The following is an 82,019-nucleotide window of genomic DNA, read 5'->3' as shown; positions in this document are numbered from 1 at the left end:
GGACCACCAAACGCCAGCTGTGCCCCGACGGGCGCCGCCGGCGGCCGCGAAAGCGGTAGTGGTGCGAAGGGTGGGGTCGAGTGTTCAATTCACTCCGGCGGCACCACCGCTCCGGCGAGTCGGAAACACGCCTATTGGAAAACGAACTAAAGGTTGTCACAAAATGACAACCTTTAGTTCGTTTTCCAGAGAGCAGGCCCATCTGGGACGCGACCATAATTCGAGGCCGGCGAGCACGGACGCACGTCGGCTAATATCGTGCACGATCGTGGCATCTAAAGCCTGAAGTTCGTGGAGTTGGCGTGAGGGCGCGGGTGAGCAAGACACGGGCTATCGAGCGGTTAGAAGAGCTGGTGAACGAGGCTTCAGACCTGGATCCTCATGATCATCGCTCTCAAGAATTCAAGAAATGGACTGAGAGTGTCAATAGTGCATTTGTTTATATTTTTGGTGAAGATAGTCGTCAGTTCTCCCGACTCCCAGGCAGCCACGCAATAACTCCGAGTGGAATTAGGAACCATCTTAATGATATGGTTTCCGTGGTTGAATCAAATCTGGAAGATGTCAAGTGTTTTTGGGAAGAGGAAGAACCGACAGTACGCCCCATAGACCGGAATGATTGTTCGACACTTAACTTCGACCGTCGTGAAGAGAAGCGAAAGAGCAACAGAGTTTTCGTTATTCACGGACACGACGAAGCCGTTCGGGAAACGGTTGCGAGATTCCTGGAAAAGCTGGGACTCGAACCAGTCATCTTGCACGAACAAGCGAACAAGGGTCGCACGATCATCGAGAAGTTCGAAGATCATGCGGATGTTGCATTCGCGGTGGTGCTACTGACCCCGGACGATATGGGTGGCCTCAAAGACAGGCAAACTGAACTTAAACCCCGCGCAAGGCAAAATGTCATTCTTGAACTGGGCTTCTTCCTCGGAAAGCTCGACCGGCAGCAGGTCTGCCCCCTTGTCAAAGATGATGTGGAAACGCCTTCGGACTACGACGGAGTCGTCTATACCAGGCTGGACGATGCGGGTGCCTGGAAGATGAAACTCGTTCAGGAATTGAAGGCCGCCGGCTTTGATGTTGACGCCAACAAGGTGATTCAGACGTGAATGCACAACTGTCCGTCGCCAAGTCCGAACTGGCCGATTTCTGCCAAGCGCACGGCATCCGGCGTCTGGCAATTTTCGGCTCGGCGTTACGGGCCGACTTCGGCCCCGAAAGCGATATAGACGTGCTGGTCGAGTTTGCGCCTGGTCGCGCACCCGGCCTGTTGGGCGTGGCCGGAATGGAGATCGAGTTGTCGCCTCTGTTCGGCGGCCGCAAGGTGGACCTGCGTACCCCGGAGGATCTGAGCCGATATTTCCGTCAGGAAGTCCTCGACACGGCGGAAGTCCAGTATGCGCAAGGATGACGAAATCCGTTGGGAATTATAGGGAATAGTCCCAATCCGCCTTCGGCCCGCTACGCATCCGGGTCTTCGACGATCCGTGCTGGTGCCAGCGCAATGCGGGCGAATTCCTCCGGCGTGGGCATGGTGCCGTCAGCCTTGCGAATCACGATCGGTTCTTCGAGTTCAGCCTTCCGCGGCTGATAGGTGTGCGGCTTGACACGGACAACACGGCGGGGTGGAAGTTGCTTGTCCTGCTTGGTCATTGCGCGGTTCTCCATCGCTGAAACCTACTGATTCCCGCCCAACCTGTCAAGAGCGCATTACGCATTCGGCGGCCGGAATCAGCAGCTTAGACGCCATCACCATCACTTGAACACCGGGTGCAGCCAGTAGACCGTCCACAATCGGTCGAACTCGAGACCGTGCTTGTTCTCCCAATTGATCCGCCCTGCGATGTCGGATTCCATCCGCGTTCCGTAGACCAGCTCCACGCTTTCGTTGCCGAACCGATCCACGAGCGTCATGTGCACGGCCATGGTGACGAGCTGGACCGGTTTGCTGTGCGTGAACGCGGCCTCGTAGCCGTCCCGCATCGCGGACTCGATACCGCTCTTGGTGAACCCTGTCGTCAGGTTCTCGCTCGCCAGGAACGTCACGTGGACGATCTTCTCGCCCGGCGGGTCCACGGAGTCCAGGACATCGATATCCGTAACCCGGTCGACGCCTGTAACGCGATCCATGGTGTCGCGCACCGTCGCCAAAAGATCAGGCGGCGGCGGTGGCGGGGCCGGCCTGGAAACCGACTCGGACGCCTCCTGCACCGGAGGATCGGAGACGTCTCCCGGATCCCCGACCAGATGAGCGAAGCCGAACCCAACGAACACCGCCAGACTGAAATAACCAAACAACCGCATGGGCGCTTCCCGGGCAACAACCGCCCGGGGACGCCGGGCCGTTGTCACTCAATGCGAGAAGCAATGTGCCCCGCCTATTCACCTGGGCGCAGGGAGCAACCCCCTTGCCGGGTAATCAGGCTGTTCTATTCAGCGGGCGACCCGACCAAGCGGGATCGCATTGAGTGACGGGGTCAGTTTAGCAGGGTGTTCCATATCGGAACACGTGCACGTTCTCTTGCCTACCGACGGTGCCCTTATCTCAGTCTACCACGCTAGATGACGTCGGCCTTGCCGGACAACTTGCGCATGAGCGGCATGGCTAGGCGGTTTTGTCGTCGAACAGGAACGGTTCGAGAATGCGGGCGCTGATGTTCCAGAGCGGATGCGGGGTGTCGTCAATGAACAGATCGCAGGTGAGGGTATCCGCATTCCAGCGCGGATGGATCGTCAACTCAAATTGTGGCCGGCGCCGCGCAACGATCAAGTCATTGCCATACTCCACGGCTACGAAGTCCTGATCGAAATCTTCATCGGCAATGACACGCTCACCTTGCGCCGCCCGGTGATCGTGAATCAGCTTCGCCCGGACGACCGCAATGCCGGCTTTCCGGTCTTGCACCACGAACAACCGATCCGCCCGAATAGTATTTGGCAAGCCGTTGAAGCGCCGCACGTCCTTCCTGATCGATTTTGACAAGGACGCGAAGTTTTCTTCCAGCGTACAAGCTGCTCTGGCTTTCACCCAATTAGGATCGTCGCTCATGACCTCGCCCCTGATTCCAGCCCGTTCTCGGCGATCAGGTCAGAATAGCGGAGCCGCTTGTTCCGCATCCTTAAGACCACTGTTCGCATCTGCTCGCTCGTGTCGAGCTCCCGGATGTTGTGGCGACCGGCGAACTCACTGACGTAGCGGTCAAGGTGCTTCGGCGACATCTTGTGGTACGTCCCGTTGTACCCACGCTTGAGCATGGCCCAGAACGACTCGATGCCGTTCGTATGCACCTGATCCCGGACGTACTCGGAGACACTGTGCTTCACCGAGTCATGGTCGTACCACCGTTTCAGAATGTTGTAGACCGCGGCCTCGTCCGTGTAGACGACCGCACCTTGTGAAGTCATCGCAGCGACAAAGCCGGCGACGTCCAGCGTGTCCACCTGCAGAACCTGCTGGGCGATGATTCGTCCGGTCTTGCGATCCTTGATGCCGACGACCACGGCTTTCCCGGACCCGCCGCGGCCGGTGCCCTTGAGCTCGCGGCGCCTAGCGTTCGACATGTTCTTGCGCTTGCCGCCAATGTAGGTCTCGTCGGCTTCGACAGGCCCATCGAACTGTCGTTTTTGCTCGTTGCCGAAGGCGGCGCGGAGCCGGTGCGCCAAGTGCCAGGCGGACGAATGTGCGATCTCGAGGTCGCGGTGCAGCTTCATCGCCGACACCCCCTTGAGATTCGTCGTCAACAGGTAGATCGCAATCGCCCAATCCCGGTAGCCAAGGTTCGACGACTGCATGATCGTGCCGGTCTTCAGGCTGAACTGGGGACGCTTCGGGCAATCCCGGCAGCGGTGCGTCATCGTCTTGTGCTTGATCGGATGCTGGACGTTCTTCGATCCGCAGTGCGGGCAGTAGGGGCCGTCAGGCCAGATCTGCGCTTCGATCCACTTGCGGGCCTTCTCCTCCGTCGAGAACATCGCCATCAGCTTCTTGAGGCTGATGCCCTCTCTGTGTGCCTTGCCGGGCGCCGTCTGTGTCATCGATCGAAAATCCCCCACTCCCGACAAAGATTTTCCAACACCTGAATTCGTTCCTGCGTTTCCTGGCGGGAGCGACGCAGCGCCTCGATATCCTCGAAGGACGGCCAGTCTGACGCGGAAATGGTTCCCTCTCCATCGCCAGCCACAATTCGGATGGCCACCTGCAATACTTTCCGGTAATTGTCGCCCTTTGCTCGGAGGCACGCTCTCTTCTTTTTCAATTCCGCAAGTTCCGAAACGGATCGGCCAATGATGATTTCCATTTCTTCGTTCGTCATCCGAAGTTCCTTACCTTGATACGAATATGACGAAATCACTCGATTGGGACTATTCTATGAAATTACAGGCCCGGCGTCAAGAGAATTGGGACTATTCCCTATAATTTCCAATCCGTTTACGGCACATGCTGGACGCCGCGCGAGAAGCGGTGGCCTTCGCTCGAGGACGGACGCGCGGCGACCTCAACGACGATCGCCAACTGGTCCTTGCGCTGGTCAAGGATATCGAGATCGTCGGCGAGGCGGCAACGCAGGTCACCAAGCCCGCACGCCAACAGTTGCCCGATATACCGTGGGAGCGGATCGTCGGCATGCGTAATCGACTCGTCCACGCGTATTTCGACATAAACCTCGACATCGTCTGGGAAACGGTTCGGGGAGACTTGCCGGAACTGATCTCTCTGCTCGATTCGGCCATCTCGCCAGAGCGCGGTCCCGCACCGGAGGCGGAGTAGTAGCGCGCGCGACCATTGAGCGCCCGGTTGTCAATTCTCTTTACGAGGAGCCGACGTGCCATTGGCGCTACGGTCGGACGGCCCACCCGTTCGATCTCGTGGAAGGCCGGCGGGATATGTTGTCGCCTCTCCGGACTCAAGGGCACGACCGACTGCTCGAATTCCTTTGACCCCGCCCTGATCGCACCAGGTGTCCTGGCGCGCAACGCACCATGCGCAATCGGCGAGGAAGCCGGCATGTGCCCGGAGCGGAAGCATGCCCCCTCGCGGGACCTTTATCTGGAACTAGGCGCCCGTGACCTTCGCACGGCCTGCGGAGCGCCGTCGCTGGGGGCCTCCCGCTTACTTCGCACGATCGTGGCAGGCTTTAGGACAGATCACACTTCAGGAATGACAAACTTTGGCGCAATGGCGGTCCATCACCCGTTGCCGGCGCGCGCCACAATTGACAATCCTTGGGTATCCGCCGACGACAATTTTTCGTGCGTTTTCCAGCCACTGGCACACGCACCAATAGTTGTCACAAATTGACAAACATCAGTGGTGCAACTTCCGGGGAGCAGGTCAGCTTGAATTGGCAACTTGCCAATCAACAAACCCTAGCCATTGATGCAGGGAGCGTCAGTGCACGGTGGTGCGAGCGTTTGACCTATCATGCTCAATGAGCGCAGACCGTCGCTCCCGTCCACGCCGGAGGTCCACCATGTTTGACGCGTACACCAAAGCCGTTCTCACTGTCATTGCGGTCGCGCTGTGCGCGATTGCCGTTCAGGGCGCTGTGGGCGATGCTGATGCGGTGGACGCGGGATGCGGCGATATTTTCAATCCATGTTTCGTGCGAGTAGTCGACTAGCGGCGTTCCCCGCCCACGCAAATACAGCGTCAGTGCGGTGGACGGTGCCTGCCGCGCAGGTTCCGTCAGCTCCGTAGATATTTCCGTCCACTGTGTTTGCGTCGCCGCCCGTTCGAATGAAACCGTCAAGCGGCCACGCGATGGCGTAGGGAAGCTCGTTGAAGACACTCCCGAAGCCCACCAGCGCGAAGCTGCGGTCGAACGTTTGGAGGGTCAAGCGACAGGGAGACGTCGCCCTGTCGCCCTTAGCGACGGCATAGACGCGACCATTGGATGTCGCGCTCCCGGGCGTGCCGATATCGGCAGGCGCGCCGCAATGGGCGTCGGTGTGGACGGTGGCAAGGATTATGCCGTTGCGGCTTCGAAGTCCGGTTCGAACGTACCTCTGTAGGTCGCGCCGTGGACGAAGGCGTTCGTGCTCCACCGGCCCAGGTCGTCCGGCATGTCGCCTTCGGACAGGCGGTGGCTGAACAGGGCAAGCAGCGCGTCGCGCTCCAACGCGTTCAGCCGGGCGTAGAGCTGGACAGTACCGTGCATGATGTACTGCGGATCCGGCAAATGTGCCTGCACGGCAAGGATGTGCCGGATATCGTGCGTCATCAGCGCGGCGTTGCGGAAGTGTGGGCCGTACCAGACCTTGCCATGGTCGCTGTAGGTCAGATCTCACCTGCTCCCGGAGGGTGGTCCACAGAATGACGGAAGAAGCCACGACCGCAACGCCACACAGGACTGAAGGACTAGGCACGGACCCGGTCACGGCGCTCCCCGAGAAGATGGCGACCGGCCCGACCGCAGCCATCTTTGCTGAGATACGCAAGGTCATGCAGATCCCGCTGCTGACCTCGATTTGGCGCACGCTGGTGAGCATCGACAGGGGGTTGCCGACGGTCTGGGCGGCCACCAAGCCGATTTACCTGTCTGGCCAGCCGGATGCAGCGCTCGGCCGTCTATCGCGTGCCGACATCTTCCCGGTGCCGGCGCCCTTGGGGGCCGATCAACTGGCCGACGCCAGCATGGACGCCGAGGAGTTGCGAGCCGCACTCGGCATCATCGATGCCTATACCCGCTCCAACAGTCTCAACATGATGGCGTTGAGTGGCCTGGTGCTGTCGCCGGTCGGCCCGAGCCCGGCCGACTCGATCCCGGCGACGGCGCCGGTCCTACCGAACCCGCCGGAGCTACTCGAGAAATTCGAGATCGCTCCCGACGTCTGGATGCGGTTGGAACGGGTCAACCGTCTCGGCGCAGGCGCGAACTCCCGCGGTGTGGCGACCCTGTGGCGCCACCTCGCGCACTACCCCGGCCTGCTCCGGTTGATCAACCACGCCTTCGCACCATTGCAAGCAGACGAAACGATCGACCGCGCTATCCAAGAAGTCTTCGAGGAATCGCAAGCTGAAGGCGCCCGACTTGCCCATTTGCGGGGCGACATCAGCGCGATACCTGACCTTGCGATCGAAATGGTCACCACCTACGTGGACGGCCCGAGCGGAGTCGCGCGCATGGTTACCATCGGGCATGGTCTAGCCCAGTGGTTGCGGCGATCGGCGCCGGCTGGATAGCGACGTTGGCTCAATCCGCTTCGCACGAACCCGACGTCGGACGCGCAGCTGCGGGCAGGCGGCGCAGCCGCCCGACCAGCAATGCGAGGGCCATGTCAGAACCCAGCCGGCCACGACACGGCTCCCCTTCTTTCCAGGCATGGGCCTCCCGCTCGGCCGTGGCCGGCCGCAGCACTGGCCTGTCCGTGAGTTGCCTACCGATTCTTCGGGGTCATCCGTTGACTGCCTGTATTCGGCCGTCGCGGGGAGTGCCGAAAACCGCCTGACGCATCCCGGCATTTCGGCCAGACCCCCTCGTGGCCATGCAGTCTCCCGGCCGGCTTCCGATCCGCACGTAGCTGGGGGCCGGGAGACCGAGAAAGCGACGATCGTTGGGTGTCCACCGAAGACAGCGGCTGGGTCGTTCTCCACCATTGGCAATCAGGCCGCGGGCCGTCACCAAATGACAGCCTCAGGCACTTGGGCGGCTCGCCAATCCCGCTTCGACAACCGGTCGAACCGCCGGATTCCGCTCAACGAAACGTGACGATGGCCTCCGAATCGCCGCTCGGGAGCCCCGTGTAGCGCACCGTGATGGTGCGGCCCGCCTCTGTCGGATAGAAGGTTCCCATGGCACCCAGACTGAGCACGTCTCCAGGATGCAATCGCTCTCCCCGGGCGTTCACGTGTTCGACAAGCCAATGCACGACGTTCAAGGGGTGGCCCAAAATCGCGGTGCCGCTAGCGCGCTGGATTTCGCGTCCCGTGTCGTCGACCGTGAGGGATTCCATGTTCCCGAGTGCCTCGATGAACGCCGAAGTCGGCTCAACGGGAATGCCCTCGCCGACCACGCCATACCGCGACACCACGTTGTAACCGACGATCGTCGCAAGGTTCAGCGGCTCTCCCTCGGCCACGATCAGGTCGAGCAGCTCGACAAACGGGATCACTTCACCGAGATAACGTACGGCCTCCTCCGGCGTGCGTGCCTCGTTGATCCGTTCGTCGGCGACCGTGACGATCAGGTCGGCCTCGTAGACTGATCGGACGCCGAAGTCCGCCTCGATTTCGGATCCTGACGGCAGCAACATTGACTCGAACAACACGCCGCCCACCGGCTCGGCAGCGCCGAACCGATCCTGCAGCGGCTTGTTGGTCAGACCGGCCTTGTATCCCGCTCGGTCTCCGAGAGTCTCACTGAGCAACGCGAGGTACTTGCCTTGAGCGCAGTAGCCGTCCTCAAGGGAGGTGCCGTCGGGATAGCCGGGCCCCGGAGTCTTTGTGAGGAAGGCCTCGACGGTCGCACCGACGATTCGATCGTCGGGACATGCCGCCTCGGCAGCGGCGGAAAGAAGAACCCCCAAAGCCGCAATAAGCCCAATTCGCTTGATTCGGATGGTCATCGTGTCGATACCTGCTTTCGCTCGAGATCAGGAGCCGTGGATAAAGGCGGTCGGGCCGGTAATCTAGCGATGCGGAGGAAAGAACCTTGAGCAAGACGACCGTCAAGGCAATTCGAATTCACCAGACGGGTGGGCCGGACGCCATGCGCTGGGAGGATGTCGCCGTCGGCGCTCCGGGCGAGGGCGAGGTGGGTCTCCGGCATACCGCGGTCGGGCTGAACTACATCGATGTTCAGCAACGGTCCGGCGGCTATCCGATGAAGGACTTGCCGGTCGTCCTAGGCATGGAAGGTGCCGGCGTTATCGAAGAGGTCGGGCCCGGAGTGACCAGTTTCGTTGCCGGCGACCGCGTGTCCTACTGCATGGAGCGCGGCAGCTATTCCGAGCGACGGGTGATCGGCGCCAAGTGCTTGATAAAGCTGGACGACAAGACGACCGAAGAGATCGCCGCTGCCGCCACGCTCCAGGGGTTGACCGCGCACTATCTGGTGCGCGACCTGTACAAAGTGAAACCCGGTGACGTCGCGCTTGTCCACGCTGCTGCCGGCGGTGTCGGGCTGCTCGTCTGCCAATGGGCGAAGCATCTCGGCGCGACGGTGATCGGCACGGTCGGGACCAGGGAAAAGGCCGCGCTTGCCCAGGCGCACGGATGTGACCACACGATCCTCTATCGCGAGGTCGATTTCGGCGAAGCGGTGCTTGCACTCACCGACGGAAAGGGCGTCAACGTCGTCTATGACTCGGTCGGCAAGGACACGTTCGATACAGGCATCGACATATTGGCTGAGCGCGGCTGGATGGTGTCCTACGGCCAGTCCTCGGGCCCGGCCCCGGCCCTGAATACCGCCCGTCTGGCGATGAAGGCGCAGCATGTGACTCGCGGTGGCCTGTACTATTTCGTCAAGGACCCCGAGGTCCGTGCGCGAAACGCTGCGGAACTGTTCGGCCTGATCGCCGATGGGGTCTTGAAGGTCGAAATCAACCAGCGCTACCAGCTGAGCGATGCAGCTCAGGCCCACACCGACCTTGAAGCACGCAGGACCACCGGCTCCACGATTCTGACGCCCTGAGCGACCCGGCCTGCCTGCGCACGAAGCTGTCTGCCCCTGCGCGACGGCGGCGCACGGAGGCCGGCCGCGAATGTCAACATGGCAACGCTACGGATGGGTCGCACCTGTGCTTGGAGAATTCGATCATGCTGCCAGACGCCTTTGATGTAACCGACAAGGTGGTGTTCATAACCGGCGCAGGACGGGGCATCGGCAAGGGCATTGCCCAGGTGCTCGCCGAGGCGGGCGCCGACGTCGCCGTCAATGCCCTGACTCCCCGCCACGTCGAGAGCGTCGCGGCCGAGATCGCTGGCGCCAGTGGCCGACGCGTGGTCCCCGTGATTGCGGATGTCACCAAGCATGACGGCGTGGACCAGGCAGTGGGCGCCGTCATGGATGCCTTCGGACGGATCGACGTGCTGATCAACAATCTGGGAGACGCCATTCGCAAGCCGCTGGTGGCCCTGCCCGGGAAGGAAGCTGCCGCACTGACCGACGATGAACTCGACCTCGTCATGGACGTCAATCTGACCGAGGCGATCTTGTGCACGCGAGCCGTGGGGCCGCACATGCTGGCGCGGCGTTCCGGCAAGGTGATCAACATCTCGTCCTGGACCGCCCGGCAGGGCGGGGGCGACATGGTCGTTTACTCGATCGCCAAGACCGCTTTGGCGGGTTTTACCCGGGCGCAAGCGCTCGAATGGGCGCCATATGGCGTGCACGTGAACAGCATCGCGCCAGGCATCTTTCCGGATCCGGTAACGGTCGGCGGCGATGGCGTGCTGCAAGCCAGGGACATGGCTGCCCGGAGCGTTCCCTTGGCACGTCCCGGTGAGTTGCGAGAGGTGGGTTATCTCGCGCTCTATCTCGCCTCCGACGCGTCGAACTACATGACCGGACAGACCGTTTTTCTTGATGGTGGCATGAGCCTGTAGGTAGCAGCGCTGTCCGAAGATTGAACCCGCGGACGCGACTGGCGTTCACGACTAACCCCGCCGCTACCGCGGGAGCACCACGCCTCCGAGCGGATGTGGCGGCCAGTTAGCGCGTCCGGACCGGGAACTGGGCCAAGGCCAGGACCGCCGTCCCGGCGGACATTTGCCGTAGAGCGTTGCTCCGAGGCGGCCCTAATTCACGTCGCCGGCCATCGGGACGATCTCGACCTGGATGCTGCCGAGATAGGTCCCGGAAGCGTCGATCCGATCACCGACCTTGAGGTAGGTGCCTGCCGCACGTTGCGAGTCGGCCCAGGCCTCAACCGCGGCGCGGATGTCGGCCGCGCTCATGGCGGCGGGGTCATCGGGCGGCGCTGGCGCGCGAAAGGCGGTGCCGGACGGCGTGCCGGTGAGCAGCACCATTCCGGGCTCCCAGGCGCCGCGCGGCAGTAGGCGGATCGGCGCACCTCGGTAGGAAAAATTGCGCCGTTCTTCGGCGGTCAACGATCGGCGGATCAGCGCGTCGGCGTCCTCGGTCATGCTGCTGACCCGTTCCTGCTGGCGGGTCTCGCCGTTGACGGCAAGGCGAATCTCGACCCGGTCCTGGAAAGCAGCCCGGTCGAACGGCACCACGACGTATTCTGCCATCTGCATGCGGTCGGTCCCGCTCTTCGCGATGGCCAACGAGGCGACTCCCGCATCACTCTTTACGATTCCCGGGTACAGGTTGCCGACCAGGCTGTAGCGGTCGGTCATGTCCGTGACCAAGACGAAACCGATCACTGCGTCGTCGAGATCGGCCGCCGAGGCAATCGGCCGGTCCACCACCACGCCGAGCTCGACCTCGTAATCGAGCAGGCTGCCCGGCGTGTCGGCTGCATGCGCGACCGATGGGCCGCCGGGGGCAAATTTCGCGAACAGGAACGGCTGTCGCGGGGGCGCCCCGGCCTCGACCGCGTGGGCCGGGTAGTTGACCGCGGTCGCGACGTGCTGTCCCCGTGTCTCCATCGGTCTGATCAGGTCGGACTTGACGAGGTCGAACGCCTGGCCGCTGCTGACCGCATCGCCGACCAGCTTGACCAACTCGCTCAACGAGGTTCCGGCGAACAGGTCCAGCGGCTGGCTCGGGTAGATGGCGAGGGCAACACTCAGGTCGACTGCCGTTACGGTCTCTCCATCGTCCCGTACCACGGCGAGCACGTGCGGCCCGCCTTCGACCATCGTCCGGGCCAACGTGAGACCTTGATCGAGCGGCAGGATCCCGGCGTCATCCTGTGCGGAAACCACAGTCGGACCAACGCAGACCGCTATCAGGAGAATCGATGAAAGCTTCACGAGGTCTCCGACTATCGACAGGCGACGCATCTTCAAATCCCCCCAACGGTGAGCCACAGCGACGGCCCGACGTTTAGTCGCGCAAAGGAGAGTGTCAAGCTGCGGGACCCAAGGATTCGCCCTGAAACAGTTGCCGGCGGCAATTGCCGGGTCGTCACGCGCATGCGAGCCATAGGGGAAAGCGTCTGGCCGTTCACCTGTCGGCCGGGACGCCGGTGCCAGAACTCGGCCCGGCGACCGGCTGCACGCCGGACGCCTGCCCACTCCGTCCCGGGCGCACGGTTTCGGCAAGAGATGCGGCTGTTCTCCCCGGGGATCGGGAGCTCGTGCGGCCCCGCCTCGCTAGCTTCCCGACGTTGACGGAGCGCGGCCGCCCGCGCGCCGATGCCGCCGATCTTTAGTGCTATAAGAGGCTGTCGTCCATTCCCGGCATCATTCCGCAACCGACCGCCACCGGGCATCGACCCGAGACTGCCTTCCGGGCGTTTTCCATCAGCGAGCGCACCGCATGCCTGCACCCGACATTCCGTTCGAAACCCAGATCAACAAGCTGTGGGGCCACATTCGCGGGCTCCACGTCCTTCATCTCATCCGTACCGGCGCCGACCTTGGCTGGTTTCGCCTGCTCGCCGAGGCCGGAGACCGCGGTCTGACGCCGGAGGACCTCGCTGCCCCCAAGGGGCTCCATCTCCCATTTGTCCGGGTCTGGTGGAAGACGGCCATCGCGTGGGAAGTCCTGGACCCGCTGCCCGATGGCCGGGCGCGACTCGCGCCCCACTTCGACGCCATCCTGGCCAAGCCCGGCGATCCCCGGTTCCTCCTCCCCTACGTCATCGCCACGCTCGACCATTTTCAGCAGGATCTCGCCACCCATACGGCAGCCATGGCGAACGGTGCCGTCCGCACCTTCCAGGAGCACGGCCATGCCTTCGCCGAGGCGATCGGCAACACCACGGCCGGGTTGCACGTTCTCATGGCCCGACGCCTCCTCCCCGAGATCGGAGAGGCGCGTTCAGCCCTGACGGATGGCGGCACGTTCCTGGACTACGGCTGCGGCGTCGGGGGCCTCGTCGTCCAGGTGGCCAAGGCCTTCCCGCAGGCCAGGTGCGCCGGGACCGACGTCCATCAGGACGGCCTCGAGCAGGCTCGTCGGACCGTGTCGGCCGGCGGCCTCGAGGATCGAGTCACCATTCATGACGGGAACGAATGGCAAGGCGAAACCGCCAGCATCGACGTCATCTCGATGGTCGAGGTGCTGCACGAGATTCCCGAGGATGCGCGGGCGGAAGTCCTCGGCCACTGCCGACGCCTGCTGCGCAAGGACGGCCGCCTCGTGATCCTTGACGAAACCTATCCGGACGATGCCGATCTCCGCAGTCCGGAAGCCGCGCTTGCCGTCCAGACGCAGTTCAACGAAATGACCTGGGGCAACGTGGTACCGACCGCCGGTCAGCAGGCGACCCTCCTCGAGGAGGCCGGTCTGAAGATCATCGAACGCAGTACCATCGGCGGGATCTTTACCCTGCTGATCGCGGCTCCCCAGGGAGAATGAGCATGGATGTGAAGGACAAGGTGGTCGCGGTCACCGGCGGCGGCAACGGGATCGGGCGCGCGCTGGCGATGGAAGCGCACCGCCGGGGCGCGCGCGCCGTCGCGGTGGCCGACCTCGACGGCGGCGCCGCCGAGGCCTGCGCGGCGGCGTGCGGGGGCCGTGCCTGGGCTACGGACGTCGGCGACGACGCGGCGATGGGGGAATTCATCGAAGCTGCCGAGGCGTTCGCCGGACCGATCGACGTCTTTTGCTCGAACGCCGGCATTCATCGTCCGGGCGGTGTGGATACGAGCGCGGCGGACTGGCAGGCCTGCTGGGACGTGAACGTCATGAGCCACGCGTACGCCTCGCGGCGCCTCGCGGCGCCGATGGCGGGCCGTAGCGGATACTTCCTGATCACCGTCTCGGCGGCGGGCCTTCTGTCGCAAATCGGCTCGGCGACGTATGCCGTGACCAAGCATGCCGCCCTCGCCTATGCCGAGTGGCTGTCCATCACGTGGGGTGACCGGGGTCTCGGGGTTTCGGCCCTGTGTCCGCAGGCGGTCCGCACCGACATGATCGCCAACCTCGAGGACGGTGGTGTCGCCGGCCTCGATGGCGTGCTGGAGCCGGAGGATGTCGCCCGATCGGCATTCGACGGGATCGAGGCCGGCACCTTTCTCATCCTGCCGCACCCGAACGTGGCGGAGTACGTCCGCCGCAAGGCCACTGACCACGACCGGTGGATCCGCGGCATGCGGCGCCTGCAGGAGCGGTTCGGAGAAGGAGTCGGGTGATGCGCCGACCGCGCGGCCCACGGCTGAACCGGCGGACCCTGCTGGGAGGCGCGGCGGCCGGAGCCGTGGCGCCCGGTGCCGCGCTGGCCGGGCGGGCGGGTGACGCCGCCCCCGACTGGATGCAGGTCCCGGGACGCCCGTTCCGGGAGTACGGAGCGCCGGCTCCGCAGGAGGCGGACGTCGGACGGGAGATACTGCAGCCGTACGAGGATGTGTCGCCGGGGGCTGGCGTGGCCATGACCCCGCTCGAGGACCTCGAAGGCACGATCACGCCGAACGGCCTGCATTTCGAGCGCAGCCACAACGGCGTGCCCGCCATCGATCCGTTGCGCCACGAACTCCTCGTTCACGGCGAAGTGGAACGCAACCTGTTGTTTTCGCCGGCCGACCTGCTGCGCTACCCGATGACAACGAAGGTGCTGTTCATCGAGTGCGCCGGCAACAGCTTCTTCAATTCGAATGCCTTTCCCCTGGCTGTCGACGAAACGTGCGGCATGATCCACGGGCTGGTGTCCACCGCCGAGTGGACGGGAATCCCGCTGGCGCTGCTCCTCGGCGAGGCCCGGCCTCGACGAGGCGCGCGCTGGCTTCTCGCCGAAGGCGCCGACGCCAACGCGATGAGCCGCAGCCTGCCGATGGAAAAGGCGCTGGATGACGCCATGGTGGCGCTGTACCAGAACGGCGAACGGCTGCGGCCCGAGCAGGGCTATCCGATGCGGCTGGTGGTGCCGGGCTGGGAGGGCAATCTCAACGTCAAGTGGCTGCGCCGGCTCAAGGTCGTCGAGGAGCCGGTCCACACGCGGGACGAAACCTCCAAGTACAGCGACCTGCGACCGGACGGCAAGGCCCTCCAGTTCACCTACCCCATGGACGTGAAGTCGGTCATCACCGAACCGAGCGGCGGCCAGACGATCGCCCCGGGCTTTCAGCACATCACCGGGCTTGCATGGTCGGGGCACGGCGCCGTGCGCCGCGTGGAGGTCTCAACGGACGGCGGCAACTCGTGGCAGAGCGCCGCGCTTGACGGTCGCCCGGCGAGGTACGCACCCGTCCGGTTTCGGCACAACTGGACCTGGGATGGGTCGCCGGCGACCCTCCTGTCGCGGGCGACCGACCAGGCCGGCCATCGCCAGGAATCTCGGGCCGAATGGTCGGCGCGCTACGCGCACGGCCAACTCTACCACTGCAATGCCATCCAGAGCTGGCACATTGGCTCGGACGGCAGTGTCACCAACGTCTACCTCTAGTTTCCCGCAGCCCGTGACCCGATCCGTCGTCGTGGCAGCACTGCTGCTTGCCCTAGGCGCCGGCGCGGCCGCCGGCGCCGACGAGCGGCCGGTCTCCCCGGACCTCGGGCGGGAAGCGTCGGAATCGGTCGTGCAGCAGATGGACATCTCCATCGCTCCCGACGGCGCCACGCTGCCCGCCGGTTCGGGCACCGTCGAGGCCGGCGAATCGGTGTACCAGGCGCAGTGCCTGGTCTGTCATGGTGCGCAGGGCGACGGCGCCGATGCCGACATGCTCACCGGCGGCGTCGGCACGCTCGCCACCGCGCAGCCGGTCAAGACGGTCGGCTCGTACTGGCCGTACGCGACGACGCTCTTCGACTACATCCGCCGGGCGATGCCGCACAACGCGCCGCTCACCCTGACGGACGACGAAGTCTATGCCGTGACCGCGTACCTGCTCTGGACCAACCGGATCATCGGCCGCGACCTGGTCCTGGATGCGACGACGCTGCCCGCGGTGCAAATGCCGAACCGGCAAGGCTTCGTCGACGTGTGGGGTCCGCCCTGGAAGCGCGTCTGGCACACGTCCGGCCTGAGCGTATTGGCGGTGGTCCTGTTGATCGGCGCCGTGGTCGCGACCTTCGTCCTGGCCGACCCGCTGACCCGTCGCCCGCGGCTGTACCGCGTCGTCCGCGGGGGATTGCTCGCCGCCACGCTGATCGGGCTGGGCGGTTGGTTCGGCGTGCAGCCCGGCCTGCAAGAAATCGTCGATGCAGCACGGAGTGCCACTGCGGCCGGCGACTGGCGCCCGCTGCTCGGCATCCCGGCGCTGGTGCTGGTCGCCGTCTTCACGCTGGTTGCCCTGCTCCTCTGGGGACGCGGCGCCTTTTGCGGCTGGCTGTGCCCGTTCGGCGCACTGCAGGATTTCATTCACCGGGCCGCGCGGCTGCTCGGGGTGCCGCGCTACGAGCCCCCGGCGCGCGTTCACGGCAGTCTTCGGTTTCTCAAGTACGCCGTGCTGGCCGGCATCGTGGCCGTCGCGGTGTTCGTGCCCACCATGCTCGATACGGCGTTGGCGGCCGAGCCCTTCGGGACGGCGATCGGCGACGCGTTCCTGCGGCCCTGGCCCTACGTGGTCTGGGCCGTGGCCTGCCTGGCCATCGCGGTGTTCACCGAACGGGCGTTCTGCCGGTACCTCTGTCCCTTCGGCGCCGCGCTGGGTCTCGCCGGGCGGCTGCGGATGCTCAACTGGCTCCGGCGCCACCGGGCCTGCGGCACCAGCTGCACGAAGTGTGAGCCGGTGTGTCCGACCCGCGCCATCCGTACCGACGGCACGATCGATCACTCGGAATGCATCCAGTGCCTCCGGTGCCAGGAGGCCTACTTCGACCCTGCGTTCTGCCCGGAGGCGAAGCCCGCGCGCACGCCGGCGCGGGCGACCGCGGCCGCGATCGTGGTGGCGCTGGTGGTCGCGACCGACCCAGCCGACGCCGACATGTACGACCCGCTCGCAACCCGCCTGACGCCGGGCGTCATCGCCAAGACGTTTCCCGGGGCCAGCGACGTGCAGCCGCCCGACGGATCGCCGCCGGTGGCCACGGTGCGGGAGGGCGACGCGGTGCAGGGATGGTTGTTCTCGACCTTCGAGACGGTGAACCCGCGCGGTTACTCGGGCGAACCGTTCGACATCATCGTCGGCCTGGATCACGCCGGCCGCATCACCGGCTCGGCGGTCCTCGAACTCCACGAACCGATGGTGGGCCCCAGCCTGATCCCGCAGACCAAGCTCGAGGACCTCTTCGAGGGGCTTCGCAACCTCGACGTCCGTCGTCCGGTCCGGTTCACCGGGCGCGGGGTGGACGGCGTCCGGGGCGCGACGATCAGTGCCACGCTCACGTACAACGCGATCGTCCTGTCAGCGCGGAAGATGGCCCGGATCCAGGGGCTGCTGGGCGAGGAGGAGAACACCGGTCCGTTCCAGCTCGACGTCGACCGGTTCGAGCCGAGATCCTGGCAGGAGCTTCTGGACTGGGGCGGCGTGGTCGGCGGCGAGTACTCGGCGCAGGATCTGGGGATCGGGGGCGAGAGCGACGGGCCGGGTGAGACCGTCCTGTCGCTGTACGCTGCGCTCGCGACGCCCGCCGACGTCGGCCGCAATCTCTTCGGCGGCCAGTGGTTCAACCACCACATCTCGCAGATCGGCTACGGCGACCAGCTCCTCGCCGTCCTCGGGAGCGGCCGCATCTCCTGGCGGGGGAACGCCGTCCGGCGGACCGGTCAGTACGACCGGCTCCGGCTGGTCCAGGGTGAGCAATCGTTCAGCTTCACGAAGTCGGAATCGCTCACCGCGACCGCGGTCCGGGCCGACGGACGGCCGCTGTTCTCGGAGACCGGCCTGTTCCGGATCCCGCGCAAATGGGAATTCGACCCGCTCAAGCCATGGACCCTCGAGCTTCGCGTACCGCCGGACCAGGGCGGCGGGGCAGTCGACGTCGGGTATTCGTTGCCCCAGGAATTGATCGGCGGGGATCCGATCGCCCTTGAGGATGCCGGGCTCCGACCGGTCCAGACGGCCTATTTCGGGTTGGTCAGAACCAGCGCCCTTGAGGGCTGGCGGCGGGTCTGGGCCGAGCACGACGGAGCCATCATGGGGCTCGTGCTGCTGCTGGCGGTGCTCTCGGTGCTCGTGGCTCGGCCCAACGTCATCTCGCGCCACCGCCGGGTCCACCAATGGGTGCGCCTTGCCTTCCTCGTGGTCGTCATCGGCTGGCTGGGCTGGGTGGCGAACGCGCAGCTCACCATCGTCAACGTGCTCACGTATGCGCAGGCCGTCTTCACCGGCGGTTGGACCAGTTTCCTCTACGAACCACTGATCGTCATCATCGCCGGCTACACGCTCGTGTCGCTGGTGCTGTTCGGGCGCGGGGTGTTCTGCGGCTGGCTGTGCCCCTTCGGCGCGCTGCAGGAACTGCTGGCCCGCCTGGCGCGTGCCGTCCGGCTGCCCACGCTCGCGATCGCGGAAACGGCGAACGAGCGCCTGTGGGCCCTCAAGTACGTGGTGCTGGCGGTGTTGATTGGCAGCGCCCTCACCCTGGGGATGGGTACCACCCAGACCGTCGCGGAAGTCGAGCCGTTCAAGACGGCCATCACGCTCCGGTTCGACCGCAGCCTGCCGTATGTCCTGTATGCGGGGGCGCTGCTGGCGGTCGGGTTGTTCGTCGAGCGCTTCTACTGTCGCTTCCTGTGCCCGCTGGGTGCGGCCGTCGCCGTTCTCGGCAAGGTGCGGATCTTCGGCAACCTCGCGCGCCGCGTCGAATGCGGGAACCCGTGCCGGCTGTGCGAGCGAGCGTGTCCGGTGCAGGCAATTCCCGCGAGCGGCGTCATCAACATGAACGAGTGCTTCCAGTGCCTGGACTGTCAGGTCGAGTACCACGATGACCGGCGCTGCCCGCCCTTGGCCCAGATGCGGCGCTCGCTGGCCCCGGGGAGTTTCGCCAAGTAGCCGAACGGCCGACCGATGATTCGGCCGGCGCGAACCGGTGGCATCCCGTTGCGTAACCCCGTATAGTCCGCCGCACAAAAGGAAGGGCCTTTCGGGTTTCGCCGCCGTTTCGGCGAGGCACGGCTACGTGAAACCGGCGCCGCGCAAGCGCGCCCGGGCAGTCGATTTGTGGCCCCGCCTAATGAAAAGATGCTGAACGGGAGGAATTACCTAATGCATCTCCTAACCAAACTGACGATCGGTGTGCTCGTGAGCTTTGGGCTCGCGACGTCCGCGTTCGCTCAGGGTATTGACATCCTTGCGGCACCCAAGCAGCAGCCGAACTACGTTTCGGACGACATGCTTCTGAACGCCGACAAGGACCCGATGAACTGGCTCCACTACGGTCGCGACTACGAGGCCACCCGGTACGCCCTGCAGACGGCGATCAACCAGGACAACGCTGCGGACCTCGAGGCTGAGTGGTACCTGTCGTTCGGAACCCTTGAGGGGCAGGACAGCCAGGCCGTCGCCGTCGGTGGCACCCTCTACGTAACGACGTCCTTCAACCGCGTGATTGCGGCCGATGGTCAGACTGGTCTGATCAAGTGGAAGTACGAACGCGAGCTTCCGGCCGACGTGTACCCGCAGCTGTGCTGTGACGTCGTGAACCGTGGCGTCGCCCCGTACAAGGACAACGTCTACCTCGCAACGCTCGACGCGCACCTGGTCGCTCTCGACAACGCGACCGGTGAAGTCGTCTTCGACAAGACCGTTGGTGACTACACCTACGCCGAGACCTTCACCGTCATGCCGCTGGCGCTTGACGGCAAGATCATCATCGGCACCGCCGGTGCCGAGTACGGCGTCCGCGGCTGGGTCCGCGCCCTCGACCACGAGACCGGCGACACGGTCTGGAACACCTACACCATTCCGGCTGAAGGCGAGCCCAACAACGACACGTGGGCCGGCGAATCCTGGAAGTACGGTGGTGGCTCGACGTGGATCACCGCTTCGTACGACCAGGACCTGCACCTGCTCTACGTGCCGGTCGGTAACCCGGGCCCGGACTTCGACCGTCACGTCCGTCTTGGCGACAACCTGTACTCGAACTCCACGATCGTGCTTGACCCTGACAACGGCGAGCTCAAGTTCTGGTTCCAGTACACCCCGAACGACCCGTATGACTACGACGGCGTGAACGAGGTGATCTTGGCCGACATCGACGGCAAGAAGGTCTGGCTCCACGGCGACCGGAACGGCCACCTCTACTCAATCGACCGTACCAACGGACGTTGCAACTGGGTGGTTCCGCTCGGTCGGATCAACTGGACCCCTGGCTTCAAGGACAACTGCCGTCCGATCATGGCCTGGGAAGAAGGTGGCGACCCGGCAATGGACGTGGTCTACGACCGTCGTACCAACGACATCGCCCCCTCGCTTGACGGCGGAAAAGAGTGGCACCCGATGGCCTACTCCCCGCGCGTGAACATGGTCTACGTCCCGACGTACAACTTCTCGATGGACCTCCAGGCGAAGAAGATGGAATGGCGTCGCGGTGAGTGGTACCTGGGCGCGAAGGTCCTGACCTTCAACAAGGGTAACGGTGCGGTGAAGGCGTACAACGCCTCGAACGGCGAACTCGCCTGGATCCGTCCGCACAGCACGCCCGCCACGGGCGGCATGATGGCCACGGCTGGCGGCCTCGTGTTCTACGGTGACGCAGAGGGCTTCTTCCACGCCGTCCGCGACGACACCGGTGAACAACTCTGGGCCTTCAACGTCGGCACCGGTGTGCACGGTAACCCGACCTCCTTCACCGCCGGCGGCAAGCAGTACATCACGATCGTCGTCGGTGCAGGTGGTGGTGGCATCTGGCCCCTCACCTTTGGTGAGTGGCTCCAGAACCACACCAAGGGCGGCGGCCTGTTCGCCTTTGGCATCGACTAAAAAGTTCGCAACCGCGACTTTTTCGGGGGAGGGCAGTTCGCTGCCTTCCCCCTTTTCTTCTACCTATATATCTGCACCGGACTGATCCCTCTTTAATCCGGAGTCGACCCCGTGAAACTGATCTCCACCTGCGCCGCGGCGTACGCGCTGGCGTTTACCATGAGTCTGGACGCCCAAGCGGAAGACGCTCTCAACCACATCGAGGATCGCGGCGTCATCACCATCTGCGCCGATCCGTACAACTGGCCGCACAGTTCCTCGACCGACTATCCACGCGGCTTCGACGTCGAGATCTTTTCGCAGATCGCCGCCAACAACGGCTGGCGCACCGAGATTTACTGGTCGAATACCGGCACCCGGGGCGGGCTCGGCAGGGCGCTGCGCAATTCGATCGCCAAAGGGCGCTGTCAGGTGTTCGCCGGTATTGCGATCCATCCGGACAACGTCGATGAAATCGGGGAAAAGGGCCTGATCTTTTCGTCACCCTACCTCGGGCTGGCCTACATCCCGGTCGTCGACCCCGAACTCGCTAATACCGCCACGCTTGAAGACATCGCCAAGCACACCGACATCGGGGTGGCCATGTCGACGGCCATGGACGGCTACCTGATCGACAACGGCATTGAACGTGAGCTCTACCTCGGTAACCGGCGCGTCCTCGACGGCTTGCGCAACCGGGAGACCAAGGCCGCCATGGTGTGGGCACCTGCCTTGGCCATCGAACGCCGACGGCACAAGGAATCCAATTTTACGTTGGTTGAAGGCTTTGAACCGATCGTGGGCCTCCGCTGGAACGTGGGCGCCGCCATCCCGGGAAGTGAAACCCGCTTGATCGAGTTGGTCAATGCCGAACTGGCGGACATGCTGGCCGACGGCACCATCGAGTCGATCGTCACCGGCTACCAGATTCCCTATTACGCGCCATTCCCTGGCTGACGCTGCCGTTGCCCGGATGAATTTCATGCACCCTCTATCCCTACGCCGAGCCGCTCTCCTTCCCATCTGCCTGTTCGCGGCCTTCGTGCTGCTGGCACCGACGGCGAACGCCGCCGAAGACCTCGGCTACGGCGGTGAAGACGACATCGAGAACCCGCTGGAAGGCGATGCCGTAGCCATCGAGCACGGCAAGGAGCGGTACGGGGCGCGGTGCGGGTTCTGCCACGGCAGCCGCGGCATCGGGGCCAAGGGCCCGTGTCTGAGCTGCAACAAGTTCAAGGCGGGCGGGGGCAGGAATCTCGACATCTATTCCGTGATCGCCGCCGGTCTTACGATCAACGGCCGCCCTACCCAGATGGGTGGTTTCTCGCGGACGCTTTCCGACGATGACATCTGGTCCATCATCGCCTACTTGCGGCAAGAGTACAAGGACCGGCTCGCCAGAGGCGAGTTCGAGGAAGGCTACAACCCGGTGGCGGAAGAAGCCCAACGGTAACCGCCGGACCGGCCCGAGCGGCCGGCGCCTCCCCCGATCACGCGCTTTCCTTGAGCCCGCAGCCTGCCGGTTGCGGGCTCAATGGGTATCGAATGGTCGCAAGGCGGCGGTCGTGCGTCGGACCGGCGGCGCCTTGATGGCGATAGGCAGGCCGATCTCCCGAAGCAGCTTCTGCTGGATTGACGCGGCGAAGTCCCGATAGTCGTCGGCCACCATCAGGAACGCGCCCGCGCCGCCGATGACGCTGTGCTCGAAGTAGTCGTCGAGAAACGGCTCCTCGTTCAGGATCGCAAGGCCGTTGACCGTGACCCCCTGCTCGATCGCCTCGTCGCGGAGCGACATGGGATGGACGCCGTTGTTGGCCCGGCCGTCACCCGAGACATCGATCACCCGACGGTTGCCCTCGAAGCCGTTGGTCGCCAGCTGTCCCATGGCGAACTCGATCGCGCCGGCGATGGACGTCTGTCCGCCGGGAATTGCACGCGGCGCCTCCCGCAATTCACGCGCATAGGCGACCGCGTCCGCAGCGCTCCGAATGACGCGCCATCCGGTAACCGGCGCCTGTTCGCGGTTGTCCGACCACTGCATCACGAGCACCGCTAATCCGCCCGGCCCGAGCGAACGGATCGCGTCGAGCACCGAGGGGTTTCGGAACGCTGCGGCAATGCCTCCCATCTGCAGGCGGTACTCGTTCTCGTCGACGCTCGAAGAGACATCGACCGCAATGATCAGCTCCATGTCGACCGGCTCAGCCGCGACGGCATGTCCAGCCGCCGTCAAGGTCATGACGGCCAGGAATTTCCACACGTGCCTCATTGGGCTACCGGGCCATCCGCATCAAGGGTTGCCAATGCCCAAGCCGCTGCCAGGCGAACTTCCTCGGCTTGGTCGTCCAGTGCAGTGTGGAGGGCGCCAGTCGCCTGGACGGCGCCAACGCTGCCCAACGCCTCGGCCGCAAGTGCCCGGATTTCCGGCTGCCCTGCCCCCAGGTGCGGCAGCAGGTACGCGGCGGCTTCAGTGGCGATCGGGCCGAGTTCGACGATGGTGGCCAGCACGCCTGGCAGCAGGAGCGGATCACCGTACTCCAAGACGATGGTGAGTTCGGGCACTGCGTCAGATCCCACGTTTCGCAGCGCCTGGATGACCGCCCATCGAACGTTGTCATCGGGGTCCGCCAGTGCCGAGACCAACTCCGGGACCAGGTCGGAGACAACCTCCGAACCCATCCCCCCTACCGCGTCGGCCGCCGCCCGCCGGATGCGCGAATCCGGGTCTCGCAGCAGCGGCACCACCTGCTGTGCGCCTGACTGCCCTTCCTCACCCAGATCGGCAAATCCCTTGACCGCCTCGTAGCGCACCCGCGGGTCAGGATCGCCAACGAACTCGCCGAATACCCCCAGGGCAGCCTCCACGATGGCGCGGCGGAGCGACGGGTATCCCCGTAAACGCTCGGCCGATGTCATCGCTTTCGGCCAGATTTGCGCCTGCGGGTCGGTAAGCCAGCCCGACTCGCCGGGCCAGTTCCGGTCCCCGGCAATCCGGCGAAGGCACAGCAACGCAGCAGCGCGCAGCTCCGGATCGGGGTCTCCCGCGAACGGCGTGATGCGGGGCACCGCGACGCCAGCGCGGGCGCCGTGGCCGGCCAGTGCCTTCAGCGCGTTCAGCTTCTTGTCGCGGTTCGGGTCGTCCAGCACCTGCATCAATGCCGCCACGGCCACCGGCCCCATCTTGCCGAGCGTTGAAGCTGCGGAGCCCCGAACTGCCGGGTCAGGATCGTCCAGCAACTCCACCAGCGCCGGCGTGGCCACGACCGCCTTGAGGCCAAAGCTCTCCATCGCACCCGCCGCGGCCCACCGAATTTCCGGATGCGGATCATCAAGCAGCTCGATCAGGGCGGTGACGGTCACGTTGGCCTGGCCGCTGATCCGCTCGAGTGCGCGAATGGCCCGGACACGCACCAAGTGATCCGGATCGTGCAGCGCCGACACGATCAGGGCATCGATGGCGGTATTGGCGTTGGATCCGAGTTCACCAAGTCGGATCGCGGCCCCGGCGCGCTCGGCGGCGGTGGCCGCCTGCAGGTCGGCAACCAAGGCCGAGACCTCGTCGAGCGTGGCCGCCCGCAGCGGCCACGCGGCAACAAGTGCTGCGGCAAGGGGCAGCAGGGCCCAGACAGCTCGAGGCACGGCAATTCAACAAATGGGAGGACGTGATCGCATCATTCCAATCCCGCGCGGCTCCGTCAAACGTCGATTCTGCCTGCCTGACCCCGTTCCGCTTCCCCACCGAGCGTCCAGACCGATCAGTATCAACTCCAGACCGCTGGCGGCGAGCACGCCGTGAGGCCCCGGCTCGCGTCCGGCCGCGCCGAGGAAACTGCGGTCCAAGCAAACCGCGCCGGAAACCGCAATTGGGATGCGGCCAGCATGCTCAAGAAAGCCGGCACCTCGCTCATCCAAGTCGCCACTCCAGACGTCGATACATTCCCGTGTGAAAGCAATTTCTCATGCTGTGGCGGGATGCAGGCTCGACCCTCGATAGCGAGGGACTGCCCTGGTGAACTTCGTAATGTCAATGACTGGACGAACCTGGCGTTACGGACCATCGGGCCAGGCCAGCATTCGGCGCCCACTCGGGAAGGGCCGTGCACACGCAGCCGGGGTGTGTAGGGTGCAGGATCGCATCAGCTGCGCCATCCACCCGGGACTCCTGACTGATGGACCAACCAACCCCGAGCGACGCTCCCCCCGTCGCGGAATGCACCCTCGAAATCCGCGACCGTGCCGCCATGCTCGCGTTTGACCGCCACGACGTGCGGAACGCGCTCACCGGTACGAAGATCCTGGAAGACCTGCTGGCCGTGACAGCCTGGATCAATCGATCACGGGCGGTTTCAGTTCTGGTCCTGACCGGCAACGGGAGCGCGTTTTCGGCCGGGGGCAACGTGAAGGACATGCGCAACCGGTCCGGCGACTTCGAAGGCCCCGTACAGGACATCGAACATGCCTACCGGCATGGCATCCAGCGCATGCCGCGCGCGATCTCGGATCTCGACGTGCCCGTGATCGCCGCCGTGAACGGTCCGGCGATCGGCGCCGGGTGCGATCTCGCTTGCATGTGCGACATCCGGATCGGTGGCGAGTCGGCTCGTTTCGCGGAGAGCTTCGTGAATCTCGGCATCATTCCTGGGGACGGTGGCGCATGGTTCCTGCCGCGGGTCGTCGGCATGCAGCGGGCGGCCGAGATGACGTATACCGGACGCACGGTGGGGGCTGACGAAGCGCTCGCCATCGGTCTGCTGCTTGAAGTGGTGCCGGATGATGAACTTCGGCATCGGGCGCTCGAACTGGCGGCCACGATTGCTGCCAAGCCGCCCGTTACGCTCCGGTACGCCAAGCGGCTCATGCGGATGGCACAGTCCATGCCGCTCGACCAGTTCCTCGACACCTGCGCCGTGTACCAAGGCGTGGCCCACCAGACGGATGACCACCATGAAGCGCTGGCGGCCTTCTTCGAGAAACGTTCGGGCGTCTACCACGGGCGCTGACACCCACGTGGTGGGCCCGGCAGGACTCGAACCTGCAACCTAACCGTTATGAGCGGTCAGCTCTGACCAATTGAGCTACGGGCCCCGCGCGGATCAACTACCGGTCGTCGAGGAAGCCTTCGAGCTTCTGTCGCCGGGAAGGGTGTCGCAGCTTCCGGAGGGCCTTGGCCTCGATCTGGCGGATCCGCTCACGCGTGACGTTGAACTGCTTGCCAACCTCCTCCAGCGTGTGGTCGGTCTGGGTGCCAATGCCGAAGCGCATCCGGATCACCCGGTCCTCGCGCGGCGTGAGCGATGACAGCGCCCAAGACACCTGCTCGCCAAGCTTGGCCCGGACGACGGCCTCGTCGGGCATCATCGCGTTCTCGTCGGCGATGAATTCCCCGTAGTTGGTGTCCTCATCCTCGCCGACCTGCTTGTCGAGGCTGATGGGCTCCTTCGAAATCTTCATCACCCGGCTGACCTTCTCCAGCGGCATGCCGAGCTTCTCGGCAATTTCCTCCGGCGAGGCTTCGTGGCCGCTTTCATGCAGGATCTGACGCTGGGTCCGGATGATCTTGTTGATCGTCTCGATCATGTGAACCGGAATCCGGATGGTCCGTGCCTGATCGGCGATCGAGCGTGTGATCGCCTGCCGGATCCACCAGGTCGCGTAGGTCGAAAACTTGTAGCCCAGACGGTACTCGAACTTCTCGACCGCCTTCATGAGGCCGATGTTGCCTTCCTGCATGAGGTCCGGAAACTGAAGGCCGCGGTTGGTGTACTTCTTGGCGATGGACACCACCAGCCGAAGGTTGGCGGCAATCATCTCGCCCTTTGCCTGTTCGGACTCCTGCTCGGCCCGGTGAACCCGCCCGACGATGGCCCGGAACTCCTTTGGAAGCAGCTTGCTTTCTTCGGCCACGCTCCGAATTGCATCGCAGCAAGCCTGCAATCGTTCCATGGCCTGCTCATCCGCTTCCTGCCCCTGCACCAGCTTGGCAAGCTGGGCGACGTCCAGTTCATTGGCCGAGTACTGGCGCAGGAATTCCGACAACGTGGTGCCGCTTTGCTCGACAAGGGCCCGCAGTTTTCCTTCGGCCCGGGTCAGTTCGCGGTTCCACCCGTAGAGTTCATCGGCGAGTTCTCGCGTCTTGGACGGCATGAGGAAGAACTCGCTCAGCAGTGCCAGCGCACGTGCGCGTGCGCGTCGGTAACGCAGGTCGGTGGTCCGCGGAAGCGGCTTGCCTTCGGTCGCATACCGAATCCGGCGCGTGTGCACCTTGTCCAGCCAGACCTTGAGCTTCTCAAGCTCCGCAAGAACGGTCATGACGGCCGGTCGGACCGTCTTCTCCATCGATGCGACTGACTGCTTGGCTCCCCCAGTGGTCGGGGTCGGTTTGCCGTCCTTGGTGGATGGCGCGGCGGGCGATGCGCGATTGGACATGAGGGCGTGGGTCGCCTCGAGGTCGATGACCTCGCGGAAGGGCACCTCCTTGGCATCGATCTGACGTCGCCATTCGACCACGCAGTCAAGCGTGCGCGGACTCTCGACTAGGGCCTCGACCGCCTTCCGGCGGCCGATCTCCATCCGCTTGGCGATCGCGATCTCGCCTTCCCGCGTCAGAAGATCAATCCCGTTCATGTCGCGGAGATACATCCGCACGGGATCGTCGGTCCGGCCCGTAATTTCGTTCGGCTGTGCCGGCGCGCGCGCCGATGAGTCGATCACGCCGCCCGGCAGCGGCCCGCTTTGCTCGCTGGGTACCTCGTTGGGTTTCAGCACCCGGATCGAACTCGCGGTGAAGTAGCCGTGAATCTTGTCGAGATTCTCGACCATGTCCGCGGGCACCGCTTCTGCGATCTCTTCAGTGCTGACCCATCCGCGCGCCATGGATTTCTGGATCAGGGCGCGCACCGCCTCCATCCCTGCTTCCCGGGTCGCCGCGGCACTGTTGTTGGCATCGTTCATGGCTGTGACTGGCTCCACGGGATCTCGTTGTCGGGCCCTGACGGAACAGCCTGGTTCGCCGTCACCGACGGAGGGGGGTCGTTGCGGTGCACCCAGGCTAGCTGGACGTCTACGGCGGCCTCCCAGCCCGCAAGCGCTGCGTCGAGCCCGCTGTCAGGGAGCACAAATGGTTCCACTACGTGGCGGCTATCCCAACGGCTGGACGGCGCTCCCGCGTCAACGAGTCCGGCCAAGCCGCGGCTTTCCAGCCACGGACGGACGCTCGACGGGTCTACGGGGTCGCTGTGTGCGTGTCTATTTAGGAGTTCGGTGCGCACTGCGTCAAGGTCCGGGACGGCTCGAAACGGCACTTCGGCAAACTTTTCCTCGACGCGGTCCAGAAGGCCGGGCACGTTGATGACCGCCTGCACGATGGACCGCTCACGGCGCGCGGCTCCCTGGTTCGGTTGCCCATCCTGGTGACGCTCGCTCACCAGCCGATCAGGGCCACGGGCGGCAAAGCGTTCGCGGAAACTCGCCGGCGGGCCGGCCCGGCGCCGCGCGGGCACATCGGCCGGCCCGCGGATCTCCAGTGTGCCCTGGCAGGTCTCCTGGTAGCGGCGCGCGAACTCTTCGTGGTACGCGTCCCGAACTGCCTTGTCCTCGATCTCCTGCACCAAGCGATTCAGCCGCTCCTGAAAATGCACCTTGCGTTCCGGGGTATCGAGCGATTCCCGGGCAAACTCGGTTTGCCAAGCCAAGTCAACCAGCGGGAGGGCATCGGCCACCACCTCGCGGAACGCGTCAGCGCCACGATCACGTACCAGCGAATCGGGATCTTCGCCCGCCGGCAGGAACGCGAAGCGAAGGGATCGACCGGACCCAAGCATCGGCAGCACGTTCTCCATCGCACGGATGGCGGCAGCCCGCCCCGCCTCGTCTCCATCCATGCAGAGCACCGGTTCGTCGTGCAGCTGCCAGGCCACGCGGATCTGCTCGCTCGTGAGGGCCGTTCCCAGGGGCGCCACTGCCGCCTTGAAGCCCCGTGTGGACAGGGCGATCACGTCCATGTAGCCCTCCACGACGTAGAGGGCGCCGGCTGCCCGCACCGCTTGGCGGGCCTGATGCAGATTGTACAGGGTGCGGCCTTTCTCGAATACCAGGGTCTCCCTTGAATTCAAATACTTGGCCGGCGCCTTCGGGTCGAGCGCGCGGGCGCCGAAGGCCACGATCTCGCCGAGACGGTCCGCGATCGGAAACATCACGCGGTCGCGAAAGAACGGATACGAGCGGTTCTGGTCATCGCGGACGAGAAGCCCGGCGTCGATCTGCGATTCGGGGGAAATGCCAGCCGCCCGCAATCGCTTGACAAGACCACTGCCGTGGCGCGGGGCGTAGCCGAGCCGGAACGCCTTCGCCTCGGCCCTGCGGATACCGCGTGACGCGAGGTACTTCCGCGCTGCGCTGCCGCCAGGTGCGAGGAGCTCGGCCTCGAAGATGCCCTGCGCCGCTTCGAGCGCCTCGCGTGCCTGCCGCCGCCGACGCTCGCGCGCTGGATTGGTCTGGCCACCGGTACGGGGTACCTCCATGCCGGCCTGCGCCGCCACCTTCCGCACCGCGTCCATGAACGGAAGGTTCTCGATCTGCATCACGAAATTGACGGCAGTGCCGGACGCCTTGCAGCCGAAACAGTGGTAGAGGCCCTTGGTTTCATCGACGTGAAACGACGGGGTTTTCTCGTCGTGGAACGGGCAAAGCCCCTTGTACCGCCCCGCCCCCGCCGCCTTGAGCCGAACGGTCTGGCCGACGATGGCGGCCAGGGGAGCGCGGGACTTCAGTTCCTCGAGAAAACTGTCCGGTAGTCGCGCCACAACCCGCCCGGCTCAGGCCTCGAGCCGTCGCCGGGCTTCGCGCCGGGCCCGGGCCAGGTCCTCGGGATTGGTGCAGATCTTGCGGAGTTCCGCCATTGTTTTGCCCAGGTCCCGGATGGAACGCGCCTGCGCCGCGCCAAGGGCCTGCTCTACCGCCAGCGCCATCTCGGATTCATTCATCGGCTCGGGCAGGTACTCGGCCAGCACCGCCCGCTCCGCCCGCCGCAGTTCGCGGACCTGGGCGTTGCCCTCCACACCGCTGCCGGCCCCGGCGGCGGCCTCTTCACAATGACAGTGCAGGCGCTTGATCAAGTCGCGGATGGCCGCGTCATCAAGGCCAGCCTCTCCTTCCGGCAGGTCGGCTTCCGCGTCATCGATCGCGGCAAGCACGAGCCGAAGCGTCGCAACCCGGGCGCTATCCTGCGCACGTACTGCGGCCTTGAGATCGGCGCGCAGGCGTCCGCGAACATTCGTTTGCAGCATCGTGAGGCGGCCTACAACTTCCAGCGCCAGGAGGCGACGGCCCGAACCTCGCATTATACAGGTAGCCGCGAGCGAGCGCTCAGCGCATTCACTGTCCGCTGAACCGTCTTGCATTTTCTGTTGCCGACCGTAGTTTCGTGGCAATCCCGGATGGTCCGGGGCACCCTGGAAATTGATGACCCAGCCCGGATCTCCCCCCCGAGTTCCCGGACGCGCGGAATCGGGGATTCTGGTGCTCGCCGACGGTACCGTATTCCGGGGCCGCGGGTGGGGCAAAACCGGCCGCGCCGTTGGCGAGGTGTGTTTCAACACCTCGATGTCCGGCTATCAGGAAGTGATGACTGACCCGAGCTACGCGGGCCAGATCATCACGTTCACGTTCCCGCACATCGGGATCGTCGGTTGCAACGCGACCGATCACGAAGCCGCATCCCCGGCCGCGCGTGGAGCCATCTTCCGGGCCGATCCCACGCCGCCTTCGAACTGGCGGAGCGAGCAGCCGCTCGACGCTTGGCTGCGGCTTGCCGGAATCGTGGGCCTTTCCGGCATCGACACGCGCGCCCTGACCCTCCGGATCCGCGCGGGCGGCGCGCCCGCAGGCGTGATCGCACACGAGCCGGACGGCGCCTTCGACATCGAACAGCTGGTCAGTGAGGCCGCCGCGTGGCCTGGCCTCGCGGGCATGGACCTGGCCAGCGAGGTCACGTGCCGCAAACCGTACACGTGGACCGACGGGCTATGGCCCGGGCTCGGGCGAACCCCGGTTCCGGCCGCGGACGCGGTACCCATTGTCGCCGTCGACTACGGGGTCAAGCACAACATTCTCAGACTCCTGGTCGACCGGGGGCTGACGCCGACCGTGGTACCGGCGACGGAGCCTGCCGAGGCAATCCTCGCCCGCTGTCCGGCAGGGATCTTTCTCTCGAACGGACCCGGCGACCCGGCGGCGACCGCGGAGTACGCGGTGCCCATCATCCGCAGACTGATCGACTCCGGGTTGCCGCTGTTCGGAATCTGCCTAGGTCACCAGCTGCTGGCGCACGCGCTGGGGGCGCGCACTGAGAAGATGCATCAGGGGCACCGGGGCGCCAACCAACCGGTGCTGGACCGCGCGACCGGCAAGGTCGAAATCACGAGTCAGAATCACGGCTTCGTGGTCTGCCGCGAAGCACTGCCGGAAACGGTTGAAGAGACCCACACGTCCTTGTTCGACGGGTCCATCGAGGGCATTCGCCTGCGCGGTCGCCCAGTGTCCGGGGTCCAGTACCACCCGGAAGCCTCGCCCGGTCCGCGCGACTCCGCCTACCTGTTCGATCGCTTTCGGTCGCAGATCGTCGAGGGGGCTGCCTGAATGCCGCGCCGCCGCGACATTGAATCGATCCTGGTAGTCGGCGCCGGGCCCATCGTCATCGGCCAGGCGTGCGAGTTCGACTATTCGGGGTCGCAGGCCTGCAAGGTTCTCCGGGACGAGGGGTACCGCGTGATCCTTGTCAATTCCAACCCGGCAACGATCATGACCGACCCCGAGCTGGCCCACGTGACCTACGTCGAGCCGACGGTGCCCGACACCGTGCGCCAGATCATCGTCAGGGAGCGCCCGGACGCGTTGCTTCCGACGATGGGCGGGCAGACGGCCCTCAACATCGCCTTGGCCCTGTCCGAGGACGGGACCCTGGAACACTACGGGGTTGAGCTCATCGGCGCGTCCATCGACGCGATTCACCGTGCCGAGGACCGTGAGCGGTTCCGCGAGACGATGCGCTCCATCGGCCTCGCCACGCCCGAAAGCGCCACGGCCGGAACGCTGGCCGAGGCGGAAGCGGTCGTGGCGAGGCTCGGTCTCCCGGCCGTGGTGCGCCCCTCATTCACGCTCGGCGGTGCCGGCGGCGGCATCGCCCGGACGCCGGACGAGTTCCGCTCGATCGTCCAGGGAGGGCTGGATCTCTCGCCGGTCACGCAGGTCCTGGTCGAGGAGTCCGTGATTGGCTGGAAAGAGTTCGAGATGGAGGTGATCCGCGACCGCGCGGACAACGCGATCATCGTCTGCTCGATCGAGAACGTCGATCCCATGGGGGTCCACACCGGCGACAGCATTACCGTTGCGCCTGCCCTCACACTGACGGACAAGGAATACCAGTCGCTCCGGGACGCTTCGATCGCGATTCTTCGGGCCATCGGGGTCGAGACCGGTGGTTCCAATGTGCAGTTCGCCATCGACCCGACCGACGGTCGGATCGTCGTGATCGAGATGAACCCGCGCGTATCACGCTCCAGCGCGCTGGCCTCCAAGGCCACCGGCTTTCCGATCGCCAAGGTCGCGGCGCGGCTGGCGGTCGGTTACACCCTCGACGAAATCATGAACGACGTGACCGGCACCACACCAGCCTCGTTCGAGCCGGTGATCGACTACATCGTCACGAAAGTGCCCCGTTTCACGTTCGAGAAATTTCCCGGCGCCGACCCGGCCCTCACCACGTCGATGAAGTCGGTCGGGGAGGCCATGGCGATTGGCCGCAATTTCGCGGAGTCCTTGCAGAAGGCCCTGCGTTCGCTCGAGTTGGGTCTGACGGGCTTCGACGCCGTGGACGTCCCGCGGGATCGCAATGGCGTTGACCAGCATGCACTGCTCGAACGCCTGGCCCAGCCGACGCCGCGGCGGGTGCTGCTCCTCGCGCAAGCATTTCGCGAGGGCCTGTCGCTTCCGGAAATTTACGCCGCCACCAGCATCGATCCGTGGTTCCTGGCCCGGATTGAAGAGATCGTCCTAGTGGAAGCTGAACTCGCCGGCCACGGTCTGCCGGCCGACCCGGACGCGTTTCGCAGGATCAAATCGTTAGGGTTTGCCGACGCGCGGATCGCCCTCCTGACCAACCGCGATGAGGCCGAGGTCGCTGCCGCCCGCCGTGCTCTCGGCGTGCGCCCGGCGTTCCGCCGGGTCGACACCTGCGCCGGGGAGTTTGCGGCCAGTACGCCGTATTTCTACGGGAGCTACGAGGAAGGCGTCTCCGACGGTGGCGAAACCGCGCCCGGCGACCGCCGCAAGGTCGTGATCCTCGGTGGCGGCCCCAACCGGATCGGACAGGGCATCGAGTTCGACTACTGCTGCGTGCACGCGGCACTGGCACTCAGCGGCGTCGGCATCGAAACGATCATGATCAACTGCAACCCGGAGACGGTGTCCACCGACTATGACACCTCGGACCGGCTCTACTTCGAGCCACTCACGGGCGAGGACGTGGTGGAGATCATCGAAGCGGAACGAGGAGCCGGGGAGTTCGTCGGCTGCATCGTGCAGTTCGGCGGGCAGACTCCGCTCCGGCTGGCGCAGGCACTGGTCGCAGCCGATATCCCGGTCATCGGTACGTCCCCCGACGCGATCGACCTTGCCGAAGACCGGGACCGGTTCAGCGGCCTGCTCGCCCGACTGGACATCCGGCAGCCCGAAAACGGCAGCTGCCGTAACCCCGATGAAGCGGTCCGAATTGCCGAGCGAATCGGCTATCCAGTGATGGTACGCCCATCGTACGTGCTTGGCGGCAGCGCGATGGAGGTGGTGCATGACGAAGCTTCCCTGGTCGACTACGTCAGGCGGGCGGTCCACCGGCACGGCAGTGATGACCCCATCCTGATCGATGCGTTCCTGTCATCCGCCATCGAGGTCGACGTGGACGCCCTGTCGGACGGGACCACGGTGGTGATCGGGGGTGTAATGGAACACGTCGAGGAGGCCGGCATCCATTCCGGCGACTCCGCCTGCTCCCTTCCACCCCATTCCCTCCCGGACGAGATCATTGACGCCATCAAGGAGCAGACCGAGACCCTGGCGCTGTCGCTCGGGGTCGTCGGGCTCATGAACGTGCAGTTCGCGGTTACCCGAGCGACACCGGACCGGCCGCGCGAGGTCTACGTGCTGGAAGCCAATCCACGCGCCAGCCGGACCGTGCCGTTCGTATCGAAGACGACGGGCAACCCGCTTGCCCACATGGCGTCCCTCGTGATGGGGGCCGGTCGGAAGATTGCCGACCTCGATGTTCGTCCGTGGCGCAACGGCCACATCGCCGTGAAGGAAGCCGTGTTCCCGTTTCGGCGCTTCCCCGGGGCTGACACGCTGCTCGGACCCGAGATGAAGTCGACGGGAGAAGTGATGGGAATCGACCGGTCGTTCGCCAACGCGTTCGCCAAGGCGCAGGTCGGTGCGGGGACGGTACTCCCAACCACCGGCACCCTGTTCCTGTCCGTGCGCGATGCCGACAAGGAGGACTTCGTTCCTGTCTGCAAGGCCTTCGCCCGCTATGGCTTCCAGTTACTCGGGACCACCGGCACAGCCCGTTTCATGCGCGCCCACGGGCTCGAGATCGAGCCGGTCAAGAAAGTCTACGAGGGGAGCCCCCACGTCGTGGATGCCATCCGCAACGGCGAAGTTGACATGCTTTTCAACACCACCGAAGGCGCGCAGTCCATTGCCGACAGCCTCTCGATGCGGCGCGAAGCGCTGAATGCCGGCATCCCCTGCTTCACCACGGTCGCCGGCAGCCTGGCCGTCGTGGAGGCCATCGAAAGCATGCGTTCCGCCAGTCTTGACGTAGCCTCGCTGCAGTCGTACTTGGGCTGAGGATACGGTGGTTGGACCCGATCGCACGCTGGACCCGACGCAGGAATTCGCAGATGCCGAAAGTGCCCATGACCGAGGAAGGCTATCGCGCTCTCCGACAGGAACTCGATCTCCTGAAGAACGAGCAGCGGCCGGCCATCAGCGCCGCCCTGGCGGAAGCCCGCGCCCACGGCGACCTCTCGGAAAATGCGGAATACCAGGCCGCCAAGGAGAAGCAGGGGCGAATCGAAGCGCGCATCGCGCGGCTTTCGAGGCGACTCGGAATGGCCGAAGTCATCCGCGCCAACGACCTGTCGGGCGACGAGGTCCGCTTCGGGGCCTGGGTGACGATCCGCAGTGCGACGGACGGCGCCGAGGACACCTACCAGATCGTGGGCAGCGACGAGGCCGACCTCGACCTCGACCAGATCTCCCTCGAGTCCCCGATCGCGAAAGCGCTTCTGGGCAAACGCAAGGGCATGTCCGTCGAGGTGGAAACACCTGGGGGGACTTCCAGCTATACCGTTACCGAGGTCTCCTACCGGCGCTGATCCCCCTGTCATGAGCGACACCCGCGACTGCCCCGTTCTCATCGTTGGCTCTGGGCCGGCGGGCTGGACTGCCGCTATCTACGCGGCCCGGGCGGCGCTCGCCCCCGTCGTCATCCGGGGACTGCAGCCCGGCGGCCAACTCACGATTACGACCGACGTCGAGAACTACCCTGGCTTTGCCGAAGTCGTACAGGGGCCGTGGCTGATGGAGCAGATGGAGGCGCAGGCCCGCGCAGTCGGGGTGGACGTCGTCGACGACATCGTGTCGGCGATCGACCTCGGCAGCCAGCCGTTTGTCTGCACGGGCGAGACCGGCACCCGCTACCGAGGCCAGACGGTTGTCCTCGCAACCGGCGCCACCGCCCGCTGGCTGGGCCTGGATTCCGAGCAGAAGTACCGCGGACACGGGGTATCGGCCTGTGCCACGTGCGACGGCTTCTTTTTCAGGGGCAAGGAAGTCGCCGTGGTGGGCGGCGGCAATACGGCGGTCGAGGAAGCCCTGTTCCTCACCAAGTTCGCATCAAAGGTCACGCTGGTGCACCGGCGCGACAAGTTGCGGGCGGAGCGCATCCTGCAGGATCGGCTGATCGCCGAGCCCCGTGTCGAGTTCGCCTGGAACAGCGTCGTCGAGGAGATCCTGGGCGATGCCGACGGGCAGACCGTCGCCGGGGTACGCCTTCGCTCCACGAACGGCGGCGCGACGCGGGAACTGGCGGTCGAAGGCGTGTTCGTCGCGATCGGCCACGATCCCAACACGGGGTTGGTGCGGGATCAGGTGGAAACCGACGCCGACGGCTACATCAAGGCAAGGCCTGGCAGCACGGCCACCAGCGTTCCCGGTTTCTTCGCCGCCGGCGACGTCCAGGACAAGGTGTTTCGCCAGGCCGTGACGGCAGCGGGCCAGGGCTGCATGGCAGCCCTCGAAGCTGAGCGCTTCCTGGCGGAAGCAGCGCAGCACAGAGAACCATCATGACGGAACCGCCGCATCTCGACTGGGACCGCCTGCGAGTATTCCGTGTCGTGGCCGACGCGGGTTCGTTCACGCGCGCCGGCGAGACGCTCCGCCTCTCGCAGGGCGCAATCAGCCGCCAGATCCGCTCGCTGGAAGACAGCCTCGGCGTCACGCTGTTCCAGCGACACGCCCGCGGCCTCGTTCTGACCGAGCAGGGCAAGATCCTCCGGCGCACCGCCCGTGACGTGTTTGACCGGATTTCGCGCATGGAGGCGCAGCTCGACCACAACCGTGAACGGCCGCGCGGTCCGCTCCGTGTCACCACCACCGTCGGATTCGGCTCGGTCTGGCTGCCGTCGCAGATCAACGAATTTCTCGACCGGTACCCGGAAATCAACCTGTCGCTGGTGATCGATGATTCCGAGGTGGACGTCCACCTGCTCAAGGCCGACGTCGCGATCCGGATGGCGCCCCCGCGACACCCCAACCTGATCCAGCGCCATCTCTTCACCGGACACATCGCGATCTACGCGGCGCCTTCGTACCTTCGGCGGTTCGGGACGCCGCAAACGCTCGAAGATCTGCTCGACCACCGGATCGTCACTTACGGGGATCAGGCGTCGATTCCGTTTCCCGGCGTCAACTGGTTGGGCGAGGCACTGCGCGAACTCGATCCCCACTTCGAGCCCGCATTCACGCTGAACAACCTGGTGGGCATCGTCCGCTCGGTGGAATGGGGAGCCGGCATCGCCGCCCTCCCCACCCTGCTCGTCCACCAGATGGGAAGCTGCGAACACATCATGCGCGAAATCGAGGGGCCGCTGATCGAGGCCTACTTCGTCTACCCGGAGGTACTCCGGAACACGCTGCGCGTGAACGTGTTCCGCGACTTCCTGCTCGAAAAGATCCGCGAAGTCAGGCTCTAGGCTGCCGACCGGCCGTCCGTGGTCGCCCTCGTCGCCGACAGGCGGGGGGCGGACCCCCAGCCCGACCTAGCGGTACAGCGTCGAGTCGGTGTTGCCCTCGTAGAGCGCGGCCACCCACTCCTCGTACCCGTTGAAGATCTTCGTCGGGATCCTCTTTCCGGTCCCGAGGTCCTTTTCCGTCGCCTGGCTCCAGCGCGGGTGCGGGACTGCCGGATTGACGTTCGCCCAGAAACCGTACTCCTTGGAGTTCATCTCCTCCCAGAAGCTGACCGGTCGTTCGGCCGTAAACGTGAACCGGACGATCGACTTGATCGACTTGAAACCGTACTTCCAGGGCACCGCAAGTCGCAGCGGCGAGCCGTTCTGTCGCGGCAGCGGCTTCCCGTACAGGCCGGTGACCAGGAATGCCAGTTCGTGATTCGCCTCTTCCATCGTGAGGCCTTCCACGTATGGCCACGGGTACCAGTCCTGCCGCTGGCCCTTGGCGGTATCCGGGTCCAGGAACGTCTCCATCGCCACGTATCTGGCGTTGGCGGTGGGGTTCGCGAACCGCACGAACTCCCGGAACGCGAATCCCGACCACGGGACGACCATCGACCAGGCCTCCACGCAGCGGTGCCGGTACACGCGCTCCTCCAGCGGCATCTGAGCCAGCAGATCATCGATAGCGATGGTCCGCGGCGATTCGACCTCGCCGTCAATCCGCACTTCCCAGGGCCGGATCTTCAGCGCCTGGGCGGCCTTCCAAATCTTCTTGCTCGTTCCGAACTCATAGAAGTTGTTGTATCGCGTCGCCCATTCCTCGGCCGTCACCTTGCGCCCCTCGCCGGGTACGAAGCGTTCGTCGCGGGCGACGGGGTACAGCCCTGCGCTCGGATCGTCGGAATCTGTGGCGCCCCACGCGAGCCCCGGGGCGGCGGCCGCAATGCTGCCCGCCGCAAGACCCTGGATGATCTGGCGCCGATTCAGGAAGACGCTTTCGGGCGTGACGGCGCTCTCGGGAAGCTCCCAGCCCCTCGGGATACGGATTGCCATGAAGTCCTCCTGTCCGAACCGCCCGGCTCAGCCGGCGCGCAGCCAGACGGCCGTGTCGTGAAACGCCGGGCCGCCGTTGGGCGGGCCGGCATCGGAACCGACCAGTGTGTTGATGCCCTGCCCTTCGATGAAGGCGTTCCCGGGCCAGATGCCCTCCACGACCACCACCCCGGACTGCAGGCCGGCGAATGACTGGGCGTGCAGCAGCACGTCGCCCCGGCGGTTGCCGAGACGGACGAGGTCGCCGTCCTCGATCCCGAGCGCCTCGAGATCCTCAGGGTGGACGCGCGCTGTCGGATGCGCCTCCTTCTTCTGGGACGTTGGCGTCTCCGTGAACGACGTGTTGAGGAAGTTGTGCGCCGGCGCCGTGACCAGGCGGAAGGGGTGGTCGGCGTCGCACTCTTCGATGTTGGCGAGATGATCCGGGAGCGGCGGCATCACGGCGTGATCCGGGCCGACCGAGCTCCAGTCGGGCGCGAACCGAAACTTCCCGTCCGGGAATCCGAAGCCGGTCTCGAAATGCGCCTCGTCGAAGTCCGGCTGCACGTCGAACCACCGCTCGGGCTCGAGCTCGCTCAGCGGGCGGTGGCCGGACGCCCGAAGCGTCGCGTCAATGATCTCGCGTTCGGTCATCGTGAAACCGGGATGGCTCGCGCCCAGGCGTTCGGCCAGGTCGCAGATCACGCGATGATTCGCCCGGGCCTCGCCCCGGGGTTCGATCAGCTTGGGTCCGAGGATCACGTGCTGGTGGCCACCGCCCTGGTAGATGTCGTCGTGCTCGACGAACGTCGTTGCCGGCAGCACCACGTCCGCGTAGCGGACGGTCTCAGTGGGAAACTGCTCGTGCACGCAGAGGAACAGGTCGTCCCTGGCCAGACCCCGGTGCACCAGTCCGAGCTCGGGCGCCACGTCGGCCGGGTTGGTGTTCTGGACCAGCATGGCGGTCACGGGAGGACCGTCGCCGATATCGAGCGGGTCATTCGTGAGGACCGGCCCGATCCTCGACATGTCCAGCGTGCGAATTGCGGGATTCCGCACGTCGAGCCCCTCGATCAGGGTCTTGTCCCAGTGATAGATGTCACGGTTTGAATAAAACGCGCCGCCGCCCGGGTACTGCCACTTGCCGCCGACCGTGGCGATCGAAGTGGCGGCATGCACGTTGGCCGCGCCGTTCCGCGAACGGGTGAACCCGTAGCCGACCCGGATATACGTGCGATCGGTCTCGCCGATCAGGCGGGCGAAGGTCTCGATCTCGGCTTCCTGGAGCCCCGTGATGCCGGCTGCCCACGCGGGCGTCCGGCTCTCGAGATGCGCCTCGAGCCGACCCGGACAGTCGCTGGCGCGTTCGAGGTAGGCGCGGTCGGCGTAACCGTCCCGGAACAGCACGTGCATGATCGCGCACGCGAGCGCACCGTCCGTCCCGGGACGGAGGCACAGATGCAGGTCGGCGACCTGCGCGGTGCGCGTGCGGTACGGATCGACCACCGCGAGCTTGGCGCCACGGAGCTTGCGGGCGCGCTGGATATGGGTCATCACGTTGACTTGGGTCGACGCCGGGTTCCCGCCCCAGGAGATGATCAGGTCCGATTGCACCATTTCCCGCGGGTCGGGTCCGCGGAAACTGCCGGTCCCGGCCAACCAGCCGGCGTCGCACAGGCCGGTGCAGATGGTCGCCTTCTGGTCGGAGTAGTCCATTGCGTGCCGGAGCCGGTTGATGCCGTCGCGCTGCACGAGCCCCATCGTGCCCGCGTAGTAGTAGGGCCATACGGTCTCGGTGCCGAGGCGCGCCGCCTGCTCTTGAAAACGCCCGGCCACGCGGTCGAGCGCCTCATCCCAGCCGATTTCCCGAAACTGGTGCGTGCCCTTGGGTCCGGTTCGCAGCAATGGCCGTAGAATCCGGTCGGGGTGATGGACGCGCTCCGCGTACCTGGCGACCTTCGCGCAGACCACCCCGGACGTGTACGTATTGTCGCGCGACCCGTGGACGCGGCCGATGTCCCCGTCGGGGAGCAGTTCCACCTCGAGCGCGCACGTGCTGGGGCAGTCGTGCGGGCAAGCCGAGTAGCCTGTACCAGAAACGTAGCCGTCCACAGCGCCGCCCTTTGCCACGATCACCGACTCGGCTATCGGTATAGTTCAGTTTCGGCACTCCGTCCACGAACAGGCCGGTCCCGGACCCGTCTGGCTGGCCTGCCGGACAACGTCCTTCTCCGTGGCGTCGGCAGATTGCCGACACCGCGTCGGCGCCGGGTGTTGGGCGGTGCGCGTAATGTCGAGACGGACCAGCGGAGGCGTGGAAGGGCTTATATCCGGAACCCTGTCCCGATACCGTACTCGACGACCCAGCCCCTCGACCGCGCCCAACCCGAATTCTGCGCCTGCCACCGCATGCAACGCCGCCCATCCGCCCCGGCAGCCTCGCCACGGTCCCCCGTCATCCTGGTCGATGGCGCCAATGTCTACGGCAGCCGCCCCGACGGCTGGTGGCGAAACCGCCCGCAGGCTGCCCGGCGTTTGGCCGCCGAGCTCGACCAGCTCTGCCGGATGACCGGACTCGCCTGCACCCTCGTCCTCGACCCGATGCCCCGGAACGGCAAATCGCCCGCGTCGACGTCTCACGTGACGGTTGTCACCGCTCCCCGTCGAGGACGTGACGCCGCGGACGACGCCATCGTGGCGCGCGTCGCAGCCCTGCCCGATCCGACACGCGCTTTCGTCTATACGTCGGACCGCAGACTCTCGGCGCGTCTCGCGGCACTCGGCGCGCGCACCGCCGGCGCAGGCGTCCTGCTTTCACGCATTGACTTGGTCTGCCGCTCCGGTGCAGGCTAACGCTTTTACAGAGGAATCCGGATGGCCCAACCGACCCGCCAAAGCACGGTTCATCGAGAACTATCCAAACGTCGGTATCGTCAACGCACCGTTTCCGCCAAGCATCGCGACCCGCACCACGACCGACGCGTCCAAAAGCACGCGCTCCAGGCCCGCCCCGAGCCCGAAGATCGGATGCCGGACGAGCCGGCACCCCGGCAAGCACCGGCGGAAGTCCCGGGCGACTGACCGGCCGCCAGCCTGGCCGGGAACGGCGAGGCCCGCGCGTCGCTGCGTGGCGGCGGCGCTCAAGGCAGAACGATCGGCATGGCCGACGGCGCCGGTCCCGCCCGCGCAACCACGGAGGCGTTGCTCCCTATAGTTGGGACTTGCCGTGATGGATCGCGGGAAACCCGATGGCCGGTCCTGTACCCACCAGCTCGCGTATCGGCGACCGCGCCCTGGAAACGCGCCTCCGCAGCGTGCTCGAAGGGGAAGTGCTGTTCGACGCCTTCAGCCGCGGGCGGTACGCCACCGATGCCTCGATCTACCAGATTGAACCGGTCGGGGTGGTCGTGCCCCGGCACACCGGAGACGTCGAAGCGGCGCTGACGGTCGCGCGCGAGGAAGAGATCGCGGTCCTGCCGCGCGGGGCCGGCACGTCGCAGTGCGGCCAGACCGTGGGTCCAGCGCTCATCGTCGACACCACCAAACACCTCAACCGGGTGCTCGACATCGATGTCGGGCGTCGACGCGCGGTCGTCGAGCCCGGGCTCGTGCTCGACCAATTGAACGCGCGCCTGAAACCACACGGCCTTTTCTTCCCCGTGGATATCTCCACCGGAAGCCGGGCCACGCTCGGAGGCATGGCCGGCAACAACAGCTGCGGGGCACGGTCGATCCGCTACGGCAACATGGTGCACAGCGTGCACGCCATTGAGGCCGTGCTACCGTCCGGTGCGGCGTACCGCTTCGGGCCGACCCCCGGCAATCTCGAGAGTCTCGCCGGTTCACCGGACTACGCGGCGCTGGTCCAGCGTGTGCGGGCCATCGCGGCCCGCGAAGCGGACGAGATCTCGGCTCGAATACCCAAACTCCTGCGCCGGGTCGGCGGCTACAACGTCGATTCGGTGTCGCCTGCCGGCCATAACATGGCCAGCATCCTGGTCGGCTCCGAGGGAACCCTTGGCTTCTTCACGCGACTGGAACTCGACCTTCAGCCCATTCCGCCCCATTCGGCGCTCGGAATCTGCCGTTTCGCTTCGCTCCGTGATGCCATGGCGGCCACGAAGCCGATCGTCGAGCTTGGTCCCTCCGCCGTGGAGTTGGCCGACCGTCACCTGCTGGACCTTGCGCGCGCCGTACCGCTTTACCGCACCACGATCGAGACCTTCATCGAGGGGAGACCGGAAGCCATCCTGCTGGTGGAATTCTCGGGGGACGACAAGGGGCGGCAGGAACGCCTGCTCGACCGGCTGACGGAGACGCTCGCTGATCTCGGCCACCCCGGTTCGGTTGGCAAGGTACTGGATCCATCGTCGCAAACTGCCGTCTGGGACATGCGGAAGGCCGGACTGAACATCGTCATGTCGATGAAGGGCGACGGCAAGCCGATTTCGTTCGTCGAGGATTGCGCGGTGTCACTCGATGACCTTCCGGAGTACACGGACCGTCTCACGGAAGTGTTTCGTCGACACGGCACGCACGGTACCTGGTACGCCCATGCTTCAGTGGGCTGCCTCCATGTGCGGCCGGTGCTGAACATGAAAGACGAGCACGACGTGCGCGCCATGCGCGCGATCGCCGAAGAAGCCTTTGCCATGGTCCGCGCCTACCAGGGCTCGCATTCCGGCGAACACGGCGACGGCATCGTGCGCTCGGAATTTCACGAGGCGATGTTCGGCCGCCGCCTGGTCCGCGCCTTCGAGGACATCAAGACCAGCTTTGACCCGGCGGGACTGTTCAATCCCGGCAAGATCGTCCGCCCGCACGCGATGGACGACCGCACGCTCTTCCGTTACCACCCGAACTACGCGGCAAAACCGCACGCGCCGTCGCTCGACTGGTCGGCATGGGGACCGGGCAGCGCCGGTTTCCTCGGCGCCGTGGAGATGTGCAACAACAACGGGGCCTGCCGGAAGCGCAGTCCTGGGGTCATGTGCCCGTCCTTCCGGGCCACCGGCGACGAGCAGCACGTCACGCGTGGCCGCGCCAACACGTTGCGCCTAGCGCTCACCGGCCAGCTCGGAGACAACGCTCTGACGTCTGATGCCATGGCCCAGTCGATGGCCCTGTGCATCGGCTGCAAGGGTTGCAAGCGCGAGTGCCCGACCGGCGTTGACATGGCCCGCATGAAGATCGAGGTCGAGCGGCAGCGCGTCCGGACGCACGGCCTTGGCCGGCGGGAACGCCTGATCGGCTGGCTGCCGCGGTATGCGCCGGCGGCCTGGCACCTGCGGCAACTGGTGAACACCCGCAACCGGTCCTCGGTCCTGCGCCGGGCCGGGGAAGCCCTGCTCGGTTTCAGTGCCCGCAGGGCGCTGCCGGAATGGCATCGGAAACCCTTCCTGGAGAGCAACTCGCCGGCGGGCGAGAATCCCGATGCGGTCCTCCTGCCCGACACGTTCACGACCTGGTTCGAGCCGGACATTCCGCGCGCCGCGCTCGAGGTCCTGACGATGGCCGGCTACCGCGTGGACGTGGCGCGTCCGCCGCCGGAAGATCCTTCGGGGACGCGCCCGCTTTGCTGCGGCCGCACGTTCCTGGCCGTCGGGGCGGTCGATGAGGCGCGCGCAGAGGCCGAGCGGACTTTGCGGGTGCTCCAGCCGTACTGCGAGCGCGGCATCCCGGTAATCGGTCTGGAGCCGTCCTGCCTGTTCACATTGCGCGATGAGTGGACCGTGCTCCTCCCCGACACCGCGACGGTCGCCGACCACGCCATGACGCTGGAGAGCTTTCTGGTGCGCCGGCCCGCACGACGAAGCCCCCGATTCGGTCCGCTTCCCGTGCCGGCCGGCCTCGTCCACGGTCATTGCCACCAGAAAGCGTTCGACGCGGTGGGTGAACTTCGTGAAGTACTGTCCTGGATACCGGAACTGGACGCCAAGATGATCGAATCGACCTGCTGCGGAATGGCCGGTGCGTTCGGCTATCAAGCCGAGACGTACGACGTGTCGATGAAGATTGGCGGGCTGGACCTGTTCCCGGCGTTGGATGGGGCTCCAGGCGACGCCCTGGTCATCGCCGACGGCACGAGCTGTCGCCAGCAGATCGTGGATGGCACGGGTCGGCGCCCCCGTCACGTCGCCGAGGTGCTTGCTGCATCGATGGCGGCAGGCGAAGCGTCCCCATCCGTACCCGCCGGCTGAACGCCGCGACCGCCTCCGGGAACCCGCCGGTCGGGCACAGACGCAATCAAATCGGTTTGACGCTCGTCTACATCCATGACGGGCCACCAAGCGCCCGCGGTGCAAACCAGTTCCCAAAGGAGACAACCGTGCCGAGAACACTCATCAAACGGGCTTCCGCTGCAAAGGTCGTAGCAGGCGCACTGACCGCGCTGCTGGTCGCCGCTCCAGCCTCGACGACGCTGGCCGCTGACGGCGACATGGAGAAATGCTTCGGCGTCGCGAAGGCGGGTCAGAATGACTGCGCGGCCGGCGAGGGGACCACGTGCCAGGGCACCTCGACCGTCGACGGCCAGAAGGACGCCTGGATCTACGTGCCGGCTGGCCTCTGCGAGAAACTGGTCGGCGGCAGCCTTGCGGAAAGCTGATCGGCTCGTCTGTTCCGCTGACATCGTGCACAAGAAGGGCGATCAAAAGCGACAGTATCGCGTCCACGACTGACCGTCCGCGTGGCGTTCCCGCCATTGCCATGAAGGACAAGGACCTGCTGCAGGCCGGCTACCGATACGCCCTGTCGTTGCGGACTGGGGCCGACGACGCCGATGACCTGGTCCAGGAGGCTTGGTACCGGCTGCATCGTCACGGTGGCCGCGCCGGCAGCAAGGCACACTTGTTCACGGTCATCCGAAACATCTACGTGGACCGGTGGCGGCGCGACCAGTTGATCGCGTTCGAGCCGCTGGACGACGTGGACGAGGTGGCCGACAGCTGGACCGCCGTCGATGACGGGCGGTACGATGCGCTGAGACTGGCTCGCCTTCTCGATTCGCTCCGCGCCGCCGAGCGCGAAGCGCTGTTCCTGCACGTTGTCGAAGGTTATACCGCGCAGGAAATCAGTGATTTCACCGGCCGGCCGCGCGGCACCGTCCTGAGTCTCATTCACCGCGCCAAACGGAAATTGCGGCGGGGTCTCGTGGCGGATCCGGCCGAGCCGAGTCCGGCAGCAAGGAAGGGGAAAGGGTCTGCGGCATGACCGACCTCGAATCTCACCTGCGGGAACATTACGCGCGGGCGCGTCTGTCCGACGCCCGCATCGAGCAGATCCTCGCTGCCGCTCCCGCCAGGGCGACACCCCCCCGAGTCTGGTACGCCCGCCTGGGCTCGCTCGCCGCCGCGCTGGTTATCGGCCTTGGAGGGTTGCACTTCCACCTGGTCGAGCGTGACATCGCGGCACGGGTGCTCGCGGAAGTCGCGATGAACCACGGCAAGCAACTGGACGTCGAAATCGCATCAGGAGACATAGCGGTCGTTGCCTCCGCACTCGACCGCCTCGACATCCCCCTTCGTCCGTCGAGTCAATGGCCCGCCCGCTATGCCCTCCTCGGCGGGCGCTACTGCTCGATTCAGGGCGGGCTCGCCGCACAACTCAAGCTGCGCGACCAGGAAACGGGCGACCTCCACACGCTGTACGCCACCCGACTGACGTCCGATCTCGAAACGGTCGTGGACACGGCAACCACGTACGACAACGTTGGCATCACCTTCTGGCGTGACGGGGACGTGTTCTTTACGCTGGCCGGCGGCGAAACGCCCAACGCCTGGCCGCAGGATTCGGACTAGGCAGGCACATCTACGGGCGGGCAACGGTCGGGGTCCACGCCGACCAAGTCCACGAGGCCGCTCCGCCGGGTCAGGCGGGCCGGCACCGGGCCCGCCCCGAACTGCCGGCTGTCCAACGCAAGGGTCATGGGCAGGACCATGGCCCCGTGCCCACTCGTAGCCGTCGATGTTCGACAGGACCGACGCGTCTGATGATCAAAGGCGCCCGCCGGCCGGGCTATGATTCTCCCCATAGCGCGTCGTTGACTGCCAAGCGAATCCCGGAGGAAGAAACGTGCCCGACAACCTCCGTGCCATCAATGAGCACCTGCAATCCCATCTCAGGCAAGACAACCGGGATTCCGTCCCCGCCGTGGAGGCTGCCCAATGGCTGGCCGAAGCGGGCTTGCTTCCCGATTCGAGCAGTCGGCCCGGTTTGCCGCTCCGCAAGCTGCTTCGAGCCAACCGCATCTTCGGCCAAGAACAGGTCCCGCCCTGCTCCGGCGGTCGATGGCACGTCCGGCGCCTGCCGCCGGTTACGGGCTACCACGCCCACATCTACTATGACGAGACGAGCCGGGCCGACGCAGCGGTGGTACGCGAAGATATAGCGGCCTATTTTTCGGTACGGCTCGGCCGGTGGAGGGATCAGCCGGTCGGCCCGCATCCCCAAGCGATGTACCAAGTTGCGTTTGCGCCCGAGGAATTCGCCAAGATCGTCCCTTGGCTAATGGTTCACCGCCGCGGTCTCACCGTCCTGATCCACCCCGAAACCGGGGAGGCGGTCGGAGATCATGACGAGCGGGCCCTGTGGCTGGGTCGAAAACTCCGTCTCCGGTTGCGCGTGCTTCGCTGACTAGCCGAGCGGGTCACGAACGGACGGACGGCGTCACGGCCGCATGCCGTTCCCGGAGCGTCCCGCTCAGGCAGGCTCCATCACGAAATTGAAGGTAGCCGAAAGACCCGCGTACCCCTTGGACACGCTCATCAGAAGGTCCGGACGGTACAGCGCATCCTGCACATTCAGTTCTTCGTCCGGGAAGTAAAGCTGGGTCGTGAGCTCGCGCAGGCCCTCCGCCTGAATCCGGACATGGATATGCGGGGTGCGGACGAAACCCGAACCATACGGGCCGGGCTTGAGCGTCAGGAACTGGTACCGGCCATCAGCGTCCGTCGGCACCCGGCCGCGGAGCTGGAAACTCTTCGTGTCGTAGACCCCGGTCGGGTCGGCCTGCCAGACGTCAAGTACCGCGGCCACCACCGGCCGGCACGCGACGTCGACAACCTGCCCTCGCACCGTGAGGTCCTTGCCGTCCATGCCCTCCACGCGGAAGTTTTCACGGAACGGAGCGCCCGCCACATGAAACGGTCCCGCCGTCTGCCTGGCGGTTTCCGCGGCGGTGCCGTCCGCGCAAAATCCTTCCTGCTGTGCAGCGGCCACCCACGGTGCCAGCGGAAGTGCCGAGACACCGAGCACACTGGCCCCTCCTCTAAGCAATAGACGTCGACGGTTCAGGTCGAAGCGGAGAGCAGTCATCGTCGGCACTTTCGCTGCAGCAGACGCAGGCAGCGCATCTTGCGACAGATTTTTGTCCATTGCCAACTGCCCTAGTTCGGTATCGTCCCTCAGCAGGTCGGCATTGCCCGTCCCTTGGAGCACATGCGTCATGTCGTTTCTTGTCACGAATCGCCCGTTTCTCGTTTACGGCTGGCGCCTCCTTGCTGTTGCCATCGCGCTGTTGGTCGCCAACCCGGCCGCCGCGGATCCGGAACGGTGGAAGCTTGCGTGGCCGGACACCGATTTCACGAAACACTCGGTGGACTTTCGATCGATCCGGTCAGGTGGGCCACCAAAGGACGGAATCCCCTCGATCGACAATCCGGTGTTCGTGCCCCTGTCCGAGGCTTCGGACCTGACGGACAAGGAGCCGGTGATCAGTCTCGACGTTGACGGCGACGCCCGTGCCTACCCCTTACGCGTCCTGATGTGGCACGAAATCGTCAACGACACGGTGGGCGGAGTCCCGGTCGCCGTTACGTACTGTCCGCTATGCAATGCTGCGATCGTCTTTGACCGCAGGCTCGGCGATCAAGTTCTCGATTTCGGGACAACCGGCAATCTCCGCAAATCCGATCTCGTCATGTACGACCGGCAAACGGAGAGTTGGTGGCAGCAGTACACAGGTGATGCCATCGTCGGCGAACTTACCGGCCAGACGCTCACCCTGCGTGCGTCGCGGCTCACGTCCTGGGAGCGTTTCCAGAAGGCGCACCCTGACGGTCGGGTCCTTGTGCCGAACGATCCACGGTCCCGCCACTACGGCGTGAACCCGTACGTCGGTTACGACACCCGCCCCGCCCCGTTTCTCTATGGCGGGGAACTCCCGGAGGGGATCGCCCCACTCGAGCGCGTGGTGGCGGTCGGAAACCGGGCATGGAGCTTCGAGTATCTCCAGGCAGTGCGCACCGTCGATGCCGGCGACTTCGTCATTACCTGGGAACCGGGCCAAGCATCTGCGCTCGATGCAAACATGGTCGCGTTGGGCCGGGACGTGGGCAACATCCTGGTGCAAACCAAGGAGAGCCCCCCGAAGGACGTGCCGCACCATGTGACGTTCGCGTTTGTGTTCCATGCTTTTCAGCCGGATGCAAACATCGTGGTCGGCGCGCCTTTCGAGCGTGGCGTAGGTGATGATGTATAGTTTTTTCCCATCTGCCGAGGGCAGATCGCTGGGTGGAGGAGCCAGAACCATGCGCATGATTGGTATCGCAGTTGCGCTTGCGGCCGCTTTCGGCATGGCCGGCCAAGTGTTGGCTGGCGCGGAACGCATCACGTATCCCGACAACTACAAGTCCGACTTCGTCTACTTCATGACGTCGGACCGTCCGGACAACAACACGGTCCGCGACCTCTACGCCAACCTCACCGCGTTCGAAAGTGCCAAGGACGGCGCCCCGCTCGACCACGGTTCGCAGTTCGCGATGGAGGTGTACGCCGCAGTGGTGGACGAGGCCGGGGAGCCCGTGTACGACGCCGACGGCCGCATGCAGAAGGCCAACCTCAAGGCCGTCGCCATCATGGAGAAGCAGCCGGGCTGGGGGGAGAGCTACCCGGAGGACATCCGGAACGGTGACTGGGAGTTCGGGTTCTTCTCCGGCGACGGCACGCTCAAGGCGGACGTCGACACGCGGCCCTGTATGGAATGCCACCTGCCCTTCGCCGAAGACGATTACGTGATCTACCTTGAGGAACTTGTCGCCAAGGCGAATGAGTAGCCGTCGCGCGCTGCTGGCTTGCGGCCTCGTTCTGGCCGTCGGGACTGCGACCGCTCCGGCGCAGGCCGCGGAGGACCCGGTCTTCACCGGGCCCTTCTCGTCCGTCGCGATTCGCGGGACCGATCCGGTCGCATACTTTTCGGAGGAGCGCCCGGTCGAGGGCAGCCGGGACTTCGCCTTCGATTGGCGTGGTGCGACGTGGCGGTTCAGCAGCCAGGCAAACCTTGATGCATTCCAAGCCGATCCGGAGCGCTACGCGCCGCAATACGGCGGCTATTGCGCATGGGCGGTGGCCAACGGCTACACCGCATCGACGGACCCGGAGGCATGGACGATCTACGAGGGCAAGCTCTACCTGAACTACAGCCTGTCGGTGCAGGCGCAATGGGAAGAGGACATCCCCGGAAACGTGCAGCGGGCCGACCAGAACTGGCCGGGCGTCCTGGAGCGCTGAACCGCTAGCGACGCACCGCGGGCGCCTCGACCGCCAGGCCTGTACCTCGCCAAGCGACGTAGAGCTGGAGCGCGTTGTAGTCGTCGCTGCCGATGGGGAGCGGCTCGGCGCGTGCCTGCTCGTTGCAAAACTGGAACCGGCGATGCACGGAACTCACCGTGCCCCAGCGAAGCAGGTACGCCGGAAACCCGTTGATCTGTCCCTGACTGATCCGCTCAGCCCGAAGCAGATGCCCGACGCGCTGGTCGTGGCACTGGGTACAGGCGACGTTCATCTGCCCGACACGTTCTGCGTAGAGGCTCCGGCCGCGCTCGAACCACGGCTGCGCCGGACCATCGATTCGCACTTGAAGAGGTTGCCCAGCCGACTGCCGCGTCACGTAGACGCTCAGCGACAACAGCGGGTCGCTCTCCAGCGGGTAGGGCTCGCTTCCCATGTGGCGCGTGCGGCATGCGTTAATGCGCTGCTCGAGATTCATCAGCAGGCCGCTGACAGGATCGATCTTCGGATAGGTCGGGGCCGCACCCGCCAGCGCTTCGGCAGCCCCATGGCAGGAGGAGCAGGACTCTCCGTCAACTCCGTCCTGGCTATCCCAGAGGTCGGCACCGCGCTCCACCCAGAACAGCCCGGGATTGGCAAATTCGTCGTCCTGGATTGCCTGCGTTTCCGGGCGGGCAAACTCGTAGCCGGAGCGGGGCGGAGAAGGCGCGGGGGCGGGGAGTTCGGAGCCGACCCAGGCCGGCCATGCGACGGCCATTCCGGCCACCGCCGGCCACAGCCAGGGGAGGCGTCTCAAGCGACGGCGGACGGGGCCTCGGCCGTGACCGGCCACACCTCTCGACCCTCCGCATCGAACACCTGGATGAACGCGGTACGAGTCGTCGACTTGAGATAGTCGTCGATCCACTCCACCTCGATCACGCCCGACTCATCCACGCGGAGAGGAAACGAGAGGAAGGGGTTCTCGGACACGCCCGAGTACCAACGCGCCTGAAAGACCTCCACCCCGTTGAAGCGGCAGACGACCGACTGAATGATGAACCGCGGATAGATGACCCCGGAATCCGGGTCGCGCCGGACGCCCGGCTCCATCGGATGACGCGCCAGCGTCTTCACGACGATCACTTCGCCCTGCTTGGCCTGCTCGGGCACTTTCAGCCGTCGCTCGTCGGCTCGTGAGGCCATCGCCTAACTGCAGGCTCCGAGCGTCACGTTCACATGCGAGCGCGCAAGGCCCAGGCTTCCATCCACCATTTCCGCGACTATCACCAGGTCCGCAGTCTGCCGCATCCGACATCGCATCGCGATCTCAGCACGACCCGACTGCTCCGTGAAGTGGTAGGTGGCGACCTCAGGGAAGGGATTGCCCATCGCCAGGACGTGCACCACCGCGGGCCGGTCATCCCCGGTCATGGAGCAGTTCACGCGGAACGTGATGGGGACAACGTTGCCGTTTTCCGCAATATCCGGGGCCGTGAAATCCACCAATCCCGGGACGGGTTCCCGGCCCCGGACGAGGTTCCGGAGAATGCGCTTCGCCTCTTCCAAGTCCGGCTCTACCCGAAACGTCTGGCGGAAGCTCTGAAACCGGTCTCGAAAGGGGTTGCCTGCCGAATCCTGGGCAAGGGCCCGCGACCCCGCGAGCCCCGTCACCGCCAGAGAGCCGCCAGCCTGCAGCAGAGCCCGACGAGACGGCCGGGGGGCATGCGGCAAGTCTCGAACCGGCGCGCCTGAGGCCGTTGCTGACGATGAATCTCCGGCAGTCATGCTACCGATATAGTTCGCAACGCAGATTTGCGCTAGCGCCCGTCGGCACGAAGTGTGAGCAGGAAGGCGATCACGTCTTCGACCTCCTGCGCCGAGAGAATCGGGCGGCCACGGTGCTGCGGCGCCACGCGCTGCAGGCCGTCGACCTGGTGGAACGCCGGCATCACCGTGTCCGGATTGAGTGTTCGGGGCGCCACCAGCCGCAACCGCAGCATACCGGCGGTGGCGCGGTCCCCGATTCCCTCGAGCGGGGGTCCAAGATCACCGTGAAATGGCTCTTCCGGAATCGGCGCGTGGTGACAGGCGAGACAGTTCCCTGCGCGACCGGCGACGATGGCCCGCCCGCGCTCGGGATCGCCGGCCAGGCCGTCGAGCGGCTTCGGGATCGAGTCATTCACGATCTGGTAAATTGCCAACGGTTCGGAATCGGCCGTATCCGACCGGGTTGCGGACAGCGAAGCCGTGCCCAACACCAAGACTGCGAGAACCATGCGCATCCTGGCACCCTATCTGTCGCGTGATCCTGCACCAACCCGCGCGGGAGGGCTCGTGCCCGCCGTGTTCGCGCTTGCGATCGCAGCGCCGGGACCGGCCGTCGCCGACATGTCCGGCGACGGTGCCCGTCTGGCGGCGCCGTGTGCCGGATGCCATGGCACCGCGGGACGGGTGCCTGAGGGCAGCGTCATTCCGGATCTGGCAGGACGGGAAGCGACCGAACTGGCCAGCCTCCTTGCGGCCTACCGGTCGGGCGAACGCCCGAGCGAGGAAATGGGCCGGATCGCGCGCGGCTACGATGATTCTGAGATTGCCGCACTCGCCGAATGGTTCGCGGCTCAGCCGCCGGGGAACGAGCCATGAGTTTCACCCGCCGAAGCATTCTGGCGGGCGGCGCCGCTGCACTGGTTTCGGCCCTGCCCGTTCGCGCCGAACGCATCCTGCCGGCGACCGGCCCTCGGGTGGTGGTTCTCGGCGGCGGCTGGGGCGGTCTCACGGCCGCCAAGTACATTCGGCTGCTGGATCCCGGCATCGAGGTGGTCCTGATCGAACGAAGGACCGCGTTCCACTCTTGCCCGATCAGCAATTGGGTGATCGGTCATCTCCGGACGGTTGACGAGATCACCCATTCCTACGCCGCACTCTCGGAGCGACACGGCATCCGGATCCTTCACACCGAAGTGGAGGCGGTCGACGTCGACGCGAAGGCCATCGTCACCGCCGACGGCGTGGTGGCGGGGGACCGCCTGATCCTGAGTCCGGGCGTGGCGTTCGACTACACGGGAATCGACGGCTGGAACGAAGCAGCTGCCAAGCGGTTCCCTGCTGCCTGGAGCCCGGGGCCCGAAACGGCGCTGCTCCGGGCCCGACTTGCCGAGCTGCCGTCCGGGGGGCGCGTCGCACTGACGATCCCGCCAAGCCCGTACCGGTGCCCGCCAGGACCGTACGAGCGCATCAGCCTGGTTGCCGCATACCTCAAGCTGCACAAGCCCGGGGCCACCATCACGGTGCTCGATGCCAACCAGAAGATCGTATCCAAGGGCAAGATCTTCCAGGCGGCCTGGGACGAACTGTATCCGGGCATCGTCGACTACCGCCCGGACAGCCCGCTCGTCCAGGTGGACGCCTCCGCGGGCACGGTTTCCAGCGATTTCGACGACGTGGCCGCCGATGTCGTCAACGTCATTCCGTCGCAGCGGGCTTCCCGCCTGCTCCACGACGCCGGTCTGGTACCAGACGGGGCGACGTGGGCGCCTGTCGACCCCTACGGCTTCACGTCCACCTTGACCTCCGACATCCATATCGTGGGCGACGCCACGGACCAGACGACCGTGGGTAAGGTGCCGAAATCGGGTTTTATCGCGAATTCGATGGGCAAGGTGGCAGCGCGAGCCGCAGTCGCCGCGCTGACAGGGAACGGGGCTCCGCCCCCGTCCCTCATCAACACCTGCTACAGCCTCGTTTCGCCGGAGGAAGGGGCGTCGGTCGGTGCGGTGTACGGCTACGACCCCGAGACGGGGCTACTCCAGGTCCGACCGGGTTCCAGTGGTGTCTCCAGCCAGCGGTCCGCGACCGTAGCGCTGCAGGCGTGGGACTGGGCCCGCGCGATCTGGCAAGACATGCTCGGCTAGCGCGTAAGTTTCCGGCCGAGGGATCGGCTGGGACGAATCCCCCTGGCGCCGGTACGTCGCCCGCGGGTCGGCTTGGGCCCTGCAGCCGGCCCCCAGGCCGCTACCTGATGGCGACGGCGCCCGCCGGCGGTTTGGATGCTGCGGAGGTTTCTTCGAGTTCCTGCCACTTGATTCTCCAGCATTGCCACTGTGGCAACGCGCTCCATATGGTGTGGCGAAGCATGGCTCGATGGGCGATCCGCCATTTCGCCGACTTCCGGAGCTCGGCCCCGGGGTTTGTCACGGAGTGGTTCCACGCGAGTCGAATGATCTGCCTAGGGGAGTAGTCCATGGCCGTTCGCCAGAAGGCCCCAGTTGTCGCCAACCGCGCCGTCCGAAGTGCTGTCACCGGCGTGTGGTGCCTTCTCGCAGCATTGGCGATCGCGCCTTTCTCGGCTGATGCGGAGACGGAGCCTGACGACGCACAGCGGCTGCAACCCATCACCGTGACCGCGACCAGAAACCCGATCGACGCGTTCAGCTTTCCCGGCATGGTCACCGCGCTGGGCCGCGCGGAGATCGAAACCCGGCAGCCGTCCTCACCTGATGACGTCCTGAAGATGATTCCCGGTGTCGAGTTCACCGGCGGTCCCCGACGCACGGGCGAAGTGCCAAGGATCCGCGGGTTCGAAGGTGCCGACGTCATCGTGACCATCGACGGAGCACGACAGAACTTCGATTCCGTCCATGACGGCCGCTTCTTTCTCGACCCAAGCCTGCTCAAGCGGGTTGAAGTCCTGCGCGGACCTGCCTCGTCGCTGTACGGGAGCGGGGGCACCGGGGGCCTGATCGCCTTTCAGACCCTCGACGCAGCGGACCTCCTCCCCGCTGGCGAAACTGCGGGCACGAAGGTCACTGGCGGCTACCGGTCCGTCAATTCCGAGCGCTTCAGCAATTTCACCGCGTACAGCATGCCGCTGGAGGGGGTGGATGCCGTCGCCAGCATCACGGCACGCGGATCCGGAACGATCCGGCTCGGTGACGGTAACCACCTGCGCGACACTGATGACGACATCCTGGCCGGCCTGGCGAAGGCCGGTTTGGAAATTGCGGGCCACCACCGTTTCGAAGCGTCGGCCACGGCCTTCCGAAACGATGCGCGGGAACCCAACGACGGCCAGCAAAGGTTCGGTCAGGAGGTGGCCGCAAACGGCCTAGTGCAAAAGGACGTACGCTCGGCATCGTTCAGTGCGGCCTACCATTACGACGACCCCACGAATCGCTACGTCGATTTCGACGCCGTCGTCTATCGGACCCTGTTCCGGGTGGACGAGCTCAGACTTGAGGACGTCAGCGGCGGCCCCGCCGGCGAGCTGCTGCGTCGGGATGTCGGTACGCTCGGCATGCGCCTGGACAATCGCTCGCGCTTCCCTGTCTCTGAAGCCACGCACGTCACGCTGACCTACGGCGCCGAGTACTGGCGCGACTCGCAGGACGGCGGCGACGGCGGTATGCGCATGGGGCAACCGGACACCAATGCCACCGAGCGCCATGGCGTACCGGACGCGGACGCCCGCTTCACCGGAATCTTCGCACAGGCCGAGATCGTGCTCCCCGATCCGTTCGGCGATGAATCGGGCAGTCTTCTGGTCATCCCCGGCGCGCGTTACGACTCGTACCGAATTTCCAGTTCGAACCGGCTTGGTGCGGACAACAGCCGACACGAACTCTCGCCCAAGATCGGCGTGACCTGGCTGCCGACGGACCGGTTGATGGCGTTCGCCAACTACGCCCACGCGTTCCGGGCGCCTACTGCCGACGAGATCTACCTGACGGGTTCGCATTTCCCCCTGTTTCGGGGACCTGGCGAATTGGTCGGCTTCAACCGCTTCGAGCCCAACCCCCAGCTGAAGCCGCAGACGACCAGGACCGTCGAGGTGGGGGCCGGGGCCACCTTCAACGACGTCTTGGCAAAGCAGGACCAGTTCCAGATCAAGGCGACTCATTTCCGCGTTCGAGGACGCGACTTCATCGATCGGGCGATACGCCAGGTGTTTCCCGTGCCAAGGGACTGCGTTCCGTTCGTATCAGACCAGGTCCGTGTGCCCGCGGGCCCTCCAAACGTGTTCCGCACCGGCTGCGAGGGCGCCGCATTTTCAGCCAATGTCCCGAAAGCGCGGCTCCGGGGCACGGAGGTTGACGCCACCTACGACGGCGACGGTCTCCGGGTCGCGCTCGGTTTTTCCGCCATCGACGGAGAAAACGAGGAAACGGGCAGGAAGCTCGGTCGCCTGGCGCCGGGTCAGGTCACGGTCGATGCCGCCGTCAAGCTCCCGCGACTCGACTCCGTTGTCGGCTGGCGCCTGCAGCTGGCGGACCGCTTTGACAAGGTGAACGATCCGGCGGATGCCCGCGCCGGCTACGCGGTGCACGACTTCTATTTCTCCTGGCGGCCCGTGCAACACCTGGCAGGATTTGGCGTCGATCTGGGAATCGACAACGCGTTCGACAAGGCGTACACGCGGGTTGACACGGCCGCGGTCGAGCCCGGCCGCAACTTCAGGATCTCGGCCGGCTACGCCTTGGCATGGTAGGGAGGACCGGTCTGCAGCCGGGGAGTGTTTCGTCGCCGGGCACCCCCGCACGCGATACCGCTCCCGACCGACCGGATCGCCGGGACACGCGGCACGAGTTGATGGCGCGCTGGCAGGCACTCAAGTCTGACGAGCCGCGCTTGCGCGCGCGCGACGCGGCAACCCGGCTCGGCGTGTCAGAGGCCGAACTCGTCCACGCACGGACTGATGCGGAAGTCCACCGCCTCGACGGACCCTGGGACCGTCTGGTCGCAGGCGTTTTCGGTCTCGGACCCGTGATGGCGCTGACGCGGAACGATCACGCTGTCCACGAGAAGGTCGGACAATTCGAACAGATCCAGGTGCTTTCCTGCGGCGGCCAGGTCAAGGGTGACGGAATGCAGCTTCGGCTCTTCTTTCCCCACTGGCACTACGGGTTCGCGATCACCGAAGCGTTCCAGAAACGGACCAGGTGCAGTCTGCAATTCTTCGATTCTGCCGGCACTGCCGTGCACAAGGTGTATCTGCGCAGACGAAGCGATGAGCACGCCTTCCGGGAGCTGGTCAGCGAATACCGGTACCCTGGCCGGTGGCAGGATCTCGCGGCAACCGACGACGCGGCAATCCGGTACGAACGACTGCACGACGACACCGAACAATCGAACCCGCGCAATCAGAGGCTTCCTCGGGACGGCACACGCGATGTCGCCGACACACCACAAGGATGGACAATCGGGCGCATCCGGCAGCTCCGCGCATTGCCGGAGCACAGCGCCAGACGTATTCGGGACGATGGTTTTCAGATCGCGCTGGAGCACGCTGCCGAGGCCGGGATTCCCGTGACCTTGCTCGTCGGCAACGGCGGTGCGCTTCAATCCCACACGGGCCCCGTGCGGCGCCTCAAGCAAGTGGGCCCCTGGTTCAACGTCCTTGATCCCGACTTCAGCCTCCACTTGCGGAGCGATGGCATAGCCAGCGCGTGGGCCCTCCAGGAGCAGACGTGCGACGGCATCGTCACCTCGGTCGAGATCTTTGCTGCTGCCGGCCCACGAATCGCCAGCCTCCAAGGCCAGCGGAACCCTGGTGAAGAAGAGACCAGCGAGTGGCGGGCCCTCGCCGCGTCGTTGAGCAACGACCCCCGCAACTGATTGGGCTGGAAGGGCCTTCCGTCCGTTCGATGGCGGGCTCCGACACCACGGACAGCCCTGGTGCCGCACCGCAGGCCGTGGCCAGCGCAGGACAGCGGCGGACGGCAGCCGCACTTCCGCCCGGGGATGGAGAACAGCCAGAACGGGCCCGCGTTGTAGCGGCACGATCAAGCTCGCCCGCGCGCCTTGCGAAATCCGTTCCCCGCGCACCCCCGCTTCCTGCTTCCAATGACATCGCGTTCCCGTTAGCGTCTCCCTGTGGTCAAGCGGAGTGTCGCGCGATGTTCATCGCCATGAACCGGTTCAAGGTTGTGAGAGGACATGAAGCCGAATTTGAGAGACTGTGGGCCGAACGCGATACCCATCTGGAAGCAGTGCCGGGGTTTCAGAAATTTCACCTCCTCAGGGGGTCTGAAGCCGACGACCACACCCTGTATTCGTCGCACACCGTCTGGCGCGACAGGGACGCATTCGTTGATTGGACCAGGTCGGAGGCCTTTCGCAATGCCCATGCAGGCGCCGGGTCACGGCAGAAACTCTATCTCGGACACCCGCAATTCGAAGGTTTCGACGTGATTCTTACCGACTGACGCGGGATCCGATCAGCGTTGCGGCGGCGGTTCGAACCACTTGTGCAAACCTGGCAGCATCCTTCGGGCATTGGCTGCAATCCACCGCCACCTGCCCGGACGCCACCAACAAGTTCACGTCACCGCTAGCGGTCAGCTACCCCTGCTCCAGTTGAAGGTTCCGAGGGCGGCCAGAGCGAGATCAAGATCGTGGCGATGACCGCCAGGGGGATGGCGGCCTGCCAACTCCCCATCGCCCACAACGTGAGAAAGCTGGTCACGCACACCGCGAGCGGTATCGGAAGGCAGATGACCGTCAGCGGGCCTCGTGCCATCAGACCAAATCCCAAGGTCGCCACTGCCGTCGGATCGGTTGCGGTCCCGACAAACTCACCTCCCATGATGCCCTGACCCCGGATGAACGCTGCCAACGGATACAGAAGTGATGCGCCCAAGACCAAGATCAGGCCCGCCACCCGGCGCCAGGTCGAAAAGGTCAGTTCCTGACGCCGGACCCAGATGATCCCGAATCCCACGATCAGCAGCGCCTGCAGGTAGAACGCGGGAACCGCGTAGGACGCCAGCCAGTTGATCTGGACATACCACCGGTCCACGAAGAACCCGCCGCACCATGCCCAGGCCATCCCCAAGGCGCCTACTGCCAGGTACGGAACCGTCCGTCTGAATCGCCTGTACGCGACGAGACAGATCGCGAACAGCAATGGGAACGCGAGCGGCAGTGGCCAGACCGCCTGATTGGCCTGTTCGAACAGGCGCCAGTAGGTATCGGGGGCGAAAAGCAGAAAATCGTGCAGCCGGTAATCCAGCCAGTTCATGCCTAGAGATCTGCGAAATGCGCCGCCAGTCCCTGCCGCATCGCGGTATCCGGTATCGGCCCCAGTACGACACGCTTGTTCTCGCGCACGTGGTCGACCCGCGTGGTCGCGGGAATGACGCAGGTAACCGCCGGATGTCCCAGGATGAACTTGAGCGAGATCTGTGCCCAGCTTTCGGCCTTCAGTTCGGGCGCCATGGCTGGCAGCGGCTTGCCGGAGAGATGCCGGATCAGGGCGCCGCGCCGGAACGGACGATTGACAATGACGGCAATGCCCTTTTCGTGCGCCAGCGGCAGCAGGCGGGCTTCCGCTTCCCGATCTGCGAGGTTGTAGGTCAGCTGGACGAAGTCGATCGGCTGGTTGGCCATGATGCGCTCCAGATCGCCGTGGCGGCGCCCGTGGGACGTCGTAATGCCAACGTGGCCAAGTTGCCCCGTCTCCTTCAGGGCAAAGAGAAGCTCGAGATTCGCCTGCCAATCGACCAGATTGTGCACCTGAAGCAAGTCGAAACGGCCGATGCCCCAGCGCCGCCCGGTCCGCTCCAGCTGCCCGCGGGCGTCAGCTGCCGACGTCCAGATCTTGTCCGCCGAAAACACGCGTCCGGCATCCCCAAGCTGCGCGAGAGCGTGACCGATGGTCGCCTGTGAAGAGCCATACATCGGCGACGAATCGATCATGCCGCCCCCCTCTTCCAGGAACGCTGCAATCACCCTCGTAGAGCGATCCAGCAGCACCGGATCTGAACCGACATTGAACGTGATCCAGCTGCCGATCCCGACCGCGGGGATGGCCGCGCCGGACGTGGGAATCCTGCGCCGCCCTTCGGCAACGTTGACCGCCCGACCAGAGGCGGGCAGCCACGCGGCAGCCGCGAAGCTTGTCGCTCCCTTGAGCACCGTACGACGGTTCATGGTCAGAGGCTTCCTCTTCGGTTCCGCCGGTCCCTCGGCCCGCGAAGCCTACTGCGCCGGTCAATGTTGCCGTGGGCTGCCCACGGACCCGACATACGTCGTCCAATACCAGTACCGGCAAACGGCGCGCCGAGAAGCTCGCATCGGGAAATCGTTGCATTTTCCCAGAAACGATTTTCCAAATCGCAAGCTGATGCATTGAAAATCAATGGATTGGGCGTTTCGCGGCGCCGAGCTTTCGATTCATGCCGATACTCAACCGCATGTGTCGACAACTCCCGATGCTCGCTCGAGACGCGTACACGTCAGGATTCAGCCTCCTGCCGCTGCGGCCTCTCCAACACACACGTGTCCAGTTCGCAGCGGATGCGCCCGTCGGGCACGGAGGACCCGTCAGCACAGGTCATCGTGTAGACGATGGCGGCACCTTCATTGCCGAGCCGCTGGATGTCTGGTTCGACGCACCCCGCTTCGATCGCAGCCTCCCGAGCCAGTGGTCCGTGCTCGATCATGGCGGTGGCCGGAGCCACGATCAGCAGGAACACGACATGAAGAGAGAGAACATGGTGCGTGCGCATACGGCCCCCAAGCAACAACCCGCTCGCCAGCCACTTCATTACCGCCACCGATCTGGCCGCGCAATGTATCGTGCAGGCGGCGCTCCGGCTTGCATACGGGATACGTGAATGTTGTTTCTTGAAGGTGTGAGAGTCCTGGACTTCACGACCTTGTTGCCGGGGCCCCTAGCAACGCTGGTACTGGCGGAGGCCGGTGCCGACGTGATCAAGATCGAGCGGCCTGGCGGCGATCCGACTCGCCATTCCCCGCCATTCGTTGACGGGGAGAGCGTGCCATTCGCCATGCTGAACCGCGGAAAACGAAGCATCGAGATCGACCTCAAGAAGCCGGGCGCCGCAAGCCGGATACTGGCGCTCGCCCAGAGTGCCGACGTCGTTATCGAACAGTTCCGGCCCGGCGTGATGGATCGTCTCGGCGTCGGGTACGAAGCCATGCGGCAGGCGAATCCGAAATGCATCTACTGCGCGATCAGCGGCTACGGTCAGCGGGGACTGCGGGCCGATGTGGCCGGGCATGACCTGAACTACGTCGCCGAGGCCGGACTCTTGGCCGTCACGTCGGACCGGCATGGCGATCCGGTCATGCCGCACACGCAGCTTGCCGACATCGGCGCCGGCAGCTACCCCGCCGTTATCAATATTCTTCTGGCGCTGTACCGCGCGCAGACCACCGGGACGGGAGCCTTCCTCGATGTCGCCATGACCGAGCAGACGTTTCCCTTCCTCTGGCAAGCGCTTACCCACGGCTGGGCAACCGGCACGATGGCGGACCCGAGCGAACTGCCCCTGTTGGGGGGCAGTCCTCGGTACGGGCTTTACGCCACCGCCGATGGCCGAATGCTCGCGCTCGGCGCCCTGGAAGACCGGTTCTGGGACAACTTCTGCGAACTGGTGGACCTGCCCGCGGCGCTTCGGGACGACACCCGCGACCCGGAAGCGACCCGACAGGGCGTCCGCGACGCCGTCGCGGCCCATCCGGCCGCCTACTGGCGCCCCAAGTTGCGGGACGCCAAACACCTTTGCTGCACGCTCGTGCCGTCACTCGCCGATGCCGTGGCGGATCCGCAGTTCGCGGAACGCGGCATTTTCTCGGCCCGGGTAGCGGTGGGCCACGGTTCGGAACTCCCGGCCGTGCCGGTGCCGCTCGCGCACGGGGTTGCCCGCCGGACCGCGCCCGCGGGTCCCCCATCCCGGGCACCGCGACTCGGCGATGCGAACGGGCTCCTGCCGCCGACATGACCCGCGTCCTTCTCATCAAGGAGCAGGGGCAACCCGTCCCACCGACCGACGGGGAACCCGCGATCTCGGCCGCCGACCTGCCGGTCGACGGGGCCGGATCCGCCGGCGCCCGCGACACGTTGGAGGCCGTGCGCACGGGTCGGGCAGACGCGATCGTGCTGGCGCTCCCCGCCGGTCGCGGCGCGACAGAATCCGCGGCAGCCATCAAACTATTGCTTGGTGCGGCGCCGGTGCCCACCGTTCTTTGCTTCCCGCACAACCTTCACGCGCTTCCGCGTCCATCGGATCAACAGGCGTTGGCCGGGCTGGTCACCGACGCGACCGCCGTCATCTACGGGTTCGGCCCGGCAACGGTGGAGCTCGCGATCCAGGCGGCAGTGCAGTTGGTACGGCAGCGACCGGAAGCCTGATTCATGGAACCTGTTTCGCGCGCGTCCGTTCTCGGGATCACGCCCTACAAGCCGGGAAGTTCCGGCGGCGGTCACACCGGCCGGGTCATCAAGCTTTCCTCCAACGAGACTCCCCTCGGGTCCAGCCCCGAGGCTGTCGCCGCCGCCAGGGCAGCGGCCGACGACCTTTCCCGGTATCCCGAACCGGGCGCCACCCCCCTTCGTGAGGCCCTCGCCGAAGCCCACGGAATGGATCCGAGTCGGATCGTCTGTGGCAACGGCTCTGACGAGCTGCTGGGTCTGCTCGCCGTCGCGTATGCCGGCAATGGCGATGAAGTGCTGTACAGCCGGCACGGCTTCCTGATGTACCCGATCGCCGCCCGCGTCGCTGGCGCCGCTCCCGTCACGGCTCCGGAAGCGGACCTCACTGTCGATGTCGAGGCCATGCTGGCCGCCGCAACCCCTCGTGCGCGGGTCTGCTTCGTGGCCAATCCCAACAACCCGACCGGCACCGCCCTAGATCTCGCCGGCCTCCGGCGGTTGCGCGAAGGCCTCCCGGAAAGCTGCCTGCTCGTGATCGATTCGGCGTATGCCGAATACGTCGAGATGGACGGGTACGACGATGGGCGGATTCTGGTCGATGAACGCGACGACGTCGTCATGACTCGGACATTCTCCAAGATCTACGGGCTCGCGGGTCTGCGCCTCGGGTGGGCGTACGGTCCGCCGGCGGTCATCGACGTGCTGCACCGGGTCCGTGGCCCCTTCAATGTCAACGCCACCGCCCAGGCGGCGGGAATGGCGTCGCTTCAGGACCACAAGTTCCTGGCCCGCGCGCAGGCCCACAACCGCCACTGGCGGCCCTGGCTGGAAGCCACGCTTCGCGATCTCGGTCTCGGCGTGCGACCCGGCGTCGCCAATTTCGTCCTGGCCGAGTTCGAACAGAGCGGGCGGAGATCGGCAGAGGCCGCTTACGCCCATTTGGCAGGTCAGGGAATATTCGGTCGGCGCGTCGCCGAGTACGGGCTCCCGCACCACCTGCGTTTCACGGTCGGCCTCGAAGACGAGAATCTCGCCCTGACTGCTGCCCTGACCGACTTCCTCAAAGACGAATAGGCGCTGATGGCAGTTTCGCGCCTGCTACATTGCCGCCTGTCGTAACGTTCGGGCGGGGGACGGGTCCTAGCCCGCCGGAGGCATCTATGAAGCTCTACACCTTTGCGCCGGCCCCCAATCCCCGGCGCGTCCACATGTTTTTGGTCGAGAAAGACATCGAGCTGGAGGAGATCGAAGTGCAGATCCGGGAGGGCGCAAACCTGCTGCCGCCGTACTCGGAATTCAATCCACTTCGCACCGTGCCGGTGCTCGAACTCGATGACGGCCAGAAGATCACGGAAAGCGTCGCCATTTGCAGGTATTTCGAAGCCGTTCAGCCCGAACCTGCGCTGTTCGGCACCACGCCGCTCGAAAAGGCCATGGTCGAGAACTGGCATCGCCGCGTGGAACTCGAGGGCATGCAGGCGGTGGCCGAGGCGCTTCGAAACAGCAATCCGCGGTTTGAAGACCGCGGGATCGCCGGCCCGAGGAACTTCGCCCAGATTCCGGCCCTGGCCGAACGCGGTCTCGCGCGCCTCGGCTTCTGGTTCGAGGACCTGGATGCCCGCCTGAAAGAAAGTCCGTTTGTCGCCGGCGAGAACTTCTCCATGGCTGACATCTCCGCGTACATCACGGTCGGATTCGCCAGGATGGTGAAAGCCCAGCCCGACGAATCGCTCGAGCATCTCGCTCGGTGGCGGGCCGGGATCGACGGTCGCCCCTCGTCACGGGTCGGAACGTGAACCACTGGAGAACACGCGCCGACACCCCCATATGGTGTAAGCAACCCAGTCCGACACGGAACTGATTCCCATGGCCCATTCCGAAGCCCTCGGCACCATCTTCGCCGACCTCGGCGGTCTCGACCGCACGCAGGCCTTGCCGATCGTCGAACGCGCGCTGACCGGCGCCGACGACGGCGAACTCTTTGTCGAAAACGCGCGGTCCGAGAGCCTGACCCTTGATGACGGCCAAATCCGTTCGGCTGCCTTCCACCACTCCAAGGGATTCGGTCTGCGCGCGGTGGTCGGGGAACGGACCGGCTACGCCCATGCGTCTGAACTTGGTGCCGATTCACTCCGACGGGCGGCGGACACGGTGCGCTCGGTGACGCGCGGGGCCTCGGGCACCGTGGAGCTGGCGCCGCCGCTTGCCAACGAGCGCCGCTACGAGGAAGACGACCCGATCGGGGCCGTGCCGTTCGAGCAGAAGGTGGAACTACTCTCGGAAATCGACAGCTACGCGCGCGCGTTGGATGCACGGGTTCAGCAGGTGTCGGCCACGCTGTCCGGCTCGCACCAGTCGGTAGGAATCATCCGCGCCGGTGGCGCAACCGCGACCGACATCAGGCCGCTGGTCCGGTTGAACGTAAGCGTGGTTGTGCGCGACGGCGACCGGATGGAAACCGGAAGCTACGGATCGGGGGGCCGCCATGGCTACGCGGTCCTGCTCGATCGCGAGACGTGGACTCACCACATCGATGAAGCGCTGCGCCAGGCGCTCGTCCTGCTGGATGCCCGGGCCGCGCCCGCTGGCGAGACCAGCGTGGTACTCGGTCCGGGCTGGCCGGGCATCCTGTTGCACGAAGCCATTGGTCACGGTCTCGAAGGCGATTTCAACCGAAAGAAGACCAGCGTGTTCAGTTCGCTGATGGGTGAGCGCGTGGCCAACGAGGCGATCACGGTGGTCGACGACGGGACGCTTGATGGGCGGCGGGGCTCGCTCACGATCGACGACGAGGGGACGCCGACGCAGAACACCACGCTGATCGAGCACGGCCGGGTGGTGGGCTACATGCAGGACCGCCAGAACGCCAGGCTGATGGGAACCGCCTCCACGGGCAACGGACGGCGACAGAGCTATGCACACCAGCCCATGCCACGGATGCGCAACACCATCATGATGGCCGGTCAGCAGGATCCGGACGAGATCGTGCGGTCAGTCAAGAATGGGCTCTATGCGAAGAGCTTCGGCGGCGGCCAGGTCGACATCACCAATGGGAAGTTCGTCTTTTCCGCGAATGAGAGCTACCTGATCGAAGACGGAAAGATCACCGCGCCCGTCAAGGGGGCGACCCTGATCGGTTCGGGTTTCGAGGTCCTCAAGAAGGCGACGCTGATCGGCAACGACTTGATGCTCGATCCCGGCATCGGCAGCTGCGGGAAGCAGGGCCAGCTGGTCCCGGTAGGCGTTGGCCAGCCCACGATGCTGGTCGAAGGACTCACCGTCGGCGGAACGGACACCTGACGCCAGGTCAGGTGTCGGCGACGACAAGAGGGAGCTCGCGAAAGTCGTCAGTCAGGGCTAGCCAGGCCCGGATCTCCCAACTCGGGTCCGGACCGGTGATCAGCCAAACCAACCCTGGCTCGTACAGGCACCGGCGATCCACCGCTGATGGTGCCGCCGAGCCGGCCGGATGGGAATGGTACAGGCCGATCATGGGCTCGCCGCCACCCCGTGCCTCGCGGTGCACGCGCAGGCGGACGGCGGGATCCACTTCGAACCGCCGAACCGGGTCGGAGGCGATGTTCTGACTGGGCACACAGGTGGTGAGCACGAACCGACCCGGTTCGGCGCGGCCCAGCAGCAGTCCGCAAGCCTCGTGCGGCGCAGCGGTACGCGCGGATTCCCGCACCGCCTGCACCACTGACGACCCCGCCACGACCTCGGGGCGGGATTCAGTCATGTCGACCTGCCGCATGCGCTTGCTCGGAACCCACACCTAACCCCAACTGACTGGCGAGGTCGATGAGGGCTACGATCAGTATCGCGGTCCCGGCCAGAATGGCCGCGCCCATCACGACCACTACCGCCAGCAGGATTCGCGTGATCCGGTCCTTGGGGAGCCTCTGCAACAGTGAACCCATCCAGCCCTCCGAGCGACCTTGACTGGATCGTACCGCAGGATGTCTCGCCCATGCGGATTGACCGGTTGATCGCAGCCAAGCTGGAAAACTTGAGCCGGACTCGGGTCAAGGCGCTGATTGAAGCAGGCGAGGTGGTCGCGGACGGCGCGGTCGTCCGCGACCCCGCGCGCATCGTACACCCCGGTACCCGGATCACGGTCCGGATCCCTCCCCCGGTCGCCCCAACGCAGCCGGCTGCGAGCATTCCCCTCGAAATCATCCACGAGGACGAGCACCTGATCGTCGTCAACAAGCAGCCTGGCCTCGTTGTGCACCCGGCTCCCGGCCATCGTGAAGACACCCTAGTGAACGCCCTGATCGCCCACTGCGGCGACAGTCTCTCCGGCATCGGCGGCGTCGCGCGGCCTGGCATCGTGCACCGGCTGGACCGGGACACGTCCGGTCTCCTCGTCGTGGCCAAGACGGATGAGGCGCACATTCGGCTGGCGGCGGCCATTTCAGCGCGGGAAGTGGAGCGCGCCTACCAGGCGGTCTGCTGGAAAGTGCCCGTCCCGAGAGCGGGCCGCGTCGACGGCGCCATCGGCCGACATCCTCGGCATCGTACCCGGATGGCAGTGGTCACGCGCGGTGGGCGTGCAGCGGATACGCGATATCGGACGATGTTCGACGTGGCCGGCGAAGTCAGCCTGGTCGAGTGCCAGCTCGGGACCGGGCGCACGCATCAGGTCCGCGTACACATGGCTTCGCTGCATTGTCCGCTGGTGGGCGACACGCTCTACGGTCGCGCACGCACCCCTCCGGCGAAGCTCGATCCCTCGCTCAGCACCCACGTAGCCGTCTTCCCCCGGCAGGCGCTCCATGCGTACCGCCTCGCGCTGACCCATCCCGCCACCGGCTCGCCGCTTTCCTTCGAAGCCAGCCCCCCGCGCGATTTCGAACGCCTGCTAAAGGCAATGCAGGCGGCTCGGAAAAATCCTACCCCGGCCCTTGATGGAACGGCTCCGAAGCGTCATCTATAAGGGACAGGTCCCCCTTACTCCCAACACTCCGCTGCGTCTCTGGGCAGTTCCCGCATGGCCAACCTTGCTCTGCCGGTCCTTACACAAACCGGGCTGGCACGCTACCTGAAGGAAATCAACCGGTTTCCCATGCTGAGCCGGGAAGAGGAATACATGGACGCCACGGCCTGGCGTCAGCATCAGGACATCGATGCGGCCCACCGGCTCGTGACCAGCCACTTGCGCCTAGCCGCAAAGATCGCGATGCGGTTCCGAGGGTACGGCTTGCCCGTGACCGACCTGATCCAAGAGGCAAATATCGGGTTGATGGAAGCGGTCAAGAGGTTCGATCCGGAAAGGGGGTTCCGTCTCTCGACCTACGCAATGTGGTGGATTCGGGCGGCCGTCACCGAGTACGTGCTGCACTCCTGGTCACTCGTGAAGATCGGCACCACGGCCGCCCAGAAGAAGCTGTTCTTCGGACTTCGCCGGATGAAGAACGACCTCAAGCTCATCGACAGCGGGGACCTCGCTCCGGAGCAGGTGCAGGAAATCGCCCGGCGCATGGACGTCCCAGAGCGGGAGGTGGTGTCGATGAACCGGCGACTCGCCGGTGCGGACCAGTCGCTGAACGCCCCGGTGGGCGACACCGAAGACGGCTCCGAATGGCTGGACTGGGTGGAAAGTGACGAGGACGATATCGAAGAGGCGTTGGCCGAGTCCGAGGAACTGGCGCAACGACGAGCCCTCCTGGGCCGAGCGCTCGCGGAACTGAATGACCGCGAGCGCCGGATCTTCACCGAGCGCCGGCTACGGGAGCCGGTGCGCACGCTGGAATCATTGAGTGAGGAATTCGGCGTCAGCCGCGAGAGAATTCGTCAAATCGAGGTCCGTGCGTTCCAGAAGGTGCAGGCTTCCATGCGCGATGCCGTCGCAAGGAGCGAAACGGTGCCGATGGCGCTGAAGGCACTTCCCCCTTCGGGCCAGATTGTCGACGCGCTCTGACACCTGACCCAATCGGAAGCAGCTTCCTCTTCGGCAGCATTGTGGTCGTACGGCCGTGGGCTGACCGGCACGATCCGCACCGGATACCGCGCCCGGACTGATCATGCCCATTGCAGGATGCCGGGGACGCGGAGTAGCGCGCCGGGACCCACATTACGGGAGGGGAGGCTGTGGGTCGCCGAGTCTAGCCATGCGGTAGCCCACGCCCCGCTCGCTGTAGATCCAGCTCGGCCGGGCTGCGTCGTCACCCAGCTTGCGGCGCAGCTTCTTCATGACGGTGCGCAATCGACCGGTATCGCCGGTATGCCGCCTGCCCCAGACCTGGCGGAGCAGCAGGTCGTAGGTCAACACCCGTCCGGCGTTGAGCGAAAGGACGCGCAGCACGTCGTACTCGGTCGCGGTGAGCGCCGGAGTGCGACCACCTACGGTCACGCGGCGCGCCTCGTAGTGAATGGCCAGCTCCCCCAGCACGAAGGGCTTTGGCTCTTCCCGCCGGCGCAACGCCGCGCTGACCCGTGCCGTCAGCTCGGTCGGCGAGAACGGCTTGACGATGTAGTCCTCGGCGCCGCTCTCGAGCGCCCGGGCGATGGTCTTGTCCCTGCCGTAGCCCGAGATGAAAATCACCGGAAGGTCGGCCAGTTCCGGGACGCTCTCCATCAGCTCCATCCCATCAGTCCCCGGCAGCATCAGGTCGAGCAGAACCAACCGGGGCTTCTTCGCCTCGATAATCCGGGACAGGTCCTCATGGTCTCTGGTAGCTGCCGGGGCATAGCCCGCCGCAGTCAGTGCATCGCAGACATGGCGCAGAGATCGCGGGTCGTCGTCCACCACCAGAATTGGAATGGGCTCACGCCCATCGCCTTGCGGACGAGGCTGTTCGAGGCCCACGCCGGCCACGGCGATTTCGCTTTCCTTCTCAGCCATCGGAAGTGTGAAGGTGAACCGCGCACCCCTTCCCGTTCCCCCGCTGTCAACCCGGATGCGGCCACCGTGGGCCTCCACAAGCCCCTTGCAGATGACCAGGCCGAGCCCGGAACCGCGGCCCTGCCCGCGCCGATCATCGCCGGTACCGAAACTCGTGTACTTCTGGAAGAGTCGGGGCAAGTCCTCGGCCGGCATGCCTGCACCTTCGTCGGAAACGGAGACCGCGACGTATACCTCCTCGCGCGCCGCCGAAACCCGGATGGGCGCGATTTCCGGGGAACGCTGCGCGGCGTTGGCAAGGAGGTTGTTCAGGACCTGCCCGATCCGATGCCTGTCGGCCATCACCCGCGGCAGGTTCGACGGAACGTCGACCAGCACCGTGTGTCGCCCGCCACCGGACAGGAACGTGTTCCGCGCCTGGTCCGCCAGCGCCCGCACCTCGGTGGGCTCGGCCGAAATTGAGAGCGTACCTGACTCGATGCGCCCGGTATCGAGCAGGTCACGAATCAAGGCATCCATGTGGTCAGCCTGCTCGTCGATGATGCGAACGAATTGACGCACTTCATCCGGGTCGAGCGGCGGCGAGCCCTTCAACACCGTCGCGGCCGAGCCTTTGATCGAGGTCAGCGGCGCGCGTAGCTCGTGGCTCACCATGCCCAGAAACTCCGCTCGCATGCCCTCAAGCTCCTGGAGCAGCGCCAGGTCCTGCATCGTGACGACCACCGAGACGACAGCACCGTCATCAGAACGGATCGGGGTCGCATTGATGAGGGTCGTCACGGTGCGCCCATCAGGAACCGAAAGTACGACCTCCTCCGCGCGCACTGTCGTCGCGCCGCTCAGGACTTCGAGGAGCGAGAATTGGTCGAGTGATACTTCGCGCCCGTCAGCAAACCGACACGTAATGACTTCCAACAATTGCTCGAGGTCCCGGTCCGGCGTGCGCAGACTCTCCACGATCCGTCTCGCCTCGCGGTTGAACGACAGCCCGTGACCAGGCCGGGCATCGACGACCACAACGCCCACCGGCGATGTGTCGACCAGGGCCTCAAGGTCTGCGCGGGCGCGCTGTTCGACCCCATGTGCACGCGCGTTGGCGAACGCGGTAGCCGCCTGCAAGGCAAACAGCACGAGGATTTCTTCATCCTCGCCAGTGACCTCCGGCGCGCGGCCCTCATCCGCGAGGAAGACATTGCCCACAAGAACACCTCGGTGACGCAACCTGATGCCGACACGGTTATCGGAGCGCACGAGGTCTGAAGAATCGCCGTCCATCCGGATGAAGGCGGACAAGTCCGCACCCCGCAATGGTGTTGGCAGGTCGCGGAACGGGTCGGCGGACCCGGGACCGTCGGGCCGCTTGACCAGCCGGCCCCGCTCCCTAGTGCTGAAACCGGAAGTGGCAAGGTCCTGAACCTTCCTGGCTTCGTCGACACTCACGATCACACCGTAACGGGCACCAATGAGTGCACGGGCGCTGTCAACGACTTCCTGCAGGACCGTGTGGGCGTCGAGGCTCGCGCTGATGCGCAAGACGGCTGCGCTGAGTGCAGCGATGCGCCCCCTGAGCGCTTCGAAATCGTGCTTCCCTGGGTCGTCTCGGCTCAAGGGTTCGTCCCCGGTGGCGGGTCGCGACTTGTATGGTCCTGAACGGCGGTCACACCGGCGGCGCTTCGGCGCAGCGCGAACCTTGCGAATGGTGACTATAGTGCCGTCCTAGCGTGCGACACACGTTGGACACAATAATCATAGCTTGAGACACCGTATGGACACGATACTTTCTGTACGTCTCGGTTATGTCCCTGTGCCTCTCGGCTATGATTACGTCGTCATACAAGGCGCAATCAAGGTGTGGATTTGCGTGCTAATGGGTGGTCGGTATCACGAAGGGCACAGGGCTTTGATTCGCACGCCGGATCACGGCGACGCATTGGATCTCCCAAACCGGGGGATCGCGGTCTTCTCTTCGTTGAGGGGCCGGACTCAACGCTGCAACACAAACTGCGACGGGGATGGTCCATGAGGAACACCAACGAACCCAACACCATCACGCGGCTTCTTCCGGAATGGTTGGCGAAGCCAGCATGTGCGACACGCGGGGTGAGGCGCCGCGCCCGGCACGTGATCGGCTCAGTCGCGCTGACAACAGCCGCCTCCGGGCTCATTGTGCTCCTGCAGATATCTCCGGCCCGTGCGGTCGAGTTCGGTGAGAACGGGTACCAAGGGAGTTTGGATACCATCATCTCCTACGGCTTGACCTATCGTGTCGAGGGACGTGATGACGCCCTTGCCAGCGATACCAACGGGAACGACGGCAATCTCAACTACGACCGGGGGATCGTCAGCAACGCCTCCAAGTTCACTTCGGATCTTGACGTCCGGACCGGCGAGTTCGGCGCATTCGTCCGGGCCACTGGTTTCCTCGACTTCGAGAATGAGAACGGAGATCGCGAGCGCACCCCGCTGAGTGACGAGGCGAAAGAGCGCGTGGGCAGCGATGTCGAGATCCTTGATGCGTACGTCACCGCCGCATTTGACGCCGGCGACATACCCATCGACGTCAGGCTGGGCAGGCATGTGCTGAACTGGGGGGAGAGCACCTTCATTCCGAACGGCATCAACGCCGTCAACCCGTTCGACGTGAGCAAGCTCAGGCTGCCGGGTTCGGAGCTCCGGGAAGCACTGCTGCCCGCGGGACTGGCCTCGGTGGCGGTCGCGCCAACCGATACGCTGTCGGTCGAAGGCTTCTACCAGTTTGACTGGGACGAGACCCGGATCGATCCGGTCGGGAGCTATTTCTCGAGCACCGACTACGCGGGACCGGGTGCGAGAAAGGCGGTCGTTACCAACATCTATGAAGGGCTCCTGCCCGGCCAGCAGCAGCTCTGGGACCAGGGGTTCGGATTCGGCCCGCTGACGGCGGCGATCAATGCGGACCTGGCCGCCTACATGGTGCCGCACCCGCTGACCGGGGACCCGATCCCCGCGCCGCAACGTCCGCAGGCGGCATTCGATGACGACTTCGCGAGCGTGCTACGCGGCGCAGACCGGGTGCCCGACGACTCCGGCCAGTGGGGCATGGCGGTGCGGTACCTTGCGGAGGAACTGAACGATACCGAGTTCGGCTTCTACGTCATCAACTACCACAGCAGGCTGCCCACGGTCGGCGCGCAGACCTCGGATCTTGGCAGCGTGCAGGCGGGGCTCTTCGCGGCCGACGCGATCGGCAGGCCGACGTCCACAACCGCGACCACCGTTGGCGCCGCCGCAAGCGCGGCCGCCGGTGCCGAGATCGCCCGGCTCGCCGCGCAGATCACGGAGAATGTCCAGCAGGCGGTTCAGGCCGGATTGCTCCCGCCAGAGGAAGCGGCAAGCACCATCCAAACGGGAATCAACGACGTCAGAGGCATCATCGAAGCTGAAACCGCGGCGCAAGTCGGAGCGCAAGTCGGCGGGATCGCTGCTGCGCTGGCGATCGACCGGTACGGGAAGGGAGGAGAGTACTTCCTCGAGTATCCCGAGGACATCCGGCTCGTCGGCGTGAGCTTCAACACGGTGCTCGGCGCTTCAGGCTGGGCACTGCAGGGGGAGTACTCCCTGCGTGCCGACGCGCCGCTGCAAAGGGCCGAGCGGAAGGTTCTCGAGGACGGTCTCCGACCAATCATCACGGCACTGGGATTGGCTTCCCGCGCACCGGAGCATCTCCCCGGCTATCTCGCGGCCTACGAGCCGACGCGGGTGGAGGGATACGTCCGGCGCGACGTGAGCCAGGTCCAGGCCACCGCGACCAAGGTCTTTGGGCCCACTATGGGGGCGGACAGCCTCGCGTTTGTCATGGAAGCCGCGATGATGCACGTCCATGACATGCCGGACAGGCGCACGACCCCCCTCGAGAGTCCGGCGGGCGGTATCCTGCCGCCCCCGCCCCCGACGGCGCCCGACGACACGCCCTATGAAGCCGACGCGGACGCCACCTCGTGGGGGTACCGGATCGCGGCGCGTCTCGACTACAACAACGTGATCGGATCCATCAACCTCTTTCCCTACGCGCAGTTCCTGCACGATGTCAGCGGCAACAGCCCCGCACCCAGCGGCCCCTTCGTGGAGGGACGGACCGCACTGACGGTCGGGCTCCGCGCCGATTATCTCAGCCGCTGGCAGGCCGACGTCGGCTTCACGCGGTACGCGGGTGACGGCAATGAGCTGTTCGACCGCGATTTCATCTCCGCCTCCGTCAAGTACTCGTTCTGAGGATCCGAGGCCATGAACGCCATGAATGACACGAGACCGAACACGATTCGTCTGGGCGCCGCCTTCGTCCTCGGCTGCGTCCTCGCCGCCCCCGCCGCCGCCGAGATCCCGGCGGAGGAAATTGCGCGGCTCGGCGCCGACCTCACCCCGCTAGGGGGCGAACGAGCGGGCAACGCCGCAGGCACCATCCCAGAGTGGACCGGTGGCATTACGGAGCCACCCGCCGGCTACAGCGTCGGCGAACATCACCGCGATCCGTACGCCGCTGATGAGCCGCTGTTCGTCATCGACGCCGGCAACCTGGATGAGCACCGCGACCGGCTCTCGATCGGACACCAGCGCCTGCTGGAGACGTATCCGAGTTTCAACATACAGGTCTATCCGACCCGGCGAAGTGCCTCCGTTCCCCAGCGGATCTACGACGCCACCCGGGAAATCGCCGCCAGCGCCAGGCTCGTGGACGATGGCAACGGCGTCGGTGACGCGGTGATCGGCATCCCGTTCCCGATTCCCGCCAACGGCCTGGAGGTGATCTGGAACCACCTGCTGCGCTACCGGGGCGAGTCGGTGGCATGCACCGTCGGCCAGGCTGCGGTCACCCGCGGTGGCGACTTTACGCTGGTGAAGCAGAGCCTCGAGATCGAGCTGCGCTACTCGCTCCCAGACATGACGCTGGACGAGCTCGGCAACACGATGATCCTGTTCAAGCAGGAAACGCTCGCGCCGGCCCGGCTCGCGGGCGATATCGTCCTGGTGCACGAGACCATGAACCAGTTCCGCGAGCCGCGGAACGCCTGGACCTACAACCCCGGCCAGCGTCGGGTACGGCGAGCGCCGAATATCGCCTACGACAACCCGGGCACGTCGGCCGACGGACTCCGAACCGCGGATCAGCTCGACATGTTCAACGGGGCCGTGGACCGCTACGACTGGGAGCTCGTCGGCAAGCGCGAGCTGTATGTCCCGTACAACTCGTACCGGCTGCACAGCGGCGACCTGGCGTTCGCCGACATCCTCCATCCCCTTCACGTCAACCCGGAGCTGCTGCGCTACGAGCTGCACCGGGTCTGGGTGGTGGAGGCGACGCTCAAGGAGGGCGCGACCCACATCTACAAGCGGCGCACGCTGTATGTCGACGAGGATTCGTGGCAGATCATGGTCGGGGACATCTACGACAACCGCGACCAGCTCTGGCGGGTGTCCGAAGCCCACGTCGTCAACTACTACGAGAAACCGCTGGTGTGGCCGACGCTTGAGGTGCACACCGATCTTCAGGCTGGCCGCTACCTTGCCTTCGGCCTCGACAACGAGTTCCCGATGTGCACGTGGGACCCGGGACTGACATCCCGCAACTTCACGCCCGCGGCGCTGCGCCGCGCCGGCCGGCGGTGAACGCGTCGCTGAGCGCCTGAATCGCCGGCCGCCTCGGCTGTCACCCCGGGGTGAGCCCGTTCCGTTCCACCCGGACTCGTGAAGCGCCCGGCGCGTTCGCCGGAGTCGTGACGACCCCGCGCGCGGCGCAGCGGTCGGGCCCCCCGCCGCCGGTCCGGGACACCCCGGCCCGCGCTCGTTCGCAACGGCCCGCGGCGCACCTAGCGATCGTCGGCCTGCTGGCTCTCCTTGCGCCGGGGAGCGCGGGTGCCGAGGCAGCCGTACAGGCACCGCTCGCGATCGAATCCCTGCTGCTTGACGGCGCCGTGGCTGGCTCGCGGCTGGTGGTGGTGGGGGCGCGCGGCCACGTGCTGGTATCCACCGACGACGGTGGCAGCTGGACGCAGGCCGAGGTGCCCACCCGCGTCCTGCTCACGGCGGTCCACATGCACGACGAGCGTACGGGCTGGGCCGTGGGGCACGACGCGGTGATCCTCCGCACCGACGACGGCGGCGCGACCTGGTCGATGGTGCATCAGGCACCGGAGGAGGAACTCCCCCTGCTCGACGTCTGGTTTCGCGATGCACACACCGGCTTCGCGGTCGGTGCCTACGGTTACTTCCTCGCCACCGAGGATGGCGGCGAGACCTGGACCCCAAGGACCATCAGCGCGAACGACTTCCACCTGAACGCGCTGGTGCCAGTGGCGGGACCGGCGTCCGATTCGTCGCGGCCGCCGTCGCAACGCCTGTTCATCGCCGGAGAGGCCGGGGTCGCGTACCGCTCTGATGATGGCGGCGCGAATTGGCGCGAACTGTCCACGCCCTACGCCGGCTCGTGGTTCGGTGGGCTCGCGCTCGACGAGGACCAGGTGCTGCTGGCTGGGCTCAGGGGCCATCTGTTCCGCTCCGACGACGGCGGTGAGACCTGGGCGGAGGTGACCACCCGTACCCGTGCGACCCTGACCGGAGCCGCCCAGCTCCCGTCCGGGCGGATCGTCGTGACCGGGCTGGAAGGCAGCGTGCTGACCAGCGACGACGGTGGGCGCAGCGTGGCCGGCAGCCGGTTGGCATCGCGCGCCGGAATCTCGGCGGCGCTGCCGCTTTCCGACGGCGGCGTGCTGCTGGTCGGAGAATTCGGCGTCCAGCGCTGGCTGGACGCCGACTAGCGCCCCGATGGAGGCCGTGTTCGTCCGCTCGCCGCATGAGCGAAGGCATCGCCGGCCGAGCCGCGCGCTCGCCGGGATGACGACGGGCGCCGTCAGCAGGCCAGTCCCGTGACGGAGCGCATCGAACGGCTCCTGTTCGCCCGCCGCCCGCTCGTGCTCGCCGCGTTCGCGCTCGTCACCATCGCGATGGGATGGTCCGCGACGGGGCTCCGCGTCGATGCCGGCTTCACCAAGCTGGTGCCCGTCGAGCACGAGTACATGCAGACCTTCCTCGAGTACCGCGACGAGTTCGGCGGCGCCGACCGCGTCCTGATCGCGGTGATGGCGCGCGAGGGCGACATGTTCACGCCCGGATTCTTCGCGGCGCTTCGGCAGGTGACCGATGCAACGTTCTTCCTGCCGGGCGTCGATCGTACCCAGGTGTTCTCGATCCTCACGCCGAACGTGCGGTTCATCGAGGTGGTGGAAGACGGCGTCGCGGCTGGGAACGTGCTGCCGGTGGACTTCGAGCCCACCGAGGCGGGCTTCGCCCGGGTGCGGGAGAACATCATCAAGGCCGGCCTCGTCGGACGCCTAGTGGCCAACGACTTCACCGGCGCGATCGTGGCCGCCAAGCTGCAGGAGTTCCACCCCAACACCGGCGAGCGGCTCGACTACATCGAGGTCGCGGGCGAGCTCGAGCGCATCCGCCAGTCGGTGAGCGCGGACGTGGAGGTGCACGTCGACCTACACGTCATCGGGTTCGCCAAGGTGGTGGGGGACATCGCAGCCGGGGCGACCCGGGTCGTAGCGTTCTTCGGGATCGCGGTCCTGATCACCGCGCTGTTCGTCTATGTCTACACCCGGTCGCTCCGGCTGACCATACCGCCGCTCGCCTGTTCCCTCGTCGCGGTGGTCTGGCAGCTCGGCGGCGTCACGGCGCTGGGTTTCGGCGTCGATCCGATGTCCATCCTCGTGCCGTTCCTCGTGTTCGCGATCGGCGTGAGCCACGGGGTCCAGATGGTGAGCTCGATGCGCGCGGAGGAAGCGGGCGGCGCCGATGGTCTCTCGGCCGCGCGGGCGAGCGTCCGCCGTCTCCTGCTGCCGGGCGCGGTCGCGCTGGCCTCCGATTCGGTGGGATTCATCACCATCTCGTTCATCGAGGTCCAGGTCATGAAGGAGATCGCCATCACCGCGAGCCTCGGGGTCGCGGCGATCATCCTCACCAACCTAGCGCTACTGCCGGTGCTGCTCTCGTACTTCGAGGCGAGCGATGCGCAGCGCCGCGCGACCCGCGAGCGCGACGACCTGCTGCAGCCGGTCTGGTCGCGGATGGCGCGTCTCGCGCACCGGGGCCCCGCCGCCGCTGTGATCGGTGTGGCCCTGATGCTCCTGGCCGCCGGAGCGTACGTGGCCCCCGAGGTTCGGATCGGCGACGAGCACCAGGGCGTGCCGGAGCTGCGGGCGGAGTCCGTCTACAACCTCGACTCCGCCGTGATCACGGAGCGCTTCGATATCGGCGTCGATGTCCTGACGGTGATCGTGGAGACGGTGGCGGAGGGCTGCATCGACTACGACGTGATGCGCACCCTCGACGCTTTCGAATGGCACGTCCGCAACGTGGATGGCGTCCAGTCGGTGCGCGGGCTGGCCGGCACCATGAGCAGCATTAACGCGATGTGGAACGAGGGCAGCCTCAAATGGCGGACCGTTCCCCGCAATCGCTACATGATCGTTCAGTCCGTCTCCCCGGTGCCCACGAGCAGCGGGCTGTTGAACCTCGACTGCAGCGTCATGCCAGTGTCAGTCTACACGACCGACCACAAGGCCGAGACCATTGAGCGTGTGGTCGACGCAGTGAAGGCGTTCGACGCCGCGAATCCGGACGACCGCATCGCGTTCCGACTCGCTTCCGGCAACGTCGGGGTGATGGCGGCGACCAACGAAGAGGTGGCAGCGTCGCAGTTCCCGATCCTCGCCTACGTGTACGCCGCGGTCATCGTGCTGTGCCTGCTCTCCTTCCGGTCGGCGGCGGCGACCGTGTGCATCATTGCGCCGCTCGCGGTGGTCTCCCTGCTTGCCTACGCCCTCATGGGGCTGCTTGAGATCGGCCTCAAGGTTTCCACCCTGCCGGTCGTGGCGCTTGGGGCAGGAATCGGGGTGGACTACGGCATCTACATCTACGGGCGGCTCCGCACCCTGCTCGCGGAGGGCCTCGACTTCGCCACGGCCTACGAGCGGACGCTGGCCACCACCGGAGCGGGGGTCGTGCTCACCGCCCTCACCCTGGCCGTTGGGGTCGCTACGTGGATCGTCGCGCCGCTGAAGTTCCAAGCCGACGTGGGCACGGTGCTGACGTTCATGTTCCTGGTCAACATGATCGGGGCGGTCGTCCTGCTGCCGGCCCTGGGTGCCTGGCTCGTGCGTCCGCGCAGGACCGCAACTGATCAACGGTGAACTAAACGGACATAGTCCGGCCGGGGAAACTGCATCGGCAGATTGATCCGGCGTTCCGACGTTCTCGATGGGATGATGCCGACCCGCGGATGCGGACGCCGCGCGTCGGGCCGAGTCCGCAGTCGTTCGTGGGGCCCGGAGCGGAATCTCCTGGACCTGGCATGAGGTCCGTGCAATGGGGCTGCCGTCGGTCTGTCGGACGGCGTGGTTCGCCGCGCACCACCAGCCGCCTTCGGGCACCTGGCGGTGGCCACCACCTACGTCGGCGACAAACCCCATGTTGCGCCGCACAGGTCCGGTGCCGGTTCTCTTGGGGAGGATCGCGTTCTAGTGTCGGCGTGGACGGCTTCGGGACAGAACCGGCCTGTTCGGTTTCGAGTTGATAAGCAGCGATGACAGTGAGGAACCACCATGGCACGAACGGCGATGATCTGTGCGGCCCTGTTTGCCGTTGCGACAGCTGGCGCCGTCGAGGCGAAGACGCTTCGATGGGCGTTCCAGGGGGACGCCCAAGGGTTGGATCCCTACGTCCTGAACGAGACGTTCACGCTGGGTTTCCTGGGCAACGTCTACGAAGGCCTGATCCGGCGCGGCCCGGACCTCGAAGTTCAGCCGGCGCTGGCCGAGCGATGGGAAGTCCTAGAGCCGACGCGTTGGCGGTTCCACCTACGGCAGAACGTGAAATTCCACAACGGGAACGCCTTCGATGCCGACGACGTGGTGTTTTCGGCGAACCGGGTCCGCGCCACGGGCTCTGATCTCAAGACCCGAATCGCGGCAGACGTCAAGGTAGTCAAAGTCGACACTCACACCGTCGATTTCATTACCCCGGCACCCAACCCAATTCTCCACTCCGAGTGGGGCACTTGGTACATCATGGACAAGGAGTGGACGGAAGAGCACCACGCCGTGCAGCCGGCGAGCGTGACCGCGGGCACCGAGAACTACGCCAACTTCCACACCAACGGCACGGGTCCGTTCATGGTCGTGGAGCGGGAGACCGACGTCAGAACCGTCCTGAAGCCGAATCCGGACTGGTGGGACCAACCCAGACACAATCTGACCGAGGTGGTAATGACGCCCATCAGTTCGGACGCAACGCGTGTGGCGGCGCTGCTCTCCGGACAAATCGACATGGCCTATCCGGTGCCCGTGCAGGACATCAGACGGGTGCAGGCAAACGACGGGACATCGATGCTGGTCGGTCCGGAACTGAGAACGATCTTTCTCGGGTTCGATCAGGGTCGTGACGAATTGCTGGAATCCGACGTTCGGGGGAACAATCCGTTCAAGGACAAGCGGGTCCGGGCCGCCCTGTATCACGCAGTCGACGTCGAGGCGATCGGGAGCAAGGTCATGCGAAATCTTGCGACGCCATCCGCCCTCATGATCTCGCCCACGCTGTTCGCGCGTTCCGGCGAATTCGCGCGGCACACCTTCGATCCTGCGCTGGCAAGGCAGCTGCTGGCGGACGCCGGATATCCGGACGGCTTCGAGATCGGCATGGACTGTCCGAACAACCGTTACGTCAATGACGAGCGAATCTGCATCGCCGTCAGCGCGATGCTCGCCAAGATCGGCATCAAGGTGAAGCTGCTCGCCCAGCCAAAAGCACTCTTTTTCAAGAAAGTCCTGGGGCCTGCCTACCAGACGAGTCTCTATCTGCTGGGATGGACGCCGGGCAGCTTCGACAGCTGGAACGTGCTCTACAACTTGATCCACTGCCAGGAAGCCGACGGCGCGGGCAAGTTCAACCTCGGCAACTACTGTAATCCGGCGGTCGATGCGCTGACCGAGAAGATTCTTGTCGAGACCGACCCCATCACGCGCGATGCCATGATTGCGGAGGCCTACCGGCTGGTGCACGACGACTTCGGGTACATCCCGCTTCACCAGCAGGGCCTGGCTTGGGGAAAAAGTGACCTGGTCGACTTGGTGCAGAGCCCGGACAACCAGTTCATGTTGTACTACGTGAACATCCGGTAACCCGCTGGCCCCGGCTTGGCGGGAGACGCGGTGCTGATCCCCCAGCCGCGGCCCGGACCTTCGGCATCCGACGCCTGAACATGGAGCTCTCGGTCGGTGTCTCCCGGAATGGCGGGGCACGAACCACGTGCGAGGAGCAGTGCTCCTGCCCGGCCAGAACCGCTTCTGTCCGCTGCCAGAAGTGACCGGGCAGGCGAGGCACGCCGGCAGCCCCGGCATCGAACGGATCCCCGTTGGCAGTCGCGCGTGCAGGGTGTTGGCGTCTGTCCCGTCCCGCAGGCATGTTTAGCCTCAGGCCTCGGCCGCGATTGCAGTTCGGGACCCGCCACGTAGCCCGACCGCGCTCCTTGCGACCGATTCGGCGACTGGCTCGCGCGAGGCGAAATCGACGACGATGCTTGCCTTCATATTGAAACGGCTGATGCAGTCGCTGCTGGTGATGTTCTTCGTGGCGCTGATCGCGTTCTCGATGTTCCAGTTCGTCGGTGACCCGGTGCACCAGATGGTTGGCATTGAGACCACGCTTGAAGAGCGAGAGGAGCTGAGAGAAGCGCTGGGGCTCAATGACCCCGTCCTCGTGCAGTTCAGCCGGTTCGTGCTGGACGCAGTCACCTTCGACTTCGGTATTTCCTACCAGCACAAGAAGCCGGTCGCCGACATGATCCTGTCGCGCATGCCGGCCACCCTCGAACTCGCTGTTTTCTCCGCGCTGCTGGCGCTCGCGCTCGGCATCCCCATGGGGGTGTACACCGGCCTGCGTCGGAACACGCTTCTCGCCCACGTGTTGATGACAGTGTCTCTGGCCGGCGTATCGCTGCCGACGTTCCTCATCGGCATCCTGCTGATTTTCGTGTTCGCGGTGATGCTGGGCTGGCTCCCCTCGTTCGGGCGTGGTGAGGTGGTCGATTTCGGCTGGTGGTCCACCGGATTGCTGACCGTCGCCGGGCTGAAAGCACTGATCCTGCCGTCAATCACCCTCGGGCTGTTCCAAATGACGCTCATCATGCGGCTGGTGCGTTCGGAAATGCTGGAAGTACTGCGGACCGACTACATCAAGTTTGCCCGGGCCCGCGGCCTGCCCGAGCACGTGGTCAACTTCCGGCACGCGCTGAAGAACGCGCTGATACCGGTCATCACGGTCACCGGCCTGCAGCTGGGGTCGATCATCGCCTTCGCGATCATCACCGAGACCGTGTTTCAGTGGCCGGGCATGGGGCTCCTGTTCTTACAGTCCATCCAGACCGTGGATATTCCCATCATGTCGGCCTACCTGATCCTGATCGCGTTTGTCGTCGTGGCCATCAACCTCGTGGTCGACATCCTCTACTACGTCATCGATCCGCGGTTGCGCACCACACGCAACGCTGATCCGGAGGCTTGAGCGGATGCCAATGGGCGCGCCTCAACGAAGCCGCGCGGGGGGAATGTACCGCCGAATCGCCGACAGCGATCTCTGGTTCAGTTTCTCACGCTCGCCAACTGTCGTTGTCGCCGCAGGGGTCGCGGCAATCATGATGATGGCGGCGCTCTTCGCGCCCCTGATCGCCCCGCAAGATCCATTTGACCTCGCCGCGCTCAGCATTCTGGATGCGCACATCCCGCCGGCATGGATGGCAGCGGCCGACCATCGGTTCCTGCTGGGCAGCGACGACCAGGGCCGAGACGTGCTGTCGGCGATTCTCTACGGATCAAGGATTTCGATCGGGGTGGGGTTTGCCTCGGTTGCGCTTGCGTTGGTACTCGGCGTGAGCCTGGGGCTCCTCGCCGGCTACGCCGGCGGGCGTCTGGACGCACTGATCATGCGCACGGCGGAGATCCAGCTATCGTTCCCCACCATCCTGATCGCGCTGCTGCTCAACGGCGTGATGCGCAGCATCCTGCCGGCGGAATTGCAGGATCAGCTGGCGATTCCGGTACTGATCGTGGCGATAGGGATCTCCGGCTGGGTGCAGTACGCGCGGACCGTGCGCGGCACCACGCTGGTTGAGAAGAACAAGGAGTACGTCCAGGCCGCCCGCCTGATCGGCATTCATCCGCTGATGATCATGCTGCGGCACATCCTGCCGAACACCATGGGCCCGGTACTCGTCATTGCGACGATTCACCTGGCGGTCGCCATCAT

The 82,019-nt window shown here is 65.5% G+C and carries 74 protein-coding genes and 2 tRNA genes (1 of these 76 running past the window's edge); 49 read left to right on the top strand and 27 right to left on the bottom strand.

Annotation, left to right across the window (positions count from 1 at the left end; genetic code table 11):
- The first annotated feature begins 33 nt into the window (after positions 1–33).
- From OXH60_13985 to OXH60_13975, 3 genes are all read left to right on the top strand, one after another.
- Positions 34–106, top strand: a tRNA-OTHER gene (locus tag OXH60_13985).
- Positions 107–314: 208 nt separating this feature from the next.
- Positions 315–1,112, top strand: a complete 798-nt coding sequence (locus OXH60_13980; GenBank protein MDE0713229.1) for a nucleotide-binding protein — start codon at positions 315–317, stop codon at positions 1,110–1,112.
- On the top strand, positions 1,109–1,414 hold the full coding sequence (locus tag OXH60_13975; GenBank protein ID MDE0713228.1) for a nucleotidyltransferase family protein: 306 nt from the start codon (positions 1,109–1,111) through the stop codon (positions 1,412–1,414). Before OXH60_13980 ends, OXH60_13975 begins: the two co-directional genes overlap by 4 nt.
- A gap of 50 nt (positions 1,415–1,464) precedes the next feature.
- On the opposite strand, the gene OXH60_13970 is transcribed toward OXH60_13975, so the two are convergent.
- The 5 genes from OXH60_13970 to OXH60_13950 all read right to left on the bottom strand — a co-directional run bounded on the left by OXH60_13970 (position 1,465) and on the right by OXH60_13950 (position 4,316).
- Positions 1,465–1,656: a hypothetical protein gene (locus OXH60_13970; GenBank protein ID MDE0713227.1), complete on the bottom strand. Its 192-nt coding sequence runs from the start codon at positions 1,654–1,656 to the stop codon at positions 1,465–1,467.
- Between the two features lie 102 nt (positions 1,657–1,758).
- Positions 1,759–2,307 carry a hypothetical protein gene (locus tag OXH60_13965; protein ID MDE0713226.1) on the bottom strand — a complete coding sequence of 183 codons (549 nt, stop codon included), beginning with the start codon at positions 2,305–2,307 and terminating at the stop codon, positions 1,759–1,761.
- A gap of 301 nt (positions 2,308–2,608) precedes the next feature.
- On the bottom strand, positions 2,609–3,052 hold the full coding sequence (locus OXH60_13960; protein MDE0713225.1) for a hypothetical protein: 444 nt from the start codon (positions 3,050–3,052) through the stop codon (positions 2,609–2,611).
- Positions 3,049–4,038, bottom strand: coding sequence for an IS1595 family transposase (locus OXH60_13955; protein MDE0713224.1), 990 nt, complete (start codon positions 4,036–4,038; stop codon positions 3,049–3,051). Before OXH60_13955 ends, OXH60_13960 begins: the two co-directional genes overlap by 4 nt.
- Positions 4,035–4,316, bottom strand: coding sequence for a hypothetical protein (locus OXH60_13950; GenBank protein ID MDE0713223.1), 282 nt, complete (start codon positions 4,314–4,316; stop codon positions 4,035–4,037). The genes OXH60_13955 and OXH60_13950 overlap by 4 nt, the downstream gene beginning before the upstream one ends.
- A gap of 125 nt (positions 4,317–4,441) precedes the next feature.
- Here OXH60_13950 and OXH60_13945 point away from each other — a divergent pair, with 125 nt between their 5' ends.
- Complete coding sequence (locus tag OXH60_13945; GenBank protein ID MDE0713222.1) at positions 4,442–4,771, top strand: DUF86 domain-containing protein; 330 nt, start codon at positions 4,442–4,444, stop codon at positions 4,769–4,771.
- Positions 4,772–5,474: 703 nt separating this feature from the next.
- Positions 5,475–5,624 carry a hypothetical protein gene (locus OXH60_13940; GenBank protein ID MDE0713221.1) on the top strand — a complete coding sequence of 50 codons (150 nt, stop codon included), beginning with the start codon at positions 5,475–5,477 and terminating at the stop codon, positions 5,622–5,624.
- Between the two features lie 345 nt (positions 5,625–5,969).
- On the opposite strand, the gene OXH60_13935 is transcribed toward OXH60_13940, so the two are convergent.
- Positions 5,970–6,224, bottom strand: a complete 255-nt coding sequence (locus OXH60_13935; GenBank protein ID MDE0713220.1) for a hypothetical protein — start codon at positions 6,222–6,224, stop codon at positions 5,970–5,972.
- Positions 6,225–6,316: 92 nt separating this feature from the next.
- Between OXH60_13935 and OXH60_13930 the strand changes: the two genes are divergently transcribed.
- The gene (locus OXH60_13930) at positions 6,317–7,186 is read left to right on the top strand and encodes a hypothetical protein (GenBank protein ID MDE0713219.1); all 870 of its coding nucleotides are present in this window, start codon (positions 6,317–6,319) and stop codon (positions 7,184–7,186) included.
- Between the two features lie 512 nt (positions 7,187–7,698).
- Here the strand turns inward: OXH60_13930 and OXH60_13925 are convergent.
- Positions 7,699–8,568, bottom strand: a complete 870-nt coding sequence (locus OXH60_13925) for a hypothetical protein (GenBank protein ID MDE0713218.1) — start codon at positions 8,566–8,568, stop codon at positions 7,699–7,701.
- Between the two features lie 143 nt (positions 8,569–8,711).
- On the opposite strand from OXH60_13925, the gene OXH60_13920 reads away from it, so the two are divergent.
- Together OXH60_13920 and OXH60_13915 are read left to right on the top strand one after the other, a co-directional pair.
- The gene (locus OXH60_13920; GenBank protein ID MDE0713217.1) at positions 8,712–9,638 is read left to right on the top strand and encodes a quinone oxidoreductase; all 927 of its coding nucleotides are present in this window, start codon (positions 8,712–8,714) and stop codon (positions 9,636–9,638) included.
- 125 nt (positions 9,639–9,763) lie between these two features.
- The gene (locus OXH60_13915; protein MDE0713216.1) at positions 9,764–10,552 is read left to right on the top strand and encodes an SDR family NAD(P)-dependent oxidoreductase; all 789 of its coding nucleotides are present in this window, start codon (positions 9,764–9,766) and stop codon (positions 10,550–10,552) included.
- Between the two features lie 192 nt (positions 10,553–10,744).
- On the opposite strand, the gene OXH60_13910 is transcribed toward OXH60_13915, so the two are convergent.
- A complete protein-coding gene (locus OXH60_13910) occupies positions 10,745–11,887 on the bottom strand; it encodes a fumarylacetoacetate hydrolase family protein (GenBank protein MDE0713215.1) in 1,143 nt (380 codons plus the stop codon).
- A gap of 508 nt (positions 11,888–12,395) precedes the next feature.
- Between OXH60_13910 and OXH60_13905 the strand changes: the two genes are divergently transcribed.
- The 7 genes from OXH60_13905 to OXH60_13875 all read left to right on the top strand — a co-directional run bounded on the left by OXH60_13905 (position 12,396) and on the right by OXH60_13875 (position 22,307).
- Positions 12,396–13,439: a methyltransferase domain-containing protein gene (locus OXH60_13905; protein ID MDE0713214.1), complete on the top strand. Its 1,044-nt coding sequence runs from the start codon at positions 12,396–12,398 to the stop codon at positions 13,437–13,439.
- A 2-nt stretch (positions 13,440–13,441) separates the two neighbouring features.
- Positions 13,442–14,215 carry an SDR family NAD(P)-dependent oxidoreductase gene (locus OXH60_13900; protein MDE0713213.1) on the top strand — a complete coding sequence of 258 codons (774 nt, stop codon included), beginning with the start codon at positions 13,442–13,444 and terminating at the stop codon, positions 14,213–14,215.
- Complete coding sequence (gene soxC, locus OXH60_13895) at positions 14,215–15,462, top strand: sulfite dehydrogenase (protein MDE0713212.1); 1,248 nt, start codon at positions 14,215–14,217, stop codon at positions 15,460–15,462. The genes OXH60_13900 and soxC overlap by 1 nt, the downstream gene beginning before the upstream one ends.
- Positions 15,463–15,475: 13 nt before the next feature.
- Positions 15,476–18,946, top strand: coding sequence for a 4Fe-4S binding protein (locus tag OXH60_13890; GenBank protein MDE0713211.1), 3,471 nt, complete (start codon positions 15,476–15,478; stop codon positions 18,944–18,946).
- 213 nt (positions 18,947–19,159) lie between these two features.
- Positions 19,160–20,875 (top strand): PQQ-dependent dehydrogenase, methanol/ethanol family, encoded by a 1,716-nt coding sequence (locus OXH60_13885; protein ID MDE0713210.1) that lies wholly within the window; start codon positions 19,160–19,162, stop codon positions 20,873–20,875.
- Between the two features lie 111 nt (positions 20,876–20,986).
- Positions 20,987–21,811, top strand: coding sequence for a transporter substrate-binding domain-containing protein (locus tag OXH60_13880; GenBank protein ID MDE0713209.1), 825 nt, complete (start codon positions 20,987–20,989; stop codon positions 21,809–21,811).
- A 25-nt stretch (positions 21,812–21,836) separates the two neighbouring features.
- Positions 21,837–22,307 (top strand): c-type cytochrome, encoded by a 471-nt coding sequence (locus OXH60_13875; protein MDE0713208.1) that lies wholly within the window; start codon positions 21,837–21,839, stop codon positions 22,305–22,307.
- Positions 22,308–22,385: 78 nt separating this feature from the next.
- Here OXH60_13875 and OXH60_13870 read toward each other — a convergent pair whose 3' ends face one another.
- Both OXH60_13870 and OXH60_13865 read right to left on the bottom strand, forming a co-directional pair.
- The gene (locus tag OXH60_13870) at positions 22,386–23,123 is read right to left on the bottom strand and encodes a DUF1194 domain-containing protein (protein ID MDE0713207.1); all 738 of its coding nucleotides are present in this window, start codon (positions 23,121–23,123) and stop codon (positions 22,386–22,388) included.
- Positions 23,120–24,493 (bottom strand): HEAT repeat domain-containing protein, encoded by a 1,374-nt coding sequence (locus tag OXH60_13865; protein MDE0713206.1) that lies wholly within the window; start codon positions 24,491–24,493, stop codon positions 23,120–23,122. Before OXH60_13865 ends, OXH60_13870 begins: the two co-directional genes overlap by 4 nt.
- Before the next feature lie 530 nt (positions 24,494–25,023).
- Here OXH60_13865 and OXH60_13860 point away from each other — a divergent pair.
- Positions 25,024–25,854, top strand: a complete 831-nt coding sequence (locus OXH60_13860) for an enoyl-CoA hydratase-related protein (GenBank protein ID MDE0713205.1) — start codon at positions 25,024–25,026, stop codon at positions 25,852–25,854.
- A gap of 8 nt (positions 25,855–25,862) precedes the next feature.
- On the opposite strand, the gene OXH60_13855 is transcribed toward OXH60_13860, so the two are convergent.
- The 4 genes from OXH60_13855 to OXH60_13840 all read right to left on the bottom strand — a co-directional run bounded on the left by OXH60_13855 (position 25,863) and on the right by OXH60_13840 (position 30,192).
- Positions 25,863–25,939: transfer RNA gene (locus OXH60_13855), tRNA-Ile, on the bottom strand.
- A 12-nt stretch (positions 25,940–25,951) separates the two neighbouring features.
- The gene (rpoD, locus tag OXH60_13850; GenBank protein ID MDE0713204.1) at positions 25,952–27,805 is read right to left on the bottom strand and encodes an RNA polymerase sigma factor RpoD; all 1,854 of its coding nucleotides are present in this window, start codon (positions 27,803–27,805) and stop codon (positions 25,952–25,954) included.
- Positions 27,802–29,655 carry a DNA primase gene (gene dnaG / locus OXH60_13845; GenBank protein MDE0713203.1) on the bottom strand — a complete coding sequence of 618 codons (1,854 nt, stop codon included), beginning with the start codon at positions 29,653–29,655 and terminating at the stop codon, positions 27,802–27,804. Before dnaG ends, rpoD begins: the two co-directional genes overlap by 4 nt.
- A 12-nt stretch (positions 29,656–29,667) precedes the next feature.
- Positions 29,668–30,192 (bottom strand): GatB/YqeY domain-containing protein, encoded by a 525-nt coding sequence (locus OXH60_13840; GenBank protein MDE0713202.1) that lies wholly within the window; start codon positions 30,190–30,192, stop codon positions 29,668–29,670.
- A gap of 121 nt (positions 30,193–30,313) precedes the next feature.
- Between OXH60_13840 and carA the strand changes: the two genes are divergently transcribed.
- The 5 genes from carA to OXH60_13815 are packed head-to-tail and all read left to right on the top strand — an operon-like array spanning position 30,314 to position 37,158.
- The gene (gene carA, locus OXH60_13835) at positions 30,314–31,489 is read left to right on the top strand and encodes a glutamine-hydrolyzing carbamoyl-phosphate synthase small subunit (GenBank protein MDE0713201.1); all 1,176 of its coding nucleotides are present in this window, start codon (positions 30,314–30,316) and stop codon (positions 31,487–31,489) included.
- Positions 31,490–34,750 carry a carbamoyl-phosphate synthase large subunit gene (gene carB, locus OXH60_13830; GenBank protein MDE0713200.1) on the top strand — a complete coding sequence of 1,087 codons (3,261 nt, stop codon included), beginning with the start codon at positions 31,490–31,492 and terminating at the stop codon, positions 34,748–34,750. It abuts the gene before it with no gap.
- Positions 34,751–34,803: 53 nt separating this feature from the next.
- Entirely contained in the window at positions 34,804–35,280 is a 477-nt protein-coding gene (greA, locus tag OXH60_13825; GenBank protein ID MDE0713199.1) for a transcription elongation factor GreA, read from the top strand.
- 10 nt (positions 35,281–35,290) lie between these two features.
- Complete coding sequence (gene trxB, locus OXH60_13820; GenBank protein MDE0713198.1) at positions 35,291–36,253, top strand: thioredoxin-disulfide reductase; 963 nt, start codon at positions 35,291–35,293, stop codon at positions 36,251–36,253.
- Complete coding sequence (locus tag OXH60_13815) at positions 36,250–37,158, top strand: LysR family transcriptional regulator (protein ID MDE0713197.1); 909 nt, start codon at positions 36,250–36,252, stop codon at positions 37,156–37,158. Before trxB ends, OXH60_13815 begins: the two co-directional genes overlap by 4 nt.
- A 66-nt stretch (positions 37,159–37,224) precedes the next feature.
- Here the strand turns inward: OXH60_13815 and msrP are convergent, their stop codons facing one another.
- A complete protein-coding gene (gene msrP / locus OXH60_13810; GenBank protein ID MDE0713196.1) occupies positions 37,225–38,193 on the bottom strand; it encodes a protein-methionine-sulfoxide reductase catalytic subunit MsrP in 969 nt (322 codons plus the stop codon).
- 27 nt (positions 38,194–38,220) lie between these two features.
- Positions 38,221–40,302 (bottom strand): molybdopterin oxidoreductase family protein, encoded by a 2,082-nt coding sequence (locus tag OXH60_13805; protein MDE0713195.1) that lies wholly within the window; start codon positions 40,300–40,302, stop codon positions 38,221–38,223.
- Between the two features lie 279 nt (positions 40,303–40,581).
- Here OXH60_13805 and OXH60_13800 point away from each other — a divergent pair, with 279 nt between their 5' ends.
- From OXH60_13800 to OXH60_13775, 6 genes are all read left to right on the top strand, one after another.
- Positions 40,582–41,025 carry an NYN domain-containing protein gene (locus OXH60_13800; protein MDE0713194.1) on the top strand — a complete coding sequence of 148 codons (444 nt, stop codon included), beginning with the start codon at positions 40,582–40,584 and terminating at the stop codon, positions 41,023–41,025.
- A 395-nt stretch (positions 41,026–41,420) separates the two neighbouring features.
- Positions 41,421–44,372, top strand: coding sequence for an FAD-binding protein (locus tag OXH60_13795; GenBank protein MDE0713193.1), 2,952 nt, complete (start codon positions 41,421–41,423; stop codon positions 44,370–44,372).
- A 128-nt stretch (positions 44,373–44,500) separates the two neighbouring features.
- Positions 44,501–44,779 (top strand): DUF2282 domain-containing protein, encoded by a 279-nt coding sequence (locus OXH60_13790; protein MDE0713192.1) that lies wholly within the window; start codon positions 44,501–44,503, stop codon positions 44,777–44,779.
- A 101-nt stretch (positions 44,780–44,880) separates the two neighbouring features.
- Positions 44,881–45,384: an RNA polymerase sigma factor gene (locus OXH60_13785; protein ID MDE0713191.1), complete on the top strand. Its 504-nt coding sequence runs from the start codon at positions 44,881–44,883 to the stop codon at positions 45,382–45,384.
- Entirely contained in the window at positions 45,381–45,971 is a 591-nt protein-coding gene (locus tag OXH60_13780) for a hypothetical protein (GenBank protein MDE0713190.1), read from the top strand. The genes OXH60_13785 and OXH60_13780 overlap by 4 nt, the downstream gene beginning before the upstream one ends.
- Before the next feature lie 274 nt (positions 45,972–46,245).
- Entirely contained in the window at positions 46,246–46,806 is a 561-nt protein-coding gene (locus OXH60_13775; protein MDE0713189.1) for a DOPA 4,5-dioxygenase family protein, read from the top strand.
- 66 nt (positions 46,807–46,872) lie between these two features.
- On the opposite strand, the gene OXH60_13770 is transcribed toward OXH60_13775, so the two are convergent.
- A complete protein-coding gene (locus OXH60_13770) occupies positions 46,873–47,619 on the bottom strand; it encodes a hypothetical protein (GenBank protein MDE0713188.1) in 747 nt (248 codons plus the stop codon).
- Between OXH60_13770 and OXH60_13765 the strand changes: the two genes are divergently transcribed.
- Genes OXH60_13765 through OXH60_13755 form a run of 3 tightly spaced genes read left to right on the top strand, consistent with a single transcriptional unit; the run spans position 47,618 to position 49,680 of the window.
- Positions 47,618–48,652 (top strand): DUF3179 domain-containing protein, encoded by a 1,035-nt coding sequence (locus OXH60_13765; GenBank protein MDE0713187.1) that lies wholly within the window; start codon positions 47,618–47,620, stop codon positions 48,650–48,652. The two genes, OXH60_13770 and OXH60_13765, sit on opposite strands and share 2 nt — an antisense overlap.
- 49 nt (positions 48,653–48,701) lie before the next feature.
- Positions 48,702–49,226, top strand: coding sequence for a cytochrome P460 family protein (locus tag OXH60_13760; protein MDE0713186.1), 525 nt, complete (start codon positions 48,702–48,704; stop codon positions 49,224–49,226).
- On the top strand, positions 49,219–49,680 hold the full coding sequence (locus OXH60_13755; protein ID MDE0713185.1) for a YHS domain-containing protein: 462 nt from the start codon (positions 49,219–49,221) through the stop codon (positions 49,678–49,680). Before OXH60_13760 ends, OXH60_13755 begins: the two co-directional genes overlap by 8 nt.
- Before the next feature lie 4 nt (positions 49,681–49,684).
- Here the strand turns inward: OXH60_13755 and soxA are convergent, their stop codons facing one another.
- The 4 genes from soxA to soxX form a co-directional block, all read right to left on the bottom strand.
- Positions 49,685–50,437, bottom strand: a complete 753-nt coding sequence (gene soxA / locus OXH60_13750) for a sulfur oxidation c-type cytochrome SoxA (GenBank protein MDE0713184.1) — start codon at positions 50,435–50,437, stop codon at positions 49,685–49,687.
- Between the two features lie 35 nt (positions 50,438–50,472).
- Complete coding sequence (gene soxZ / locus OXH60_13745; GenBank protein ID MDE0713183.1) at positions 50,473–50,865, bottom strand: thiosulfate oxidation carrier complex protein SoxZ; 393 nt, start codon at positions 50,863–50,865, stop codon at positions 50,473–50,475.
- 3 nt (positions 50,866–50,868) lie between these two features.
- Positions 50,869–51,333, bottom strand: coding sequence for a thiosulfate oxidation carrier protein SoxY (locus OXH60_13740; protein ID MDE0713182.1), 465 nt, complete (start codon positions 51,331–51,333; stop codon positions 50,869–50,871).
- A 146-nt stretch (positions 51,334–51,479) separates the two neighbouring features.
- Positions 51,480–51,944, bottom strand: coding sequence for a sulfur oxidation c-type cytochrome SoxX (gene soxX, locus OXH60_13735; GenBank protein MDE0713181.1), 465 nt, complete (start codon positions 51,942–51,944; stop codon positions 51,480–51,482).
- Between soxX and OXH60_13730 the strand changes: the two genes are divergently transcribed.
- From OXH60_13730 to OXH60_13710, 5 genes are all read left to right on the top strand, one after another.
- Entirely contained in the window at positions 51,937–52,305 is a 369-nt protein-coding gene (locus tag OXH60_13730) for a hypothetical protein (protein ID MDE0713180.1), read from the top strand. The two genes, soxX and OXH60_13730, sit on opposite strands and share 8 nt — an antisense overlap.
- On the top strand, positions 52,302–53,573 hold the full coding sequence (locus tag OXH60_13725) for an NAD(P)/FAD-dependent oxidoreductase (GenBank protein MDE0713179.1): 1,272 nt from the start codon (positions 52,302–52,304) through the stop codon (positions 53,571–53,573). The genes OXH60_13730 and OXH60_13725 overlap by 4 nt, the downstream gene beginning before the upstream one ends.
- Positions 53,574–53,902: 329 nt before the next feature.
- Positions 53,903–56,146 (top strand): TonB-dependent hemoglobin/transferrin/lactoferrin family receptor, encoded by a 2,244-nt coding sequence (locus OXH60_13720; protein MDE0713178.1) that lies wholly within the window; start codon positions 53,903–53,905, stop codon positions 56,144–56,146.
- On the top strand, positions 56,140–57,273 hold the full coding sequence (locus tag OXH60_13715; protein MDE0713177.1) for a hemin-degrading factor: 1,134 nt from the start codon (positions 56,140–56,142) through the stop codon (positions 57,271–57,273). The genes OXH60_13720 and OXH60_13715 overlap by 7 nt, the downstream gene beginning before the upstream one ends.
- A 281-nt stretch (positions 57,274–57,554) precedes the next feature.
- A complete protein-coding gene (locus OXH60_13710) occupies positions 57,555–57,863 on the top strand; it encodes an antibiotic biosynthesis monooxygenase (protein MDE0713176.1) in 309 nt (102 codons plus the stop codon).
- A 125-nt stretch (positions 57,864–57,988) separates the two neighbouring features.
- Here OXH60_13710 and OXH60_13705 read toward each other — a convergent pair whose 3' ends face one another.
- The 3 genes from OXH60_13705 to OXH60_13695 all read right to left on the bottom strand — a co-directional run bounded on the left by OXH60_13705 (position 57,989) and on the right by OXH60_13695 (position 60,206).
- Positions 57,989–58,678 carry a hypothetical protein gene (locus OXH60_13705; GenBank protein ID MDE0713175.1) on the bottom strand — a complete coding sequence of 230 codons (690 nt, stop codon included), beginning with the start codon at positions 58,676–58,678 and terminating at the stop codon, positions 57,989–57,991.
- Positions 58,679–58,680: 2 nt separating this feature from the next.
- A complete protein-coding gene (locus OXH60_13700) occupies positions 58,681–59,589 on the bottom strand; it encodes an aldo/keto reductase (protein ID MDE0713174.1) in 909 nt (302 codons plus the stop codon).
- A 305-nt stretch (positions 59,590–59,894) separates the two neighbouring features.
- Entirely contained in the window at positions 59,895–60,206 is a 312-nt protein-coding gene (locus OXH60_13695; GenBank protein MDE0713173.1) for a hypothetical protein, read from the bottom strand.
- A 69-nt stretch (positions 60,207–60,275) separates the two neighbouring features.
- Between OXH60_13695 and OXH60_13690 the strand changes: the two genes are divergently transcribed.
- From OXH60_13690 to tldD, 5 genes are all read left to right on the top strand, one after another.
- Complete coding sequence (locus tag OXH60_13690; protein MDE0713172.1) at positions 60,276–61,406, top strand: CoA transferase; 1,131 nt, start codon at positions 60,276–60,278, stop codon at positions 61,404–61,406.
- A complete protein-coding gene (locus tag OXH60_13685) occupies positions 61,403–61,816 on the top strand; it encodes a hypothetical protein (protein ID MDE0713171.1) in 414 nt (137 codons plus the stop codon). Before OXH60_13690 ends, OXH60_13685 begins: the two co-directional genes overlap by 4 nt.
- Before the next feature lie 3 nt (positions 61,817–61,819).
- Positions 61,820–62,911, top strand: coding sequence for a histidinol-phosphate transaminase (gene hisC / locus OXH60_13680; GenBank protein ID MDE0713170.1), 1,092 nt, complete (start codon positions 61,820–61,822; stop codon positions 62,909–62,911).
- An 86-nt stretch (positions 62,912–62,997) separates the two neighbouring features.
- Positions 62,998–63,633, top strand: coding sequence for a glutathione S-transferase (locus OXH60_13675; protein MDE0713169.1), 636 nt, complete (start codon positions 62,998–63,000; stop codon positions 63,631–63,633).
- Positions 63,634–63,703: 70 nt separating this feature from the next.
- Positions 63,704–65,137 (top strand): metalloprotease TldD, encoded by a 1,434-nt coding sequence (gene tldD, locus OXH60_13670; protein ID MDE0713168.1) that lies wholly within the window; start codon positions 63,704–63,706, stop codon positions 65,135–65,137.
- 7 nt (positions 65,138–65,144) lie between these two features.
- On the opposite strand, the gene OXH60_13665 is transcribed toward tldD, so the two are convergent.
- Both OXH60_13665 and OXH60_13660 read right to left on the bottom strand, forming a co-directional pair.
- Positions 65,145–65,576 carry a M67 family metallopeptidase gene (locus OXH60_13665; protein ID MDE0713167.1) on the bottom strand — a complete coding sequence of 144 codons (432 nt, stop codon included), beginning with the start codon at positions 65,574–65,576 and terminating at the stop codon, positions 65,145–65,147.
- A complete protein-coding gene (locus OXH60_13660; GenBank protein MDE0713166.1) occupies positions 65,569–65,757 on the bottom strand; it encodes a hypothetical protein in 189 nt (62 codons plus the stop codon). Before OXH60_13660 ends, OXH60_13665 begins: the two co-directional genes overlap by 8 nt.
- 50 nt (positions 65,758–65,807) lie before the next feature.
- On the opposite strand from OXH60_13660, the gene OXH60_13655 reads away from it, so the two are divergent.
- Positions 65,808–66,776 carry an RluA family pseudouridine synthase gene (locus tag OXH60_13655; GenBank protein MDE0713165.1) on the top strand — a complete coding sequence of 323 codons (969 nt, stop codon included), beginning with the start codon at positions 65,808–65,810 and terminating at the stop codon, positions 66,774–66,776.
- Between the two features lie 54 nt (positions 66,777–66,830).
- Positions 66,831–67,760 (top strand): RNA polymerase sigma factor RpoH, encoded by a 930-nt coding sequence (gene rpoH / locus OXH60_13650; protein ID MDE0713164.1) that lies wholly within the window; start codon positions 66,831–66,833, stop codon positions 67,758–67,760.
- 153 nt (positions 67,761–67,913) lie between these two features.
- Here rpoH and OXH60_13645 read toward each other — a convergent pair whose 3' ends face one another.
- The gene (locus OXH60_13645) at positions 67,914–70,292 is read right to left on the bottom strand and encodes an ATP-binding protein (GenBank protein ID MDE0713163.1); all 2,379 of its coding nucleotides are present in this window, start codon (positions 70,290–70,292) and stop codon (positions 67,914–67,916) included.
- 411 nt (positions 70,293–70,703) lie between these two features.
- Here OXH60_13645 and OXH60_13640 point away from each other — a divergent pair, with 411 nt between their 5' ends.
- The 7 genes from OXH60_13640 to OXH60_13610 form a co-directional block, all read left to right on the top strand.
- Entirely contained in the window at positions 70,704–72,935 is a 2,232-nt protein-coding gene (locus tag OXH60_13640; protein ID MDE0713162.1) for a DUF1302 domain-containing protein, read from the top strand.
- Positions 72,936–72,947: 12 nt separating this feature from the next.
- Complete coding sequence (locus OXH60_13635) at positions 72,948–74,327, top strand: DUF1329 domain-containing protein (protein MDE0713161.1); 1,380 nt, start codon at positions 72,948–72,950, stop codon at positions 74,325–74,327.
- Between the two features lie 107 nt (positions 74,328–74,434).
- Positions 74,435–75,475: a YCF48-related protein gene (locus OXH60_13630; protein MDE0713160.1), complete on the top strand. Its 1,041-nt coding sequence runs from the start codon at positions 74,435–74,437 to the stop codon at positions 75,473–75,475.
- A gap of 108 nt (positions 75,476–75,583) precedes the next feature.
- The gene (locus tag OXH60_13625; protein MDE0713159.1) at positions 75,584–77,911 is read left to right on the top strand and encodes an MMPL family transporter; all 2,328 of its coding nucleotides are present in this window, start codon (positions 75,584–75,586) and stop codon (positions 77,909–77,911) included.
- 411 nt (positions 77,912–78,322) lie between these two features.
- Positions 78,323–79,897: an ABC transporter substrate-binding protein gene (locus OXH60_13620; protein ID MDE0713158.1), complete on the top strand. Its 1,575-nt coding sequence runs from the start codon at positions 78,323–78,325 to the stop codon at positions 79,895–79,897.
- Positions 79,898–80,291: 394 nt separating this feature from the next.
- Positions 80,292–81,278: an ABC transporter permease gene (locus tag OXH60_13615; protein ID MDE0713157.1), complete on the top strand. Its 987-nt coding sequence runs from the start codon at positions 80,292–80,294 to the stop codon at positions 81,276–81,278.
- A gap of 43 nt (positions 81,279–81,321) precedes the next feature.
- Positions 81,322–82,019: the 5' portion of an ABC transporter permease gene (locus OXH60_13610; GenBank protein ID MDE0713156.1), read on the top strand. It continues 208 nt past the right edge of the window; the window shows 698 of its 906 coding nt (coding positions 1–698); its start codon is at positions 81,322–81,324; its stop codon lies beyond the right edge, outside the window.

The organism is Rhodospirillales bacterium (assembly GCA_028824295.1).
Taxonomy (GTDB): domain Bacteria; phylum Pseudomonadota; class Alphaproteobacteria; order TMED109; family TMED109; genus VXPW01.
The sequence above is the reverse complement of the archived record's forward strand: the minus strand, read 5'-3'. Positions and strand labels throughout refer to the sequence as shown.

What these genes read in the sequence shown, in the direction of transcription:
- OXH60_13965 (MDE0713226.1), bottom strand. Translation starts at nt 2,307, where the DNA reads ATGCGGTTGTTTGGTTATTTCAGTCTGGCGGTGTTCGTTGGGTTCGGC.
- OXH60_13615 (MDE0713157.1), top strand. Translation starts at nt 80,292, where the DNA reads ATGCTTGCCTTCATATTGAAACGGCTGATGCAGTCGCTGCTGGTGATG.
- OXH60_13920 (MDE0713217.1), top strand. Translation starts at nt 8,712, where the DNA reads ATGCGCTGGGAGGATGTCGCCGTCGGCGCTCCGGGCGAGGGCGAGGTG.
- hisC (MDE0713170.1), top strand. Translation starts at nt 61,820, where the DNA reads ATGGAACCTGTTTCGCGCGCGTCCGTTCTCGGGATCACGCCCTACAAG.
- carA (MDE0713201.1), top strand. Translation starts at nt 30,314, where the DNA reads ATGACCCAGCCCGGATCTCCCCCCCGAGTTCCCGGACGCGCGGAATCG.
- OXH60_13765 (MDE0713187.1), top strand. Translation starts at nt 47,618, where the DNA reads ATGTCGTTTCTTGTCACGAATCGCCCGTTTCTCGTTTACGGCTGGCGC.
- rpoH (MDE0713164.1), top strand. Translation starts at nt 66,831, where the DNA reads ATGGCCAACCTTGCTCTGCCGGTCCTTACACAAACCGGGCTGGCACGC.
- soxC (MDE0713212.1), top strand. Translation starts at nt 14,215, where the DNA reads ATGCGCCGACCGCGCGGCCCACGGCTGAACCGGCGGACCCTGCTGGGA.
- OXH60_13795 (MDE0713193.1), top strand. Translation starts at nt 41,421, where the DNA reads ATGGCCGGTCCTGTACCCACCAGCTCGCGTATCGGCGACCGCGCCCTG.
- OXH60_13655 (MDE0713165.1), top strand. Translation starts at nt 65,808, where the DNA reads ATGCGGATTGACCGGTTGATCGCAGCCAAGCTGGAAAACTTGAGCCGG.
- OXH60_13950 (MDE0713223.1), bottom strand. Translation starts at nt 4,316, where the DNA reads ATGACGAACGAAGAAATGGAAATCATCATTGGCCGATCCGTTTCGGAA.
- OXH60_13705 (MDE0713175.1), bottom strand. Translation starts at nt 58,678, where the DNA reads ATGAACTGGCTGGATTACCGGCTGCACGATTTTCTGCTTTTCGCCCCC.
- soxX (MDE0713181.1), bottom strand. Translation starts at nt 51,944, where the DNA reads ATGCGCATGGTTCTCGCAGTCTTGGTGTTGGGCACGGCTTCGCTGTCC.
- OXH60_13785 (MDE0713191.1), top strand. Translation starts at nt 44,881, where the DNA reads ATGAAGGACAAGGACCTGCTGCAGGCCGGCTACCGATACGCCCTGTCG.
- greA (MDE0713199.1), top strand. Translation starts at nt 34,804, where the DNA reads ATGCCGAAAGTGCCCATGACCGAGGAAGGCTATCGCGCTCTCCGACAG.
- OXH60_13725 (MDE0713179.1), top strand. Translation starts at nt 52,302, where the DNA reads ATGAGTTTCACCCGCCGAAGCATTCTGGCGGGCGGCGCCGCTGCACTG.
- OXH60_13945 (MDE0713222.1), top strand. Translation starts at nt 4,442, where the DNA reads ATGCTGGACGCCGCGCGAGAAGCGGTGGCCTTCGCTCGAGGACGGACG.
- rpoD (MDE0713204.1), bottom strand. Translation starts at nt 27,805, where the DNA reads ATGAACGATGCCAACAACAGTGCCGCGGCGACCCGGGAAGCAGGGATG.
- OXH60_13960 (MDE0713225.1), bottom strand. Translation starts at nt 3,052, where the DNA reads ATGAGCGACGATCCTAATTGGGTGAAAGCCAGAGCAGCTTGTACGCTG.
- OXH60_13840 (MDE0713202.1), bottom strand. Translation starts at nt 30,192, where the DNA reads ATGCGAGGTTCGGGCCGTCGCCTCCTGGCGCTGGAAGTTGTAGGCCGC.
- OXH60_13925 (MDE0713218.1), bottom strand. Translation starts at nt 8,568, where the DNA reads ATGACCATCCGAATCAAGCGAATTGGGCTTATTGCGGCTTTGGGGGTT.
- OXH60_13715 (MDE0713177.1), top strand. Translation starts at nt 56,140, where the DNA reads ATGGTAGGGAGGACCGGTCTGCAGCCGGGGAGTGTTTCGTCGCCGGGC.
- OXH60_13870 (MDE0713207.1), bottom strand. Translation starts at nt 23,123, where the DNA reads ATGAGGCACGTGTGGAAATTCCTGGCCGTCATGACCTTGACGGCGGCT.
- OXH60_13860 (MDE0713205.1), top strand. Translation starts at nt 25,024, where the DNA reads ATGGACCAACCAACCCCGAGCGACGCTCCCCCCGTCGCGGAATGCACC.
- OXH60_13640 (MDE0713162.1), top strand. Translation starts at nt 70,704, where the DNA reads ATGAGGAACACCAACGAACCCAACACCATCACGCGGCTTCTTCCGGAA.
- OXH60_13935 (MDE0713220.1), bottom strand. Translation starts at nt 6,224, where the DNA reads ATGACGCACGATATCCGGCACATCCTTGCCGTGCAGGCACATTTGCCG.
- OXH60_13665 (MDE0713167.1), bottom strand. Translation starts at nt 65,576, where the DNA reads ATGACTGAATCCCGCCCCGAGGTCGTGGCGGGGTCGTCAGTGGTGCAG.
- OXH60_13710 (MDE0713176.1), top strand. Translation starts at nt 57,555, where the DNA reads ATGTTCATCGCCATGAACCGGTTCAAGGTTGTGAGAGGACATGAAGCC.
- soxA (MDE0713184.1), bottom strand. Translation starts at nt 50,437, where the DNA reads ATGGCCGTCGCATGGCCGGCCTGGGTCGGCTCCGAACTCCCCGCCCCC.
- OXH60_13815 (MDE0713197.1), top strand. Translation starts at nt 36,250, where the DNA reads ATGACGGAACCGCCGCATCTCGACTGGGACCGCCTGCGAGTATTCCGT.
- msrP (MDE0713196.1), bottom strand. Translation starts at nt 38,193, where the DNA reads ATGGCAATCCGTATCCCGAGGGGCTGGGAGCTTCCCGAGAGCGCCGTC.
- soxZ (MDE0713183.1), bottom strand. Translation starts at nt 50,865, where the DNA reads ATGGCCTCACGAGCCGACGAGCGACGGCTGAAAGTGCCCGAGCAGGCC.
- OXH60_13675 (MDE0713169.1), top strand. Translation starts at nt 62,998, where the DNA reads ATGAAGCTCTACACCTTTGCGCCGGCCCCCAATCCCCGGCGCGTCCAC.
- OXH60_13780 (MDE0713190.1), top strand. Translation starts at nt 45,381, where the DNA reads ATGACCGACCTCGAATCTCACCTGCGGGAACATTACGCGCGGGCGCGT.
- OXH60_13900 (MDE0713213.1), top strand. Translation starts at nt 13,442, where the DNA reads ATGGATGTGAAGGACAAGGTGGTCGCGGTCACCGGCGGCGGCAACGGG.
- OXH60_13660 (MDE0713166.1), bottom strand. Translation starts at nt 65,757, where the DNA reads ATGGGTTCACTGTTGCAGAGGCTCCCCAAGGACCGGATCACGCGAATC.
- OXH60_13685 (MDE0713171.1), top strand. Translation starts at nt 61,403, where the DNA reads ATGACCCGCGTCCTTCTCATCAAGGAGCAGGGGCAACCCGTCCCACCG.
- OXH60_13905 (MDE0713214.1), top strand. Translation starts at nt 12,396, where the DNA reads ATGCCTGCACCCGACATTCCGTTCGAAACCCAGATCAACAAGCTGTGG.
- OXH60_13955 (MDE0713224.1), bottom strand. Translation starts at nt 4,038, where the DNA reads ATGACACAGACGGCGCCCGGCAAGGCACACAGAGAGGGCATCAGCCTC.
- OXH60_13885 (MDE0713210.1), top strand. Translation starts at nt 19,160, where the DNA reads ATGCATCTCCTAACCAAACTGACGATCGGTGTGCTCGTGAGCTTTGGG.
- OXH60_13755 (MDE0713185.1), top strand. Translation starts at nt 49,219, where the DNA reads ATGAGTAGCCGTCGCGCGCTGCTGGCTTGCGGCCTCGTTCTGGCCGTC.
- OXH60_13930 (MDE0713219.1), top strand. Translation starts at nt 6,317, where the DNA reads ATGACGGAAGAAGCCACGACCGCAACGCCACACAGGACTGAAGGACTA.
- OXH60_13620 (MDE0713158.1), top strand. Translation starts at nt 78,323, where the DNA reads ATGGCACGAACGGCGATGATCTGTGCGGCCCTGTTTGCCGTTGCGACA.
- OXH60_13695 (MDE0713173.1), bottom strand. Translation starts at nt 60,206, where the DNA reads ATGAAGTGGCTGGCGAGCGGGTTGTTGCTTGGGGGCCGTATGCGCACG.
- trxB (MDE0713198.1), top strand. Translation starts at nt 35,291, where the DNA reads ATGAGCGACACCCGCGACTGCCCCGTTCTCATCGTTGGCTCTGGGCCG.
- OXH60_13915 (MDE0713216.1), top strand. Translation starts at nt 9,764, where the DNA reads ATGCTGCCAGACGCCTTTGATGTAACCGACAAGGTGGTGTTCATAACC.
- carB (MDE0713200.1), top strand. Translation starts at nt 31,490, where the DNA reads ATGCCGCGCCGCCGCGACATTGAATCGATCCTGGTAGTCGGCGCCGGG.
- OXH60_13875 (MDE0713208.1), top strand. Translation starts at nt 21,837, where the DNA reads ATGCACCCTCTATCCCTACGCCGAGCCGCTCTCCTTCCCATCTGCCTG.
- OXH60_13720 (MDE0713178.1), top strand. Translation starts at nt 53,903, where the DNA reads ATGGCCGTTCGCCAGAAGGCCCCAGTTGTCGCCAACCGCGCCGTCCGA.
- OXH60_13800 (MDE0713194.1), top strand. Translation starts at nt 40,582, where the DNA reads ATGCAACGCCGCCCATCCGCCCCGGCAGCCTCGCCACGGTCCCCCGTC.
- OXH60_13635 (MDE0713161.1), top strand. Translation starts at nt 72,948, where the DNA reads ATGAACGCCATGAATGACACGAGACCGAACACGATTCGTCTGGGCGCC.
- OXH60_13760 (MDE0713186.1), top strand. Translation starts at nt 48,702, where the DNA reads ATGCGCATGATTGGTATCGCAGTTGCGCTTGCGGCCGCTTTCGGCATG.
- OXH60_13940 (MDE0713221.1), top strand. Translation starts at nt 5,475, where the DNA reads ATGTTTGACGCGTACACCAAAGCCGTTCTCACTGTCATTGCGGTCGCG.
- OXH60_13690 (MDE0713172.1), top strand. Translation starts at nt 60,276, where the DNA reads ATGTTGTTTCTTGAAGGTGTGAGAGTCCTGGACTTCACGACCTTGTTG.
- tldD (MDE0713168.1), top strand. Translation starts at nt 63,704, where the DNA reads ATGGCCCATTCCGAAGCCCTCGGCACCATCTTCGCCGACCTCGGCGGT.
- OXH60_13700 (MDE0713174.1), bottom strand. Translation starts at nt 59,589, where the DNA reads ATGAACCGTCGTACGGTGCTCAAGGGAGCGACAAGCTTCGCGGCTGCC.
- OXH60_13730 (MDE0713180.1), top strand. Translation starts at nt 51,937, where the DNA reads ATGCGCATCCTGGCACCCTATCTGTCGCGTGATCCTGCACCAACCCGC.
- OXH60_13970 (MDE0713227.1), bottom strand. Translation starts at nt 1,656, where the DNA reads ATGACCAAGCAGGACAAGCAACTTCCACCCCGCCGTGTTGTCCGTGTC.
- OXH60_13770 (MDE0713188.1), bottom strand. Translation starts at nt 47,619, where the DNA reads ATGACGCATGTGCTCCAAGGGACGGGCAATGCCGACCTGCTGAGGGAC.